Origin of the sequence: Pseudomonas sp. GV071 (assembly GCF_003050835.1) — a bacterium.
GTDB lineage: Bacteria > Pseudomonadota > Gammaproteobacteria > Pseudomonadales > Pseudomonadaceae > Aquipseudomonas.
Genome location: NZ_QAOJ01000008.1, coordinates 113210 through 224385, shown reverse-complemented (window position 1 = coordinate 224385; position 111176 = coordinate 113210). Strand labels below are relative to the sequence as shown.

General features: G+C 61.1%; 109 protein-coding genes and 1 tRNA gene (2 of these 110 running past the window's edge). 40 read left to right on the top strand and 70 right to left on the bottom strand.

Annotated elements, in window-relative coordinates; translation table 11 throughout:
* On the bottom strand, nt 1-586 hold the 5' portion of the coding sequence (locus tag C8K61_RS17175; protein ID WP_108097343.1) for a TetR family transcriptional regulator. Its footprint begins 116 nt before the window's first position; only the first 586 of its 702 coding nucleotides appear in the window; it begins with the start codon at nt 584-586; its stop codon lies off the left edge, out of view.
* A 140-nt stretch (nt 587-726) separates the two neighbouring features.
* On the opposite strand from C8K61_RS17175, the gene C8K61_RS17170 reads away from it, so the two are divergent.
* Entirely contained in the window at nt 727-2316 is a 1590-nt protein-coding gene (locus C8K61_RS17170) for an NAD(P)/FAD-dependent oxidoreductase (RefSeq protein ID WP_108097344.1), read from the top strand.
* Nucleotides 2313-3200: an SDR family oxidoreductase gene (locus C8K61_RS17165; protein WP_108097345.1), complete on the top strand. Its 888-nt coding sequence runs from the start codon at nt 2313-2315 to the stop codon at nt 3198-3200. Before C8K61_RS17170 ends, C8K61_RS17165 begins: the two co-directional genes overlap by 4 nt.
* A 127-nt stretch (nt 3201-3327) precedes the next feature.
* On the opposite strand, the gene C8K61_RS17160 is transcribed toward C8K61_RS17165, so the two are convergent.
* The 5 genes from C8K61_RS17160 to C8K61_RS17140 form a co-directional block, all read right to left on the bottom strand.
* On the bottom strand, nt 3328-6834 hold the full coding sequence (locus C8K61_RS17160) for a response regulator (RefSeq protein WP_108097346.1): 3507 nt from the start codon (nt 6832-6834) through the stop codon (nt 3328-3330).
* Nucleotides 6835-7108: 274 nt separating this feature from the next.
* Nucleotides 7109-7846, bottom strand: a complete 738-nt coding sequence (locus C8K61_RS17155) for an S-methyl-5'-thioinosine phosphorylase (protein ID WP_108097347.1) — start codon at nt 7844-7846, stop codon at nt 7109-7111.
* An 11-nt stretch (nt 7847-7857) separates the two neighbouring features.
* A complete protein-coding gene (nagZ, locus tag C8K61_RS17150; RefSeq protein ID WP_178086471.1) occupies nt 7858-8853 on the bottom strand; it encodes a beta-N-acetylhexosaminidase in 996 nt (331 codons plus the stop codon).
* A 21-nt stretch (nt 8854-8874) separates the two neighbouring features.
* Nucleotides 8875-9399, bottom strand: coding sequence for a L,D-transpeptidase (locus C8K61_RS17145; RefSeq protein ID WP_108097349.1), 525 nt, complete (start codon nt 9397-9399; stop codon nt 8875-8877).
* Nucleotides 9400-9453: 54 nt separating this feature from the next.
* Nucleotides 9454-10170, bottom strand: coding sequence for a TetR/AcrR family transcriptional regulator (locus C8K61_RS17140; RefSeq protein WP_108097350.1), 717 nt, complete (start codon nt 10168-10170; stop codon nt 9454-9456).
* A gap of 230 nt (nt 10171-10400) precedes the next feature.
* Between C8K61_RS17140 and lexA the strand changes: the two genes are divergently transcribed.
* Together lexA and sulA are read left to right on the top strand one after the other, a co-directional pair.
* On the top strand, nt 10401-11012 hold the full coding sequence (gene lexA / locus C8K61_RS17135) for a transcriptional repressor LexA (RefSeq protein WP_108097351.1): 612 nt from the start codon (nt 10401-10403) through the stop codon (nt 11010-11012).
* Nucleotides 11013-11021: 9 nt separating this feature from the next.
* Complete coding sequence (gene sulA / locus C8K61_RS17130) at nt 11022-11501, top strand: SOS-induced cell division inhibitor SulA (RefSeq protein WP_108097352.1); 480 nt, start codon at nt 11022-11024, stop codon at nt 11499-11501.
* An 81-nt stretch (nt 11502-11582) separates the two neighbouring features.
* On the opposite strand, the gene C8K61_RS17125 is transcribed toward sulA, so the two are convergent.
* From C8K61_RS17125 to fadB, 6 genes are all read right to left on the bottom strand, one after another.
* Nucleotides 11583-11816: a hypothetical protein gene (locus tag C8K61_RS17125; RefSeq protein ID WP_108097353.1), complete on the bottom strand. Its 234-nt coding sequence runs from the start codon at nt 11814-11816 to the stop codon at nt 11583-11585.
* Between the two features lie 99 nt (nt 11817-11915).
* Nucleotides 11916-12434: a DUF6586 family protein gene (locus C8K61_RS17120; protein ID WP_108097354.1), complete on the bottom strand. Its 519-nt coding sequence runs from the start codon at nt 12432-12434 to the stop codon at nt 11916-11918.
* Between the two features lie 69 nt (nt 12435-12503).
* Nucleotides 12504-15113 carry a type I DNA topoisomerase gene (topA, locus tag C8K61_RS17115; RefSeq protein ID WP_108097355.1) on the bottom strand — a complete coding sequence of 870 codons (2610 nt, stop codon included), beginning with the start codon at nt 15111-15113 and terminating at the stop codon, nt 12504-12506.
* 115 nt (nt 15114-15228) lie between these two features.
* On the bottom strand, nt 15229-15465 hold the full coding sequence (locus C8K61_RS17110; protein WP_108097356.1) for a DUF1653 domain-containing protein: 237 nt from the start codon (nt 15463-15465) through the stop codon (nt 15229-15231).
* A gap of 122 nt (nt 15466-15587) precedes the next feature.
* Nucleotides 15588-16763 carry an acetyl-CoA C-acyltransferase FadA gene (gene fadA / locus C8K61_RS17105; protein ID WP_108097357.1) on the bottom strand — a complete coding sequence of 392 codons (1176 nt, stop codon included), beginning with the start codon at nt 16761-16763 and terminating at the stop codon, nt 15588-15590.
* Nucleotides 16764-16793: 30 nt separating this feature from the next.
* Nucleotides 16794-18941, bottom strand: coding sequence for a fatty acid oxidation complex subunit alpha FadB (gene fadB, locus C8K61_RS17100; protein ID WP_108097358.1), 2148 nt, complete (start codon nt 18939-18941; stop codon nt 16794-16796).
* A gap of 444 nt (nt 18942-19385) precedes the next feature.
* Between fadB and C8K61_RS17095 the strand changes: the two genes are divergently transcribed.
* Nucleotides 19386-20207: a hypothetical protein gene (locus C8K61_RS17095; protein ID WP_108097359.1), complete on the top strand. Its 822-nt coding sequence runs from the start codon at nt 19386-19388 to the stop codon at nt 20205-20207.
* Between the two features lie 91 nt (nt 20208-20298).
* Here C8K61_RS17095 and C8K61_RS17090 read toward each other — a convergent pair whose 3' ends face one another.
* Nucleotides 20299-20736, bottom strand: a complete 438-nt coding sequence (locus C8K61_RS17090) for a hypothetical protein (RefSeq protein WP_108097360.1) — start codon at nt 20734-20736, stop codon at nt 20299-20301.
* An 86-nt stretch (nt 20737-20822) separates the two neighbouring features.
* On the opposite strand from C8K61_RS17090, the gene C8K61_RS17085 reads away from it, so the two are divergent.
* A complete protein-coding gene (locus tag C8K61_RS17085; RefSeq protein ID WP_108097361.1) occupies nt 20823-21263 on the top strand; it encodes a universal stress protein in 441 nt (146 codons plus the stop codon).
* A 107-nt stretch (nt 21264-21370) separates the two neighbouring features.
* Here the strand turns inward: C8K61_RS17085 and C8K61_RS17080 are convergent, their stop codons facing one another.
* Together C8K61_RS17080 and C8K61_RS17075 are read right to left on the bottom strand one after the other, a co-directional pair.
* Nucleotides 21371-22057, bottom strand: coding sequence for a hypothetical protein (locus C8K61_RS17080; protein WP_108097362.1), 687 nt, complete (start codon nt 22055-22057; stop codon nt 21371-21373).
* A gap of 20 nt (nt 22058-22077) precedes the next feature.
* Nucleotides 22078-23988: an ATP-binding cassette domain-containing protein gene (locus tag C8K61_RS17075; RefSeq protein ID WP_108097363.1), complete on the bottom strand. Its 1911-nt coding sequence runs from the start codon at nt 23986-23988 to the stop codon at nt 22078-22080.
* A 354-nt stretch (nt 23989-24342) separates the two neighbouring features.
* Between C8K61_RS17075 and C8K61_RS17070 the strand changes: the two genes are divergently transcribed.
* Entirely contained in the window at nt 24343-26271 is a 1929-nt protein-coding gene (locus tag C8K61_RS17070; protein WP_108097364.1) for a transglycosylase SLT domain-containing protein, read from the top strand.
* 170 nt (nt 26272-26441) lie between these two features.
* On the opposite strand, the gene C8K61_RS17065 is transcribed toward C8K61_RS17070, so the two are convergent.
* The 6 genes from C8K61_RS17065 to C8K61_RS17040 all read right to left on the bottom strand — a co-directional run bounded on the left by C8K61_RS17065 (nt 26442) and on the right by C8K61_RS17040 (nt 34224).
* A complete protein-coding gene (locus tag C8K61_RS17065; protein ID WP_108097365.1) occupies nt 26442-27242 on the bottom strand; it encodes an MOSC domain-containing protein in 801 nt (266 codons plus the stop codon).
* Between the two features lie 180 nt (nt 27243-27422).
* On the bottom strand, nt 27423-28349 hold the full coding sequence (locus C8K61_RS17060; protein ID WP_108097366.1) for a chemotaxis protein CheV: 927 nt from the start codon (nt 28347-28349) through the stop codon (nt 27423-27425).
* A gap of 161 nt (nt 28350-28510) precedes the next feature.
* Nucleotides 28511-29413 carry a lipid kinase YegS gene (gene yegS / locus C8K61_RS17055; RefSeq protein ID WP_108097367.1) on the bottom strand — a complete coding sequence of 301 codons (903 nt, stop codon included), beginning with the start codon at nt 29411-29413 and terminating at the stop codon, nt 28511-28513.
* Between the two features lie 60 nt (nt 29414-29473).
* Entirely contained in the window at nt 29474-31033 is a 1560-nt protein-coding gene (locus tag C8K61_RS17050; protein ID WP_108097368.1) for an FGGY-family carbohydrate kinase, read from the bottom strand.
* Between the two features lie 12 nt (nt 31034-31045).
* Complete coding sequence (locus C8K61_RS17045; RefSeq protein WP_108097369.1) at nt 31046-32635, bottom strand: glycerol-3-phosphate dehydrogenase/oxidase; 1590 nt, start codon at nt 32633-32635, stop codon at nt 31046-31048.
* Nucleotides 32632-34224: an FAD-binding oxidoreductase gene (locus tag C8K61_RS17040; RefSeq protein ID WP_108097370.1), complete on the bottom strand. Its 1593-nt coding sequence runs from the start codon at nt 34222-34224 to the stop codon at nt 32632-32634. The genes C8K61_RS17045 and C8K61_RS17040 overlap by 4 nt, the downstream gene beginning before the upstream one ends.
* Before the next feature lie 131 nt (nt 34225-34355).
* Here C8K61_RS17040 and C8K61_RS17035 point away from each other — a divergent pair, with 131 nt between their 5' ends.
* The gene (locus tag C8K61_RS17035; protein ID WP_108097371.1) at nt 34356-35390 is read left to right on the top strand and encodes an AraC family transcriptional regulator; all 1035 of its coding nucleotides are present in this window, start codon (nt 34356-34358) and stop codon (nt 35388-35390) included.
* A gap of 83 nt (nt 35391-35473) precedes the next feature.
* Here C8K61_RS17035 and glp read toward each other — a convergent pair whose 3' ends face one another.
* Together glp and moaB are read right to left on the bottom strand one after the other, a co-directional pair.
* Complete coding sequence (gene glp, locus C8K61_RS17030) at nt 35474-36688, bottom strand: gephyrin-like molybdotransferase Glp (protein WP_108097372.1); 1215 nt, start codon at nt 36686-36688, stop codon at nt 35474-35476.
* Nucleotides 36685-37224: a molybdenum cofactor biosynthesis protein B gene (gene moaB / locus C8K61_RS17025; protein WP_108097373.1), complete on the bottom strand. Its 540-nt coding sequence runs from the start codon at nt 37222-37224 to the stop codon at nt 36685-36687. Before moaB ends, glp begins: the two co-directional genes overlap by 4 nt.
* Before the next feature lie 76 nt (nt 37225-37300).
* Between moaB and mobA the strand changes: the two genes are divergently transcribed.
* The 4 genes from mobA (at nt 37301) to C8K61_RS17005 (ending at nt 38710) form a co-directional block, all read left to right on the top strand.
* The gene (mobA, locus tag C8K61_RS17020) at nt 37301-37927 is read left to right on the top strand and encodes a molybdenum cofactor guanylyltransferase MobA (RefSeq protein WP_108097374.1); all 627 of its coding nucleotides are present in this window, start codon (nt 37301-37303) and stop codon (nt 37925-37927) included.
* An 87-nt stretch (nt 37928-38014) separates the two neighbouring features.
* Nucleotides 38015-38236, top strand: a complete 222-nt coding sequence (locus C8K61_RS17015) for a YgdI/YgdR family lipoprotein (RefSeq protein WP_108097375.1) — start codon at nt 38015-38017, stop codon at nt 38234-38236.
* A gap of 101 nt (nt 38237-38337) precedes the next feature.
* A tRNA-Pro gene (locus tag C8K61_RS17010) sits at nt 38338-38414 on the top strand.
* Between the two features lie 104 nt (nt 38415-38518).
* Nucleotides 38519-38710, top strand: a complete 192-nt coding sequence (locus C8K61_RS17005) for a hypothetical protein (RefSeq protein ID WP_108097376.1) — start codon at nt 38519-38521, stop codon at nt 38708-38710.
* 3 nt (nt 38711-38713) lie between these two features.
* Here the strand turns inward: C8K61_RS17005 and C8K61_RS17000 are convergent, their stop codons facing one another.
* The 3 genes from C8K61_RS17000 to C8K61_RS16990 form a co-directional block, all read right to left on the bottom strand.
* Nucleotides 38714-38950 carry a glutaredoxin family protein gene (locus C8K61_RS17000; RefSeq protein WP_108097377.1) on the bottom strand — a complete coding sequence of 79 codons (237 nt, stop codon included), beginning with the start codon at nt 38948-38950 and terminating at the stop codon, nt 38714-38716.
* 40 nt (nt 38951-38990) lie between these two features.
* A complete protein-coding gene (locus C8K61_RS16995) occupies nt 38991-40124 on the bottom strand; it encodes a DUF5610 domain-containing protein (protein WP_158272517.1) in 1134 nt (377 codons plus the stop codon).
* 109 nt (nt 40125-40233) lie between these two features.
* On the bottom strand, nt 40234-40797 hold the full coding sequence (locus C8K61_RS16990) for a TetR/AcrR family transcriptional regulator (RefSeq protein ID WP_108097378.1): 564 nt from the start codon (nt 40795-40797) through the stop codon (nt 40234-40236).
* A 194-nt stretch (nt 40798-40991) separates the two neighbouring features.
* Here C8K61_RS16990 and C8K61_RS16985 point away from each other — a divergent pair, with 194 nt between their 5' ends.
* Together C8K61_RS16985 and C8K61_RS16980 are read left to right on the top strand one after the other, a co-directional pair.
* Nucleotides 40992-41831 (top strand): MBL fold metallo-hydrolase, encoded by an 840-nt coding sequence (locus tag C8K61_RS16985; protein ID WP_256589474.1) that lies wholly within the window; start codon nt 40992-40994, stop codon nt 41829-41831.
* A gap of 127 nt (nt 41832-41958) precedes the next feature.
* The gene (locus C8K61_RS16980; RefSeq protein WP_108097380.1) at nt 41959-43263 is read left to right on the top strand and encodes an OprD family porin; all 1305 of its coding nucleotides are present in this window, start codon (nt 41959-41961) and stop codon (nt 43261-43263) included.
* A 151-nt stretch (nt 43264-43414) separates the two neighbouring features.
* On the opposite strand, the gene cysS is transcribed toward C8K61_RS16980, so the two are convergent.
* Nucleotides 43415-44797 carry a cysteine--tRNA ligase gene (gene cysS, locus C8K61_RS16975; protein WP_108097381.1) on the bottom strand — a complete coding sequence of 461 codons (1383 nt, stop codon included), beginning with the start codon at nt 44795-44797 and terminating at the stop codon, nt 43415-43417.
* Between the two features lie 9 nt (nt 44798-44806).
* Nucleotides 44807-46513: a glutamine--tRNA ligase/YqeY domain fusion protein gene (locus C8K61_RS16970; protein ID WP_108097382.1), complete on the bottom strand. Its 1707-nt coding sequence runs from the start codon at nt 46511-46513 to the stop codon at nt 44807-44809.
* A gap of 121 nt (nt 46514-46634) precedes the next feature.
* Between C8K61_RS16970 and C8K61_RS16965 the strand changes: the two genes are divergently transcribed.
* Entirely contained in the window at nt 46635-47132 is a 498-nt protein-coding gene (locus C8K61_RS16965; protein ID WP_108097383.1) for a peptidylprolyl isomerase, read from the top strand.
* 8 nt (nt 47133-47140) lie between these two features.
* Nucleotides 47141-47869 carry a UDP-2,3-diacylglucosamine diphosphatase gene (gene lpxH / locus C8K61_RS16960; RefSeq protein WP_108097555.1) on the top strand — a complete coding sequence of 243 codons (729 nt, stop codon included), beginning with the start codon at nt 47141-47143 and terminating at the stop codon, nt 47867-47869.
* A 67-nt stretch (nt 47870-47936) separates the two neighbouring features.
* Here the strand turns inward: lpxH and C8K61_RS16955 are convergent, their stop codons facing one another.
* The 4 genes from C8K61_RS16955 to C8K61_RS16940 form a co-directional block, all read right to left on the bottom strand.
* Nucleotides 47937-48500 carry a DUF1285 domain-containing protein gene (locus C8K61_RS16955; RefSeq protein WP_108097384.1) on the bottom strand — a complete coding sequence of 188 codons (564 nt, stop codon included), beginning with the start codon at nt 48498-48500 and terminating at the stop codon, nt 47937-47939.
* Nucleotides 48501-48512: 12 nt separating this feature from the next.
* Nucleotides 48513-49115 carry a DUF4823 domain-containing protein gene (locus C8K61_RS16950; RefSeq protein WP_108097385.1) on the bottom strand — a complete coding sequence of 201 codons (603 nt, stop codon included), beginning with the start codon at nt 49113-49115 and terminating at the stop codon, nt 48513-48515.
* A 133-nt stretch (nt 49116-49248) separates the two neighbouring features.
* On the bottom strand, nt 49249-49473 hold the full coding sequence (locus C8K61_RS16945) for a hypothetical protein (RefSeq protein ID WP_108097386.1): 225 nt from the start codon (nt 49471-49473) through the stop codon (nt 49249-49251).
* Nucleotides 49474-49498: 25 nt separating this feature from the next.
* The gene (locus C8K61_RS16940; protein WP_108097387.1) at nt 49499-50005 is read right to left on the bottom strand and encodes a hypothetical protein; all 507 of its coding nucleotides are present in this window, start codon (nt 50003-50005) and stop codon (nt 49499-49501) included.
* 421 nt (nt 50006-50426) lie between these two features.
* On the opposite strand from C8K61_RS16940, the gene C8K61_RS26640 reads away from it, so the two are divergent.
* Entirely contained in the window at nt 50427-50615 is a 189-nt protein-coding gene (locus C8K61_RS26640; protein ID WP_146174301.1) for a hypothetical protein, read from the top strand.
* 128 nt (nt 50616-50743) lie between these two features.
* Here the strand turns inward: C8K61_RS26640 and C8K61_RS16935 are convergent, their stop codons facing one another.
* From C8K61_RS16935 to C8K61_RS16925, 3 genes are all read right to left on the bottom strand, one after another.
* Nucleotides 50744-52915 carry an adenylyl cyclase gene (locus tag C8K61_RS16935; protein WP_146174300.1) on the bottom strand — a complete coding sequence of 724 codons (2172 nt, stop codon included), beginning with the start codon at nt 52913-52915 and terminating at the stop codon, nt 50744-50746.
* A 235-nt stretch (nt 52916-53150) separates the two neighbouring features.
* Nucleotides 53151-54230 (bottom strand): aromatic ring-hydroxylating dioxygenase subunit alpha, encoded by a 1080-nt coding sequence (locus C8K61_RS16930; RefSeq protein WP_108097389.1) that lies wholly within the window; start codon nt 54228-54230, stop codon nt 53151-53153.
* 52 nt (nt 54231-54282) lie between these two features.
* Nucleotides 54283-55236, bottom strand: a complete 954-nt coding sequence (locus C8K61_RS16925) for a PDR/VanB family oxidoreductase (protein WP_108097390.1) — start codon at nt 55234-55236, stop codon at nt 54283-54285.
* A gap of 283 nt (nt 55237-55519) precedes the next feature.
* On the opposite strand from C8K61_RS16925, the gene C8K61_RS16920 reads away from it, so the two are divergent.
* The gene (locus tag C8K61_RS16920; protein WP_108097391.1) at nt 55520-55993 is read left to right on the top strand and encodes a MarR family winged helix-turn-helix transcriptional regulator; all 474 of its coding nucleotides are present in this window, start codon (nt 55520-55522) and stop codon (nt 55991-55993) included.
* A 54-nt stretch (nt 55994-56047) separates the two neighbouring features.
* Here C8K61_RS16920 and C8K61_RS16915 read toward each other — a convergent pair whose 3' ends face one another.
* The 3 genes from C8K61_RS16915 to C8K61_RS16905 form a co-directional block, all read right to left on the bottom strand.
* Nucleotides 56048-56944 carry a radical SAM protein gene (locus C8K61_RS16915; protein WP_108097392.1) on the bottom strand — a complete coding sequence of 299 codons (897 nt, stop codon included), beginning with the start codon at nt 56942-56944 and terminating at the stop codon, nt 56048-56050.
* Between the two features lie 43 nt (nt 56945-56987).
* Entirely contained in the window at nt 56988-57956 is a 969-nt protein-coding gene (locus C8K61_RS16910; RefSeq protein ID WP_108097393.1) for a GTP 3',8-cyclase MoaA, read from the bottom strand.
* Nucleotides 57957-58047: 91 nt separating this feature from the next.
* Complete coding sequence (locus tag C8K61_RS16905; RefSeq protein ID WP_108097394.1) at nt 58048-58686, bottom strand: TetR/AcrR family transcriptional regulator; 639 nt, start codon at nt 58684-58686, stop codon at nt 58048-58050.
* 78 nt (nt 58687-58764) lie between these two features.
* Between C8K61_RS16905 and C8K61_RS16900 the strand changes: the two genes are divergently transcribed.
* Nucleotides 58765-59898, top strand: coding sequence for an aminotransferase class V-fold PLP-dependent enzyme (locus tag C8K61_RS16900; protein ID WP_108097395.1), 1134 nt, complete (start codon nt 58765-58767; stop codon nt 59896-59898).
* A gap of 453 nt (nt 59899-60351) precedes the next feature.
* Here the strand turns inward: C8K61_RS16900 and C8K61_RS16895 are convergent, their stop codons facing one another.
* From C8K61_RS16895 to C8K61_RS16835, 13 genes are all read right to left on the bottom strand, one after another.
* Nucleotides 60352-61137 carry a TatD family hydrolase gene (locus C8K61_RS16895; protein ID WP_108097396.1) on the bottom strand — a complete coding sequence of 262 codons (786 nt, stop codon included), beginning with the start codon at nt 61135-61137 and terminating at the stop codon, nt 60352-60354.
* Between the two features lie 11 nt (nt 61138-61148).
* Nucleotides 61149-61505: a PilZ domain-containing protein gene (locus C8K61_RS16890; protein ID WP_108097397.1), complete on the bottom strand. Its 357-nt coding sequence runs from the start codon at nt 61503-61505 to the stop codon at nt 61149-61151.
* 35 nt (nt 61506-61540) lie between these two features.
* Nucleotides 61541-62527 carry a DNA polymerase III subunit delta' gene (locus C8K61_RS16885; protein ID WP_108097398.1) on the bottom strand — a complete coding sequence of 329 codons (987 nt, stop codon included), beginning with the start codon at nt 62525-62527 and terminating at the stop codon, nt 61541-61543.
* Nucleotides 62520-63152 carry a dTMP kinase gene (gene tmk / locus C8K61_RS16880; protein ID WP_108097399.1) on the bottom strand — a complete coding sequence of 211 codons (633 nt, stop codon included), beginning with the start codon at nt 63150-63152 and terminating at the stop codon, nt 62520-62522. The genes C8K61_RS16885 and tmk overlap by 8 nt, the downstream gene beginning before the upstream one ends.
* Before the next feature lie 17 nt (nt 63153-63169).
* Nucleotides 63170-64219: an endolytic transglycosylase MltG gene (gene mltG / locus C8K61_RS16875; protein WP_108097400.1), complete on the bottom strand. Its 1050-nt coding sequence runs from the start codon at nt 64217-64219 to the stop codon at nt 63170-63172.
* Between the two features lie 3 nt (nt 64220-64222).
* A complete protein-coding gene (gene pabC / locus C8K61_RS16870) occupies nt 64223-65038 on the bottom strand; it encodes an aminodeoxychorismate lyase (protein WP_108097401.1) in 816 nt (271 codons plus the stop codon).
* A complete protein-coding gene (gene fabF / locus C8K61_RS16865; protein WP_108097402.1) occupies nt 65038-66282 on the bottom strand; it encodes a beta-ketoacyl-ACP synthase II in 1245 nt (414 codons plus the stop codon). The genes pabC and fabF overlap by 1 nt, the downstream gene beginning before the upstream one ends.
* A 112-nt stretch (nt 66283-66394) precedes the next feature.
* The gene (gene acpP / locus C8K61_RS16860; RefSeq protein ID WP_058066290.1) at nt 66395-66628 is read right to left on the bottom strand and encodes an acyl carrier protein; all 234 of its coding nucleotides are present in this window, start codon (nt 66626-66628) and stop codon (nt 66395-66397) included.
* A gap of 193 nt (nt 66629-66821) precedes the next feature.
* Nucleotides 66822-67565, bottom strand: a complete 744-nt coding sequence (gene fabG, locus C8K61_RS16855) for a 3-oxoacyl-ACP reductase FabG (RefSeq protein ID WP_108097403.1) — start codon at nt 67563-67565, stop codon at nt 66822-66824.
* A 15-nt stretch (nt 67566-67580) separates the two neighbouring features.
* Nucleotides 67581-68519 carry an ACP S-malonyltransferase gene (gene fabD / locus C8K61_RS16850; RefSeq protein WP_108097404.1) on the bottom strand — a complete coding sequence of 313 codons (939 nt, stop codon included), beginning with the start codon at nt 68517-68519 and terminating at the stop codon, nt 67581-67583.
* Between the two features lie 116 nt (nt 68520-68635).
* Nucleotides 68636-69646 carry a phosphate acyltransferase PlsX gene (gene plsX / locus C8K61_RS16845; RefSeq protein WP_108097405.1) on the bottom strand — a complete coding sequence of 337 codons (1011 nt, stop codon included), beginning with the start codon at nt 69644-69646 and terminating at the stop codon, nt 68636-68638.
* 3 nt (nt 69647-69649) lie between these two features.
* Nucleotides 69650-69832: a 50S ribosomal protein L32 gene (gene rpmF, locus C8K61_RS16840; protein WP_108097406.1), complete on the bottom strand. Its 183-nt coding sequence runs from the start codon at nt 69830-69832 to the stop codon at nt 69650-69652.
* 13 nt (nt 69833-69845) lie between these two features.
* The gene (locus C8K61_RS16835) at nt 69846-70373 is read right to left on the bottom strand and encodes a YceD family protein (protein ID WP_108097407.1); all 528 of its coding nucleotides are present in this window, start codon (nt 70371-70373) and stop codon (nt 69846-69848) included.
* Nucleotides 70374-70479: 106 nt separating this feature from the next.
* On the opposite strand from C8K61_RS16835, the gene C8K61_RS16830 reads away from it, so the two are divergent.
* The gene (locus C8K61_RS16830; protein WP_108097408.1) at nt 70480-71058 is read left to right on the top strand and encodes a nucleoside triphosphate pyrophosphatase; all 579 of its coding nucleotides are present in this window, start codon (nt 70480-70482) and stop codon (nt 71056-71058) included.
* 152 nt (nt 71059-71210) lie between these two features.
* On the opposite strand, the gene C8K61_RS16825 is transcribed toward C8K61_RS16830, so the two are convergent.
* Genes C8K61_RS16825 through rluC form a run of 3 tightly spaced genes read right to left on the bottom strand, consistent with a single transcriptional unit; the run spans nt 71211 to nt 73804 of the window.
* Nucleotides 71211-72170 carry a S49 family peptidase gene (locus C8K61_RS16825; protein WP_108097409.1) on the bottom strand — a complete coding sequence of 320 codons (960 nt, stop codon included), beginning with the start codon at nt 72168-72170 and terminating at the stop codon, nt 71211-71213.
* Nucleotides 72151-72858 (bottom strand): HAD-IA family hydrolase, encoded by a 708-nt coding sequence (locus tag C8K61_RS16820; RefSeq protein WP_108097410.1) that lies wholly within the window; start codon nt 72856-72858, stop codon nt 72151-72153. The genes C8K61_RS16825 and C8K61_RS16820 overlap by 20 nt, the downstream gene beginning before the upstream one ends.
* Nucleotides 72848-73804: a 23S rRNA pseudouridine(955/2504/2580) synthase RluC gene (gene rluC / locus C8K61_RS16815; protein WP_108097411.1), complete on the bottom strand. Its 957-nt coding sequence runs from the start codon at nt 73802-73804 to the stop codon at nt 72848-72850. The genes C8K61_RS16820 and rluC overlap by 11 nt, the downstream gene beginning before the upstream one ends.
* 568 nt (nt 73805-74372) lie before the next feature.
* Between rluC and rne the strand changes: the two genes are divergently transcribed.
* Nucleotides 74373-77510, top strand: a complete 3138-nt coding sequence (gene rne / locus C8K61_RS16805; protein WP_108097413.1) for a ribonuclease E — start codon at nt 74373-74375, stop codon at nt 77508-77510.
* Between the two features lie 161 nt (nt 77511-77671).
* Here the strand turns inward: rne and C8K61_RS16800 are convergent, their stop codons facing one another.
* The gene (locus tag C8K61_RS16800; RefSeq protein ID WP_108097414.1) at nt 77672-78007 is read right to left on the bottom strand and encodes a hypothetical protein; all 336 of its coding nucleotides are present in this window, start codon (nt 78005-78007) and stop codon (nt 77672-77674) included.
* A gap of 385 nt (nt 78008-78392) precedes the next feature.
* On the opposite strand from C8K61_RS16800, the gene C8K61_RS16790 reads away from it, so the two are divergent.
* The 6 genes from C8K61_RS16790 to C8K61_RS16765 all read left to right on the top strand — a co-directional run bounded on the left by C8K61_RS16790 (nt 78393) and on the right by C8K61_RS16765 (nt 83905).
* Complete coding sequence (locus C8K61_RS16790; protein WP_108097416.1) at nt 78393-79583, top strand: PepSY domain-containing protein; 1191 nt, start codon at nt 78393-78395, stop codon at nt 79581-79583.
* Nucleotides 79580-80122 (top strand): thiamine pyrophosphate-binding protein, encoded by a 543-nt coding sequence (locus C8K61_RS16785; RefSeq protein WP_108097417.1) that lies wholly within the window; start codon nt 79580-79582, stop codon nt 80120-80122. Before C8K61_RS16790 ends, C8K61_RS16785 begins: the two co-directional genes overlap by 4 nt.
* Entirely contained in the window at nt 80119-80439 is a 321-nt protein-coding gene (locus tag C8K61_RS16780) for a hypothetical protein (RefSeq protein WP_108097418.1), read from the top strand. The genes C8K61_RS16785 and C8K61_RS16780 overlap by 4 nt, the downstream gene beginning before the upstream one ends.
* A gap of 117 nt (nt 80440-80556) precedes the next feature.
* Nucleotides 80557-81204 carry a 7-cyano-7-deazaguanine/7-aminomethyl-7-deazaguanine transporter gene (locus C8K61_RS16775; RefSeq protein ID WP_108097419.1) on the top strand — a complete coding sequence of 216 codons (648 nt, stop codon included), beginning with the start codon at nt 80557-80559 and terminating at the stop codon, nt 81202-81204.
* A gap of 307 nt (nt 81205-81511) precedes the next feature.
* Entirely contained in the window at nt 81512-82978 is a 1467-nt protein-coding gene (locus C8K61_RS16770) for a nucleobase:cation symporter-2 family protein (protein ID WP_108097420.1), read from the top strand.
* A gap of 114 nt (nt 82979-83092) precedes the next feature.
* On the top strand, nt 83093-83905 hold the full coding sequence (locus C8K61_RS16765) for an outer membrane protein OmpK (protein ID WP_108097421.1): 813 nt from the start codon (nt 83093-83095) through the stop codon (nt 83903-83905).
* Nucleotides 83906-84172: 267 nt separating this feature from the next.
* Here C8K61_RS16765 and C8K61_RS16760 read toward each other — a convergent pair whose 3' ends face one another.
* The 3 genes from C8K61_RS16760 to moaA all read right to left on the bottom strand — a co-directional run bounded on the left by C8K61_RS16760 (nt 84173) and on the right by moaA (nt 86765).
* Complete coding sequence (locus tag C8K61_RS16760; protein WP_108097422.1) at nt 84173-84622, bottom strand: PA2169 family four-helix-bundle protein; 450 nt, start codon at nt 84620-84622, stop codon at nt 84173-84175.
* Between the two features lie 198 nt (nt 84623-84820).
* On the bottom strand, nt 84821-85636 hold the full coding sequence (locus C8K61_RS16755) for an ABC transporter substrate-binding protein (RefSeq protein ID WP_256589473.1): 816 nt from the start codon (nt 85634-85636) through the stop codon (nt 84821-84823).
* 124 nt (nt 85637-85760) lie between these two features.
* Nucleotides 85761-86765, bottom strand: coding sequence for a GTP 3',8-cyclase MoaA (gene moaA / locus C8K61_RS16750; RefSeq protein WP_178086470.1), 1005 nt, complete (start codon nt 86763-86765; stop codon nt 85761-85763).
* Nucleotides 86766-87014: 249 nt separating this feature from the next.
* Between moaA and C8K61_RS16745 the strand changes: the two genes are divergently transcribed.
* Complete coding sequence (locus C8K61_RS16745; protein ID WP_108097423.1) at nt 87015-87653, top strand: TetR/AcrR family transcriptional regulator; 639 nt, start codon at nt 87015-87017, stop codon at nt 87651-87653.
* 84 nt (nt 87654-87737) lie between these two features.
* On the opposite strand, the gene C8K61_RS16740 is transcribed toward C8K61_RS16745, so the two are convergent.
* Nucleotides 87738-88169 carry a heme-binding protein gene (locus C8K61_RS16740; RefSeq protein WP_108097424.1) on the bottom strand — a complete coding sequence of 144 codons (432 nt, stop codon included), beginning with the start codon at nt 88167-88169 and terminating at the stop codon, nt 87738-87740.
* A gap of 316 nt (nt 88170-88485) precedes the next feature.
* Here C8K61_RS16740 and gcl point away from each other — a divergent pair, with 316 nt between their 5' ends.
* The 6 genes from gcl (at nt 88486) to C8K61_RS16710 (ending at nt 96282) form a co-directional block, all read left to right on the top strand.
* On the top strand, nt 88486-90261 hold the full coding sequence (gene gcl, locus C8K61_RS16735) for a glyoxylate carboligase (RefSeq protein WP_108097425.1): 1776 nt from the start codon (nt 88486-88488) through the stop codon (nt 90259-90261).
* Nucleotides 90262-90419: 158 nt separating this feature from the next.
* Nucleotides 90420-91202: a hydroxypyruvate isomerase gene (hyi, locus tag C8K61_RS16730; protein ID WP_108097426.1), complete on the top strand. Its 783-nt coding sequence runs from the start codon at nt 90420-90422 to the stop codon at nt 91200-91202.
* Nucleotides 91203-91213: 11 nt separating this feature from the next.
* Nucleotides 91214-92104, top strand: a complete 891-nt coding sequence (locus C8K61_RS16725; RefSeq protein WP_108097427.1) for a 2-hydroxy-3-oxopropionate reductase — start codon at nt 91214-91216, stop codon at nt 92102-92104.
* A 256-nt stretch (nt 92105-92360) separates the two neighbouring features.
* On the top strand, nt 92361-93635 hold the full coding sequence (locus C8K61_RS16720) for a glycerate kinase (protein WP_108097428.1): 1275 nt from the start codon (nt 92361-92363) through the stop codon (nt 93633-93635).
* Entirely contained in the window at nt 93632-95062 is a 1431-nt protein-coding gene (gene pyk / locus C8K61_RS16715) for a pyruvate kinase (protein ID WP_108097429.1), read from the top strand. The genes C8K61_RS16720 and pyk overlap by 4 nt, the downstream gene beginning before the upstream one ends.
* A gap of 302 nt (nt 95063-95364) precedes the next feature.
* Nucleotides 95365-96282 carry an urea transporter gene (locus C8K61_RS16710; protein ID WP_108097430.1) on the top strand — a complete coding sequence of 306 codons (918 nt, stop codon included), beginning with the start codon at nt 95365-95367 and terminating at the stop codon, nt 96280-96282.
* A gap of 110 nt (nt 96283-96392) precedes the next feature.
* Here the strand turns inward: C8K61_RS16710 and C8K61_RS16705 are convergent, their stop codons facing one another.
* The 6 genes from C8K61_RS16705 to dinG form a co-directional block, all read right to left on the bottom strand.
* On the bottom strand, nt 96393-96857 hold the full coding sequence (locus tag C8K61_RS16705; RefSeq protein WP_108097431.1) for a glycine zipper 2TM domain-containing protein: 465 nt from the start codon (nt 96855-96857) through the stop codon (nt 96393-96395).
* A 101-nt stretch (nt 96858-96958) separates the two neighbouring features.
* Nucleotides 96959-97606, bottom strand: coding sequence for a pyridoxamine 5'-phosphate oxidase (gene pdxH / locus C8K61_RS16700; RefSeq protein WP_108097432.1), 648 nt, complete (start codon nt 97604-97606; stop codon nt 96959-96961).
* A gap of 54 nt (nt 97607-97660) precedes the next feature.
* A complete protein-coding gene (locus C8K61_RS16695) occupies nt 97661-98608 on the bottom strand; it encodes an OmpA family protein (RefSeq protein WP_108097433.1) in 948 nt (315 codons plus the stop codon).
* Nucleotides 98609-98832: 224 nt separating this feature from the next.
* The gene (locus C8K61_RS16690) at nt 98833-99972 is read right to left on the bottom strand and encodes a serine hydrolase domain-containing protein (RefSeq protein ID WP_371920003.1); all 1140 of its coding nucleotides are present in this window, start codon (nt 99970-99972) and stop codon (nt 98833-98835) included.
* Nucleotides 99973-100068: 96 nt separating this feature from the next.
* Nucleotides 100069-102597 carry a beta-agarase gene (locus tag C8K61_RS16685; protein WP_108097435.1) on the bottom strand — a complete coding sequence of 843 codons (2529 nt, stop codon included), beginning with the start codon at nt 102595-102597 and terminating at the stop codon, nt 100069-100071.
* Between the two features lie 59 nt (nt 102598-102656).
* Nucleotides 102657-104801, bottom strand: coding sequence for an ATP-dependent DNA helicase DinG (dinG, locus tag C8K61_RS16680; protein WP_108097436.1), 2145 nt, complete (start codon nt 104799-104801; stop codon nt 102657-102659).
* Nucleotides 104802-104901: 100 nt separating this feature from the next.
* Here dinG and C8K61_RS16675 point away from each other — a divergent pair, with 100 nt between their 5' ends.
* Nucleotides 104902-105366: a CopD family protein gene (locus C8K61_RS16675; protein WP_108097437.1), complete on the top strand. Its 465-nt coding sequence runs from the start codon at nt 104902-104904 to the stop codon at nt 105364-105366.
* Between the two features lie 74 nt (nt 105367-105440).
* On the opposite strand, the gene C8K61_RS16670 is transcribed toward C8K61_RS16675, so the two are convergent.
* The 4 genes from C8K61_RS16670 to C8K61_RS16655 form a co-directional block, all read right to left on the bottom strand.
* Nucleotides 105441-106220, bottom strand: a complete 780-nt coding sequence (locus C8K61_RS16670) for a collagen-like protein (RefSeq protein WP_178086466.1) — start codon at nt 106218-106220, stop codon at nt 105441-105443.
* Complete coding sequence (locus C8K61_RS16665) at nt 106213-106584, bottom strand: DUF1145 domain-containing protein (RefSeq protein WP_108097438.1); 372 nt, start codon at nt 106582-106584, stop codon at nt 106213-106215. Before C8K61_RS16665 ends, C8K61_RS16670 begins: the two co-directional genes overlap by 8 nt.
* A 149-nt stretch (nt 106585-106733) precedes the next feature.
* A complete protein-coding gene (locus tag C8K61_RS16660; RefSeq protein ID WP_108097439.1) occupies nt 106734-107396 on the bottom strand; it encodes an OmpA family protein in 663 nt (220 codons plus the stop codon).
* Between the two features lie 109 nt (nt 107397-107505).
* A complete protein-coding gene (locus C8K61_RS16655; RefSeq protein ID WP_108097440.1) occupies nt 107506-108204 on the bottom strand; it encodes an OmpA family protein in 699 nt (232 codons plus the stop codon).
* A 131-nt stretch (nt 108205-108335) separates the two neighbouring features.
* Between C8K61_RS16655 and C8K61_RS16650 the strand changes: the two genes are divergently transcribed.
* Together C8K61_RS16650 and C8K61_RS16645 are read left to right on the top strand one after the other, a co-directional pair.
* Nucleotides 108336-108833: a DUF6231 family protein gene (locus tag C8K61_RS16650; RefSeq protein WP_108097441.1), complete on the top strand. Its 498-nt coding sequence runs from the start codon at nt 108336-108338 to the stop codon at nt 108831-108833.
* A 5-nt stretch (nt 108834-108838) separates the two neighbouring features.
* The gene (locus tag C8K61_RS16645) at nt 108839-109324 is read left to right on the top strand and encodes a YchJ family protein (protein ID WP_108097442.1); all 486 of its coding nucleotides are present in this window, start codon (nt 108839-108841) and stop codon (nt 109322-109324) included.
* 106 nt (nt 109325-109430) lie between these two features.
* Here C8K61_RS16645 and C8K61_RS16640 read toward each other — a convergent pair whose 3' ends face one another.
* Nucleotides 109431-109997, bottom strand: coding sequence for a hypothetical protein (locus C8K61_RS16640; RefSeq protein WP_108097443.1), 567 nt, complete (start codon nt 109995-109997; stop codon nt 109431-109433).
* 127 nt (nt 109998-110124) lie between these two features.
* Between C8K61_RS16640 and C8K61_RS16635 the strand changes: the two genes are divergently transcribed.
* The 3 genes from C8K61_RS16635 to C8K61_RS16625 all read left to right on the top strand — a co-directional run.
* Nucleotides 110125-110619 carry an LEA type 2 family protein gene (locus C8K61_RS16635; protein ID WP_108097444.1) on the top strand — a complete coding sequence of 165 codons (495 nt, stop codon included), beginning with the start codon at nt 110125-110127 and terminating at the stop codon, nt 110617-110619.
* A 7-nt stretch (nt 110620-110626) separates the two neighbouring features.
* On the top strand, nt 110627-110830 hold the full coding sequence (locus tag C8K61_RS16630) for an SEC-C metal-binding domain-containing protein (protein WP_108097445.1): 204 nt from the start codon (nt 110627-110629) through the stop codon (nt 110828-110830).
* Nucleotides 110831-111012: 182 nt separating this feature from the next.
* On the top strand, nt 111013-111176 hold the 5' portion of the coding sequence (locus tag C8K61_RS16625; RefSeq protein ID WP_108097446.1) for a glutathione binding-like protein. 484 nt of this gene lie beyond the right edge of the window; 164 of the gene's 648 nt are visible here — the first part of the coding sequence; its start codon is at nt 111013-111015; its stop codon lies off the right edge, out of view.

The window sequence follows — 111176 nt, the reverse complement described above, 5'->3', positions numbered from 1 at the left end:
TGTATTCCAGCGACTGCTGAAACAACTGCCGGCTGATCATCGAGGACACCTGGCGCACCGCTGTCGGTTCCAGGCTGGGTAGCAGCTGCAGCTTGCCGAGGTCCTCGGCCATGTCGTTGGCGAAGTCTTCCATCATCTGTTCCAGCGCTTCACGCAGCACCTTGGAGCTGCCGTGCAGCTCACGCACGCCAACGATAAAAGCCTGGGGGTTCTGCGCGGCGTAGTGGAAAAACAGCTCCACGGTTTCGCTGCACACCCGCTGACCGCGGGCCAGGTCAACGCCGAAGGTCAGTTTGCTCGCGGTGTTCTGGCCAGCACGTTCGGCGGCCTCAAAACGCAGGTCGCGCAGCGGTTGGCGAATGCGTGCGGCCATCTCGGCAATCATCGCCAGGCCCAGATCGTCCACGGTTTTGAAGTGGCGATAGAAGGTGTTGGGGTTCAAGCCCGCCTCTCGCGCCAGCTCGCGCAGGCCCAGACCACTGAGGCTACGGCTGACCGCCGCCAGGCGCAGCGCGGCATCCAGCAACAAACGTTTGCCCTGGGCGGTAACGGTTTTGGTAGCAGATGGCTCGGCCGTGGTGGTCATGGCAGGTGGTCGCCCTACGGAAGATTGGGTTGAGTTTCCGGTATACGGGTGTATACATGGAGCCAAGGTATACGACTGTATACACGGTTAGCAAGACACACACTGTAGACAGCGAAAACAATCACAACAGGAGCTTGTTCATGGGCGCACAACCTGCCGTTTCACCTGCAGATGCCACCCCTACCGACGCCACCCCAGGCGCCGTGCGGCACACCAAGATCGCCATCATCGGCAGCGGCTTTTCCGGCCTAGGCATGGCCATTCGCCTGAAGCAGCAAGGCGATAACGATTTTCTCCTGTTCGAAAAGGAAGCCGGCGTTGGCGGCACTTGGCGCGTCAACAACTACCCTGGTTGTGGCTGCGACGTGCAATCGCACCTGTACTCCTTCTCCTTCGAGCCGAACCCGGAGTGGACGCGCATGTTCGCCCGCCAGCCGGAGATCAAGAGTTACCTGGAAGGCTGCTGGGAAAAGTACCGCCTGGCACACAACACTCTGCTGCACACCGAAGTGGCCGGCATGCGCTGGGACGATCAGGCCGAGCTGTGGCGCATCCATGACCGCGCCGGCAATCACTACACCGCGCAGTTCGTGGTGTCCGGCATGGGCGCCCTCTCCACCCCGTCGATTCCGCACCTCAATGGCCTGGAGAACTTCACCGGCAAGGTCTTCCACTCCCAGCAGTGGGACCACGATTACGACCTCACTGGCAAACGCATCGCCGTGGTCGGTACCGGTGCCTCGGCCATCCAGTTCGTACCACGGATTCAGAAGCTGGTCGGTCAACTCGATCTGTATCAGCGCACCGCCCCGTGGATCATGCCCAAGCCCGATCGCGCCATCAGCGACAAAGAACGCGCGCGCTTCAAGCGCTTCCCGCTGGCGCAGAAAGTCTGGCGCGGCCTGATCTATGGCGTGCTGGAAAGCCGGGTGATCGGTTTTGCCTTGCTGCCGCGGATCATGAAACTGGCCCAATGGGTCGGCAAAGCCTTTATCAACAAGCAGATCAAGGACCCGGTGCTGCGCGCCAAGGTCACGCCCAACTACACCATGGGCTGTAAACGTGTGCTGATCTCCAACGACTACTTTCCGGCCCTGACCCAGCCCAACGTCGATGTGATTACCGACGGCATCCAGGAGATCCGCGCTAACAGCATCGTCACCGCGGACGGCAAAGAGCGCCCTATCGACGCGATCATCTTCGGCACCGGCTTCACCCCGAGCGACCCCATGCCCCGTGGCGTGATCTTCGGCCGCGACGGCGTCGACCTGCTCGACACCTGGCCGGAAGGCCCGCAAGCCTACAAAGGCACCCTGACCGCCGGTTTCCCCAACCTGTTCTTCCTCATGGGCCCGAACACCGGCCTGGGCCATAACTCGATGGTCTACATGATCGAATCGCAGATTCAGTACGTGCTGGGCGCCTTGAACCTGCTGCAAAAAGGCAACCTGCAAAGCCTGGAAGTGAAGCGCGACGTGCAAGACCGCTTCAACGCCAAAATCCAGGGCCAACTGGGTAAAACGGTGTGGAACGCGGGGGGCTGTATGAGCTGGTACCTGCACCCGGTCAGCGGCCGTAACTGCACCGTGTGGCCGGGCTTTACCTGGCGCTTCCGCCTGCTGACGCGCAACTTCGACCCAGCGGCCTATCATTTCAATCGCACCCAGCCGGCACACCCGGCTCAGGGTTATCTACCTACCGTGGCTCAGGCCAGCGAGGTGGCAGCATGAAATCCTTCGAAAACAAAGTCGCCGCGATTACCGGCGCCGGTTCCGGTATCGGTCGCGCGCTGGCTTATGGCCTGGCCCGTCAGGGTTGCCACCTGGCCCTGGCCGATGTGAACAGCGAAGCCCTGGCCGAAACCGCCGCCACGGCGCGCAAGCTGGGTGTCACCGTGACCGAAAACCAGGTCAACGTTGCCGAGCGCGAAGCCGTGCATGCCTGGGCCAACCAGGTGGTGCTCGACCACGGTCGGGTCAACCTGGTGTTCAACAACGCCGGCGTCGCCCAGGGCGGCACCGTCGAGGGCAACGACTACGCCGATTACGAATGGATCATGAACATCAACTTCTGGGGCGTGGTGTACGGCAGCAAAGCGTTCCTGCCGCACCTCAAGGCCTCGGGCGATGGTCATATCGTCAACGTATCGAGCGTGTTCGGCCTGTTCGCCCAGCCGGGCATGAGCGCTTATAACGCCACCAAATTTGCCGTGCGCGGTTTTACCGAATCGCTGCGACAAGAACTCGACATGGCCGGCGGCGCGGTATCGGCCAGCTGCGTGCACCCAGGCGGGATCAAGACCAACATCGCCAAAACCGCGCGGATGAACGACAGCCTGAGCAAGGTCACCGGCCAGGCGGCGGACCAGGCGCGGCAGCAGTTCAATGATCAGTTGCTGCGCACCACCCCGGACAAAGCGGCGCAGGTAATTCTGCGCGGCGTATTGCGCAATAACCGGCGGATTTTGATTGGTGCAGATGCCTGGATGCTGGATGGCATGCAACGGCTGCTGCCGTCGCTGTATCAGCGTTTGGTGGTGGGGTCGATGCGGCTGGCGGCGAAGTTTGCGCCTAAGCCTAAGCGTGGGGTTGGTGAGGGGAAAGTGACCGAGTAAAGGCTTACCCTCTCCCCTAGCCCCTCTCCCGTAAACGGGAGAGGGGAACTGCTCACCGATTGCCCGGCTTACGCGGTCAAGCCCCCTCTCCCGCTTGCGGGAGAGGGTTGGGGAGAGGGCCTGGCCATCACGCCATATCCGACCGTGGCAACCACACCCGAATCAACGAAAACAAGCGTTCCAGATCCAACGGCTTGGCCAGGTAATCGCTGGCCCCAGCCTTCAGGCATTGCTCCTGATCGTCTTTCATCGCCTTGGCCGTCACCGCAATAATCGGCAGCTTGGCGAAGCGCGCATCCTGGCGAATCCGCTGCGTGGCTTCGTAGCCATCCATCACCGGCATCATCACGTCCATCAGCACCAGATCAATATCCGGGTACTCCTCCAGCTTATCCAAAGCCTCCTGGCCATTGCCGGCGCTGATCACCTGCACGCCCTTCTCGTCCAGCGCACTGATCAGCGCATAGACGTTACGCATGTCGTCATCCACCACCAGCACCTGGCGATTGGCGAACACCTCGTCACGATTGCGCGCCGCCTTGGTGGGTGCCTTGCGCAGGCTGCCGGCCGGGGTTTCGACCTTGTGCAGGAAAAGCGTGACCTCATCCAGCAAGCGCTCCGGCGAGCGCGCGCCCTTGATGATGATTGAGCGTGAATGCTTGCGCAGGCTCTCTTCCTCGCCGCGAGTGAGCGGCCGCGAGACGTAGACGATCACCGGCGGGTAGGCGTCGATATGCTCGCTGGCCATGCGCGTCAGCAGCTCATTGCCGTGCATATCCGGCAACTCCAGGTCGATGACCATGCAATCGAAAGGCATCTGCCGCAGCAGTTGCAACGCCTGCTCGCCATGGGAAACCGCGGTGACTTCGATCTCCAGATCGTCGACCAACTGCGCGATGCTGTCGCGCTGACGGGCATCGCCCTCGACAATCAGCAGGCGTTGGACCTTCTGCGTCAACCGCGCTTCCAGGCGAGAGAACACCTCCACCAGCGATTCACGGGTGGTCGGCTTCTGCGCATAACCGATGGCACCCAGGTGCAGGGCCAGCTCGGTGCGGTCGTCGGTGGAAATCACATGCACCGGGATATGCCGCGTGCGCGGGTTTTCCTTGAGGCCCTGCAAGATCGACAGCCCCGGCTCATCAGGCAGGCGCATATCCAGCAGGATCGCGTCCGGCTGGTTGGCCTCCAGCAATTGATTGGCCTCGGTGGAGCTATGAGCCACCAGGCAGCGATATTTCAACTCATGGGCGAGGTCAAACAGAATCTGCGCGAACTTCACCTCGTCCTCGATTACCAGCACGCAGCGGCCAGGTATGTCGTGGCGATCACGGTCGTCGGGAAAGCTCGGCTGCACGCGCGCCAGGGCTTCGTTGCGCGGCGCCTCGGCTTTGCCGTCATTGGCGGCCACGCGGTGGCTCGGCTCGCTGGCCATGAACAGGCGCTCGGGATTGAGCGCTGGCGGCGGCAGCGGATCGGCGTAGTTGAGCGGCAACCACAGGGTGAACCGGCTGCCTTGGCTCGCCTCGCTCTGCACCTGAATATGGCCACCGAGCACCTCGGCCAGATTGCGTGAAATCGACAAGCCCAGACCAGTACCACCAAAGTGCCGGTTGATGCTGCCATCGGCCTGGCGGAACGCCTCGAAAATCACCTCTTGCTGCTCGGGGCTGATACCGATGCCGCTGTCAGTGACCACAAACGCCACACCGCCATCCGCCGGCTCGATGCTCAAGCTGATGGTGCCGACGCGGGTGAACTTGAAAGCGTTGGACAACAGGTTTTTCAGCACCTGCTCGACCCGCTGCGCATCGCTGACAAAATGCACTGGCGCATCACTGGCCACCCGCACCTCGAAGGCCAGTTTTTTCTCCACGGCCTGCGGCTGGAACAGGGTTTCCAGGCCATGCGCCAGGCGCTTCAGCGAGGTTTCTTCGGGGCGAATTTCCAGGCGCCCGGCCTCGACCTTGGACAGGTCGAGAATGTCGTTGATCAGCGCCAGCAGGTCTTTGCCGGACGAGTAGATCAGCTCGGCGTGTTTGATCTGCTGCTCGTCCAGATTGCCTTTGCCGTTGTCTGCCAACAGCCGCGACAGAATCAGCGAACTGTTCAGCGGCGTGCGCAACTCGTGGGACATATTGGCGAGGAATTCCGACTTATAGGTACTCGCCTTCTGCAGCTCGTTGGCACGGTGCTCCAGCTCGCCACGGGCTTGGGCAAGGGAGTGGTTGCGCTCATCCAGCTCGTCGCGCTGGCGGGTAAGAAATTGGGTCTGTTCGTTGAGCTGATCGTTGGTCTGCTCCAGCTCCGCCTGCTGTTGCTCCAGATTGACTTGGGACTCCTGAATCAACCGCGACTGGTCTTCCAGTTCCTCGTTGGCGCTGCGCAGTTCCTCCTGCTGCACCTGCAGCTCTTCGTTGAGCTGCTGGGTTTCGTGCAACGACTCGTGCAGGCGCTGGCGATAGCGCGCGACCTCGATGGAGGTGCCAAGGCCGTCGGTGATGGAGCGCACAAAGGTCTGCTCGCGCTCGGTCAGCTCACGCATAAAGCCCAGTTCGAGCACGCCATTGACGTCGCCATTGTTCTGGATCGGCGCCAACATCACCGACGCCGGGGCGTCGCTACCCAACCCGGAATTGACCGTCAGGTAGCTGCCGGTAAGGCCGCCCACGACCCGCGCTTGGCGGTCCACCGCCACCTGGCCGACCAGGCCGGTACCGTCGTTGAACGACTGCGGCTTGGCTTGCTCCTCGGCAGCGAAACCATAGTCGGCCACGCGCTCCAGCTGGCCATGGTCCTGGCGTACATAAAAGGCGCCCACCACCATGTCCAGGTAATGGCCCAGAAAGCTCAGGGCAGTCATGCCGATGGAGGCGGTGTTGGGCTGGCCAATAATGCGTTCGGCCAACTGCGATTGGCCCTCGCGCTGCCAGGCCTGTTGCTGCAGTTGCTCGTTCACTTTTTCCTGCTGCTTGAGCAGGCTGGCGTAGAACGTCGACAAACCCATCAGCTCACGCCGGCCAAAAAACGCCAGGATGCCGCTGAACGACAGGTTGAAAATCGCGTACAGGCTGATGGTGACAATGGCGGTAAAACTGGCCCGCTCGTTGCGGTCGTGGCGCAGTTGCTGCTCGGCAGCGATGAAGTCGTTGAAGTGCTTGCGGATGCTGTCCATCACCGAGCCACCAGCGACCTTCACCGTGACCGGCGGCGCATTGGTGGCTTGGCGTTGCGCGATCAATTTGGTCGCAGCGATGGCCCAGCGCTTCTGCAAGTCTTCGATATCGCGCAGGCGCTCGAGTTGGGTGGGGTTGTCCTTCACCAGCTCGCGCAAGCCCTGCATCTGGCTGCCGATTCGGATGCGCGACTCTTCATAGGGAGCCAGCACCTCGGTTTCGCCGGCAATCAGATAACCGCGCAGGCCGGCCTGCTGGTCGATGGTCAGGCGATAGCCTTCGTTGGCCTGAGCGATCACCTGGTCCGTGTGTTCCACCCAACTGAGCACATACAGCAGATAAGCGATCAGGGCGATAAACAGGCCCGTTCCGACCACCCCCGAACCTATTGGCAACGCCAGGTTGCGGGTCAACATACGGCGAAAGGCGTGCTCATCGACAGTGGCAGCACTGTTCATCTCGAGTCCTCCGATAGAACAAGTCTTGAAGCTAGGACATGGATGCCGGTTCCCTGACATCCGTTCAAACAACCTGCGGCAAAACCTGAGGTTGGTTGAAATGTAGCTCTAACGGAGGGGTCTTGCGTTGTATTCGTCCTACGCGGGTATAACGACCAACCCAACAAAAACACCCATCGTCCCAGCGCAGGCTGGGACCCAGAATATTTAGCCGAGCACCTTTTCCTGCACCACTCTGGATCCCAGCCTTCGCTGGGACGACGGTGATAGGGGCTTAGCCAGCGAGCACCCGCGCCAGGGTGGCGCGTACTTTATCCATACCGTCATCCAAGGCACGCTCGATCTCGGCCATGGTGATCACCGCATGGGTCTTGCCCGCCGCCGGGTTCACCACCAGAGCGAGACAGGCGTAAGGCATTTCCAACTCACGGGCCAGAGCGGCTTCGGGCATGCCGGTCATGCCAATGATGTCGCAACCGTCGCGCTCAAGGCGGGCCACTTCGGCCACGGTTTCCAGACGCGGCCCCTGGGTGCAGGCATACACGCCGTGACTGCTGTAGGCCACGCCTTCAGCGGCCAGGGCGTCGATCAGTTCGTCGCGCAGAATGTCGTTGTAGGGGTAGCTGAAATCGATGTGGGTCACGTGCTCCAGCTCACCCGCGAAGAAGGTGTGCTCGCGGCCGTGGGTGTAATCGATGATCTGGTGCGGCACGCAGAAGTGCCCGGTGCCCATGGCGGCGTGGATGCCGCCTACGGCGTTGACGGCCACGATCACCTCGGCGCCGGCATGCTTGAGCGCCCAGATGTTCGCGCGGTAGTTCACCTGGTGCGGCGGAATACGGTGTGGGTGGCCGTGACGGGCGAGAAACAGCACTTCACGGTCGGCATAGTTACCCCGCAGGATCGGCGCCGACGGTGCGCCATACGGCGTTTCGATATTGAGCACGGCGCTGATGGTCAGGCCTTCCAGCTTGGTGAGCCCGGTACCACCAATAATTGCGTAAACAGTCATCAAGGACGTCCTTAGATCAGTTGTGCGGCTTGCAGATCGCCCACGGCTTGCAGCCAACGCGGGCTCTGCTTGTAATCGGTACTGGCAAAGCCTTGGCCACGCATGCGCGCCAGGCCTTGCGGCGGGGCCACTTGCAAGCGCTGCAAGGCGCTCAGGGCCAGTTCGGCGGCGGCGCGGTCGTTGCAAACCAGGCCCATGTCGCAGCCCGCGTTCAGCGCCGCTTCAATGCGATTGGCGGCATCACCGACCACGTGGGCACCGGCCATCGACAGGTCATCGCTGAAAATCACCCCGTCGAACTGCAACTCGCCGCGCAGGATTTCCTGCAGCCAGCGACGCGAGAAGCCAGCGGGTTGGTCGTCCACTTGCGGGTAGATCACATGGGCCGGCATCACCGCCGCCAGTTGCTTACTCAGGCGGGCGAAGGGTTGCAGGTCGTTGGCGCGGATCTCGTCGAGGCTGCGCTCATCCACTGGAATGGCGACGTGGGAATCTGCTTCAGCCCAGCCATGGCCGGGGAAGTGTTTACCGGTGGCAGCCATACCAGCCGCGTTCATGCCGCGGATAAAAGCGCCGGCGAGCAACGCGGCGCGCGCCGGATCGCCATCGAAAGAACGGCTGCCGACCACAGCGCTGCGTTGGTAATCCAGATCCAGCACGGGCGCGAAACTCAGGTCCAACCCGACGGCCAGCACTTCGGTGGCCATCAGCCAACCGCACTGCTCGGCCAGCCATTCGGCATTGGCGTTATCGGCCACTGCACGCATCGCCGGCAGGCGCACGAAGCCCTGACGCAGGCGCTGCACGCGACCACCCTCCTGGTCCACCGCCAGAAGCAGATCCGGGCGTACGGCGCGGATGGCTTGCGACAGCTCGCGCACCTGGCGCGGGTCTTCAATATTGCGCGCAAACAGAATCAGGCCGCCCACCTCGGGCTGGCGGAGAATCTGACGGTCTTCGGCGGTCAGCCAGGTGCCGCCGATATCCAGCATCAATGAGCCTTGCAGGCCAACAGTCATAACAAATCCTTAGCAGAGGTCTGCCGTCGCCCACTGTGGGCAAGCGGCTTCGTCGATTTTTACCGGGCAGTGGACGGGCACACGCGAGAAGAGTTCCAGCACGTGGGCATTGCGCAGGCGGATGCAGCCGTGGGACAGCGGCACGCCCATGGGCTCGGTGTCCGGGGTGCCGTGCAGGTAGATGTAGCGGCGGAAGGTGTCGACCGCGCCGAGACGATTGATGCCGGGCTCGCAACCGCTGAGCCAGAGAATGCGGGTGAGTATCCAGTCGCGGCCGGGGAATTGTGCGCCGAGCTCGGCATTCCAGGTTTCACCGGTCCAGCGCCGGCCACGCAGCACCGCGCCCAGGGGCAGGCCGTCGCCGATCCTGGCGCGCACTATGTGCTGACCGCGGGGAGTTTTGTTCGAACCGTTTTGCTCGCCAGCGCCGTTGAGCGCGGTGGAAACCGGCAGACGCAGCACCAACTGCCCATTGGCGAAGCCATAGAGTTGCTGGTCGGCGATGGAGATATGCAGCGAATCGAGGATCGTCATGGGCGGCAAGCTTAGCCGATCCCGCCTGCCGCTTGCAGCAGGCGTTTTAGCCCATTACACCTTGCTGGGTGTTGGTGCCGGGGTGCTGCTTTTGCTGCGCGGGCGCAGTTGGGCGGTGGCCAGGGCTTCGTCGGTGACGCCGGTTTCCGAGCGCATACCAGCCGCAAGAAACGGCACCATCAGACGCATCACCTGCTCAATCGAGGTGTTGACGCCGAAATCGGTTTCCGCGATGGCGCGCAGCGCCTTGATGCCGGACATGCTGAACGCCGCCGCGCCGAGCATGAAGTGCACGCGCCAGAACAGCTCGATCGGTGGAATACGTGGCGCGGCTTCGTGGACCAGGCCCATATAACGACGGAATACCTTGCCGTACATGTCTTCCAGATAGCGGCGCAAGTGGCCCTGGCTCTGGCTGAAGGCCAGCCCCAACAGACGCATGAAAATCGATAGATCGTTGCCGCTACGCGGTTTTACCGCCAGGGCCTGCTCCACCAGCATTTCCAGCAACTCTTCGAGGCTGGCTTTGCTTTCCGGCTTGGCTTGACGGCGGTCCAGCTCACGTTCGAGGCTGGTGCAGAACGGCCCGAGAAAGCGCGAGAACACCGCTTGAATCAGGGCTTTTTTCGAACCGAAGTGGTAGTTCACAGCCGCCAGGTTGACCCCAGCCTTGCTGGTGATCAAACGAAGGGAGGTCTCGGCAAAACCCTTTTCCGCAAAGAGTTGCTCTGCAGCATCAAGGATGCGTTCGACTGTTTCTGACTGGGCCATGGGATTCACCTGACAAACACTTGTTTGAAACATACGTTTCAAGTCGAGATCTTGTCAAGTCGCGCGAACCGTATTTTGGCTGGTCAGTCACGAACCTCTCTAACTGCCCTTCCCTGCTACGGTTCCTGCCCCCAACAGCAGAAAGATTGCCTATCTCTAAAAAGGAGGATTGCCAAGCGGCGATCACTGTATATAATCCCAGTCACTGTATAAAAAGACAGAGACCGGACATGCTAAAACTGACGCCACGCCAAGCCGAGATTCTCGCCTTCATCAAGCAATGCCTTGAAGACAACGGTTACCCACCCACACGTGCCGAAATCGCGCAGCAACTGGGCTTCAAATCGCCCAACGCCGCTGAAGAACACTTGAAGGCCCTGGCCCGTAAAGGCGCCATCGAGATGACCCCCGGTGCGTCCCGCGGCATTCGCATTCCCGGCTTCGAGCCAAGCAGCGAAGAAGAGCAAGGCCTGCCCATCATCGGTCGCGTCGCTGCCGGTGCGCCGATTCTCGCACAACAGCACGTCGAAGAATCTTGCCGCATCAACCCCGAGTTCTTCCACCCTCGCGCCGACTATCTATTGCGTGTACGCGGCATGAGTATGAAAGACATCGGCATTCTCGACGGGGACCTGCTCGCCGTCCATACCACCCAGCAAGCCCGTAACGGCCAGATCGTGGTCGCCCGCATCGACGACGAAGTCACTGTAAAGCGCTTCAAGCGTGAAGGCGACACAGTTTGGCTGATCGCCGAAAACCCCGAATTCGCCCCCATCGAGATCAACCTGCAAGAACAGGATCTGATCATCGAAGGATTGAGTGTCGGCGTTATTCGCCGCTGAGGAGGCTGTATGCAGTTCCCACAAGCGCTGGACCGTTCCCAACTGCCGTTGTTCGACGCCTTCCTGACGCAATCGTCGGCGCCGCTGTTGACCGATATCGTGGAAACCGGTTGGTTCGAAGAACCAGAACCAGAGACATTCAGCGAGCTGTCGCTGCGTGGCGCCGCCGGGAACTGCCTGCACCTGCTCGCCCCGATCTTGCGTGAACTGAGCCAGAACCAAGACGCCCGCTGGCTGACCCTGATCGCCCCACCGGGCAGCCTCACCCAGGCCTGGCTGCGCGATGCCGGCCTGAACCGTGAACGTATTCTGCTGCTGCAACCACGCGCCGGGCAGAGCCCGCTGGAATTGGCCTGTGAAGCCTTGCGCCTGGGCCGCAGCCATACTGTGGTCAGCTGGCTGCATCCGCTGCACCGCCCTGCTCGCGATCAACTGGCCAGCGCTGCACGTACCGGCAAGGCACAGAGCCTGAACATCAGCTTGGGCTGATCCACAAAAAAAATCGCGGCTGACCGGAGCGCCGGTCAGCCGCGATGCTTTTGATCTGTTTTTTGGACCCGTAGCAAAGGCTCAGTGCAGAACGCGCGGCCCTTCTTCCTTCTCGAAATCACCTTCGGCCAAACGGCCGGCCATCTGCACGCCCACATTGAGCATGGCCTTGGCGACTTCAACATGGTGGCCTTGGAGGAATGCCTTGGCATCTGCCGAGAAATCCAACACGACCAATGCCTCCTCATCCTCGGCGCGACGCAGGGCGATGCGCCCGTCGGGCAACTCGACAATTTCCAAAAAGGATGTAGGCATAAACTAAATCTCCACGTAAGGCCGGCAGTGTATCAGTCCGTCGGCCTTCTTCCCTAGCCCAGCCATCCATTCACCTGACGCAACGGCCAGAAAAAACCCTCAGCATTCGCTCAGGGTTTCGCGGAAACGCAGGGCCAGCACCTTGAGCTGCTGACGCCAGCTCTCCAGCTCGGCACGGGGCAATAGCGGCTCATCTTCGTCCAGGCTATAGGCCTGAATCAACGGCAAGGTCGGGTCGACTTTGGCTTTGGCCGGCGCCTTGGGCGGCTGGAACAGGGCCTGATAGGCACTGATCAGCTGCGCCAGCCAGGTTTCCGATTGCTGAGCCAACTCCACCAGCTCCGCAAGTTCAGGACTTGGTGTAGCGCCCAGCACCGCCGGCGTGAGTATGGCTTCGACCCGAGGCACGTTGACCTCGTCAAAGCGGTAGTAGCCCGCCACTTCATGGCAAATGCCGAGCAAGGCCCCATACAGGTGGAACAGGCAGGCTTCGCGTTCGGCCAGAATCAGCGCCGGGGCGTTGACCGCCTGGCCATCTTCGGCACGGCGCCAGGCTTCCAGCGACAGGCCAGCGAAAAACAGTTTTTGATTGGTGCGGGTATAGAGTTCATGGGCCATTGCGGCGCCCTCCACAGCAGACAGACTCACTATACGCGCGCCAGCCGAAGCTGACGCGCGTGCTAGGGCTTAACGCTTGTCTTCGACCTTCCAGGCATTGCCGTCATAGAAGGCGCGCCAACCCGTCGGTTTGCCCTCCACTTCGGTCTGCACGTACTGCTCTTTGGTCTTGCGACTGTAGCGCACGACGGCAGGACGGCCATCCGGGTCTTTCTTCGGCGCCGACATCAGGAAGTGGTACTTCGGATCGATCTCGTCTTTGTGCGGGATCAGTTCAATGATCAACGGCGCGCGGGTTTCGCGGTTTTTCGGGAACTGGCTGGCAGCCAGGAACAGGCCGCTAGCGCCGTCGCGCAGCACGTAAGTGTCGTTGACCTTCTCGCACTTGAGCTCCGGCATCTTCACCGCATCCATTTTGGGTGGCGCTGGCTCGCCACTACGGAGCAATTTGCGGGTGTTCTTGCACTCAGGGTTGGTGCAGCCGAAGAACTTGCCGAAACGGCCGGTCTTCAGTTGCATCTGGCTGCCGCACTTGTCGCACTCCAGGCTCGGACCTTCGTAGCCTTTGATGCGGTACTGGCCTTGCTCGATCTCGTAGCCAGCGCAATCCGGGTTGTTACCGCAGATATGCAGCTTGCGGGTCTCATCCAGCAGGTAGGCGTCCATCGCCGTGGCGCAGATCGGGCAGCGGTGCTTGCCGAGCAGTACCAGGGACTCCGACTCGCCCTCGTCGTCCGCGGCGATCTCGTCACCTGGCACCAGGTTGATGGTCGACTTGCAGCGCTCTTTCGGCGGCAGGCTGTAGCCCGAGCAACCGAGGAACACGCCGGTAGACGCGGTGCGGATCATCATGTGACGACCACATTCGCGGCAGGCGATATCAGTCGGCGTCGGCTGGTTGGCACGCATGCCATTGTCGCCTTCGGTGGCCACTTCGAGCTTTTTCTTGAAGTCGCCGTAGAACTCGTCGAGCACGTTTTTCCACTCGCGCTCGCCCTGGGCGACGTCATCTAGGTTCTCTTCCATGCCGGCGGTGAAGCCGTAGTCCATCAGGTTGGAGAAGCTTTCGCTCAGGCGTTCGGTAACGATGTCGCCCATTTTCTCCGAGTAGAAACGACGGTTGTGCAGTGCCACATAGCCGCGTTCCTGAATGGTGGAAATGATCGCCGCGTAGGTGGATGGGCGGCCGATGCCGCGCTTTTCCATCTCTTTCACCAGGCTGGCTTCGGAGTAGCGCGCTGGCGGCTTGGTGAAGTGCTGGCTCGGGTCGAGGTTGAGTAGCTTCAGCGCTTCGCCTTCGCCCATGTCTGGCAGCACGTCGTCATCGCCCGGCTTGCTGATCTGCGGCATGGCGCGGGTGTAACCGTCGAACTTGAGGATACGGCCCTTGGCACGCAACTCGAACTCGCTGGCTTTGACGCTGACGGTGGTCGACAGGTATTCGGCCGGTGGCATCTGGCAGGCCACAAATTGGCGCCAGATCAGTTCGTAAAGGCGCTCGGCATCACGCTCCATGCCCGACAGCTGGGTCGGCTTGAGGTTGACCTCGGAGGGACGAATCGCTTCGTGCGCCTCCTGGGCGCCTTCCTTGCTGCTGTACACGTTCGGCTTGGCCGGCAGGTACTTCTTGCCGAACTCGCCTTCGATAAAGTCACGCACCATGGTCACGGCGTCAGCCGAGAGGTTGGTGGAGTCGGTACGCATATAGGTGATGTAGCCGGCTTCGTACAAACGCTGGGCCATCATCATGGTCTTCTTCACCCCGAAGCCCAGACGGTTACTGGCCGCCTGCTGCAGGGTGGAGGTAATAAAAGGTGCCGACGGTTTGCTGCTGGTCGGTTTGTCTTCGCGTTTGACGATGCTGTACGCGGAGTCTTTCAGCTTGGCCAGAGCGGCGTCGGCCTGCTGCTTGTTCAGCGGCTTGAAGGCCTCGCCGTTCTGACGGGCCACTTCAAAGCGCACGTTGGCACCTTTGGCGGTACCCAGGTCAGCGTGGATTTCCCAGTATTCTTCCGGGTTGAACGCGCGGATCTCGCGCTCACGTTCCACCACCAGCTTCACGGCAACCGACTGCACACGACCGGCCGACAGACCACGGGCAATCTTCGCCCACAGCAGCGGCGAGACCATGTAGCCCACTACGCGATCGAGGAAACGCCGCGCCTGCTGCGCGTTGACGCGGTTGATGTCCAACTCGCCAGGTTTGGAGAACGCTTCCTGGATGGCCTTCTTGGTGATTTCGTTGAACACCACGCGCTTGTAGCGGCTGTCATCACCACCGATGGCTTCGCGCAGGTGCCAGGCAATGGCTTCCCCCTCGCGGTCCAAGTCGGTTGCGAGATAGATGGTGTCAGCATCTTTGGCGAGACGGCGCAGCTCTTCGACGACTTTTTCCTTGCCAGGAAGAATTTCGTACTTGGCTTTCCAGCCGTGCTCGGGGTCGACGCCCATGCGCGATACCAGTTGGCGCTTGGCTTTTTCCTTGGCGCTCAGTACCGGCGCGTCGGCTGCAGCAGCCTTTCCACGCTTGACGGGCTCTTTGGCTGCACTGGCCGAACCGCTGGTAGGCAGGTCACGGATATGGCCGATGCTCGACTTCACCACGTATTGGCTACCCAAATACTTGTTGATGGTCTTGGCCTTGGCCGGGGATTCCACGATGACCAGCGATTTGCCCATGGATCGGAGATTTCCTGAATTTGAGTACTGAAAGGCGGGAGGCCGCCTTTCGCGGCACCGCTATATATAGTGGTGACTAAGGTGAGGTCAAGGGCGGATCACGTTCGATGCATGCTCAAGGCCGCACGAAGAGATCAGGTTCGGCCTCGATCAGAGCAAAGCGCAGCATAGTCTGGCCGTCCACCTCGACGGTTGAGGTAAACATGCTCAGCGGCCGCACCCAGAGGCCGTATTCGCCGTAGAGGGCCTGATACACCACTACCTCCTCTTCCGTCTCGGAGTGCCGTGCGACACCGATCACGCGGTATTCGGGACCCTTGTAGTGACGATAGAGGCCTGGTTGCAGCGACATCATGGAATTCCTCACATCTTTCAAAAAATAAAGTCTATTCCGACAAAAATAAAAACCGGGGCACAGGGCCCCGGTTGTACACCGCCTCGCAAATGGGAGTGCGCTCGTCGCCGAGCGTTCCCTTAGATGCGTTCGAAGACGGTGGTGATGCCTTGGCCGAGGCCGACGCACATGGTCGACACGCCAAAAGTACCGCCATTCTGCTTCATCACGTTCAGCAAGGTGCCGGAGATACGCGCACCAGAGCAGCCAAACGGGTGACCGAGGGCGATAGCGCCGCCGTGCAGGTTAACCTTCTCTTCCATCTTGTCGAGCACTTTCAGGTCTTTCAGCACCGGCAGAGCCTGTGCAGCGAAAGCCTCGTTGAGCTCCCAGAAGTCGATGTCGTTGATGCTCAGGCCAGCGCGTTTCAGTGCTTTCTGAGTCGACGGCACCGGGCCGTAGCCCATGATTGCAGGGTCAACGCCTGCCACTGCCATCGAGCGGATCACGGCCATCGGCTGAATGCCGAGGTCTTGAGCGCGCTGCGCGGACATCACGATCATGCACGAAGCACCATCGGTGATCTGCGACGAAGTACCGGCAGTAACGGTGCCGCCTTTCGGGTTGAACGCAGGCTTCAGGGCAGCCAGGCTTTCGAGGGTGGTTTCCGGACGAATGGTTTCGTCGTAGTCGAACACCTTCAGGAAGCCGTTCTCGTCGTAGCCTTGCATCGGGATGATTTCATCCTTGAACTTGCCTTCGACGGTAGCCTTGTGAGCCAGACGGTGGGAACGCTCACCGAATGCATCTTGAGCTTCACGGCTGATGCCGTGCATCTTGCCGAGCATTTCAGCGGTCAGACCCATCATGCCCGACGCCTTGGCGGCGTACAGCGACAGATGCGGGTTTGGATCGACGCCGTGCATCATGCCAACGTGGCCCATGTGTTCCACGCCACCGATGACGAACACGTCGCCGTTGCCGGTCATGATCGCCTGGGCTGCGGTGTGCAGGGCGCTCATGGAGGAGCCGCACAGGCGGCTGACAGTTTGTGCAGCGCTGGTGTGCGGGATCGGGGTCATCAGCGACGCCATGCGCGCGATGTTCCAACCTTGTTCCAGGGTCTGGTTTACGCAGCCCCAGATCACATCTTCCACTTCAGCTGGGTCCAGCTTCGGGTTGCGTGCCAGCACGCCGGTAATCAGTTGCGCAGACATGGTTTCTGCGCGGGTGTTGCGGTGCATGCCGCCTTTGGAACGACCCATCGGGGTGCGACCGAAGTCGACAATCACCACGTCTCTTGGATTCAGGCTCATAAATTCACTCTCGCTCTATGCGTTACGCGCTTAACCGAAGAAGCTCTGGCCGTTGGCGGCCATCTCACGCAGCTTCGCGGTGGGGTGGTACAGCGCGCCCAGGTCGGCGTATTTGTCAGCCAGGGCAACGAACTCGGCTACACCGATGGAATCGATGTAACGCAGTGCACCACCACGGAAGGGAGGGAAGCCGATGCCGTAGATCAAGCCCATATCGGCTTCAGCTGCGGTTTCGACAATGCCGTCTTCCAGGCAACGAACGGTTTCCAGGCACAGCGGAATCATCATGAAGTTGATGATGTCTTCATCAGTCACTTCACGCTGTTCAGTGATGACTGGTTTGAGCACTTCGTAAGCAACCGGGTCCGAAACTTTCTTCGGCTTGCCGCGCTTGTCCATCTCGTACGAGTAGAAACCTTTGCCGTTCTTCTGGCCCAGGCGGTTGGCTTCGTACATCACGTCGACCGCGGTACGGCCTTCGACAGCCATGCGATCCGGGAAGCCTTCAGCCATTACGTCACGGCCGTGGTGGCCAGTGTCGATGCCGACTACGTCAGAGAGGTAAGCCGGGCCCATGGGCCAGCCGAACTTCTCCATGACTTTGTCGATGCGCACGAAGTCGACGCCGGCGCTGATCAGCTTGGAGAACCCGCCGAAGTACGGGAACAGCACGCGGTTGACCAGGAAGCCTGGGCAGTCGTTGACCACGATCGGGCTCTTGCCCATTTTCTTGGCGTAAGCAACGGTGGTCGCCACGGCTACGTCGCTGGACTTCTCGCCACGAATAACTTCAACCAGCGGCATCATGTGCACGGGGTTGAAGAAGTGCATGCCGACGAAGTTTTCCGGACGCTTGAGGGCCTTGGCCAGCAAGTTGATCGAGATGGTCGAGGTGTTGGAGGCCAGAATGGCGTCTTCACGAACCACGCCTTCCACTTCAGCCAGAACGATGGCTTTGACCTTCGGGTTTTCAACCACAGCTTCAACCACGATGTCGACGTGACCGAAGTCGCCGTAGGACATGGTTGGGCGGATGGCGGTCAGGGCTTCAGCCATCTTGGCTGGAGTCAGACGACCTTTGGCGACGCGGCCACCCAGCAGCTTGGACGCTTCGGCCAGGCCCATCTGGATGCCTTCCTCGCGGATATCCTTCATCAGGATCGGCGTGCCTTTGGAAGCCGACTGGTAGGCGATACCGCCGCCCATGATGCCGGCGCCGAGAACGGCGGCCAGTTTCACGTCTTTGGCGATGGCGTCGTAGCCTTTGGCTTTTTTCTTCAGTTCCTGATCGTTCAGGAACAGGCCAACCAGGCTCTGCGAAGCAGAAGTTTTGGCCAGTTTCACGAAACCGGCTGCTTCTGTTTCCAGGGCTTTGTCACGGCCGAAGTTGGCCGCTTTCTGGATGGTTTTGATCGCTTCAACCGGCGCCGGGTAGTTCGGGCCAGCTTGACCGGCAACGAAACCTTTAGCGGTTTCGAACGCCATCATTTGTTCGATCGCGTTGAGCTTGATCTTTTCCAGCTTCGGCTGACGCTTGGCCTTGAAGTCCAGCTCGCCGGAGATGGCGCGCTTGACCAGGTCCAGAGCAGCGGCTTGCAGCTTGTCAGCGGCAACAACAGCGTCGACAGCGCCTGCTTTGAGGGCGTCTTCTGCTTTGTTTTCCTTACCGCCGGCGATCCACTCGATGGCGTTATCGGTACCGATAACACGTGGCAGACGCACGGTGCCGCCAAAACCTGGGTAGATGCCCAGTTTGACTTCTGGCAGGCCAACTTTGGCACCACTAGCGATGACGCGGTAATCCGCAGCCAAGCACATTTCAAAACCGCCGCCCAGAGCGATGCCATTGATGGCCGCTACGGTCGGAACGCCAAGGTCTTCGAAGTCGCTGAAGATTTTGTTGGCTTCAAGGTTGCCGGCTACCAGCTCTTCATCGGACAACTTGAAGTTGTCGACGAATTCGGTGATGTCGGCGCCGACGATGAATACGTCCTTGCCGCTGCTGACGATTACGCCCTTGATCGAGGCGTCGGCCTTGATGGCGTCCACAGCCTGGCGCAGTTCGGCCAGTGTCAGACGGTTGAATTTGTTGACGGACTCACCCTTGAGGTCGAATTGCAATTCGACGATGCCGCTCTCAAGAGCCTTAACCGTGATGGCTTTACCTTCGTAAATCATCAACTGATCTCCACGGTATGGAAGCTGAACTAGTACACGTCGGACGCCAAGCAGCGGACTGATCCGCAGCAGAACCGCTCAGAAGACTAGTCTCCAACGGCCTGACATACCCGCCGACGCGATATTCGGGCGGCCTATGAACCGTGCCGCACAAAGCAAACACTTGATTCATACGCCCGTTTGATTCGGGTGCGCACACCTTCGTGCAAAAGAATGCGCTTGTCAATTGGAGCGCTTCGTCTGATACGCCCTCACCTGAATTTGACCGATATGCCAGACAAATCATTCCAACTGCTCTAGGCCGCGGCTGGCGGGCTACCCGACCAATGCCATCAAGGTGATGTCGGTCACAGCTAGCCAAAGCGAAACGCTGCAGGTACAGTCGTCTCAACACGCCAGAAGTGCGTGACAAAAACAAAAACAATGAAGTCCCACGGAGTAACTATGTCGAGCCGTCTGCTTGCCATCTCGCTAAGCGCCGTACTGACCGCCCTTCTGTCCTTCCAAGGCGCCACCGCCGCCAATGTCCCTACCGACAACCTGCTGAAATTGCATCAGCTGCGTCTGGCCGCGCAGAAAAGCCTGGGCGATTTCTATATGTACAACAGCATGGACGGCGATCAGCGCTACGCGCGCCAAATCGAGGAATCGGTGCACGACGCCCACGCCCGCCTGGCGGAAATCACCGAGTTGCCGGGAGAGGCCTCGAAAGCCATGCGCGCCCAGCTCGAACAGCAGCTGAACGCCTATGACGGCGAACTGAAAGGCCTCACCACGGCGATGAAAACCCAGGGTTTCACTGACCTGCAGCCGGTCGCCGACCTGGCCACCCGCAATCAACAACTGATGGCCCTGAGCAACGAGCTGTACAGCAAGATTCAACAGGAAAGCGGCCAGATCGTGCCGCCGATGACCCAACAAAGCCGCGAGCAAAGTCTGCTGATGCAGGCCATCGCCGTGGACTATGCTTCTCGCAGCGCGTCGGTGGGTGGCACCTTTATTGGCAGCGCAGCTGGCGATGAGAAAACCATCGATGACCTGGTCAACCAGTTCGCTGGCCAGCTCACCACGCTGGAGAAATCGCCGCAAAACACCGCGCAGATTCGCGAGTCGTTGAATGGCATCAACACCAAGTGGCGTTACATCGAGAAATCGCTGAAAAACTACAACGAGAACTCTGTACCCTTCGTGGTCAGCAAGTACTCAGACAGTATTATCGATGGGTTGGAAGGAGTTTCGGCGCAGTACCTGGCCGCCAAGCTTTGACCGAGCCGTTAGCTTGACCCTCGACTTTCCGGCCTGCCTGGCCACCCCAGCCCGCATAAACCCGGGCTTTTTAATTTGTGTTCTGAAGGCCCTACGCCAGGGCCTTCAAAATCGCCGCTACCGGCTCAAGACCTTCCACCTCGCCACGCTCGCCCCAACACAGGGCAACCATCTGTTTGCTGGCTTCGACTTTGTAAACGTCGGCCGGCAAGGTTTGCAGGTGCGCGAGCAGGCGCTCATCGGGGCACGGCTCGCGCCATTGATTCACCCACTGCCCCGCACTCAGCTGCCAGTAGGTCCAGCTGTCCTCAGCACCTTTGCGACGGGCGCGATGGTATTGCGGGCAGGGGCTCGGCGGCTCTTCAGGCAGCCAATGCGGCCATTCCTGGCGCGACAACTGCATTCCCAGCCCCTGCTGGCGCGCTGCCATGCGAATGGCCATGCGCCCTTGCTGGCGGCGCGAAGGCCGCAGCCAGGCCAGGGGACTAAGCACAACGGCAGTAAGCAGTAATACGATCCACACGGTCATACAAAGTAGTTCCACAACTAAAAGGCTGCATTTAGCCAACAATCGAAGCCATACTTCGATCATTCGTCTCAGGAGGAGTCACCGTCATGCCGTACACGCACATTCTGGTTGCCTTGGATCTTTCCGAAGAATGCGACCCGGTGATGAAGCGCGCCTATGCGCTCGCCACCGCCAGCCAGGCCAAGCTGTCGCTGGTGCATATCGTTGAGCCGATGGCCATGGCCTTTGGCGGCGACGTGCCGATGGACCTCTCCACCCTGCAACAACAGCAATTCGAACAAGCCCGCGAACGCCTGGACGCTTACTCCGCCAAATACCCGGAGCTGGGTACTGATACCCGCCACTTGGTCTACGGCCAACCCCGCCAGGAAATCCACCGCCTCGCCGCCGAACAGGGTGCTGACCTGATCGTGGTCGGCAGCCATGGCCGTCACGGTTTGGCGCTGCTGCTGGGCTCTACTGCCAATGACGTGCTGCACGGCGCGCCGTGTGATGTGCTGGCGGTACGCCTGAAGAAACCGGAATAAAACCACGATCTTGTAGGAGCGGCCGGCCGGCGCTCCGGTTCAGCCGCGATGCTCTATCTTAGAAGCATCGCGACTGAAGCCGCTCCTACAAGGTTCAACGCGAGTGGCTACTCCGGCAAATCTCCCGCACTCATGACCATCGGCCGAATCTTCTGCAGCTGGGTTTCCAGCGAATGAGTAATGCTGGTCGACATCGAGAAGAACGTCAGAAACGCCTTGAGGTTCGAGTCGCCTTCACAGACGTCGTGAATGCGCTGCCAGAACGCCTGGTTGACCAGCTGCAATTGCTGGAACAAACGCACCAACCCCTTCAGCTCCCAATCCGCATGCCGCCCTTCACGGAAGTTGAAGTACTGACGCGAGAGATACAACGACACCGCGCGCAGGATGAATTCCTGGTTATTGGCAAACGGCAGGTGGTTGAACGCCATCGGTTTTAGCTTGCTCAGCACCGGACAGGCGCTGGTGGGCATGATCAGGCCGAGCAACGCGCGCAGGCCCTCCTCCAGACCCACCTGCTTGCTGTACTCCCGCTCCGGGGTACGCACCCAGAAATGCGCTTTCTGGAACGCCGGCAAGCCGTGGAAATCCTCGATCACCCGGTGCAAGTCCACCGCCGCGGGGCAATGGCTGTATTGCTCACGGTTGAGCGGGCAGTTGCTGCACTGGTGATACTCCAGCCGCGTCCAGGCCGGCGCCAGGCGCGCGCGCTCCTGGTCGTACTCGCGGTTGAGTTCGATGCGATAGCCAAACTCGTGACTATCGTCGAGGGAAATCCGGTACTCGATGGCCATTCAGGTCTGTGCCTCGCGAATCAGTCGTCCAACTCAGCCCAACGTTCCAGCAGGGCGTCCAGCTCTTGCTGCGCAGAATCCAGCAGGGCCAGCGTTGCTGCGCTTTCCGCCGCCGGGCGCTGGTAGAACGTCGGGCCGGCAATTTCTTCGTTCAGTTCGGCGATCTTGCCTTCCTGCGCCTCGATCAGACCTGGCAAGGCTTCCAGTTCGCGCTGCAGTTTGTAGCTGAGCTTTTTCTTTGCCAGCGGAATGTCCGCAGGCTCCACGGCAGCGGCGGCAACCGGCGCCGGTGCGGTGCTTTCCGGCTTGCCGGATTTGCTTTCACCCACGCCCAGCAACTTCGGCGAACCGCCCTGGCGCAGCCAATCCTGGTAGCCACCGACGTATTCACGCACCTTGCCCTCACCTTCGAACACCAGGGTGCTGGTTACCACGTTGTCGAGGAAGGCCCGGTCGTGGCTGACCATCAACACGGTACCGGCGAAGTTCGACAGCACTTCTTCCAGCAGCTCGAGGGTTTCCACATCCAGGTCGTTGGTTGGTTCGTCCAGCACCAGCAGGTTGGCCGGCTTACTGAACAGCTTAGCCAGCAACAGACGGGCACGCTCGCCACCGGACAACGCTTTCACCGGCGTGCGCGCACGCTGCGGGCTGAACAGGAAGTCGCCGAGGTAGCTCAGCACATGGCGGTTCTGGCCATCGATCTCGATGAAGTCGCGGCCTTCGGCGACGTTGTCGATCACGGTCTTTTCCAAGTCCAACTGATGGCGCAACTGGTCGAAGTACGCCACTTCCAGACGGGTGCCGACTTCCACTTTGCCGCCGGTAGGCTGCAGGTCGTCGAGCATCAGCTTGAGCAAGGTGGTTTTGCCGGTACCGTTGGCGCCGAGCAGGCCGATGCGGTCCTGGCGCTGCAGAACCATGGAGAAGTCTTTGATCAGCTGCGGGCCGCCTGGGTGAGCGAAGCTGACGTTCTCCAGCACCATCACTTGCTTGCCGGACTTCTCCGAGGTGTCCAGCTGGATGTTGGCCTTGCCGGTGCGCTCGCGACGTTCGCTGCGCTCAACGCGCAAGGCTTTCAGGGCGCGTACACGGCCCTCGTTACGGGTACGACGGGCCTTGATGCCCTGACGAATCCACACTTCTTCCTGAGCCAGGCGTTTGTCGAACAAAGCGTTGGCGGTTTCTTCGGCGGACAGTTGCGCTTCTTTATGCACCAGGAAGCTGGCGTAGTCGCCGTTCCAGTCGATCAGGCCGCCGCGGTCCAGTTCCAGAATGCGTGTAGCCAGGTTCTGCAAGAAGGACCGATCGTGGGTAATAAACAGAACAGCGCCCTGGAAATCTTTCAGGGCGTCTTCCAGCCAGGCGATGGCGCCGATATCCAGGTGGTTGGTTGGCTCATCGAGCAGCAGCAGGTCCGGCTCGGACACCAGCGCCTGGGCCAGCAACACCCGGCGACGCCAGCCACCGGACAGCTCGGCCAGGGTTTTGTCAGCTGGCAGTTGCAGGCGGCTCAAGGTGCTGTCGACCAATTGCTGCAGGCGCCAGCCGTCTTTGGCTTCCAGCTCCTGCTGCACGTGCATAAGCTTGTTCAGGTCTTCGTCGGTGACGATGTTCATGCTCAGGTGGTGGTACTCGGCGAGCAACGCGCCGACGCCGTCCAGGCCTTCAGCCACCACATCGAACACGGTACGGCCATCGGCCACCGGCAACTCTTGCGGCAGCTCACCGATTTTCAGACCCGGGGCGCGCCATACCGAACCGTCGTCGCCCAGGCGATCGCCCTTGACCAGACGCAGCAGGCTGGATTTACCGGTGCCGTTGCGGCCGATGATGCACACCCGCTCGCCACGGGCGATCTGCCAGGAAATCTTGTCCAGCAGCGGCATTGCGCCATAGGCCAGGGAAACATCGGTGAACTTGAGCAGCATGGTCGCCTCGGAGGGGAATAGCTGCGGCCATGTGCGCAGTGCGCGACAGCCGCTGGAAATCTCTTTGCCGGGCGCTTTTGGCATCGGCAAAACTGGGCGCGCATTCTACCGAGTTGCGCCCTTGGCCGGGTGGCATTTTTTTGAACCTTCGCGATCTCGTAGGTGCGGCTTCAGCCGCGATGTTCTTGATCTTGGCGTTTGCAGGAATCGCGGCTGAATCGGATGGCCGCCCCCCCTCCTACAAAACCCCGGCGCTTTCGCTTTCGTCACCGCCCGGCAAAAGGCTAAGCTAGCCACCTTTAGCGTTCTGGCCATCGCGCCAACGCCTTTCAGAATTTTCAGCTCGGAAGTGTCATGCGCGGTCGTCTGCTCTGCCTGTTTTCCTGCCTGCTCCTCTCCTCCGTCACCCTCGAAGCCTCTGCGGCCGCCAGCCTGGCGCAACAGCGGTTGTTCTATGACGAGGCCAAACGTGCGCTGGCTAAGGGTGACAGCGGCCCTTACCGGATGTACGCCAACGCCCTGGCCGATTACCCGCTGGAGCCGTACCTGGCCTACGACGAGCTGACCTACCGACTGAAAAGCGCCAGCAATGCCGAGATCGAAAAATTCCTCGCCGAGCACGGTGACCTGCCGCAGGCCAACTGGATGAAGCTGCGCTGGTTGCGCTGGCTGGCCGAGCGCGGCGACTGGAAGCCGTTCGTCAAATACTACGACCCGAAGATGAATTTCACCGAGCTGGACTGCCTCAATGGCCAGCACCAGCTCATCAGCGGCCAGACCGCTGAGGGTTACGCCAGCGCGGAAAAACTCTGGCTGGTGGGCAAATCCCAGCCGGACGCTTGCGAGCCGTTGTTCAGCATGTGGGCCAACGCCGGCCAGATGACCGAAACCATGCGCTGGAAGCGCCTCAAGCTGGCCGTGCAAGCACGCAACTACAGCCTGGCCAGCCACCTGACCCAGACCCTGACCACCCTCGGCAGCCAGGGCCAGCTGATGATCGACGTGGCGCAAAAGCCCGCCATGCTCAGCCAGACCGCACGTTTCACCCCGGCCAGCCAGACCATGGCCGACGTGGTCAGCATCGGCTTGCGCCGCCTGGCCAAGCAGGACCCGGAAAAAGCCATCAGCCTGCTCAATGACTACACCCAGCGTCTGCCATTCTCGGCCGAAGAAAAGGTCGCCATCGCCCGCGAAATTGGCCTGACCCTGGCGAAAAGCTTCGACGATCGCGCCCTGCCGATCATGACCCAGTACGACCCGGAGCTGCGCGACAACACCGTCACCGAATGGCGCGCACGCCTACTACTGCGCCTGGGCCGCTGGAGCGATGCCAACCAGTTGATCCGCCGCATGCCGGCCGATCTGGCCAGCACCAACCGCTGGCGCTACTGGCAAGCGCGTAGCCAGCAACTGGCCGACCCAAACAACCAAGGCGCGGCCTTGCTGCTGTACCAACCGGTGTCCAAGGAGCGTGATTTCTACGGCTTCATGGCCGCCGACCAGCTGAAAACTCCGTACCAGCTGACCAACAAGCCGCTGCTGCTGGACCCCAAGCTGGTGCAGAAAGTGCGCAATACCCCAGGCATCCGTCGCGCCCTGGAATTCCACGACCGTGGCCAGATCGTCGACGGCCGCCGCGAGTGGTACCACGTCAGCCGCCTGTTCAGCCGCGACGAGCTGGTAGCCCAGGCACGCCTGGCTTACGACAAACAGTGGTACTTCCCTGCGATCCGTACCATAAGCCAGGCGCAGTACTGGGATGACTTGGACGTGCGCTTCCCGATGGCTCACCAGAACACCCTGGTGCGCGAGGCCAAGGTGCGCGGTCTGCATTCGAGTTGGGTGTTTGCCATTACCCGCCAGGAAAGTGCCTTTATGGACGACGCCCGCTCCGGCGTCGGCGCCAGCGGCCTGATGCAACTGATGCCCGGCACCGCCAAGGAAACCGCACGTAAATTCAGCATCCCGTTTGCCCCGCAGCAACTGCTCGACCCGGACAAGAACGTGCAGTTAGGCGCGGCCTACCTGAGCCAGGTGCACGGCCAGTTCAACGGCAACCGCGTGCTCGCCTCCGCCGCCTACAACGCCGGCCCCGGCCGCGTGCGTCAGTGGCTGAAAGGCTCGAACCACCTGGCCTACGACGTGTGGGTGGAAACCATCCCGTTCGACGAAACCCGCCAGTACGTGCAGAACGTGCTGTCTTATGCAGTGATCTACGGCTTCAAGCTCAATGCCCCGCAGCCGTTGGTGGATTGGCATGAGCGGTTCTTCGACGACCAGTGAACGAGCTGTTCGCTGGGGCTTTTGCTCTAGGGCGCGCACGCTAGATCTCGCGAGCTAGAGTCATCCAAGGCAAAAAGCCCTGCTGAAAGCGGAGTTGGCTGTAGCCAATGAGCATTTCAGCAGGGCTTTTTAACGCAGGAGGGCCGACGCGCAGCAGATCGTTTCCCGCCCTACTCCAAAATTTCGACTTCCATTCCCACTGCCAGCTCCCCTTCTCCTTCATTGATCAGGTTCTGCCCGAAGTACACATCGCCTTCTTTCTCGCGATAGGTTTTCAGGGTCGCCAGCGGTTCACGATCGCTGCTGCGCTCGCCGGTTTGCGGGTCGATGGTGGTGAGGATGCAGCGGCTGCAGCCCTTGGCCACGCGAAACTCGATGCCGCCGATACGAATACGTTTCCAGCTGTCTTCGGCGTAGGCCTCGCTGCCCTCCACCACCAGGTTCGGGCGAAAGCGCAGCATTTCCAGCGGGCGGCCGACGCGGGTGGACAGGTCGTCCAGCGACGCCTGGCCAATCAACAACAGCGGATAACCATCGGGAAAACCGACCTTCTCCTGCGGGCCGAGGCTGCCGGGAATATCCCGTGCACGGTCCACCGGTACATGCACCAGGCGGCAGGCTTTGCCGAGAAAGCGGCTGAGCCACTCGGCCGCTTCGTCGCCGGCATCCGGCACCACCATGCTGTCGCTCCAGATAAAGGCACCGCGCATTTCGGCGTCCGGACCCGGTACCGGCACGTCGAGCGCCTGGAAGCCTTCAGCGTTGAGGGTCAGGCCGCCCTGCTCGTTCCACAGCGCCGACAATTGCGACATATGCGCCATCGCCCGCTGGGTGAAGAAGCGCCCGTTGCTGGCGTCCACCAGCATCCAGCGTCGATCACCAAGCATGCCGATGCTGTCCAGCTGCACACGCGGCAGGCTTTCGCCAATGGCGGATTTCATCGGGAAACGATAGAGGGCGGAGAGACGCATAGCTAAGGTCCTGAGTGGCGTTCACAAGGGACCGTTATACGGAATTGCGCGGTAATGGCTCAAGAGGCACGTAGGTTGGGTTGAGCCGCAGGCGAAGCCCAACGAGCCGATCGCGGTAGCCGCAGCAACGCAATGTTGGGCTTCGCTGCGCTCAACCCAACCTACGCCGCGTTCCGGCCGTCACTCGTCGAGCATCAGACGTTCGCGAATCACATCAACGAGCTTATCCGGCTGAAACTTGGACAGGAAGTTATCGCAGCCAACCTTCTTCACCATCGCTTCGTTGAAGCTGCCGGACAGCGAGGTATGCAGCACCACGTAGAGGTCTTTCAGGCGGGGATCGCTACGGATTTCGGTGGTCAGGCGGTAGCCGTCCATTTCCGGCATTTCCGCGTCGGTGAAGACCATCAGCAGTTTGTCGGTCATCACATGGCCTTCATCGGCCCATTTCTTCAGCTGGTTGAGGCCCTTCAGGCCGTCGGTGGCCACGTGCAGTTTCAGGCCTAGCTGGGACAGGGTGTCACGCAACTGCGCCAAGGCCACGCTGGAGTCATCCACCAGCAGCACTTCGCGGCCGCGGGCTTTTTCCAGCACCGGGTCGGTCAGGCGGTCGCCGGAAATGGTGGCGTTGTACGGCACGATCTCGGCCAGCACTTTTTCCACGTCGATGATTTCCACCAACTGCTCTTCCACCTTGGTGATTGCCGTCAGGTAATGCTGGCGGCCAGCGCCACCCGGGGGCGGCAGGATGGAATCCCAGTTGAGGTTGAGAATGCGGTCGACGCCGCCGACCAGGAAGGCCTGCACCGAGCGATTGTATTCGGTGACGATGATGGTGCTTTTTTCATCCGGCACGATCGGGCGCATGCCGATGGCTTGGGACAGGTCGATTACCGGCAGGGTCTGGCCACGCAGGCTGACCACGCCACAGACGAACGGGTGGCGGTGCGGCATCAGGGTCAGCTTGGGCATCTGCAGGACTTCCTGCACTTTGAACACGTTGATCGCGAACAATTGCCGGCCTGCCAGGCGGAACATCAGAATTTCCAGGCGGTTCTCACCCACTAACTGGGTGCGTTGGTCCACTGAGTCGAGAATGCCGGCCATGCTGTGCTCCTGTTGTGTCTGTCGAGTCTAGCTGTTGCTAGCCACCTTATCGGCGGCAGGTGACACAACTGAAATGTGTCTGACGTGGGTGCCATCATGCCGTGCCATCACTGTAGGCACAATCGCACTCCCTCGTAGGCGGCAGTCTGCTCCGGCTTTATTCAGGCGTCCATGCCCAGTAGCGGTGAACCGGGCGGCAGGTGCACCCGCAGCGCGGCGGGTCTGGCATTGAAGCGCAGCGCTGTGCTTTCCAGCGGCTCGCCATCGAGGTTGAGGTCCAGGCCTTCCGGCGCTTCGATCTCGACCCAGGGCAGGCGCGCATTGATAGACACGCTCTCCAGGCCGAGGATGCCGCCGGACAACAGCGTGCCCAGGGTGCCGACCACGTCCTGCGGCGCCGGAATGATGCAGATATCCAGCAGCCCATCGTTCACCCGAGCTTGCGGGCACAGCACATGGCCGCCGCCAGCCTGGCGGCCGTTGCCGATACCGAGGGCGAGAAAATCGCCTTCCCAGGTGAAGTCCGGCCCTTTGAAGCGACCGAACGCCGCGTGCACATCGGAGAAACGGGTCAGCCCGGTGAGGAAATACGCCGCGCCGCCAAGCACCCGCTTGAGCTCTTCGGACGTATTGACGGTGATTTTCGAGCCAAAACCACCGGTGGCCATATTCAGGAACAGTTGACCGTCCACTTCACCCAGATCGATCGGCGTGGCGGCCTGGTCCAGCAGCGCCAGTGCTTCCAACGGCACCAGCGACACCCCGGCGGCGCGTGCAAAGTCGTTGGCGGTGCCCAGCGGCAGCAGCACCAGGCTGGCATCGGCGTCGGCCAGCGCCATGGCCTCGGCAACGTCACGCAAGGTGCCATCGCCACCGCCGGCAATAATGGTCGGGTAACCGGCGGCCAGCGCCTCGCCCACCAGGCGTTGGGCGTCGCCACCCTCCCAGGTCACCCGCACGGCCAACTCCCAGCCCTCGTCACGACGGGCCTGCACGGCGGCGCGCACGTCTTCGTTGAGGGCCTGCTTGCCGTGCAGAATCAGTAAGGCTTTACGCTCGCTCATCATCAAATCCTTTAGTCGCTTGGCCAACCCTAGCACCAGCTACCGGACCTGACGAAAAGCCTAGGCCGGGTAGCCGGTTATCTTGCGGATGCTCTGGTACAGCGGCTTGAGCTGCCTGTACATGCGTTGGTACACCTCGCGGTACAAGCGTTCATAGATTTGTTGCGCCTGCGGGTTGGGCTCGAACACCTGGCCGACCCGGGTCATGGCGGCGATGGCGGTGGGAAAGTCCGGGTGCAGGCCCAGGCCAACGGCGCAGTCGATGGCGGCGCCCAGCCCGGAGGTTTCATACACATGCGGACGCTCGGCCGGCAGGCCGAAGATATCTGCCGTCAGTTGCATGGCCGCATCGCTCTGCGAGCCGCCGCCGGATACCCGCAGCCGGGTGATCTTGCTGCGCGAGCGCTTTTCGATCTGCTCCTTGCCCTGGCGCAAGGCGTAGGCCAGGCCTTCGAGAATCGCGCGGTAGATATGCGCGCGAGTGTGTACGTCGCCAAAACCGATGATCGAGCCCTTGGCCTCCAGCCCCGGCTCGCGGATGCCGGGGGTCCAGTAGGGCTGCAGCATCAGGCCCATGGAGCCGGCCGGCACGCTGTTGACCAGCTCATCGAACAACACCTCGGGCTCGACGCCCAGCTCTTTGGCGCGCTGCATCTCGAGCAAGCCGAATTCCTGCTTGAACCAGCTGACCATCCAGAAGCCGCGGTAAATCATTACCTCGGTGTTGAAGTGATCGGGAATTGCCGCCGGAAACGGCGGAATCAGCGGCACGGTTTCCAGGTAGGTGCGCCGCGTGGTGTTGATGGTTGCCGTAGTGCCGTACGACAAGCACGCCGTGCTCGGCTCCACGCCGCCCGCACCCAACACCTCGCAGGCCTTGTCAGCACCCGCGGCAATCAACGGCAAACCTTCAGGAATGCCGGTATGGCGACTGGCCTCGGCACTGATCACGCCCAGGCGTTCGCCGGGCTTCACCAGGTCAGGCAACTGGTTCTGCCGCACCGGCATGGCCTGCCATTTCCAGTCACTGCGCGCCGCCCATTTCAGGCGTTTGTAGTCGAACGGCAGGTAACCGACACAGCACGCCACCGAGTCGACAAAACGCCCGCACAGGCGATGGGTGAGAAAACCCGAGAGCAGCAACACCTTGTCGGTCTTTGCCCAGATCTCCGGTTGTTCCTGCGCCAGCCAGTTCACTTCGGCCTGGGCGCGGAAGTAATCCACCGTGGCTTCTTCGCGGATCAGTTTGAACAACCAGCCCCACGGCCCTTTGATTTTGTCGCGAACCTCGGCCCGGCGTTGGTCGAGCCAGAGGATCGCCGGCCGCAGCGGTTTGCCATCGGCATCGACGGTGATGATGGTGCCGCGCTGGGTGGTCAGCGACACGCCCTTGATCTGGCGTTTGTCGATGTCCACTTGCTGCCAGAGCAACCGGCAGGCTTCGCCCAGGCTCTGCCAGTAGTAGTCCGGGTCTTGCTCGGCCCAACCGGGGTGCTGCGAGTAGTAGGCCTGCAGGTCGACCTTGCCCTTGCCGAGCAGGTTGCCCTGCAAGTCGAACAGCAACGCGCGCACGCTCTGGGTGCCGTTATCGATGGCCAGCAGGTAGCTTTTTTCGCTCATGTCGGAGGCCTTTTATTCTTGTTCTGAAGGCAGGCTGTAGCAGCGTTGCCACAGGCTCAGGTAGCGCTGTTGTTCCTCCTGCCAGCGCGCATCGCCCCAGCCCAGGCGGGCTTGGCACAGCTCGCGGATGCGCGGCAGAAACTCGGTGGCGCCGTGAGCCAGCAACAGGCCCAAGCGGGTGCGCCGCAGCAGCAGGTCGTCCAGGTGCAGCACCAGCTCGTGTTCAGCTGCGAACGCCAGCTCGGCCCACAGGGTGTCGGTGGCGCCCACGCAATCGCTGCCGATTTGCTCCAGCAGCGGCAGCAGCAATGGCAATTGGCAGCCATAGCGGCCAGCCAGGCGCCGCTGTTGGCCGGCTGTCAGACCGGCGATAGGCTCTGCGATCAGCGGCCGAAACACCGCACCGCCCTGGTCGCTGATGGTTTTCCCCAGCATCGGCGCGCAAGCGTTCAGCACTTCCAGCGCCAACAAGCGGAAGGTGGTCAGCTTGCCGCCGGCCAGGGTCACGCTGCCCGGCTCGGTCCACAGCACGTGTTCGCGTTTTTCATCCGACGGTTTCAGGCTCGCCGCGCCGCTGGCCACCACTGGACGCACCCCCGCCCAGGTCGACAGCACGTCATTGGCGCCAATTCCGGCATGGGGAAACTGCTGCGCACAGGCGCTGAGCAGGTAGTCGACCTCCGCGCTGCTGATGCGTGCTTCCAGGTCGATGTCATCGCCGTGGTCGAGGTCGGTGGTACCGATCACCGTGGCGCCTTCCCAGGGGAATACAAACACCGGGCGGCGATCTGCCGCGTGCATAAAGCTGAAGGCATGGGCCAGCGGCAGACGCCAGGCCGGCAACAACAAATGACTGCCGCGCAGCGGGCGGATATGTTCGCCACCGTCCTGCTTACGCAAGCGGTCGGCCCAGGCGCCGGTGGCCTGGGCCACCACGCCGGCAGTGAATTGGTAGCGCTGGCCACTTTCGCTGTCTTCAGCCTGCAGGCCGATCACCCGGCCATCGGCGCGGGTCAGCTCCAGCACCTTGAGGCCATTGAGCGCCTCGCCACCGTCAGCCCGCGCTTCACCGAGCACGCGCATGACCAGGCGGGCATCGTCGGTTACCGCGTCGAAGAAGCGTGTGCCTCCCTGCAGCTGTTGCTCTTTCAGGCCAGGCGCCAGGTACTGCAGCGCGGCTTTGGGGAAATATTCATGGGTGCGTTTGCCGGCCAGGGCGTCGTACACCCGCAGCAAACTGCCGAACACTTTTGGCCCGGGAAACTGGCCCTGGTAATGCGGCATCACAAAGCTCAACGGGTCGACCAGACCTGGCGCCTCGCCAAGCAGACGCTGGCGTTCGTGCACCGAATCGCGGGTCAGTTTGAACTGGCCCTTGGCGATGTAGCGCAGGCCGCCGTGGACCATTTTCGACGAGCGACTGGAGGTGCCCCAGGCAAAATCCCGCTGCTCAATCAGCAGACAACGCCAGCCGCGCCGCGCCGCCTCACGCAGAATGCCGACGCCGCTGATGCCGCCGCCGACCACGATCAGGTCCCAGTCACGTGCCGCCAGCTCGGCTAGCTCCTGTTCGCGCCAGGCCGCGTTCCAGGCCGCTGTCATTTCAGCAGCACGCCGGGGTTGAGGCGCTGGTCAGGGTCGAAATGGGTGGCCATCGCCTGCAACGCGGCGATACCCAGCGCACCCTTTTCCACCGGCAGGTACGGCGCGTGGTCGCGACCCACGCCATGCTGGTGGCTGATGGTGCCGCGGTTGTTGACCACGGTGCTGCTCGCCAGGTGTTTAAGTTTTTGCCAGCGCGCGTGGGTGGTGGCGTAGTCGAGACCTGGGCGGAATACATAGGTGGTGTAGATGCTCGAGCCTTCGCCATACACGTGCGACAGGTGGGTGAACACATGCACCTGTTCGCCCTCATCGCTGAGGCCGCCGCGCAAGCTGGCTTCGATTTTGTTCAGCAGGCTGTCGACATTGCTCCAGTCGGTGGCCGTCTCCAATGTGTCGACGGCATAACCGGCCAGCCACAGGCCTTCGCGCAGATAAGGGAAACGGAAACGCCCTTCTGCCCACTTCTTGCCGAGCAGGGTGCCGGTGAACACGCCACCAAAACTTTTCAGCAGGGTCTTGGCCTGTTTCAGCGACAACGCGTTTTGCGCGCGGTTGCCGGTGACACCGAAGGTCAGCATGCATTTGCCATCGCGAGCGCCGCGCAGGGCCAAGTATTTTTCCAGCCAGGCGATCTGCTCGGGGTGGCCGGCCAGGGCCAGCTGGGTTTTGGTTTCAATGGCGTTCGACAGGCGCAGCATCGACAGCGGTACTCGCGCCTGGCCGAGGTTGCGGATCGCTTCCAGCGCCTTGGCCCAGGACGGCAGGAACACCGCGTAGAACTTCTCTTCCACCGCCAATTTGGTGACCCGCACCTGCACCGAGGAAATCACCCCGAAGCGGCCTTCCGAACCCAGCACCATTTCGCGCAGATCCGGGCCGGCAGCCGACGCCGGAAAGGTCGGAATCTGCAGGGTGCCGGCGAAGGTTTCCAGGGTGCCACCGGCGAACAACTGCTCGATGCGCCCGTAACGCAGCGACTGCTGGCCGCTGGAACGGCTGGCCACCCAACCGCCGAGGGTCGACAGTTCCCACGATTGCGGGAAATGGCCGAGGGTGTAACCCCGGGCGCGCAGCTGGCTCTCCACTTGCGGACCGTTGGCACCCGGGCCGAAGGTGGCGATCAGGCTCTGTTCGTCGAGCTCCAGCAGGCGGCTCATGCGCTCCAGCGACAGGGTCAGCACCGGCTTGGCACTGGCCTGCGGATTGATATGACCGGCCACCGAGGTGCCACCGCCGTAGGCAATCACCAGTACGTCCTGAGCGGCGGCCCAGGCCAGCAACTCGCGGATTTGCGCCGTGGTTTCTGGGTAGGCGACGCCGTCGGGGAACACCTCGAAGCGGCCTTCGCGCATCGCCAGCCAGTCCGGCAGGCTCTGGCCACGGGCGTGGCGCACACGGTCTTCGGCGTCAGTGCTAACCAGCGGATGCAGCGCCAACCGCGAGGCCGGCACCTGGGCCAGCACCTGCGCCAGGCTGGCGTCGGGCAGCGGCTGGCCAGGGCCGATCAGCTCGGCCAGAAACGCACCGCCATGGGCCGGCAACTCCACCACCGTGGCCTCATCACCCCAACCGTTCCAACGCCGCATGCCTGTCTCCTTGTCTGTTTCGAACCGATGGATTCGCTGCCTATACTAGCCAGCCGCTTGGAAAGATCACTGTCGAATCAAGACAGCACCAGTGGCCAATCAAGACAGTCCCTCAGAATAAGAACGACGCCATGCAAGCACTTGGCTACACCTCAGTCCCTGCACTGCTCAAGTACCTGCGCCATGCCGAACAGCTGGGCCTCGACCAGGCCCCTGCCCTCGCTGCGGCCGGCCTGACCACCAGCGACCTGGAAGACAACGGCCGCCGTCTGCCCAGCGAAGCCCACGAAAAACTGCTCGAGCATTTGCTGCGCGAATCCAACGACCCGCTGTTCGGCCTGCACGCCGCGCACTTCACCCAGCCGGGCTCGTGGAGCGTGCTCGGCTACATCACCATGAACTGCGCGACCCTGGGCGAGGCCATGAGCCGCATCGTGCCCTATGAAAAACTGGTGGGCGACATGGGCGTCAGCCGCCTGGAACCGGCCGGCGATCATCTGCGCCTGATCTGGAGTTGCCGCCATCAGCCGGCGGAGATTCGCCGGCACATGGTCGAGAACGTGCTGACTTCCTGGCTGCTCTACGCACGCTGGATTGCCGACATGGACCGCTCGCCGCAGGAGGTGTGGTTCGAGCACCCGCAGCCAGCCAATACCGAGCTGGCCGAATACCATCAGGTGTTTGGTTGCCCGGTGAAGTTTGAGCAGCCGGTCAACGCGTTGTTGGTGCCGATGGAATACCTCAACGTGCCGCTGCGCCAGGCCGACGCCAACCTGCTGCGCACCCTGGAGGAGCACGCGCTGACGCTGATGGCCGGGCTGGACGAAGGTGAGCCGCTGCCGCTGCGGGTGAAAAACGCCCTGCGCCTGCTGCTCAAAGACGGCCTGCCGCGCAAGGAGCGAGTGGCGGAAAAATTCGAAATGACAGTGCGCACCCTGCAACGGCATCTGCAGCAGGCGGGCACCAGTTACCAGGAGATTCTTGATCAACTGCGCCAGGAGCTGGCCGAGCATTACCTCACGCGCAGCACCCTGCCGGTACAGGACATTGCCTATTACCTGGGGTTTACCGAATCGCGCTCATTTCACCGCAGCTTCAAAGGCTGGACGGGGATGACACCGGGGGAGTATCGCGAGGCGCATCGCAAGGGGGCTGATCTAGCGTAAGCCCGTAGGAGCGGCTTCAGCCGCGATGCTCTTGATTTAAAAGCATCGCGGCTGAAGCCGCCCCTACGGACCTCTGTGGTCTATCAGTTCAGCACTTCACTCAGGGGAATAAAGTTCACGCTCTCCCCTTCGCTCAACGTCCTGCCTTCCGGCACTTCCACCAAGCCTTCAGCCCAGGCCGCACTGCGCAGCACGCCGGAACTCTGGTTGCTGTAGAGCACGGCGCGGCCGTTTTCGATACGTGCGCGCAGGTATTCGCGGCGCTCGCCGGCAGTGCGCCAGACAAAGCCCGCCGGCACCGGAAAACGCAGCGGCAACACGTCTTGCACGCCCAGGCGGCGCAGCAGATACGGCCGCGCCAACAGGGCAAAGGTCACCAGCGTGGAGGCCGGGTTGCCGGGCAAACCAATCACCGGCACGCCACGGAAATGGCCGAAGGTCAGCGGCTTGCCAGGCTTGATCGCCAGCTTCCACAACGCCAACTCGCCCTCTTCGCGCAGGGCATGGCCAAGGAAGTCCGCCTCGCCGACCGACACGCCGCCAGTCGAAAGAATCAGGTCGACGTTATCGAAACCACCCAGGCGCTGGCGGGTGAGCTCGAGGTTGTCCGGCAGAATGCCGCCATCGATCACCTCGCAACCCACCTGGCGCAGCCACTGGATCAGCAAGGTGCGGTTGCTGTTGTAGATCTGCCCTGGGCCGAGCGGCTGGCCCGGCTCGATCAGTTCGTCACCGGTGGACAACACCGCCACGCGTGGACGGCGCACTACGCTCAACTGCGCCACGCCGAGGGTGGCGCACAGACCGAGCTTGATCGAATTCAGGCGGGTGCCCGCGACCAGCACGGTTTCGCCGACACGGGTTTCCTGGCCTTGCGGGCGGATGTTCTGGCCGACGTTGAGGGCTTCGGTAAAACGCACGCGACCGTCGTCCAGCACCTCGGCGTTTTCCTGCATCTCCACACAGTCAGCGCCCGGAGGCACTGGCGCGCCGGTGAAAATCCGCGCGCAGGTGCCGGGCTGCAAGTGCTGCGGTGCCTGGCCGGCAAAGATCCGCTGGGTCACTTCCAGCGGCTCGCCACGCCAGTCGGCCAGGCGCAGGGCGTAACCGTCCATGGCGCTGTTGGGCCACGGCGGCAGATCGAGGCTGGCCACCAAGGGCGCAGCCAGCACGCGGCCATGGCCATCGGCCAGGGCGACCTGTTCGACGTCAGTGATCGGCGTCGCTTCGGCCAGCGTCAGCAAGCGCTCCAGCGCCTGCTCCACCGGCAGCAGGCCGGGGCGTTTGCTCTCGGTCATCCGCGGCTCTCGCACGGCGCAGCCTGTTTCAGGTGCGGGACGAAATTGCACGGGCGGTGACGGTTATCCAATTGCTCGGCGAGGATGCCGTCCCAGCCGGTGCGGCAGGCATTGGTCGAGCCTGGCAGGCAGCACACCAGGGTGCCGTTGGCGAGGCCAGCGAGCGCGCGGGACTGGATGGTGGAGGTGCCGATGTCTGGCACCGAAATCTGGCGGAACAGCTCGCCAAAGCCGTCAACCTGCTTGTCCAGCAGACAGGCCACCGCTTCCGGGGTGCTGTCGCGACCGGTGAAACCGGTACCGCCAGTGATCAACACCACTTGCACGCTGTCTTCGGCAATCCAGGTGGCGACCTGGGCGCGGATTTTGTACAGATCGTCTTTGAGCAGCACGCGGGCGGCCAGGTTGTGGCCGGCAGCGGTGAGGCGATCAACGAACAACTGGCCCGAGGTATCGGTCTCCAGGGAGCGGGTGTCGCTGACGGTCAGTACGGCGATATTCAGGGGCACAAAGGGTGCATCAGCCTTGGTGTTCATAGGCTCAATCCGGTTGTGGGGGAGGCAGGTCGGTGTTTATATCACAGCCCTCGCCCTCATCGCGCCAGGAGCGCCCATGACCGATAGCACCGCCCTGCCCCACTGTTCGATTCTGCTGCTGGCCGGTGGCCGTGGCCAACGCATGGGCGGCCTGGACAAGGGCCTGGTGCAATGGCGCGGCAAGCCGCTGATTGCCCATTTGCAGGAGCTCACGCGGCCGTTGACCGATGACCTGATCATTTCCTGCAACCGTAATCTCGACGCCTACGCCCCCTATGCCGACCAGTTGGTGAGTGACGGCAATACCGACTTCCATGGGCCTCTGGCAGGTATTCGCGCGGGCCTGGCAATGGCGAAAAACCCGTGGCTACTGGTGTTGCCCTGCGATGCGCCGCTGGTGGATTTGCCGCTGCTGCAGGCCATGCAGCAACTCGCAGCGCAGCAACAGAAACCTCTGATGCTGCGTCGTGGCGCGCAGTGGGAGCCGTTGTTCAGTCTGCTGCCTACCAGCATTGCGGCCGGTGTGGAGCAGGCGTGGCAGGCTGGCAAACGCAGCCCGCGGCAGGTGTTTGAATTGCATGGGGCGGTTTATCTGGATTTGGCTGAAGACGATCCGCGACTGGCCAACCTGAATACGCCGGAGTTGTTGCTGGCTACCGAGGTTAGCCGCGATGTTTTTGATCTGCGTTCCGGTGGCCAGTGAACTTGACCGTTAGGCTTGCGTCTCATGCTGCGTAAAAAAGCTGAGCCACACGCGCAGGCAACAGCCTGCCTATAACGGAGAAAAACCATGAACCAGCGGATCATTCCCGCCTTTGCTTTGGCCTTTGGCCTTGTCGCTCTCGCCGGCTGCTCTTCGCCCTCGGTGATCACTCTGAACGATGGTCGCGAGATCCAGACCGTCGACCAACCGGAATACGACAGCGACTCCGGTTTCTACGAATTCGAGCAGTTGGATGGCAAACGCACCAAGGTCAATAAAGACCAGGTCCGTACCGTCAAGGAACTCTGAGGGGCGCCCCCAGTTGCGGCAAAAGGGGCTGGCCCGAATAACAAAATTTTCTGGCTAACCCCTTGTGCGCTAAAACTTTTTCAGTAAAATCTGGCGTCATTCGGAGTGTAGCGCAGCTTGGTAGCGCGTCTCGTTCGGGACGAGAAGGTCGCAGGTTCGAATCCTGTCTCTCCGACCAATCCCTGAAAAACCCGCCCTCTTGGCGGGTTTTTTATTGGCCGCGTTTTCGCCTTTAATGAACACGGCGAAACCAGCCCAATCTTTCCTTTATCGAGAATAAACATGAGCGCAGAAAAAACCGTAAACGGTTATGTGATCAAGCAGATCGGCGCCGGTAATTGGTGGGTGTGTGCAAGCTCTGGCGAGCAAGTTGCCGGACCGTTGCCCAGCGAGAAAATGGCCTGCGAAGTGGCCGAAGTTTTCGAAGACACTCCTCCGCCACCACGCCGCCGTGGCGAAAAGGACGACGACTAAGCGTTAGCGCAGAAACGCCACGACCTGGTCAGCCTCGAACGGCCAGTTCAGCTCCGCGCCCGTGTCGCAGCGGCGCAGCACCGGAATGCGCAGGCCGTAGATTTCCACCTGCGCTTCGTCGTCGCCGATATCCACCAGCTCGACCAGCAGCCCGTGCTCGACAAAGGGCATCAGCAACGCTTCGGCCACTTCACAGAGATGACAACCTAGGGTGCCGAACAATTGGCATTCGGGAAGCATGACTGCGCCTCAAAAAATGTTGAGGCGCAGTTTAGCCGACTCACTCGTCGCTGGCAGCGGCGTTAGTCTGGGTTTGCGGGGTGATCAGGCCTTTGAGGCCACTGAGCAGACGGTCGTTGAGCGTCTGCGCCTTGTCCAGATCCTCCTGGTCGAAGCGATCGTCCAGACTGAACGCGCCTTTGAGCAGATCGGACATGGTTTTCGCCGGGTCGTCGGACAGCCCACTGGCGGTCTGCAGCCCGTCCACCAGACTCTTCGCGTAGTCCTGCAGGGCACTGTTGCTCGCCCCGGCTTTGCTGCCACCGGCGACTGAGCCGTAGGTTTCGGTGGCGCGCACGCTGGCGGTGGTCATGTTCAGCGACATAGTAGCCAGCTGGGTGCCGTTGATATCCAGCTTCACCGCCTGGTCGAACGCGCCCTGCAGATCACCGGAATAGAACTTATCGGAGATGTCCGAGACTTTGCTGAACAGGTCCTTTAGCGAAGCCATCTCTTGATCGTTGAGATCGCCATCCACTTCCACCGAATAACCCGCAACCTGAATGGTCTTGGTCGAAGACGAACTGCCGTCTGCGGACGAGGTACTGTCGCTGGACGCAGCGTTAGCCGCCTTGATACTGATCTTGTCGCCTTCCAGGGTGGTCAGGTCGAGGTTGAAGCTCTGCGCCTGTGCCTGGTAGTTGCGGTTGCTGTAATCGCCAGTGATCGAGGTGGTGCTGTCAGCGCCATCGCTGGAGCCGGACGACGGTACGCCGAGGCTTTCGCCGAGCTTGTCCAGACCCGCAGTGATTTTGTTGTAGGTCTCGTCGATGTCGCTGGCGATCTTGCCGCCCAGCACTCCCAGGCCATCAAGAATTTTCTTCGCTTCGGCAAAGCCCTGCTCCACGCCTTTACGCGCCTGCTCGAGCATGTCTTGCAGCTCGGCCGGGTCGGCGCCGGAGGCGGCCTTGGCTTTGATGCTGCCCTCGACGAAGCCGAGAATGCGTTCGGAGACTTTGTCGGGCGTGTAGTCACTGGCCTTGCCACTCAAGTCGCCGGCCTTGAGGCCCAACTTGTCGGCCAGGCGATTGGCCAGGGTTTTCTGCGGATCAATGGAACCGCTGGTGGTAGACGCGTTGCCGACATTGCCAGTACGCAAGTTGGCGGGCAGAAAGGCAGTAGATGAAGTAGCCATGGTCGTTTTCCTCGACAGGACATCTGCAAGGTTGACGGCAGCCCCCTGGGAAAGTTGAGGGCATTTCGCCATACGCCCGACAGATGGTCCTACGCCAACCACAGAAAATTTAGCTGGCAACTCCCGCCGCGGCCAATAGCACCAGAGCCGCTGCTTTAGCTTCGGCTGCCTGCTGGTCGGGGCCTTGCAGGTGCGCCATGTCAACCGCGCCTTCGAACAGAAACTGCAGCTGGCGCGCCAGCACCTCGGGCTTGGCCACACCCAGGCGCTGCAACGCGTCTTCGAAATAGGCGGCGAAATAGCGCTTCTGCGCAGCCGCCTGTTGGTGCACCGGGTGGCTGCGATCAGAAAACTCCGCGGCAGCACTGGCAAACAGGCAGCCGCAGAAATCGTCCTGCTGCAGCCAGCGTTGCAACCCATCAAAGGCACCCAGCACCGCAGCCCGCGGCTCGGCATGGTCGCGGGCAAAATCCAGGCGCTGGCGTATCTCGGCAAAGCGCGATTCCAGGGCGGCAACGATCAGCTCGTCCTTGGATTTGAAGTGGTTATACAGGGTCATTTTCGCCACCCCCGACTCGGCCAGGATGCGGTCGATGCCGGTGGCGTGATAGCCCACCCGATTGAACAGCGACAGGGCGGTTTCGATCAATTGCTCGCGTTTGCTTGCTGCCATGTAAGGCCTCCTGAGGGCCGCCATTATGCGCGGGCCTCGCCAACCGCTGAAAGACGCTCGCCGCCCCTGGCGAAGATTTGTCGGGAAAACTTTCGCTTGAACTATACAGACCTGTCTGTTTAACATCCAATCCACACCACAACAACATGAGCGATACCGTTATGCGTCTTTCTGTGATGCCCAGAGGCCCTGCCATGGTCCTGCTGATGTTGTTGAGCCTGCCCAGCTTCGCTGACGGCCTGCGCTTCAGCCTGGTGAAAACCGCACAAACCGAAACCCTGGACGCCTTCACCTATGCCGGTGGCAGTTGGACCGACAAGGTCAAGGTCAACCACACCGCAGTGTTGATCCAGCACCACGCCGCTACCCTGCTATTCGACACGGGCCTGGGCCGGCAGGTGGACAGCCAGTTCGAGGAAATGCCGGCCTGGGACAAACCGCTGCTGCAGTACGGCGCGGTGACCCCGACACGCGATCAGCTCGACCGCGACGGGATCAAAATCGACCGGATCCTGCTGTCCCACGTGCACTGGGACCACGCCTCGGGGCTGGTGGACTACCCCGAAGTGCCGGTTTGGGCACCCTATGACGATATCGACTTCAGCCATATCTCCACCCCGCCAGCCGTGCTGCCCAGCCAGTTCAAGCACAAGGTGCTGTGGCACCCCTATGAACTGGAACCCCACCCCTTCATGGGTTTTAGCGACAGCCTCGATCTGTTTGGCGATGGCAGCCTGGTGCTGGTGTCGCTGCGTGGTCATACGCCGGGCTCGGTGGGCCTGTTTCTGACCCTGGACGACGGGCGGCGGTTCTTTTTCACCGGCGATGCCAGCTGGCGCCTGGAAGGTTTTACCGGCCCCCATGAAAAATTCTGGCTCAGCCGCAGAATGGTCGACAACGACCGCGAACAGACAGCTAACGTGCTGCAAATTGTGCACGATCTGGCGCAGAACAACCCGCAGCTGACCATCGTGCCCGCCCACGACGCAGCGGTGCAGGACACCCTCGGCTATTACCCGCACTGGGTCCAGTGAAGCGGCGCCAACGCCCGGCAGACTAAGGTCTAAAGGGCGTTGGGCATTTCCTCGTGCTTAGATTCATACGCGGTAACAAATCGGTCACACCACCACCGACCGATACCCACACGAGGAGAAAACAATAATGAGCAAAGCTCCCCTCGCCCACGCAGTCGCCCTGGCTGCCGTTGGCGTTTCGTTGTCCCTTCCAAACATTGCCCACGCCGATTTCATCAAAGACAGCAAAGCCAGCCTCGAGCTGCGCAACTTCTACATGAACCGCGATTACCGCCAGGACGGCAGCCCCAACCCGCCGGGCGTTACCGGCAAGCCTGGCGAATTTCGCAGCAAGTCGGAGGAATGGGCGCAGGGCTTTCTGCTGCGCTACGAGTCGGGTTACACCGATGGCACGGTGGGCGTTGGCGTTGATGCCCTCGGCACCCTGGGGGTGAAGCTGGATTCGGGCCGTGGCCGTACCGGTACTCAGTTGCTGCAGGTGGATCGGGAAACCGGCCGGGCGCAGGACAGTTATGGCGATGCGGGGGTGACAGCGAAACTGAAAGCCTCGAAGACCATTCTCAAAGTCGGCACTCTGGCGCCCAAGCTGCCCGTGCTGCAAGCCAACGACTCGCGCCTGCTGCCGCAAGTCTTCCAGGGCGGCCAGCTCAGCTCGCTGGACATCGACAACCTGACCCTGGATGCCGGCCAGCTGAAACGGGTGAACTACCGCGACTCGTCCGACTACGAAGAAATGGTCATCAATGGCGGCGGTCGGCGCGGCATCGTCACCACGGCCGGCCTCACCAGCGACGAATTCAACTTCGCCAGCGGCAGTTACAAGTGGAACGACCAGCTCACCACCGCCTATAGCTACGGCAACCTCGACGAGTTCTACAAGCAGCACATCGTCAACCTGACCCATGTGCTCCCACTGGCTGACAAGCAGTCGCTGAAATCCGACATCCGCTACGCCCGCTCCACCGATGACGGCAGCCACAGCAACGTCGACAACAAGGCCTTCGGCGCCATGTTCACCTACAGCCTCGGCGGCCATGCCTTTGGCGCCGGCTACCAGCGCATGAGCGGCGACACCGGCTTTGCCTACGTCAACGTTACCGACCCGTTCCTTGTCAACTACGTGCAGATCGGCGACTTTGCCGCCAAGGATGAAAAGTCCTGGCAGTTGCGCTACGACTACAACTTCGCCGCCATCGGCATTCCCGGCCTGACCTTCATGACCCGCTACCTCAACGGCGACGACGTCGACCGCGTCGGTGGCGCCAACGACGGCAAAGAGTGGGAACGCAATATGGATATCGGCTACATCGTTCAGGACGGCCCGCTGAAAAACGTCGGCGTGAAATGGCGTAACGCCACGGCACGCTCGAACTTTGGCAATGACCTGGATGAGAACCGCTTGATCGTGAGTTATACGGTGGGGTTGTGGTAAGCCTGTACTCGGCACGTTGGGCTTCGCTACGCTCAACCCAACCTACGTAATTGAGCACGACCGTAGGTTGGGTTGAGCCAAAGGCGAAGCCCAACAGACCGGCAACAAAAAGCCCGCCAATTCGGCGGGCTTTTTGTTCACGGGCAAACCATCAATCAGCCAAGCGCCAGGTCGTACCGCCCTTACCGTCTTCCAGCACCACGCCCATGGCCGTGAGCTCGTCACGGATGCGGTCGGACTCGCCCCAGTTCTTGTCGGCACGTGCCTGCAGGCGTGCGGCAATCAGTGCGTCCACTTGTGCCGCGTCGACCTTGCCTTCAGCCCCGGCACGCAGGAAGTCATCCGGCTCCATCTGCAGCACGCCGAGCACGCTGGCCAGCTCTTTCAGGCGCGCCGCCAGACCGGCAGCGGCGTTGCTGTCGCTGTCGCGCAGGCGGTTGATCTCGCGCACCATCTCGAACAGCACGGCGCAGGCTTCGGGAGTGCCGAAGTCGTCGTTCATCGCCGCGGCAAAGCGCTCGACAAACGCCTCGCCACCGGCAGCCGGTACCGACGGCAGGCCTTTCAGCGCGTGGTAGAACCGCTCCAGCGCGCCTTTGGCTTCCTTGAGGTTATCTTCGGAATAGTTGATCGAGCTGCGATAGTGGCTGGACACCAACAGGTAGCGCACCACTTCCGGCTGATACTTTTCCAACACGTCACGGATGGTGAAGAAGTTGTTCAACGACTTGGACATCTTCTCGCCGTTGATACGGATCATGCCGCAATGCATCCAGGCGTTGGCGTACGGCTTGCCGGTGGCCGCCTCGCTCTGGGCGATCTCGTTTTCGTGGTGCGGGAATTCCAGGTCGTTGCCGCCACCGTGGATGTCGAAGGTGTCACCCAGGCAGCAGGTGGACATCACCGAGCACTCGATATGCCAGCCCGGCCGGCCCGCGCCCCATGGCGACTCCCAGCTTGGCTCGCCCGGCTTCACGCCTTTCCACAGAACGAAATCGAGCGGATCTTCCTTGGCTTCGTCCACTTCGATACGCGCGCCGATGCGCAGGTCTTCGACCTTCTTGCGCGACAGCTTGCCGTAGCCGAGGAACTTATTGACCCGGTAGTACACGTCGCCGTTGCCCGGCGCGTAGGCGTAGCCCTTGTCGATCAGGGTCTGGATCATCGCGTGCATGCCATCGATATGGTCGGTGGCGCGCGGTTCCATGTCCGGCTTCTGGATGTTCAAGCGGGCTTCGTCTTCGTGCATGGCATCGATCATGCGCGCGGTCAGGGCATCAAAACTCTCGCCGTTGTCGCGGGCGCGGTTGATGATCTTGTCGTCGATGTCGGTGATGTTGCGCACGTAGGTCAGGTCATAGCCGCTGAAACGCAACCAGCGGGTAATCAGGTCGAACGCCACCATGCTGCGGCCGTGGCCCAGGTGGCAGTAGTCGTATACGGTCATCCCGCACACGTACATGCGCACCTTGTTGCCATCGAGCGGCTTGAACGGCGCCTTGGTCTTGGTCAGCGTGTTGTAGATGGAAAGCACGTTAATTCCTCAAGCCCACGAATCACGCAGGGTCACGGTACGGTTGAACACCGGCTGACCAGGTTTCGAGTCTTTGATATCGGCGCAGAAGTACCCTTCGCGCTCAAACTGGAAACGGTCTTCCGGCAATGCCTTGGCCAACGATGGCTCGGCACGACAACCGGTGAGCACCTGCAGGGAATCGGGGTTGATGTTGTCGAGGAAGCTGGCGCCTTCTTCGGCTTTTTCCGGGCTTGGCGAGCGGAACAGGCGGTCGTACAAACGCACTTCGCACTCGACGCTGGCAGCGGCCGGCACCCAGTGGATCACGCCTTTGACCTTGCGGCCTTCGGGGTTCTTGCCGAGGGTGTCGGGGTCGTACGAGCAGCGCAGCTCGACGATGTTGCCGTCAGCGTCTTTGATCGCCTCGTCTGCACGGATCACGTAGCTGCCGCGCAGGCGTACTTCACCGCCCGGTTCCAGGCGCTTGTAGCCCTTTGGCGGTTCTTCCATGAAGTCGTCGCGGTCGATGTAGATTTCGCGCTCGAACGGCAAGGCGCGCACGCCCATGTCGTTTTTCGGGTGGCAGGGCAGTTCGAGGTTCTCGACCTGACCTTGCGGGTAATTGGTGATCACCACTTTCAACGGACGCAGCACGCACATGGCGCGTGGGGCGTTGTGGTCGAGGTCGTCACGGATGGCGAATTCGAGCATGGCGAAATCGACGATGCCGTCGGAGCGGTTGGTGCCGATCATTTCGCAGAACTTGCGAATCGAGCCTGCGGTGTAACCGCGACGGCGGAAGCCCGACAGGGTCGACATGCGCGGGTCATCCCAACCATTCACGTGCTTCTCGTCCACCAGTTGCTTGAGCTTGCGCTTGCTGGTCACGGTGTAGCTCAGGTTCAGACGCGAGAACTCGTACTGACGCGGGTTGGCCGGCACCGACAGGTGCTCCAGGAACCACTCGTACAGCGGGCGATGGCCTTCGAATTCGAGGGTGCAGATCGAGTGGGTGATGCCTTCGATGGCGTCCGACTGACCGTGGGTGAAGTCGTAGTTCGGGTAGATGCACCAGGTGTCGCCGGTCTGGTGGTGATGGGCGTGACGAATGCGATAGAGGATCGGGTCGCGCAGGTTCATGTTCGGCGAAGCCATGTCGATCTTGGCGCGCAGCACGCGGGCGCCGTCTTCGAACTCACCGGCTTTCATGCGCGCGAACAGGTCGAGGTTTTCCTCAACCGAACGGTCGCGGAACGGGCTGTTCTTGCCAGGCTCGGTCAGGCTGCCGCGGTATTCCTTGGCTTGCTCGGGGCTCAGGTCGTCGACATAGGCGTTGCCGGCCTTGATCAGCTCAACGGCCCAATCGTGCAACTGGTCGAAATACTGCGAGGCGTAACGCACCTCGCCGTCCCACTGGAAGCCCAGCCACTGCACGTCGCTCTTGATTGCGTCGATGTATTCCTGGTCTTCCTTGGCCGGGTTGGTGTCGTCGAAACGCAGGTTGCACACGCCACCGAATTCCTCGGCCAGGCCGAAGTTCACGCAGATCGATTTGGCATGGCCAATGTGCAGGTAGCCGTTGGGCTCCGGCGGGAAACGGGTAACGATCTTGCTGTGCTTGCCGGAATCGAGGTCAGCCTGAACGATCTGACGCAGGAAGTTGGCAGGAACAACGGGGGCGGCTTTGCCATCAGCGGAGGGAACAGCAGCGGAGTCGTGAGTGGGCTTGCTCATAGGATCCTTGAACGTACAGGTGCGCAGCCAGGGTAGGCCGACCAAAACAAAGCGCTTATCATAGCCGAAGCTGTCAACCCCCTGACAGGCCTTCGAATTTCTCGACAGAGTGGATTTTCCCATGATCAAGCTGCACACCAACCACGGCGTCATCACCCTGAACCTGTTCGCTGACAAGGCACCGGAAACCGTTGCCAACTTCGAGGAGTACGTTAAGGCTGGTCACTACGACAACACCGTATTTCACCGCGTGATCAGCAACTTCATGATCCAGGGCGGCGGTTTCGAGCCAGGCATGAAGCAAAAAGCCACCCGCGCCACCATCAAGAATGAAGCCAACAACGGTCTTTCCAACAAGGTTGGCACCGTGGCCATGGCCCGCACCATGGAGCCACATTCGGCCTCCGCGCAGTTCTTCATCAACGTTTCCGACAACAACTTCCTCGACCACAGCGCACCGACCGTTCAAGGCTGGGGCTACACCGTGTTCGGCGAAGTGGTGGATGGCATGGACGTGGTCAACAAGATCCGCGCTGTAGCCACCACCATGAAATCCGGCCACCAGGACGTTCCGGTTGATGACGTGATCATCGAGCGCGCCGAGATCGTTGCCGAGTAAGCCGATTGATCACTCTTCTGATCTCGGATCTGCACTTAGAAGAACAACGCCCGGACATTACCCGGGCGTTTGTGCATTTTCTCGCTGGCCGTGCCCGCACGGCTGGCGCCCTGTACATACTCGGCGACTTCTTCGAAGCGTGGATCGGCGACGACGCCATGAGCCCGTTCCAGGCCTCCATCGCCCAGGCCTTGCGAGAACTGAGCGACAGCGGTACTGCCATCTACCTGATGCACGGCAACCGCGACTTCATGCTCGGCCAAGGCTTTTGCCGCACGGCCGGCTGCACGCTATTGGCAGACCCGACCAAGATCGAGCTGGGCGGCGAACCGGTGCTGCTGATGCATGGCGACAGCCTGTGCACCCGCGATGAAGCCTATATGCGCCTGCGCCGTTACCTGCGCCACCCGCTGACCCTGTTCATTTTGCGCAACCTGCCCCGTCGCACCCGCGAGAAGCTGGCGCGCAAACTGCGCAAGGAAAGCAGCGCGCAAACGCGGATGAAGGCGGCCGATATCGTCGACGTTACCCCGGAAGAAGTGCCGCGCCTGATGCAGGACTATGGCGTGCGCACCCTGATCCACGGCCACACCCACCGCCCTGCCGTGCACCGCTTGCAGGTGAACGGCGAAGCGGCCCGACGCATCGTGCTGGGCGACTGGGACAAACAGGGTTGGGCGTTGCAGGTGGATGACCAGGGCTTTCAGCTGGCTGCGTTCGAGTTTATCCAGGCCTGAACGCATTGAGGCTGAAGCCGCCCCCTTGGGAGCGACTTCAGCCTCATGCTTTTACGGCCCTGCTGGCTCAGTCCGGTTGCGGCGCTATCGGGTAAAACTCGCCACCACTCCACAAACCCAACCAACTCTGCCCGTCGATCTCACGGGGCACCGCCAATTCCACCAGTTGGTAAAACACATTGCGGTGAATCAACGCCTCAAGGTTGCTGCGGATGTGCACGTAGGGTGACGGTTCCTGAGTATGCGGGTCGATGACAAAGCGCAGCGGGTGTTCGGGCCCTGCCTCGCTAACGTCTTCAACATTGGTGGTAAACCGCAGCAGCTGAGCCTCGCCTTCCCCTTCAACCTCAACGCTGACCGCCACAAAGGGCGCATCGTCGACGGTGATGCCGACCTTCTCCACCGGGGTAATCAGAAAATAATCATCGCCGTCGCGGCGAATGATGGTGGAGAACAGCCGCACCATGGGTTTGCGGCCAATCGGCGTACCCAGGTAGTACCAGGTGCCGTCACGGGCGATACGCATATCGATATCGCCGCAGAAATCCGGGTTCCACAGATGCACAGGCGGCAAACCTTTGCTTTTCGGAATCTGCCCGAGCAGATCGCCCGCCTTGCCTGGATCAGTCATGCCCTCTCCTCTTTATTCATTCAGGCCCAGCAGGCGCCTTGCGTATTCCTGCATGGGCGGCCCGAGCAAGTCGTCGGGCTTGGTGTCATATAACGTCAGAAAACCGCCACGGCTACGAATTCTTGCCGTGTCCACCAGGTAGCGGGTGTTGGTTTCGATCAGCATCACCTGGATCACGCTGTGGTCGATGCCCAAACGGTCCAGGGCTTCCTGATCTTCCCACTCCTCCACGGTGCCGATGCGATCATCGGCGCCGGCGAAGCGCGCGTACAGCAAGTAATTGGCCCCCGCCGCCCGCGCCTGGCTCAGCGACTCCTCCAACCCTGCCGGGGCTTTGGCGCGACGGACCATGGGGAAATATTCGACAAAGCCATCGAACGCCTGTTCCGCCACCACGTTAGGCCGCGGGTAATGACCGCCGGGCGGCACAAAATGGCCCTGGGCGATGTAAATGAACGAGTCCGCTTGCAGGCGCCATGGGCTGGAGCGGCGAATGTCGCTGTGGTCCAACAGGCCGGCATCGCTCAGGTGATAGAGAGTGCCATCGGCCATATCGCTGACCTTCATGCAGCCCCCCAGGGCCAGCACAGTCAGCAGCACAATCAGGCTACGCATTAGTAAGTCTCCGCAAGCCGGTGACGGAAAACCGGCGAATAGCCGGCTTATTGCAGCTTCCGCGCCACATTCCTACGCGCTCACCAGACTAAACCGACAGCTTACGCTACTTGCACACAGCGGTTGGTTTCCCTCAAAAGCCCTTATCAAGCAGCAGGGCCTGCTTTCGAGCCATGCGTTCAAGCCGCGCATTGGTAGGAACAACAAGCTTTATAAACGCACTGCCCACCCTCTCCGTAAACGCTCGTTCGGCATACACAGGCTCGTAAGCACAGCCCTGCAATGCAGCCGCCAGAAAAGCGCCTGGCAGGACGCGGCTGAACAAACTGACACTGGCGTTATTGATGGGCTTTGCCACTAGATTGCTTCCTTGATTGCCCTTATTAGTCAGCGAGTGAAATCTCTTTAAAGCTGCCGTCTTCCAGATAAAAAAGATTGGCCGCCGATTCGAACGTAAACAACGAAACCCCGTCTTTCGCCATATTGACTGCCAACGTGCAGTTGCTCGCCGCAGGGCCGGCCCCTTGGCTACAAGCGGATTTGTAACTACCGGGTTTTACCGTGTTGATGCCCATCGCCTGGATGTTCTCTCCAGCTTTCAGCACCCGCTCCTTGCCGCCCTCCCCACTCAAGGCCACTACCAACAGAAAGCGGCTGCCGCCAGCCGTTTCCAGCTTCAGGGTCGCGTAGTCAACCTCGCCGTCGCCATCAAAATCCCCCACGGCTTTTGTATAACCGCTGCCAGTTTTGTCGTTGGCGCGTAGCTGAGCGTTGGGGCCATGGGCCAGGAGGTCTGGCGGTACTTCTAAAAGCTCGGTGCTGGCGACAACAGCGGTCGTACAAAATACAAAAAAAACAGCCAAAGCGGCGGGTAACAAGTGCTTATCCATGTACTTACCTCGTAGGTATGCAGACCGACTTAGGTAGCGAAAAATAATTAATTGGCGACAACTTCCATTCCTGTCGCACGCATCACAAGTGGCAGCGGGGGCATTTTTTTCTATAAGCGGACGAGTTAATCGGAGCATTTTCCAATAAGCAGTACAGTTTTTCTCAGCCGTCGGTTCTCACCACAAACTTGTAAATAACCTTCCCCCTTGAAGTTACTGACCTAGAGAATCAGGCCAGGTGTGAATCAGCAAACTTAACCGAGCGGCCAGTTTTACAGACAGCTGTACCTAACCCCCTGCACTTTTTTTGGCGTTGACCGGGAAAACCGCGTTTTGCCGAATCAGCACGCCCATCGCGATTATCGTGTGATTTATTACCGAGGTTTGCAGGTAAAGCGGCTTTAGGTGGGACACTTCGGGTGTGCCGGTTGAGTTGGCGCTGGAGCAGGCGCTCTCTCTGCTGGACTGTATGGAGCAACTGATTCTGAGGCGCGAACCGCGTGGCGAGGATAGTCAGACCAGCCCCCTGCAGTACCTCAACGACCTCACCCGCGCGCTGGTGGGGTCGGGTTTTGAGGGTTTGTGTGCGTATGAACCAGCGGCGGCCTAAGGGCTGAACAGAAGCGGTGGCCCTCTACAGGGAGCCACCGCGATAGCGGAGTAGTGCGGCGTCTCTTCTCTGGTTAGCGCACGCCTTTGCACCACGGCCACTGGCGGCCACTGCGGCTTTAAAACCGGTTAATTGCGGCGATCTCGCTTGCGCGGCGTGGCGATCGGAAACTCCTGAAGCCGAATCACCGAGGTCATGCGATACACCTCTGAATTCGGCTGATTGGCTAACGCAGCCGGGCCCTGGTCATTGACCACATGCCAAATGCCGCCGTCCCCGGCAATCACCGAACTGCTGATGGATTTAAGGCGTATACCGCGCGTGGCAGGTGCCTCAATGGCGCTGGAGGCATGCACGTTTTGCCCCATCACGAACAGCGAGTAGATGGCCAAGCCCGCCGCTTCATGGGACTTAACAGCCGAGCCCACTACATAGGATGCAAAGCCGTCTTTGTCGCCATTTTTCCAGGCCGCCTGGCTGGGTGGGTCGTAAGGCATTTCACTCTGGTAAAACAGGGTTCTGCCCCGCTCACCGTTCCAGATGACCTGGTTTTTCTGGTAGTGCTCGACAAACAAGCCCAGGGCATTGACGTCATCACCGTTTACCACCAAGCCATGATCGGCCTTGTTCGAGTCCCAACCTGCACCGGTGCCATGGTCCGCGCGCCACAGCCAGGTGTGGTCGAGAATCACGTTGTTGTTATTGACCTCGATGCTGGTTGTAGCCTGACCCAGCAACGGGCCACCGATGCGGACAAACACATCACTAACGGTGGTGGGGTCATGGGACTCACCCGCATAACTGCCCTTCTCGCCTATTTTCAACAGAACGTTCGAATTGATAGGCCCCGCCTCAATCAATAGGCCGGAAAGCATGACGCCAGTGATATTGGCCACTTCAATCGCGGCAGTGCCATTGGCGGCAACCAATGAGGGAAAGCCCAAGCCCAATATAACGGTGTCTGGCCGAGAGACTTTCAGCGCCTCACTGAGCATATAAATGCCGGGCGTCAATACGATGTTTTTACCGGCGCGCAGCTGACGATTGATAGTGACGGCGGAATCGCTTGGTTTAGCGATATAAAACGTCTGGATCGGAAGCTGGCGACCATCACGGGATGACGCCGACCAATCAAAACCTGAAGTATGAGTTTTAGCGTGCGGTACAAAGACGTTGAAGTTGTTTTTACTATCGACATAGATAAACGGTGCTTCGCGGGAGGCCGGTGTAGTCGGCAAGCTCGTAATGCTGCCTGGGTCAAAGTCGGTGACCGGCGCACCATCCACGCCGGAAAACATGTAGTTCACCGCGCGCCCATCCCAGTAACCGATGGAGCTATTACGGGTATACCAGTGGGCTTGGGCTTTCTGCACCTTGCCATCACCGCTGATAACCGAACCTCGCACCCGACTATTGGCCATGTAGGTGCCAAAGGCATAGGCGCCATATTGGCCGCTCAGTTGCAGATCACCGAGCACATTGACCCTCCGCAGTGGCGCAGCCTGGGAAACCGCCCAACGCAGGGTATGGGGCGCAGCTATCCCTTCCGGGTAGGGCCGCTCGGCGTCTTTGCCCACCGGACGCTGGATGGGGTTGATGGTGAGGTTGCTCAACGAGCGCCAGAACTGGGTGAGCGAGTTGGACTCGAGGTTATCGTCCTGAGGGTTCCCCGCCGGGTTGTACTGCACGGGCTCAACATGCAGTGCGCCATTGATGCGCACGTCTTCAGGCGAGCGGCCCAGGCCGTAGATGGCGGTGTAATAACCTACCTCGGCGTTGACGATACCGGTCGCCGTAGCCGGATCATCCTGGCCTGCAGCGCTGCCGTAAGTGCCCGGCATAAAGAACACCGCATGCCGGTTGGTGCTGAATTCGGTTTCCGCAGAAAAACGCTGCAGTGTCTGGTTTATCTGCGCCAGCGGCGTGCTGGGCTTGAAAATAGTGACATTCGGGCCGAAGTCGGGAAGCGGATCTTTTTGCTTCTCCGCTGCCGTGTTGGCAATTGCCGGGTTGGCAACTAATGCTGCCAGCGCCCATATCCCGACCAGGGCCTTGGTGGTTGAGTGAGTGTTCATTGTGCGCATCCATTTAATTAGATTTATTTTCGGTGGATATCCTTCAGCGGTACATTCCAACCTCGCCAAGGCGAACGGCGTTGGAATAAGGAAATTGAACAAAAACAAGGGATACGGACCAATCGTTTTTAACTCTGCAAGGTATCGCCACAGCGAATGATTCAAAACCAGCAGACAACAAAAAACTTGCTCGCTCACACTTTGCAGTGTGCAAATTAAAGACATAAAAAGTCCCCAACCAGACTGATGCTGATGGAGGCTTTATATTTTTTATTTGGCTGACGGATAGATGGATTTATCGACGCTTCGCCAAAGAAGTTGATACGACGCTTATTGTCGCCTTCGACGTTGCCAGTCGCCGCGATAAACCACACCACGATTACCAGACATACACATTCTCCTCAGAGGTAGCGACCTTTCCAGGCGTAAAGCACGCAGCCCGCCCCCGGCTTCTGGGCACTCAACGAGCCGCGTGGCGAAGCTGTTCAATGATCTTGCGCGCGCGGTTGGCGCCGACATCCACATGGATATCGATCATTGGGGGCGTGCCGAAGCGGCACATGTTTTGGTACTGGGCTTCGATGATCACTTTGTCTTCTTCGAAGGTCAGCGCAGTCTGCTCAACGACCTTGGCTTTGATCGCCTCATGATCGCTTTGCGGGTTGGTGGCGATGGTCCAGAAGTAATGGCTGGTGGTTTCGGTTTCTGGGGTTACGCCATGGAAGCCGCGCATATGGAAACCACCGCGCTCCGGGTCGGTCATCGAGTCGGTGTTGGCGTCTACCGCGCCGGTCCAGATACGCAGATGGCTGACGTGAAACTCGATTTCCTGCCAGCGATCGACGCGGTCTTTGAACGGGTAGGCGGCCACATAGGTGGGTGGCGGAACCGAGCCCGGCATATAGCGAGTGACGGTCACCGTGCGCTCGTCGCTCTCGACCCTCATCTCGGCATTCATATGGATGCTGGCGTTGCCGCCGATGGTGCGCAGGTGCACATAGCCCAGATGGCTCAAGTCCATCAGGTTGTCGTGGATAAGCTGGTACGGCGCGTCGTAGTGGTACACATCGCCATCGAAAATGTACTTGCCGCTGCTGTGCACGTCGTACGCCGGCGGCTCGCAGTTCGGCTCGGGGTGCTCGCTGCTGCCGAACCAGATCCACACAATCTGGTCGCGCTCTTTTACGTGATACGCCGGCACCTTGGCCTTGCTGGGGATTTTGTCCTGCCCCGGAATTTCAATGCATTTGCCGTCGCCGTTGAACAGCAGCCCGTGGTAACCACAACGAAGGCCGCGCTCATCCAGGGTGCCGTTGGAAAGCGGCAGCGCGCGGTGACAGCAGCGGTCTTCCAGGGCGGCAACCTGGCCGTCCGGGGTGCGGAACAGCACCACCGGTTTGTTCAGCAAGGTGCGGCCGACGGGCTTGTCAGTGAGTTGCCAACTCAGCGCCGCGACGTACCACTGATTCAGCGGAAAGCTGGGCACAGGCGCCGATGCGGCGACTTCGTAAGCAAGGGATTCGCTGGCAGAGACAGTCATGTTGGTTCTCCCGAAATTCGAGTGGGGTCAGGGCTGATTCAGAGGTGCACGTTCAGAGGTCAAGGACCAGGCGTGGGGTCTTGGCGCGTGAACAACAGGGAGTGAATTGATCGTTGCGGGCGTGCTCGGAGTCGGTCATGAACTGGTCGCGGTGATCCGGCGTGCCGCTCAGCACGCGGGTGATGCAGGAGCCACAGATGCCCTGCTCGCAGGAGGTTTCAATCTCGATACCGGCGTCATCCAGCACTTCGAACACCGAGCGGTCTGCGGGAATCTGGAAAACCTTTCCTGAGCGGGCGAGCTCCACTTCGAAGGCCTGGTCCCCGTCGTGATCGATAGGCGCCGCAGCGAAGAACTCTCTATGCACTTGGTCCTCTGGCCAGCCAGCCGCTGCGGCGGTGGTGAGGATGTAGTCCATAAAGCCGCCGGGGCCGCACACATAGATATGCCGACCGGGTTCAGGGCGTTGCAGCAAGGCGCTGGCATCGAGTTTCGACGGCTCTGCGCTGCTGTCATCGTGCAACGTCACCCGCGGGGCAAAGCTCGCGTTTTCCAGTGAATCGAGAAACGCTGCGCGGTCGCGGGAGCGAAAGCAGTAATGCAGCTCGAAGTCGGCCCCCTGTCTCTCAAGCTCATGGGCCATCGCCAGCATCGGCGTGATGCCAATGCCACCGGCGATCAGCAGGTGCCGCTGACCGTGCGCTGCCAACGGAAACAGATTGCGTGGCTCACTGATCTGCAGCGCCTGGCCCTGCTCTACTCGCTCGTGCATGGCCTGGGAACCGCCGCGAGACAGCGGGTCTTTGAGCACGCCGATCAGATAGCGATGGCGCTCCTCCGGCGGATTGCACAGCGAGTACTGGCGAACCACGCCCGATGGCAGATGCACATCGACGTGGGCGCCCGCCGTGAAGGCCGGCAGCAGCTCACCGTTGGCCAGACGCAGTTCGAAACTGCAAATGCCGTCGGCCACGTGCGCTTTGCGATTGACTAAAACCTGGAGCATAAGACGACCCTCCACAGCAAAGTGGCTGCAAAAAAGCGAAAGGAAATAGCGGAGCTAGGGCGCTCGCTTTATGGAGGACTGGTAACGGCTGGAAGTCGTCGCGAACGACAGGTGAAGGCAAAACGGTTCATGGGAGCTACCTGTTATTTATTTTTGTAAGAGCGGCTGTCGCCTATGATGCGAGCAGCCCACGCACTGCGCGGCTGGGAGTAGAATCCAATCATTTAGTTGCGGTGTCAACTAGTTTGCCTATGCCGTTTATCTCACTTTCAAGGCTCGTTTTATGTCGGATACCGAAAAGCTCGACCTGAACCGCTACGTTCCAGCGATGCTGACCTTCCTGGCCAACAAACTGGCCACCGGCGCTTCGATCAGCTACCGCAAGCATTTCGGCATTGGTGTGGTGGAGTGGCGGCTGATCGCCCTGCTTGCCGTCGAAGACAACATCACCGCCAATCGCATCTGCCAGGTGATAGGCCTGGATAAAAGCGCGGTCAGCCGCTCGCTTCAGCAGCTGGAAGCGGCAGGTCGAATTTCAGGTCAAGTCGACAGCAAAGATGGACGCCGCTACGCGGTCAGCCTGACGCCCGAGGGCAAGGCGTTGCATGACCGAGTGCTCAAGGTGGCGCTGGAACGAGAGCGGCGCCTGCTTAGCGATTTCTCGCCCGCAGAGGTCGATACGCTGGTGAACCTGCTGAGCCGGATGCAGACCACGGTGGGCTACGTTAACGAGTACGACCCGCCAGCTTCTGCGTAAGGCTGGGGCGCTGGAGGGATGTGGTCTGCATTACTTGCCCTTCGCAACGCCTGACTACAAACCGCGCTGCCATTCCTGGCGCAAGCGCGCCTCCTGCGGTTGCTCGATGGCCTGGCGCACCTGGGCCAGCAAACGCGCCTTGTCGGCACCCAAGGTGCCTTTGAGCACCAGGTAGTTGGAGGCGTGGTCGCTGCGAAATACCGTGTTGTTGAGCTCCAGGCCCTGCAACAGGCGTTCGACTTCGACAAACAACTGCTGCTGACTCAACGGCCGATAGTCCGTAAAACCCTCGCGAAAACGCGCTTCGCCCTGGGGGAAACTGACCACCAAAGTGGAGAGAAACTCCGGTTGCGCGGCGTTCATCAGGCGCGCGGAGTTGTCCGCGTGCTGCTCACTCAGGGTGGTGCCACCCAGGCCATTGAGGACCATCACCGAGCGGGTAATGCCAGCCTGGCCTAGCTTGTCCAAGGCGCTGAGGGTCGACTCGAAGGTCTCGCCTTTGTTGACCCGCGCCAGCACTTCATCGTCACCTGATTCGGCGCCCACATAGGCCATGCGCAAACCGGCATCGGCCAGTTCCTTGAGCTCCTCGACCGACTTCTTGCGCAGGTTGCGCGGCAAGCAGTAGCTCGACACCCGATCCACTTCCGGCATGTGCTGGCGAATGGCTTCGAGGATCGCCAGCAGACGGCGGGTTGGCAGCACCAGGGCATCGCCATCGGCAAGAAACACCCGCTGGACGATCAGTTGCTCGCCGCAGCGGCGGATTTCTTCCAGTACGTCGGCCTCGTCGCGGGCGCGGAACTTCTTCTGCTCGGGGGTGTACATCTCGCAGAACCCACACTTGTTCCACGAGCAGCCATTGGTGACCGGCAGAATCAGCGAATGGGCTTCACTCGGCGGGCGAAACACCGGTTCGATATAGCTGATGGGGAATGACTGAGCACCCATGCGCGACGACTCTTGAATAGGGGTTGGGAATCACCGGGCGGGCTTAACCGCCGATAATTTTCATCACAGTGACGCCGCCGGAAAAGGCCACATCCTGTTTATCGCCGAGGGCTTTCATCAGCAGCCCTTGCAGCGCTGGCAGCGCCTGATGGCGCGGCTTTTCCAGCAGATCGCCAACGTAGTGCCGGTTGCTGGAGGACAGGCAACCATGCAGCCAGCCGGTGGACGACAGGCGCAGACGCGAACAGGTGCGGCAGAACGGCACGCTTTCATTGGCAATGACGCCGAAATAACCACGGCCCGGAATCTGGTAGCGCAACGCCGTGGCGTCCAGCGGCGCGTCGGCCTGTTGATACTCGTAGTGCTCGCCAATCATTTCCAGCAGTGCCGGCATGCTGATGAACTGCTGCTGGAAGCTGTTGCCGTCACGGGCCAGGTGCCCCATGCGCATCAGCTCGATAAAGCGCAGCTCGAAGCCACGCTCCAGGCAGTAGTCGAGCAGCGGCAGCACCTGGTCGATGTTCTGCCCGCGCAACGGCACCATGTTCAGTTTGATTTTCATGCCCGCCGCCCGCGCCTGCTCCAGGCCGTCGAGTACCGTTGCCAGGTCGCCGCCACGGGCGATGCGGCGGAACGCATCAGGGTCGAGGGTATCCAGGGAAACGTTGAGGCGGCGGATGCCGGCATTCAGCAGAATCGGCAGTTTTTTCGCCAGCAGCTGGCCGTTGGTGGTCAGGCTGATGTCACGCAGGCCCAGGGTGCTGACGCCCTGCAGCAAGGCGTCGAGCTTGGGACTGACCAGCGGTTCGCCGCCGGTGATACGCAATTGTTCGATGCCCGCCGCTTCGATCAGGTAGGCCACACCGCGCACCATGGCCTCGGCCGACAGCTCGTCCTGCGCAGCTACCAGACGTTTGCCATCCGGCACGCAGTAGGTGCACGCGTAGTTGCAGGCGGCGGTCAGGCTGATTCGCAGATTGCGGAAACGCCTGCCCTGACGGTCGACGATCATGGGCGACTCCGGCGGTGGATAGGCCGGAGTATAAGCCCGCAGTCAGCGGTTCTGCATGGCTTGCATGCGGAAATAGGCTGACTGAATGGGCTCAAATTACAGGCGTCTCGCCATCGCGCTTGCGCTTGTTACCCATGCGCACGCCGATGTCCATGAGGAACTGGAAGAAGCCTTCCTGGTCTTCCAATACATTGCTCCAGAACGGCGAGTGATACAGCGCCACGGCGCCGTGTACCAAGGCCCAGGCGGCACAGTAGTGGAAGTAAGGCGGCACGTCTTCGAGCTTGCCTTCGGCAATGCGGCCCTTGATCAGCAAGGTCAGACGCTCGAAGTTAGAGGCGCGGATCTTGTGCAACTGCTCGACCATTTCCGGTACCTGATTGCCCTTGACCACCTTCTCTTCGAGGCGGTCGAACAAACGGTAGCGCTGCGGATCACGCATGCGGAATTCGAAATAGGCCCGCGACAGCGCTTCCTTGTCGCGGTCAACGTCGGCCGAATGCAGCAGTTCGTTCAAATCACGCTCGTAGTCGAGCATCAGGCGCAGGTACACCTCGGCCTTGGATTTGAAGTGCTTGTAGATGGTGCCTTTGCCAATCCCTACGGCGTCGGCGATCATCTCGACCGTGACGCTATCCTCGCCCTGTTCAAGGAAGAGTTTCAGCGCGACATCGAGAATCTCTTGCTCGCGGCGGCGAAATTCACGGATCTTACGGGGTTCTTTCTGCATAGGAAGAGACTGCGGCGGTCAAAAATCGAAGCCGCGTATTATGCCTATTTAGTGCCAAATTGCACGGATCATCAGACCATGTACGCCTTTCATGACGAGTTTCAGCAAGATCCCGGCCTGCGCTATCTCAATCACGCCGCCGTAGCACCCTGGCCGCGACGCGCCTCGCTGGCGGTGGCACAGTTCGCCGAACAGAACGTTTTGCTCGGCGCCCGCGACTATGCAGACTGGATGGATGTGGAGCTGCGCCTGCGTGAGCGCTTCATGCGCCTGCTGAATGCACCCTCGAGCGATGACATCGCGCTGGTCAAGAACACCTCGGAAGCACTGTCGTTCGTGGCCTTTGGCCTGGACTGGCAGCCCGGTCAGCAAATCATCATCAGCGATGAAGAATTCCCCTCCAACCGCATCGTCTGGGAAGCCCTGGCGCCGCTCGGCGTGGAAGTGGTGCAAGTGAGCCTCAGCGGCAGCGACCCGGAGCAGAACCTGCTCAATGCCTGTGGCCCGAAAACCCGGCTGATGGCGATCAGCGCCGTGCAGTTCGCCAGCGGCCTGCGCCTGGACCTGAACAAACTTGGCCACGGCTGCCGCCAGCGCGGCGTTCTTTTTTGTGTCGACGCCATCCAGCAACTGGGCGCGCAGCCCTTCGATGTGCAAGCCAACCAGTGCGACTTCGCCATGGCCGACGGCCACAAATGGCTGCTCGGCCCCGAAGGTCTGGGCGTGTTCTATTGCCGCGCGGAGCTGCGCGAACAGCTGAAACTGCATGAATACGGCTGGCACATGCTTGAACGCATGGGCGATTACACCCGTACCGACTGGGAACCCGCCAAAAGCGCCCGGCGCTTTGAGTGCGGCAGCCCCAACATGCTTGGCGCCATGGCGTTGGAGGCCAGCCTGTCGCTGCTGGAGGAAGTCGGCATGGCTCAGGTCGGACAACTGATCGAAGAGCGCGTGCAATGGCTGCAGGACGGCCTCAGCGCCCTCCCCGGCGTCGCCTTGCACACTCCGCTGAACCCGCTGCGCCGCGCCGGAATCATCACCTTCAGCGTCGATGGCCAGGACACCCAGGCCCTGTACCAGCGTCTGAAGCAGGAAAACGTGGTGTGCATTCCGCGCGGCAAAGGTATCCGTTTGTCGCCGCACTTCTACACCCAGGCACGGGTAATTGAAGAAACCCTGACCGTGCTTTCGCAGGCCGTTGCTGGCTGAGAACTCAACAGCCGCGCCAGTATTCCAAATCCGTTTAAGCAGCGGGCCGGCAGCACTGGCAGATCGGCGAAGTTCACCAATACTGGTGAGTACTGGCGTGTGGCATCTCCCCCAAGTGCCCCGCCAGCCAAGGTACCGTGGACTGTGTACCTTGATTTACTCCTAATGGTCTTAACCCGGATTCATTCCCCCAGAGTCCGGGTTTTTTTTCCCTTCGTTTTTATAGCTGCTGCGCTCGGCCATGCTGCGTTGGAGGCAGGGGTCGAAATGCTCATTGGCTTGATGCCAACTCCGCTTTCTCGCCCTACCTCCGCCTTACCTGGCCTTCGCTCGCGACGCTCTAAAAGCGAAGTTAGTGTAGGCGGGGATATCTGAGGATCACGATCAAAGGCGGCTTCGCTGCGCTGGCCATTTCGACCTGTTTTGTATGAGCGGCTTCAGCCTCGAGGCTCTTTAGCCGGCGACGTGGGCCAGGGGGAACAGGCGTTTGAAGTTTTCGCTGGTTTGCGCGGCGAAGGTGTCGTAGTCGACGCCGCGATGCTGGGCGAGGAATTCGGCGACTTCGCGGACGTATTGCGGCAGGTTGGGTTTGCCGCGGTAGGGGATTGGCGCCAGGTACGGGGCGTCGGTTTCCACCAGCAGGCGGTCGGCGGGGACTTGGCGGGCGACTTCGCGCAGGGCGTCGGCGTTGCGGAAGGTGACGATGCCGGACAGGGAAATGTAGAAGCCCAGGTCCAGCGCCGCTTTGGCCATCGGCCAGTCTTCGGTAAAGCAGTGCAGCACGCCAGCGGTTGGCAGCGCCGCTTCGCGCAGCAATTCGAGGGTGTCGGCACGGGCTTCGCGGGTGTGCACGATCACTGGCTTGCCGGTAATTTTCGCGGCTTGCAGGTGCAGGCGGAACGACTCGCGCTGCAGCTCGGCGGCTTCCGGTTCGTAGTGGTAGTCCAGGCCTGTTTCGCCAATAGCCACTACGCGCGGGTGATCGAGTTCGCTGAGCAGCCAGTCCAGCGCGGGCGCGGCACCGGCTTCGAGGTCCAGCGGGTGGACGCCCACCGAGCAATCGACATCGGCGTAACGTTCAGCCAGGCCTTTGACCGCTGCGGCGTTCTCGGCACTTACCCCGATGCACAGGAAATGCCCGACGCCCCGGGCGCGCGCGGCGTCCAGTGCAGCATCCAGGGAGCCGCCATGGGCGGCGAGGTCGAGGCGATCGAGGTGGCAGTGGGAGTCGACAAGCATCAGCAGCAGGCTTACATCGTGTGGGTCGGGCGATCGGAGGTCAACGCACCGGCCAGGTAGGTTTCGATCTTGTTGCGGGCGGTGTTGTCACCGTCGTTGAACTGCACGCCAACACCGGCGGCGCGGTTGCCTTGGGCACCCTTGGGGGTGATCCAGACCACTTTGCCGGCGACCGGGATTTTTTCCGGTTCATCCATCAGGTTGAGCAGCATGAACACCTCGTCGCCCAACTTGTAGCTCTTGTTGGTGGGGATGAACAAACCGCCATTTTTGATGAAGGGCATGTACGCGGCATAGAGCACGGACTTGTCCTTGATGGTCAGGGACAGGATTCCGTTACGCGGGCCAAGATTCGGTGGCATGCTCATGCTGCATTCCTAGCTTACTGATTCAAGGGCTGATTCTAGCCTTGTCCGGGCAGACTTGCCCACTGCACAAGGAGTGCTTCGAGTAGCAAAACGCGATTCAGGTTGGCTTTGCTCAGCACTTTCTGCCTCTGCATCAGCAACCACTCCTGCATTGCCAAGACTTTGGCCTGAGCCGATTTGTCCGCCAGGTACTGCACCACCTTGCGCATATCGGTGAGGCCAAGGCCGTCTTCGTCTTTGGTCAGCTGGTAGCGCAGCATCAATTGCGCCCAGTCGCAGAACCAATCGAACAGCTGCAGCAAGGGGATGCTGTTCCAGCCTTCGGCCAGTTGGCTGGCGGCGATCTGCTGTTTGAGCAGCTTCTTCACCCCGTCCACCACCTGCGCGCGCTGCTCGCGTACACCTTGAGTATTGAGTTTGACCGCATTCAGCGGCGAGCCGGCGGCCAGCGTCAGCAACTCGCCCCGCTCTTCTTCGCTGCAGTCGGGCAGCGCATCGGCCAACCAGGCCAGGCTTTGCGCCTCGCTGGGCAACGGGCAGGCTTGCTGCACGCAGCGGCTTTTGACCGTCGGCAACAAGCGGCTGGGCTGGTGACAGACCAGCAACAGCACGGTGTCGCCAGAGGGTTCTTCCAGGCTTTTCAGCAAGGCGTTGGCGGCGTTCAGGTTCATCGACTCGGCAGGTTCGACCAGTACCACCTTGCGTCCGCCGAGCTGCGCGGTCTGCACCACAAAACCGACCAGCTCACGGACCTGATCGACCTTGATAGCCTTGTCGGCCTCTTCCGGCTCGAGCACAAAATTGTCCGGATGGGTGCCCGCCGCCAACAACATGCAGGATTTGCACTGCCCACACGCCTTCAATTCTTGCGGCGAGCGGCACAGCAGCGCCGCCATCAGATTCTCCGCCATCGCCCGCTTGCCGATACCGGCGGGACCATGCAGCAAATAAGCGTGGGCGTGTTGCGGACGACCGGCGAGGGTCTGCCAGAGCGCGGCCTGCCAGGGATACACCTCAGCCACGGGCACGCTCCAGCAGTTCCGGCAACAGGCCAGCCAATGCAACCTGCACCTCATTCAGCGTCTTCGCGGCGTTCACCACGCGGTAGCGCTGGGGTTCGGCGGCGGCGCGTTGCAAGTAGGTGTGGCGCACAGCATCGAAGAACGCCCGACCCTCCTGCTCGAAGCGGTCGAGACGTCCACGGGCGCTGGCTCGGGCGAGGCCAACCTCCACTGGCAGATCGAAAATCAAGGTCAGGTCGGGGCGCAGCTCGCCCTGAACGAAGGCTTCCAGCGCGGCAATCCGCTCTTGCGACAAACCACGGCCGCCGCCCTGATAGGCGTAAGTAGCGTCGGTAAAACGATCACACAGCACCACGGCGCCACGCGCCAGGGCCGGGCGAATTACCTGCGCCAAGTGCTGGGCGCGGGCAGCGAAAACCAGCAGTAACTCGGTATCAGCCGCCATCGCCTCATCGCTCGGCGCCAGCAGCAGTTCACGGATGCGCTCGGCCAACGGCGTGCCGCCGGGTTCGCGGCTCAACACCACGTCCAGGCCTTGCGCACGCAGGTGCTCGGCGAGGTATTCGCGGTTGGTGCTTTTGCCGGCGCCTTCCGGGCCTTCGAGGGTAATAAACAGGCCAGTCACAGGCGGTCCCTTAATGCTTATTGCACAGCCGGCACAGGGGCCGGGCTGGAGCGGTAATCGGCGCGTCGCTTGAGTTGGAACTCGCGAACGGCTTGGTTATGGGCGTCGAGGTCGTCGGAGAATACATGGCTGCCATCGCCGCGGGCGACAAAATACAGGCTCTTGCCGTCGACCGGGTGCAACGCGGCGTGAATGGCTTCGCGGCCAACCATGGCGATCGGCGTCGGTGGCATACCGGCAATCACGTAGGTGTTGTAAGGCGTGGCTTCGCGCAGGTGGGCGCGGGTCAGTTTACCGGTGTAGCGCTCACCCAGGCCGTAGATCACCGTGGGGTCAGTCTGCAGTTGCATGCCTTGTTGCAGGCGGCGAACAAACACACCCGCGATCTGCCCGCGCTCTTGCGGTACCCCAGTTTCCTTTTCAATCATCGAAGCCATGATCAAGGCGTCATACGCTTGCTTGTACGGCAGGTCGGCGTCGCGCTGCTGCCACTCCTCGTCCAGCACGGCGGCCAGGCGAGCGAAGGCTTGCTTGAGTAAGTCGATATCACTCATGCCGCGCACGTAACGGTAGGTGTCGGGGAAGAACAAGCCCTCGGGGAACACACCGGCCTGGCCGATGCGTTCCATCACCTGAGCGTCGGTCAGGTTGGTGATGCTCTGCTCCAGCTTGACCTGCTTGGCCAATGCCGCGCGCACCTGACGGAAGTTCCAGCCTTCCACCAGAGTCAGGCTGTATTGCACCACGTCACCGCGCTGCCAGAGCACCAGCATGTCTTTGGCCGTGGCGCCGGGGTTGAGCTGGTATTCGCCGCTGTGCAGCGCCTGGCCGGACAGGTTGAAGCGCCAGTAAAGGCGCAACCAGAAGGCGCCGTGCAGCACCCCTTCACTTTCCAGACGATTGAGCACGCCGCCAGGCGTTGCTCCGGCCGGCACTTCCATGACATAGCCAGCAGGCACATTCAGCGGCTGCGTGAGCGCGCTGTTTTGCTGCCAGACGAAGAAGGCCAGCAACAAGCCAGCCAGCAGCACTCCGCCTTCCAATAGCAGCAGTAATTTACGAATCACGAATTAGCAGTCCAGTAGGTCGCGGGCAAGGCTTTGCAGTTTACGGGTGAGCGGCCCAACCGGCCAGCGATGGCCTTGCAGCGCGGTGACCGGCCACACACCGTAGAGGCTGTTGCAGACAAACACCTCATCGGCCGCCAGCAGTTGCTCCAGGCTCAGCGCCTGAATCGACAGCGGGATTGCCAGGGTTTCGGCCTGAGCCAGCAGCTCGGCACGCATTACCCCAGCGACGCCGGAGCGACTGAGTTCAGGGGTGATCAATTGACCGTCGCGGACGACAAACAGATTGCTGAAAACCCCTTCGATTACCCGGCCGGACACGTCCAGCATCAGGCCTTCAGCGTGTTCGCAGTCTTGCCACTCTGAACGGGCCAGCACCTGTTCCAGGCGATTGAGGTGTTTGAGGCCCGCCAGCAACGGCTGCTCGGCCAGCCTCGTCGCACAGGGAAACAAGCGTATGCCCTGTTCGGCATTGACGGTCGGATAGGCCGGAAATGGCGAAGCCAAGAGGATGCGCCGTGAGCTTGCCGCCGCTGGCGCCGCGTACCCGCGCAAACCATCACCACGGGTCAGCAGCAGCTTGGCCACCCCCTCCCCGACTTCGGCGGAGAATGCCAACAGCTCAGCGCGAATCAACGCCAGGTCGGCAGGAATAGATAAACGCTGACAGCCCTCGGCAAGACGCGCCAGGTGACGCTCAAACAGCTGGGGTCGGCCGCCCTTGATGCCGATGGTTTCAAACAGCCCATCGCCATAGGCCAGGCCGCGATCCGTGAGGGATGCGGCCTGTGCCGGGCAACCATCCACCCAGCTCAGCATTACTCGGCGAACCGGCGGAACACCAGGGAGCCGTTGGTACCGCCAAAACCGAACGAGTTGGAGACGACGATATCGATTGGCATGCTACGCGCTTCGTTGGCCACGAAGTCGAGGTCGCAGCCTTCGTCAGGCTCCTCCAGGTTGATGGTCGGTGGCGCTACCTGATCACGGATGGCCAACACACTGAAGATCGCCTCCACCGCGCCCGCCGCACCCAGCAAGTGGCCGGTCATGGACTTGGTCGAACTGACCGCCAGCTTGTAGGCGTGGTCGCCAAATACCGTCTTCACCGCCTGCGCTTCGGCCAGGTCGCCGGTTGGCGTCGAGGTACCGTGGGCATTGATGTACTGCACCTGGTCGGGATTTACGTTGGCATCACGCAGGGCGTTTTTGATGCAACGCGCGGCGCCAGCACCGTCTTCAGGTGGCGACGTCATGTGGTAGGCGTCGCCGCTCATGCCAAAGCCGATCAGCTCGGCATAGATGCGCGCACCGCGGGCCTTGGCGTGTTCCAATTCTTCCAGTACCAGAGCGCCGGAACCATCGGCCAGGACAAAACCGTCACGGCCTTTATCCCATGGACGGCTGGCGCGGGTCGGGTCGTCATTGCGGGTGGACATGGCGCGAGCGGCAGCGAAACCACCGATACCCAGACCGCAGGCAGCCATTTCTGCGCCGCCGGCAATCATCACGTCAGCTTCGCCATAAGCGATGTTACGGGCCGCCATGCCGATGCAATGCGTACCTGTGGTACAGGCGGTGGCGATGGCGTAGTTAGGCCCCTGCAGACCCAAGTGAATCGACAGGAAACCGGAAATCATATTGATGATCGAGCCAGGCACGAAGAACGGCGAAATACGCCGTGGGCCTTGGTCGAACAGGGCTTTGCAGTTGTTCTCGATATTGGTCAGGCCGCCAATGCCCGAACCCATGGCTACGCCAATGCGTTCACGGTTGGCGTCGGTGACTTCCAGCCCGGCGTCACGCACAGCCTGAAAGCTGGCCGCTAGCCCGTACTGAATGAACAGGTCGATTTTGCGAGCATCTTTGGCCGAGAGGTAATCCTCGACGTTGAAGCCTTTCACCGAACCACCGATGCGGGTGGTGAAGGCGGAAAGATCCGTATGCTCAATCAGGCCAATACCACTTTGGCCGGCCAAAATACCCTGCCAGCTGCTTGGAACATCGGTACCCAGGGGCGACAACATGCCCATACCGGTGACCACGACGCGTCTACGCGACACAGCAATCTCCTCTTATGCGTTTTACACAGCGCTCGACATGCGCTTAAAGAAAAACCGCACGCCTTGTGGGCAGTGCGGCTTTTCCAAGTCGGGAGTCGACGATTACGGGTTATTACGCGTGAGCGGTAACGTAATCGATAGCTTCCTGAACGGTGGTGATTTTTTCGGCTTGCTCGTCCGGGATTTCGGTTTCGAATTCCTCTTCCAGAGCCATCACCAGTTCAACGGTGTCAAGGGAGTCGGCACCCAGGTCTTCAACGAAGGAAGCGCTGTTGGTCACTTCTTCTTCTTTGACGCCCAGTTGCTCGGCAACGATTTTCTTGACGCGTTCTTCGATGGTGCTCATACCTTGTTTTCACTCCTAATGAACAAATCCAGGCAGCTGGTCTGTGTCAGTGTATAGAAAGGGTTTTGCGCATTTCAAGCTGAATGCCGAAGCCCCTCTGGATCACTCCAACGATATGTCTATAAACCAATTGCAGCTTTATAACGGATTTTAGACAGCTCGTATGACAGTTTTCCGCAGGGCGGCGTCACATTCAACTCATATACATTCCGCCATTCACGGGAATAGTAGCCCCGGTCACGTAGGCTGCGCCATCGGAAGCCAGGAAAGACACCACGTTGGCGATCTCTTCGGCCTGGCCCAGACGACCCAGCGGAATCTGCGCCTGAAGCGCTTCACGCTGCGCCTCAGGCAGCTCGCGGGTCATATCGGTATCGATAAAACCTGGCGCCACCGAGTTAACGGTGATCGCCCGCGAACCTACTTCACGCGCCAGGGCACGGCTGAAACCTTCCAGCCCGGCCTTGGCTGCCGCGTAGTTTACCTGTCCGGCGTTGCCCATGGCGCCCACTACCGAACCGATATTGATAATTCTGCCCCAACGCGCCTTGGTCATGCCGCGCAAAACGGCCTTGGTGACCCGATACAGGCTGCTGAGGTTGGTGTTGATGACGTCGTGCCACTCTTCGTCTTTCATCCGCAGCATCAGGTTATCGCGGGTGATGCCGGCGTTGTTGACCACGACCAGCGGCGCACCAAACTGCTTCGAAATGGCTTCCAGCACGCTGGTGACCGACTCGTCGCTGCCCACGTCCAGCACAAAACCTGCGCCTTCAATGTTGTTGGCTTTGAAATACTGGGTGATGTTTTCCGCACCCGATGCGGAAGTGGCGGTGCCGACTACAGTGGCACCCTGACGACCCAACTCAAGGGCAATGGCCTGGCCAATACCACGACTGGCGCCGGTAACCAGCGCAACCTTTCCTTGCAGACTCATGGAAGCTTCTCCTAATCAGGCCAGCGCCGCGCGGGTGGCGGCATAGGCGTCTGGGGTGTCGAGATTGTAGGTATTGATGCCTTTGACGCAGCGCTTGTTCAGACCGGACAACACCTTGCCTGGGCCACATTCCACCAGACTGGTCACGCCCGACTCCGACAAACGCACAATGGATTCGACCCAACGCACGGGGTTGTACAACTGCGCGAGCAGGTCACGCTTGAGCACTTCAAGATCGTCCACCACCGCAGCGCTGACGTTCTGTACCAGAGCGATTTGCGGCGCCTGCCAGTTAATCGCAGTTACCGAATCAGCAAACTGTTCGGCCGCCGGGCGCATCAGCGCGCAGTGCGACGGTACGCTTACCGGCAACGGCAGGGCGCGCTTGGCGCCACGGGCCTTGCACGCCTCAATGGCACGCTCGACTGCCGCTGCGGAGCCGGCGATTACGACCTGACCCGGAGCATTGAAGTTCACTGCGCTGACCACATCGCCCTGCGCCGCTTCGGCGCAGGCAGCCAGCACATCAGCATCTTCCAGACCGAGAATCGCGGCCATACCGCCCTGCCCGGCCGGTACGGCTTTTTGCATAAGCTGGCCACGACGCTCAACCAGCTTCACCGCATCGGCAAAACCCAGGCTACCGGCGGCAACCAGCGCCGAGTATTCGCCCAGGCTGTGGCCGGCAACAAACGCCGGACGCGCACCTGACTCGGCCAGCCACACGCGCCACAGCGCGATCGAGGCTGCAAGGATGGCAGGCTGGGTTTTATCGGTTTGATTGAGGGTTTCTTCCGGGCCGGACTGAGTCAGTGCCCAGAGGTCATAACCCAAAGCCTCGGAAGCTTCGGCAAAGGTATCAAGCACCAGCGGCTGCTGTGCGCCGTGCTCGGCGAGCATTCCCAGAGACTGTGAGCCTTGGCCTGGGAAGACGAATGCGAGGGATGCAGACATGTGGACGGTCCCTAATGGTCTGATCGTCGGGAGGATCACGCGCGAGCTAGTCGAGCGCAACAAACTGACAGTTGGATGACAGGCTACCGAGCGCGGTCACATCGGCAGCACACGCATTACAGCAACAGATGTTCGAGACGGCCATGCAAGCGTTGCGGCAAATCTTCGCGCACTTCCATGACCGCCCGGCGAATGGCGCTCTGAAAACCTTCCGGCCCGGCAGCACCATGACTTTTCACGACGATGGCCTGCAAACCCAGAAAGCTGGCGCCATTATGCCGCGCCGGGGCCAGTTCACTTTGCAGGCGCTTCAGCACCGGCAACGCCAGCGAACCGATCAGGCGTGAACCAAGGTTCTGCTTGAACAAGGCCTCCATGCGCGCGGAAATCATCGACGCCAGACCTTCGCTCGACTTCAGCAGGATATTGCCGACAAACCCGTCGCACACCACCACATCAGCCTCGCCACGATACAGGCCATCGCCTTCGATGAAACCGATGTAGTTCAACTCACTGACCGGCTGCAGCAGGCTGGCCGCCAGTTTGACCTGCTGATTACCTTTGACGTCTTCGGTGCCGACATTCAGCAGCGCGATGCGCGGGCGCACCACGCCCAGTGCTTCGGCGGCCACCGAGCCCATCACGGCGAACTGATAGAGGTGCTCGGCACTGCAATCGACGTTGGCACCCAGATCGAGCAACTGGCAATGGCCGCGCTGAGTGGGGATGGCCGTCATCATCGCCGGCCGGTCGATACCGGGCAGGGTTTTCAGCAAATAGCGCGAAAGCGCCATCAAGGCGCCGGTATTGCCGGCACTGACACAGGCCTGAGCCCGGCCATCGCGCACCAGCTCCAGCGCCACGCGCATGGAAGAATCCGGCTTGCTGCGCAAAGCCTGAGCCGGACGGTCATCCATGGCGATCACTTCGCTGGCCTGCTCAACGTGCAGACGTGCGCGATCGACACCGGAATGGCGGCCAATCAATTCATTGAGTAAGGAGGTTTGGCCGACGAGGACCAGGTGTAACGAGGGGAATTCAGCCAAGCAGGCAATGCAGGCTGGAACAATGCTGTGGGGACCGAAGTCCCCACCCATTGCGTCAATCGCGATGATCGGAGCGGACAAGGATTACTCGTCAGCGCCCTTGTCGATCACTTTGCGGCCACGGTATACGCCTTCTGGCGAAACGTGGTGACGCAGGTGAACTTCACCGGTGCTCTTCTCTACGGACAGAGTTGCAGCGTCGAGTGCGTCGTGCGAACGGCGCATGTCGCGTGCGGAGCGGGATTTTTTGTTCTGCTGAACAGCCATAATTAATTAACTCCTAAACGTTTGGGTCACGCTTTAACTGTGCCAATACACTGAACGGGTTGGACCGCGATACCTCGTCCTCGCTCGGTTCAGGCTCTTCAAGGCCTGCCGGTTGCTGGCAATCTTCTGGATCATGCAGAGGCACGATGGGCAAGGCGAGCAACAGCTCCTCCTCGATCAACGCCGGCAGATCCAATGGATCCTCACCCAATTCCAGCACGTCGTAGCCTTGCGGCACAGACTGGGTATTCGCACCTTCTTTCACCACAGCGTAACTGCATTCACTGTGGATAGGCAGGGCGACCAGCTCCAGACAACGCTGACAAACCATCTTGACCTCAACGTCGATCGTGCTGTGCATCACTGGCGATCTGCGTTCATCGCGCTCGAAAACAAACTTCGCACGGATGACACCGACATTGTCGGCAAGCGGGTCGCAGAGACGCTGCAAATCGGCTAGGGGCAGCTCACCTTCAAGGGTGGCACCACGATCAGCCAGTTTGCGCGGATCAACGTGAGGAGGAATCGGGCCATTCAACATAGGCGCAGCATTCTAGGGATGCACCCCTGCTCTGTCAAAGGGAAATTCAGCCTGGGCGCCAAGCTGCACGCTGGTTAGAATCGCCAGCGACTATAAAGGAATCAATATGTTGCCTCTACTCCTCGCCTCCAGCTCCGCCTACCGCCGGGAACTGCTGGGGCGCTTGCGCCTGCCCTTCGCCTGCGCCAGCCCGGATATCGACGAAAGCCGCCTGGGCGGCGAAACGGCCGAAGCCCTGGTACGACGCCTCGCCGAGCAGAAGGCCCGGGTACTGGCCGAACAGTATCCGCAGCACCTGATCATCGGCTCCGACCAGGTTGCCGTGCTCGGCGAGCAGATTCTCGGCAAACCCCACGACTTCGAGCGCGCCCATCGCCAACTGAGCAATGCCAGCGGCAATAGCGTGACCTTTCTCACCGGTCTGGCACTGCTCAATACCGCCAGCGGCCACTGCCAGGTCGACTGTGTGCCGTTTACCGTGCACTTCCGCCCACTCGATGCCGCGCGCATCAGCCGCTACCTGCACGCCGAGCAGCCATACGACTGCGCTGGCAGCTTCAAGGCCGAAGGACTGGGCGTCAGCTTGTTTCGCGCCACCGAGGGCAGCGATGCCACCAGCCTGGTCGGCCTGCCGCTGATTCGCCTGGTGGATATGCTGCTGCTGGAAGGCGTGGAGCTCCCTTAAGTCCCCTCCTTTATATATGCCGAACGAAAAGTATCGCGGCAAAAGCCACTCTTACGGATTGTCCGGTCCGTAGGAGCGGCTTCAGCCGCGATGCTTTCAACCACAATAAAAAAGCCCGGCATCAGCCGGGCTTTTTCGCAAGACAGAAACGATCAGCGCAGGGTCGGCCCGGAAAAGCCCATCCACATGGCCGCATGCTCAGCCACGCTGGCACCGAGCTTTTTCGCGAAACGGTCGAACGGGGTTTCCTGCACGGTGTAATCCACCAGCTCTTTCTCGCCGATCACGTCACGCGCCACCGAACTGGTATTGCCCAGGCCGTCGATCAGGCCCAGCTGCAGCGCCTGCTCGCCGGTCCAGATCAAGCCGGAGAACAGTTCCGGATGCTCAGCATCCTTCAGGCGCTCACCACGCCCTTGCTTGACGCTGGCAATGAACTGTTTGTGCGTGGTGTTCAGCACGCTTTGCCAGAACGCCGTCTCGTCCGCTTTCTGCGGCTGGAACGGATCAAGGAAGGCTTTGTGTTCACCCGAGGTGTAGACACGACGGTCGACGCCGAGCTTCTCCATGGTACCCACGAAACCAAAGGTCGCCGCGGTTACGCCGATGGAACCCACCAGGCTGGCCTTGTCGGCATAGATCGAGTCAGCGGCGCTGGCGATGTAATAGGCACCCGAGGCACCCAGATCGGAAATCACCGCATACACCTTGATATCAGGATGCTCACCGCGCAGGCGGCGGATTTCGTCGTAGACGTAGCCAGACTGCACCGGACTGCCGCCCGGGCTGTTGATGCGCAGGATCACACCCTTGGTGTTCGCATCCTCAAACGCGGAGCGCAAGCTGCCGACAATATTGTCCGCGCTGGCCGCTTCCTGGTCGGCGATCATGCCGCGGATTTCCACCACGGCGGTGTGCGACTTGCTTTTCGACGCGCCCTTGGAGAAGTCCAAGCCTGGCGTGACCATGAGAATCACGCCAAACAGGTAAATAAAGGTCAGGGTCTTGAAAAAAATGCCCCAGCGCCGCGCCCGACGCTGCTCCTGCACACTGGCGAGCAGGGTCTTTTCCAGCAACTTCCAGCTTTTGTCGTCATTCGACTCGTTCGACATATCCACTCGTCCCTAGCGTTGTGTGAGCCCCGCGCGAGTCCAGCCAGGCGCGCAGCTCGGAAAAATGTTCAACCATCAATCGTGGGCCGCAGCCGCTTAGAGTCTGCAGCGATTGCGCGCCGTAACCGACCGCTACCGAATCCATGCCCGCATTACGCGCCATCTGCAGATCGAAAACCGAGTCGCCCACCATCAACGCGCGCTCGGCCGGAACACCGCAGAATTCAAGAATCTGCTCGAGCATCAGCGGTTCAGGTTTACTCGCGGTTTCATCGGCGCAGCGGGTGATATCAAAGAACTCAGTCCAGCCCTGATCCGCCAATACCCGGTTCAAACCGTGACGCCCTTTACCGGTCGCCACCGCCAATTGATAACCCGCAGCACGGAAGGCTGTCATCGCCTCGGCAACCCCAGGAAACAACTGCGAGGGCGTCGACTCCAGCGCCAGGTAATGCTCGCTGTAGGCGCGGCAGTAACGCTGCGCCAGCTCGGCATCATCGAGATCGGGGTACAGCGCCACCACCACTTCCGGCAGGCCCAGGCCAATGATGGCCTTGAGCTCGGTATCGCTACGCGGCGGCAGATCGCATTCACGCGCAGCCATGTGCAGCGCCGCGACAATCCGGCCAATGGAGTTAACCAACGTGCCGTCCCAGTCAAAGATCAACAGTTGGTAATCAGACTGCACTCAAACGCTCCACGGTCTTGCGCCACATGTCATCGACCGGTGCTTCCAGCTTCAACACGCCACCTTCAGGCAGTGGCACATTCAGCTCATAGGCATGCAGGAACAGACGCTTGCCGCCCAGGCCGCGAATTTCACTGGTGAAATCGTCATCGCCGTATTTGGGATCGCCGGCGATGCAATGCCCGGCATGCTTGGCGTGCACGCGAATCTGGTGGGTGCGCCCGGTCACCGGCTTGGCTTCGACCAAAGTGGCGAACTCGCCGAAACGGCGCAGCACGCGGAACAGGGTCAAGGCTTCCTTGCCCTCTTCATTGATCTCGACCATGCGCTCGCCGGAACGCAGGTTGCTCTTCAGCAACGGCGCGTTGACCTGCTTCTTGGCGGTAGCCCAATGGCCACGCACCAGCGCCATGTAGCGCTTGTCGATACCGTCTTTGCGCAGCGCTTCATGCAGATGACGGAGCATGCTGCGTTTCTTGGCGATCATCAGCAGCCCGGAGGTATCGCGGTCGAGGCGATGCACCAACTCCAGGTCCTTGCAGTCCGGCCGCAGCTGGCGGAAGGCTTCAATCACCCCGTAGTTCAAACCGCTACCGCCATGCACAGCAATACCGGACGGCTTGTTGATCACCAGCAGGGCTTTGTCTTCGTAAACGATCGAGGCTTCCAAACGCGCCAGCAGGCCCTGGGCCAACGGCACTTCTTCGTCTGGCTCGGACATGCGCAGCGGCGGCACGCGCACGATGTCGCCGGCCTGCAGTTTGTACTCGGGTTTGATCCTGCCTTTATTCACGCGAACTTCGCCTTTGCGCAAAATTCGGTAAATCAAAGTCTTGGGCACACCTTTGAGACGAGTGCGTAGGAAGTTATCGATTCGCTGGCCGGCAAGTTCCGGCTCAACCTCGAGCAGCTGGACGCCGGAGGTAGGGGGAGTGGGTTCTGTCATGGCCGCGATGATAACAATTTTTATTGATTTGAAGCACTTAATCATTGCTGCTATAGTCCCGAACGCCGCCAAAAGTGGCCCGGTTGCGGATGATCGCTAACATGCCATCCCCTCCCGTGTGCAAAGTTGATTCAGGACGTAAGGCCGTCCGACGGGTTACTCGGTAAAGAATGGCTGAAAAAGGCCACGAGTAATTCGGAAATAAAGCCTTGAGCCATGACGCGTTGACTGCCCTCGGGGGAGTCAGCGGTAAATGCCAACCCGCTGCAGATTCTGCGAGCGGCACCCGATTTTCAGCGATACGTGTAGGGTGGAGATGCACAACCTCGGACTGCGTAGCTTTAGAAGACGTGTTATTTCGTCCGCTCCCGTTGGTTGATTCCTCCTCCTGACCAAGTGCTTGTTTCACAACAGCAAGCAGGAGACGTCCGTCGCCACCCCGGCCCCGTTGGCCGGCGTTGTTAGACATGGAACGACTTACAACCGTTTCTGACGAGCCCTGACACCGACCCTGAGAGTCGTGTGTGCCGAACGCCGTTTCCGGCAGCCCGGAAACCGACGGTACTACATGAAAAGAATGCTGATTAACGCAACTCAACCTGAAGAGTTGCGTGTCGCACTGGTAGATGGTCAGAAACTCTTCGACCTCGATATTGAATCGGGCGCTCGCGAGCAGAAAAAGGCCAACATCTACAAGGGTAAAATTACCCGCATCGAACCTAGCCTCGAAGCCGCTTTTGTTGATTTCGGCTCCGAACGCCATGGCTTCCTGCCCCTCAAAGAAATCTCCCGCGAATACTTCAAGAAAGCCCCTGAAGGCCGCGTCAACATTAAAGAAGTGTTGAGCGAAGGTCAGGAAGTCATCGTTCAGGTGGAAAAAGAAGAACGTGGTAACAAGGGCGCCGCCCTCACCACCTTCATCAGCCTGGCCGGTCGCTATCTGGTTCTGATGCCCAACAACCCACGTGCCGGTGGCATCTCGCGCCGCATCGAAGGCGAAGAACGTAACGAACTGCGCGAAGCGCTGAATGGCCTGGTCGCTCCGAGCGACATGGGCCTGATCGTACGCACCGCAGGCCTGGGCCGCAGCAGTGACGAAATGCAGGGCGACCTCGATTACCTGCTGCAGCTGTGGGCCGCTATCAAAGAAGCCTCGCTGGACCGCGCTGCGCCTTTCCTGATCTACCAGGAAAGCAACGTGATCATCCGCGCTATCCGCGACTACCTGCGCCAGGACATCGGCGAAGTATTGGTCGACAGCGTTGAAGCCCAGGAAGAAGCCCTGAGCTTCATCCGCCAGGTGATGCCGCAGTACGCCAGCAAGATCAAGCTGTACGAAGACAGCGTGCCGCTGTTCAACCGCTTCCAGATCGAAAGCCAGATCGAAACCGCTTTCCAGCGCGAAGTGAAGTTGCCGTCTGGCGGCTCCATCGTCATCGATCCGACCGAAGCCTTGGTGTCCATCGACATCAACTCGGCGCGCGCCACCAAAGGCAGCGACATCGAAGAAACCGCACTGCAGACCAACCTCGAAGCAGCCGAAGAAATCGCTCGCCAATTGCGCCTGCGTGATATCGGCGGCCTGATCGTGATCGACTTCATCGACATGACCCCGGCCAAGAACCAGCGCGCCGTGGAAGAGAAAGTCCGCGAAAGCCTGGAAGCCGACCGCGCCCGCGTCCAAGTGGGCCGCATCTCGCGTTTCGGTCTGCTGGAAATGTCCCGTCAGCGTCTGCGCCCGTCCCTGGCAGAAGGCAGCGGCATCGTCTGCCCGCGCTGCAACGGCCAAGGCATCATCCGTGATGTGGAATCGCTGTCGCTGGCGATCCTGCGCCTGATCGAAGAAGAAGCGCTGAAAGACCGCACCGCCGAAGTCCGCGCGCAAGTGCCGATTCCGGTTGCCGCCTTCCTGCTCAACGAAAAACGCAACTCGATCACCAAGATCGAACTGCGTACCCGTGCACGCATCGTCATTCTGCCGAACGACCACCTGGAAACTCCGCACTTCGAAGTGCAGCGTATCCGTGATGACAGCCCTGAAGCTCTGACCTCGCAGTCGAGCTACGAAATGGCTGCCGCCGAAGTGGAAGAAGTCGCCCAGACCAGCGCCACCCGCACCCTGGTTCGCCAGGAAGCGGCGATCAAGACCACTCCGCAACGCGCACCGGCTCCGGTCGCGGCCAACGAGCAACCTGTCGCTGCCGCTGAACCAAGCCTGTTCAAGGGCCTGGTGAAGTCGCTGGTCAGCCTGTTCGCCGGCAAGGAAGAAGAGAAGCCAGTCGTCGTCGAGAAGAAAACCACCAGCGAGCGCCCACAGCGCAGCGACGAGCGTCGTAACGGCCGTCAGCAGAACCGCAACCGTGGTGGCCGTCGCGACAACGAAGAACGCAAACCGCGTGAAGACCGTGGCCCACGTGAAGAACGTGCACCGCGCGAGCCGCGTGAAGAACGCGCCCCTCGTGAAGCCCGTGAGCCACGCGAACCGCGCGACGACGTAGCCGCACCCGAGCGCGCTCCGCGCGAAGAACGTGCGCCACGTGCACCGCGTGAAGAGCGCAAACCACGTGAGCCGCGTGCTCCGCGCGAAGACCGCGCCCCACGTGAAGACCGCCCACAACGCGAACTGCGTGAGCCGTTGGACGCCCAGGGTCAGGAGACTCCGAGCGAAGAGCGTGCCGAGCGCAAGCCGCGCGAAGAGCGTCAGCCACGTGCCCCGCGTGAAGAGCGTCAACTGCGTCCAGTCGCTGATGCCAACGGTAATGAAGAAGAACTGCTGAACAACGAAGAGCAGCACGACGAAGAGCAAGAGAACGCAGAAGGTGGCGAGCGTCCACGTCGTCGTTCCCGTGGTCAGCGTCGTCGCAGCAACCGTCGTGAGCGTCAGCGCGATGCCAACGGCAACATCATCGAAGGCAGCGAAGAAGGCAGCAGCGAAGAAACCCACGGCGAGACCGAAGGTAATAGCGCCAACGCCGAAGTCGCCGTTGCTGTAGCCGCTACCACTGCGGCTGTAGTCAGCGAGATCGTTGCCGAGCAGGCTCCTGCCAGCGAAGCGGTTGAAGCGCCGGTAGCCGAGCGTAGCGAACCTGTTGCTGCTGTTGAAGCGAACGTCGTTGAAGCGGCCGCCGTAGAAGCTGCCGCCGCTGTTGAAGCCGCGCCGGTTGAAGCACCTGTTGCTGAAGCCGCAGTTGTCGAAACACCAGTCGCCGCTGAACCGGCACCAGCCGTGGAAGCGCCAGCTGTCGCTGAAGCTGCACCGGTCGAAGCAGAAGCAGCTCCGGTCGCCGCCGAACCAGAAGTGGTGGTGCAAGTTGCCGAAGTAGCCGTGGTTGCCGAAGTGGTTGCCGAGCCTGCACCGGTCGTAGCCAGCAATGGCCGCGCGCCGAACGACCCACGTGAAGTGCGTCGCCGTCAGCGTGAAGCCGAGCGCCTGGCCAAGGAAGCTGAAGAAGCCTCCGCTGCCGTGGTCGAAGCGGTAGTTGCTGCTGAGCCGGTTGGCGTTACTGCCCACGCAGTGGCTGACGTAGAGCACACTGTTGAAGCCGAACAAGCCAAGCAGGAAGAAGCGGTCGAACCCGCTCCAGTGCACGTGGCTGAACCGGCTGTAATCGCCGAAGAAACCAGTGTCGAGCCAAACGCCGCGCCGGAAGAAATCGCCGAAACAGAGAAAGAAGAAGACAAGGACGAGAGCAAGCCGCTCGTTTAAGCCTTCGCAGAAATGAAAAAGGGGATGCCAGTGGCATCCCCTTTTTTATTGCTCGCCAGAAAAGTCAAAGATCAACAACGCGAGGCTGAATCGAATGGCCGCTCCCCCTCTCCCGCAGGAAACGAGGACCACTGTGGGAGAGGCTTCAGCCTCGATGTTTTTCAGCCGGCTTTACGCTGCTCGGCCACATCCAACACGCCCGACACCAGGGCGTAGCCGTGGTCCTCGTTGCGCCACACCAACCCGCCTTGCCACATGCGGCGCAGGGCCTGGCTCAGGCACAGTTGGGAAATCGGCACTTCGGCATCGATCAGGCGTGTATGCATTTCCTGCAAGGTCAGCGCCTGGCCGTGCTCGCTGCATTCACACAGCACGTCGAGAATCTTTAACCGCGGCTGGCTGCACTTCAGGCCTGCCGCACCAAGAATGCGTTTGAAGCGCTGGTTGCCATGTTGAACCGGCAAACCGCTCAGGCGCAGCATCTGGGGTTGGTTCATGCCTGCCCCTCCATCATCTGGGCGGCAACGTTGTAGCCGCCCTGCACGTTGTCCAGACCCAGAGCTACCCTGCCCTCGTCCGGTCGAATCGGTTGTTTCATGTGCAACTCCTTGACCATGGCGCTCGTGGAAAAATGTGGCGCCTTATTAACAAGACGGATGAGCAGGGAAAAAACCGCAAAAGAATCTGACAATAGGTCGAAATTTTTCTGCGCCCCGCTACTGCCACGCCCCACGAAACATTTCCTTGCATCTGCCGGTGCGGGTTTTGCGCCAGCTATCCGTCTTGTAGGTAGAGACGTCTGAAACCGCGAAAGTTTCACCCCTCCTTTTCCCGCAGTGCGCACCCCGCGCTGACCTACTCCTATTGCCAAGCCCCTTGTTTATGTCGAAAAAAACCCGCGCCAAAACCTGGTTCCTCGTACACAGTTGGCTAGCCTTGCCCATCTGGTTCTTTCTGCTGATTGTGTGCGTCACCGGCACTCTGGCGGTGGTCAGCCAGGAAATCGTCTGGCTGGCCAATCCGCAAATCCGCGCCAGCCAGCCCGCTGACGAAACCCAACCGCTGAGCTACGGCCAGATCCTCACTGCCATCCAGCAGGAACGCCCTGAGCTGGCGGTGGAATGGCTGTCCAGCCCGGAGGAATCACACTTCGCCCTCACCGCCCAAGTCAGCGAACCGGGTGGCGGCACCTTCCGCCTGTACATCAACCCCTATACCGGGGCGATTCAGGGCGTCAGCCCGAACTTCGACTTCCAGGCCTTCACCCGTGCCCTGCATGGCTGGTGGCTGGTGCCCTTTACCAATGGCTATAGCTGGGGTTGGTACCTGGTGTCGTTACTCGGCCTGCCGCTGTTGGTGTCGTTGATCACCGGGCTGGTGGTGTACAAGCGCTTCTGGAAAGGCTTCTTCACCCCGCGCCTGCGCTTCAACCAGGGCGCACGGATTTTCTGGGGCGACTTCCACCGCCTGAGCGGCATCTGGTCGATCTGGTTTATTGCGGTGATCTCCATCACCGGCACCTGGTTTCTGATCGAAGCGCTGCTGTCGAACCTGCATATTTCGATTTCCACCGAAGGCCCGCCGGCCTTTGTCGCCCGCCATGAAGTGCCGCTGACGGCCGATGGCCTGGCCCCCAAACAACTGGACCTGGACCGCATCAGCGCGATTGCCACCGAACAGATTCCAGGCCTCGAGGTGAGCTTTATTTCCATGCCCGAAGATGCCTACAGCCACTACAGCGTCGGTGGCCGCGGCTGGTACCCGCTGATGTTTCAGACCGCCGATATCAACCCCTACACCGGCGCCGTGGCGGGCGCCAACCTGCTGGATGACCGCAGCGCACTGGAGTTCGTCACCGAGTCGATGCGCCCGCTGCACACCGGCGATTTTGGGGGGTTGTGGATCAAACTGATCTGGTTCTTCTTCGGTCTGGTGCTGAGCATGATGGTGCTCAGTGGCTTGCTGATCTGGAGTAAACGCACGGTGCAGGCCACCGCCAACCTGGCCAAACGGGCACAGCGGGTGCGCACACAAACACTGTCCCCCAGCCAGGTAACGGAGGGCCAGCCATGAGCAACGCCATCGCCCAACCACAGAGCACGGCCAAACGCCTGTGGCACAAGTACCGCTTCCACCTGAACATCGTGTTGGTGCTGATCCCCTTGGGCTTCATGCCGGCCTATCTGCAGAACGCGGCGATGTTTCGCGGCACCCTCGGCCTTGGCGAACGGGACATCGGCGAGTTTGCCGTCGGCCCGTGGACGGCGCGGGTGGCCGAATGGCATGTCGGCGAACCGGAGGCCGAAGGCCAGGCCGGCAATATGAAGGAGTTCACCGTGGCCCTGTGCCAGGCCTGCCTGCCACAGGTCAAAGCCGCTTACCTGCGCATTGGCAAACCGCGCAGCCTGCGCACCGCCGGCGCCCTGTTGTCCGGCAGCCCCTACCGCTTGATGGCCGAAGTGGTGGTGCCAAAAACCACCACCGCCAGCAGTGAGCTGTGGCTGACGGTGGAAGGCTGGGATGGCCGCGTGCATCAGACCGCCATTCCCCTGACGCAAGCCTCCCCTTCCCTGGTCACCTGGCTCGAACGCCAACCTGGAGCCCGCCCATGAGTCGCACCCGTTCTTTGCTTTTCGCCGCCCTGGCACTGGCCAGCAGCAGCCACGCGCTGGCCCATGGTCTGTACTGCCAGTGCCACGCGCTTGAGAACAACCAGGTGCGCTGCACCGGCGGTTTATCCGATGGCACCGCCCTGCCCGGCGCCACGCTGGATGTGATCGGCCATGACGAAAAGACCTTGGTGGCCGGCAAGCTCGGCGCTGACTCCAGCTACACCTTCACCCGCCCCGAGGGCGCGTTTTATGTGCTGATGGAACTGGGCCCAGGGCACACCGTGGAAATCGACCACACCGACATCCCTCTCCTCTGAGCCTGAGCGGCGGATATCCCGATGGGATATCCGCCCTACGCAACAGAGGCTCGCAGCAGGTAGAATGCGCGCCGTTTCCATGGGTTCCCTAACCCCATCGATCAAAAAGGTCCCGCTATGTCGCTGATTCACCCAGACCGCCGCCGCGTCGCCCTGACGTTTCTGGTGCTGTTCCACATCCTCATCATCATTGCCAGCAACTACCTGGTGCAGTTGCCGATCACCCTGTTCGGCTGGCATACCACCTGGGGCGCGTTCAGCTTCCCGTTTATCTTCCTGGCCACCGACTTGACCGTGCGCCTGCTCGGCAAAGGTCCGGCGCGCCTGGTGATCGCCCAGGTGATGGTGCCAGCGCTGGTGGTTTCGTACATCGTCTCGGTGCTGTTTCAGGAAGCCAGTTTTCGGGGCGTTGGCGCGCTGCTGGAATTCAATGAGTTCGTGCTGCGCATTTCCCTGGCCAGCTTCCTCGCCTATGCCTTCGGCCAGATTCTCGATATCCAGGTGTTCGATCGCCTGCGTCGCCTGCGCCAGTGGTGGATCGCGCCCACGGTATCGACCATCTTCGGCAACCTGCTGGACACCTTCGTGTTCTTCGCCGTGGCCTTCTGGCACAGCAGTAATCCGTTCATGGCCGAACACTGGGTGGAAATCGCCACCGTCGACTACGGCGTCAAGCTGACCATCAGCTTGCTGCTGTTCGTGCCGCTCTATGGCGTGCTGCTCAATGCCATTCTGCGCGTACTGGCGGGCCGTCCGGGCGCATAAACACACCTCTGCGCAGGAGCGGCTTCAGCCGCGATGCTCTTGATCTGATACTGCGGTTTGCAGGTCCAGCCAATCGCGGCTAAAGCCGCTCCTACAAAAAAGCCGTCGCCCCCACCTAAGTTTGGCGCTGCTCAGCCGCCTATCAATTTTTGTGCACAATCCAAAATAAAATTGTTCCACATACTGTCCACAAGTGATTATGATCGGCACATTCTGACCAGGCAGACAGATTTTACTGCCGGAAAGACGGAGGGCCGTGACCCCTCGTAAGCCCATGACCGAACAAAAACAATTGGCAGGCTAAATCATGACAACCCCCGCTAGCTCCAACCGCTCGGACCTTATTTACGGCCTCGACGACCGCCCGCATTTCAGCGCCGCGTTGTTTGCCGCGCTGCAACACGTTCTCGCCAGCTTCGTTGGCATCATCACCCCCACCCTGATCATCGGCGGCGCACTGGGCCTGCAGAGTGAAGTGCCGTACCTGATCAGCATGGCGCTGTTCGTCTCCGGGCTGGGCACCTTCATTCAGGCACGCCGCTTCGGCCCGATAGGCTCCGGCCTGTTATGCCTGCAAGGCACCAGCTTCGCCTTTATCAGCGTGATTCTCAGCGCCGGCTTCATGGTCAAATCCCGTGGCGGCGGCACCGACGAAATTCTTTCGACGATCTTTGGCGTGTGTTTTCTCGCTGCGTTTATCGAAGTGGCCCTCAGCCAGTTCATTGGCAAGCTGCGCAAGCTGATCACCCCGGTGGTGACCGGCACCATCATCACCCTGATGGGCCTGTCGCTGATCAAGGTGGCAGTCACCGACATGGCCGGCGGTTTCGGTGCCGCCGACCTCGGTGCCCTGAGCAACCTCGGCCTGGCCTTCCTGGTGCTGGCGATCATCGTCGTGCTGAACCGTTTCGACGTGCCGATTCTGCGCCTGGCCGCGATCATCATCGGCCTGGGTATCGGCTTTGTGGTGGCCTGGGCGATGGGCAAAGTGGACTTCGCCGCCATGCCGGACGTGCCGGCAGTCAGCATCCCGATGCCGTTCAAGTACGGTTTCTCGTTTGACTTCTATGCCTTTATTCCGGTGGCCGTGATCTTTCTCATCACCCCGCTGGAAGCGGCCGGCGACCTCACCGCCAACTCAATGATCTCGCAGCAACCAGTGCGTGGTCCGGTGTATATCCGCCGGATCAAATCGGGCCTGCTGGCGGACGGCCTCAACTCGGCCATGGCCGCCGTGTTCAGCAGCATGCCGATGGTGACCTTCGCGCAGAACAACGGCGTGATCCAACTCACCGGTGTGGCCAGCCGTTACGTGGCGTACTTCATTGCTGCGTTGCTGGTGTTGCTGGGCCTGTTCCCGATGGTCGGCGCGGTGCTGCAACTGATGCCCAAACCGGTATTGGGCGGCGCCACCCTGATCATGTTCGGCACCGTCGCGGTGGCGGGGATCAAGATCCTCTCCGAGGCCGGCCTGCACCGGCGCAACATGCTTATCGTCTCGATCTCCCTCGGGCTGGGCCTGGGCGTCGCCGCCGTGCCGGAAGTACTGCGCGAGCTGCCTAGCGCCCTGCACAACATCTTCGAATCGCCAATCACCGTCGGCGCCTTCGCGGCCATCCTGTTGAACATCTTCCTGCCGGAGGAGTATCTGGATGCCATCGAAGAAGATGAATTCGACCCGGAAGCATCGATCGTGGAAGTGATGCAGAACCCGAGCGACGAAGACATCGCCAACGATCTGGCCCGCAACGGCAAAGTCAGCCTGCAGAGCTGATCGCCCCCCTCTTCAACCCGCGTACTGAACCACGCCCACGCCGCTGCGGTGGCGGGCGCTGGCCGGTACGCGGGCTGGAAAGCGCTGTAAAACCACTACAACAAGGAAAACCACATGAACCTGAAGCGTTTGCCGCACTGCCTCGCCCTGTCAGCCGGTCTGTTTACTGGTAGCCAGGCTGCGTTGGCGGATGACCTGCTGCAATGGCAGAACAACAGCCTGACCTACCTCTATGGCCAGGATTTCAAGGTCAACCCTGAGATCCAGCAAACCGTAACCTTCGAGCACGCCGACGGCTGGAAGTACGGAGACAACTTCCTTTTCATCGACAAGATTTTCTACAACGGCAAAGCCGATGCCGGTGTTGGCAACAACACCTACTACGGTGAGTTCAGCCCGCGCCTGTCGCTGGGCAAGATTACCGGCGAGAAGATTGCTTTCGGCCCGGTCACCGACGTATTGCTGGCGATGACCTATGAATTCGGCGAAGGCGATGTCGAGTCGTACCTGATCGGCCCAGGCTTCGACCTGGCCATCCCCGGGTTCGACTTCTTCCAGATCAACTTCTACAACCGCCAGACCGAAGGCAACCGCCCGGGTGATGACGTATGGCAGATCACCCCGGCGTGGAGCTACACCATTCCGGTCGGCGACTCCGACATCCTTATCGATGGTTTCATGGACTGGGTCGTCGACAACGACGAGAACGCCCGTGGCACCTATCACGCCAACCTGCACTTCAACCCGCAGATCAAATATGACCTGGGCAAGGCGTTGAACTGGGGCGCGAAGCAGCTGTACGTCGGTATCGAATACGACTACTGGAAAGACAAGTACGGCGTCGACAACGACAGCTTCCTCGGCGACGAGATCCTTGACGGTACCAACCAGAACACCGCCAGCTTGCTGGTGAAAGTGCATTTCTGATTGAGCTGTGAGGTACGAATGTCCGCTGGGTAGGTAGTGACATTCGGGCAACAATAAAGGGGCGAACCGGCTTATGGACGGCTCGCCCCTTTTTGCGCTGCGCGCTTGCCGCGACCCTTACCCCCGGCCCCTCTCCCTCAGGGACAGGGCTAGGGTGAGGGAAAGTCGCCCAGGCAGCATAAGAAGAAAGGGCGGACCCCGTGTGGTGGCCCGCCCTTTTGCATCAAGGGACGACGGATGAGCGCCCCTCGATAACAACCAAACTGCTTAGCTCGCGCGAGCCATATTGCGCAGCGCTTTCACCTGATCATGGTTGCGCTGCACACCCTGACGCTGTTTCTCCAGGATGCTGCGCACGTTGGACGGCAGGTCTTTTTCCAGGGCTTCTTTGTAGTGCTTGAGCGCTACGTCTTCGCCGCGCTCGCATTCGTTGAGAATGGCTTTTTCGCTATGGCCGGTAAGTACGCTTTTCAGGTTCACCCAACCGCGGTGCAGGGTGCCGGTGGCGCTGGAGCTGGTTTCCGGGTCGCCGCCCAGGCTGCGTACCAGCTGCTGCAGCTCACCTGCAGCAGCGGCACATTCGGCCGAGCGCTGGGTGAACAGGCCTTTGAGTTCGGTATTTTCGATGTCGTTCGCGCACTCACGGAAGCCTTTCTGGCCGTCTTTGCTGGTCTCGATCAGGTTGTTGAGCAGCGAAATGGTGTCTTTGGTTTCCATGGTCAAAATCCTCTTTTGGCGAGCAGCAGTGGCTGCACGTTTTGGCCGGTGTGGTTAACCGACCGCTCGCAAAAGTGGACGTGGCCGATTGGCCAAAGGTTCAGGCAAACCGCCGACAGGCCGCACTGACAAGGGTCTGATATCACGCGGCAAAGGCAGGCCACATCGGGCCTGCAACCGCTGGTCGCCGTACCGGCTTTATGGCGTCTGTTTGGCCTTCTGGCGCTTGAGGAAATCGACTTTCCACTGCTCCATGCCCATAAATTCAGAGTCCAGATTGGCCTCCACCTGGTACTTCTCTTTTAGCGCGGCAATGGCCTCGTGCTGCTCGGCGAGGAACTGGTCGAAGCGCTGAATCAGCTCCGGGTGTCTGGTGCTGGAAAGGTTGAACGTGCCACGGGTGAACGGCAGCTTGGAGTCGAACACCAATGCGCCGGGCCGGGCGCGGATATTGTCGAGGTAGTAGGTGGCGACCACCACGTTGAAGTAGGCGCCATCGGTTTCCTTCTTCAGTGCCAGCTTGATCATGCCGGGCAGGTCTTCGCTAGCGGTCAACTGGGTTTGCTTGGCGTCGATACGCGACTGGTACGCCCAGGGCGTCCAGCCGCTCACGATAGCCAGGCGCTGGAGTTTTTCCACGCCCATGCCCTGCTGCATGGGCGGCACCAATACGCCATCCACGTAGTTCACCACCGCCTGGCTGTACTGCACGTTTTTGCCGGCTTTCTGCGCTTGCGCCCAGTTGGGGTTGTCGGGGTATTTGAAGTCCACATCGCCTTGCAGCAGGGCCGGCAGCAAGCGGTCCACTGGCAGCGCGCGGTATTCCAGTTGGATGCCGGCCTTGGCGGCAAACAGGTCGAGCACTTCACGGGCAAAGCCGGAATAGACGCCCTGCTTGTCCGTGCTGAAGTGCGGCATAAACGGCGAGTTTTCCACGCCGACCACGTAGGTTTGTGCGTGGGTGGTGGTGGTGGCGAACAAGGCGGTGATCACACTGCAAACGAGCTTTCTCACAACAGGCTTCCTTTCTTGTTTTTATGGCGAAGATTGCGCAGTTCTGTAGGAGCGGCTTCAGCCGCGATGCTTTTAAAAAATCAAACACATCGCGGCTGAAGCCGCTCCTACGGGACGGTTTTACCTACCCACCCGTCATGCTCATAAACCGCAGCACCTGCACTTGCTCGTGCTGGGCGAAGTGGTGGCGTTCGGGTTTCAGTTGCAGCGCATTGACCAGCGCTTCGCGCAGGCGCTGGCTGTCGCCGGGGTGGGCGCGCATGAGGTGTTTGAGGTCCAGCGCGCCTTCGTGGCCCAGGCACAGGACCAACTTGCCTTCAGCGGTCACCCGCACGCGGTTGCAGTCGCCGCAGAAGTTGTGGCTGTGGGGCGAAATAAAACCCACCTGGGTGTCGCTGCCGACCACCTGCCAGTAGCGCGAAGGGCCGCCGGTAACGCGGCTGCTGCGTACCAGGGCAAAGCGCTCTTCGATACGCGCGCGCACCTGGTCGCTGGAGCAGAACGTGTGTTCGCGCTGGTGGCTGGTGATGGTGCCCAGGGGCATTTCTTCGATAAAGCTGATGTCCAGGCCACGGTCGACGGCGAACTGCACCAGGTCGTGCACTTCGTCGTCATTGCGGCCTTGCTGCACCACGCAGTTGAGTTTGATGCGCTTGAAACCGGCGGCTTGCGCGGCGTCGATACCGGCCAGTACCTGGTCGAGTTTGTCGCGTCGGGTAAAGGCGGCGAAGCGTTCTCGCTGCAGGGAGTCGAGGCTGATGTTCAGGCGCTTGACCCCGGCGTCCTTCAACTGCCCGGCCATTTCAATGAGCTGCGAACCGTTGCTGGTGATCGCCAGGTCTTCCAGCTCGCTGCGCGCGCCCAGGCGTTCCAGCAACCCGACCACGCCCTTACGCACCAGCGGCTCGCCCCCAGTAATGCGGATGCGCTTAACCCCCAGGCCGATAAAGGCATCGGCCACGTTGTACAGCTCTTCAAGGGTAAGAATTTGCGCGCGCGGAGCGAACTGCATGTCTTCGCTCATGCAGTAGGTGCAACGAAAATCGCAGCGGTCGGTGACGGACAGACGCAGGTAGGTGATGCGCCGCCCGAAGGGGTCGACCAGGCTGGCGTCAGGTGCAAGCGGCAAGGACAAGACGGATCTCCAACTGCTCTGGGAGCCGAAAAATTGTTGTTATGGTTTTAGCTGACCACGAGGTCAGGAATGTACCCAAAAAATGCTGATCGCGTATACAACAATTTCTGTGAATTGATGGGTTTCGGCTACGCCTCTACCCATCCCGGATGACGGCGTTGAGCGCCGCGCAAACGCGGTGCTACCATGCCCGACCACTCAGCAAGCCCATCGATGCGGTGCCACAGCAAAAAGAGTCTTTAGATGACCAGTATTCGCGAGCGCAACAAAGAGCTGATTCTGCGCGCGGCCAGTGAAGAGTTCGCCGACAAGGGCTTCGCCGCCACCAAGACCAGCGACATCGCCGCCAAGGCGGGCTTGCCCAAGCCCAACGTGTATTACTACTTCAAGTCCAAAGAAAACCTTTACCGCGAGGTGCTGGAAAGCATCGTCGAACCCTTGCTGGCGGCCTCGCAGCCGTTCAACCAGGGTGGCCAGCCGGCCGATGTTTTACGCGCCTACATCCGCTCGAAAATCCGCATTTCCCGCGACCTGGCCTATGCCTCGAAAGTGTTCGCCAGCGAAATCATGCACGGTGCCCCGCACCTGTCTGCCGAGCAGACCGCCCAGCTCAACGAGCAAGCCAAGCACAACATCAGCTGCATCCAGGCCTGGATCGATCAGGGCCTGATGGCCAAGGTCGACCCCCACCACCTGCTGTTCAGCATCTGGGCCGCAACCCAGACCTACGCCGACTTCGACTGGCAGATCTCGATCGTCACCGGCAAAGCCAAACTCGACGACGCCGACTATGAAGCGGCAGCCGAGACCATCATTCGCATGGTGATTGGCGGGTGTGAGGTGAGTGAGGGGAGTGTTAAGCCGGTGAAGGTCGTTGGCTGAGTGGAAATCGTAAATCGCGGCTGAAGCCGCTCCTACAAATTGTGCAGTCCGTAGGAGCGGCTTCAGCCGCGATGCTCGTGATCTTCAGCCAATATCCGCCTGCAACCCCACCGCCAACACCCCTTTCACCGCGCATTGCTCATCGATGTCCGAGGTATCGCCGCTGATGCCGATGGCGCCGATCACCTGATTGTTCGCATCCCGAATCAGCACGCCGCCCGGCGCCGGAATCACATTGCCGTGCGCCAGGGTATTTACCGCGGCGATAAAGCTCGGGCGCTGCTGCGCGTCGCTGGCGATCTGCCGCGACGCTTTGCCCAACGCCACTGCGCCCCACGCCTTGCCGATGGCAATCTGCGGGCGCAGCAGGCTCGAGCCGTCTTCACGCAATAGCGAAATCAAATGGCCGCCGGCATCCAGCACCGCAATGGTCAGCGGCGCCGTCGAAATAGCGCGGGCAGCGGACTGTGCTTGCGCAGTGATGCGGGTAGCGGTTTCAAGGGTTAGCGCGCTCATGTTCGATCCTTTCTTGTAATTGGAAAGCGGTAGGAACACACCGAGGCAAGGCCTACGGTGCAATCTGAAGACGGCTTTAACTATCGCAGCCAAAACAAAAAACGCAAGCATTCGATACAATCAAAAACTTTTTTGTATACATACATAAACAGCCAGTCCCTTGCCCCCTCTACAACCCCAGCTAAAACAGGCGTTTTAAATCTATTTCGCCTCGCAGCGCTTTGCCCAAGAAAAATTGTTGACCGCAAAGTCATGGCCTGAATAGAATCCGCCACAGCAAGTTGTATACAATTTAAGAACAAAAGAGGCACAACAAATGGCCAAAATGAGAGCAATCGAGGCAGCCGTCCTCGTGATGCGCCGCGAAGGCGTCGACACCGCGTTTGGTATTCCGGGCGCCGCGATCAACCCCCTGTACGCCTCGCTGAAAAAAGTCGGCGGTATCGACCACGTTCTGGCTCGCCACGTGGAAGGCGCTTCGCACATGGCCGAGGGTTACACCCGCACCAAGGCTGGCAACATCGGGGTGTGCATCGGCACCTCCGGCCCTGCCGGTACCGACATGGTCACTGGTCTGTACAGCGCCAGCGCCGACTCCATCCCGATTCTGTGCATCACAGGCCAGGCGCCGCGTGCCCGTATGCACAAGGAAGACTTCCAGGCCGTCGACATCACCAGCATCGTCAAGCCGGTGACCAAGTGGGCGACCACCGTCATGGAACCGGGCCAGGTGCCTTACGCGTTCCAGAAAGCCTTCTATGAAATGCGCAGCGGCCGCCCAGGCCCGGTGCTGATCGACCTGCCGTTCGACGTGCAGATGGCGGAAATCGAATTCGATATCGACGCCTACCAACCGCTGCCACTGAGCCGCCCTGCCGCCAACCGCGCCCAGGCCGAAAAAGCCCTGGCGCTGTTGAACGATGCCGAGCGCCCGCTGCTGGTTGCCGGTGGTGGCGTGATCAACGCCGATGCCAGCGACAAGCTGGTGCAATTCGCCGAGCTGGTTGGCGTACCGGTGGTTCCGACCCTGATGGGCTGGGGCACCATTCCGGACGATCACCCGCTGATGGTCGGCATGGTCGGTCTGCAAACCTCGCACCGCTATGGCAACGCCACCCTGCTGGAATCGGACCTGGTGTTCGGTATCGGTAACCGCTGGGCCAACCGCCACACCGGTTCGGTGGATGTGTACACCGAAGGCCGTCGCTTTATTCACGTGGACATCGAGCCAACCCAGATCGGTCGCGTATTCAACCCGGACCTGGGCATCGTCTCCGATGCCGGCGCCGCGCTGGATATGTTCATCACCGTGGCCCAGGAATGGAAAGCCGCTGGCAAGCTGAAAAGCCGTGCCGCCTGGCTGGAGTCCTGCCACCAGCGCAAGCGCACCCTGCAGCGCAAAACCCACTTTGAAAACGTACCGGTAAAACCGCAGCGCGTTTACGAAGAAATGAACGAAGCGTTCGGCAAAGACACCTGCTACGTCAGCACCATCGGTCTGTCGCAGATTGCCGGCGCGCAGTTCCTGCACGTCTACAAACCACGTCACTGGATCAACTGCGGCCAGGCCGGCCCCCTGGGCTGGACCATTCCGGCAGCGCTCGGTGTGGTTAAAGCCGACCCAACCCGCAAGGTTGTCGCGCTGTCTGGCGACTACGACTTCCAGTTCATGATCGAAGAACTGGCCGTGGGCGCGCAGTTCAACCTGCCGTACATCCACGTGGTGGTGAACAACTCCTACCTGGGCCTGATCCGTCAGGCGCAGCGTGGCTTCGAGATGGACTACTGCGTGCAGCTGGCCTTCGAAAACATCAACGCACCGGAAATCAACGGCTATGGCGTCGACCATGTCGCGGTTGCCGAAGGTCTGGGTTGCAAGGCCATCCGCGTGTTCGAGCCGAACGACATCCAGCCGGCCTTGCGCCAGGCCCAGGAGCTGATGGCTCAGTACCGCGTACCGGTGGTGGTGGAAATCATCCTGGAGCGCGTGACCAACATCTCCATGGGTACCGAGATCAACGCGGTCAATGAGTTTGAAGACCTGGCGTTGACCGGGGCGGATGCGCCGACTGCGATCTCGCTGCTGGATTAAAAGGCGGCCCTCTCCCCCAGCCCCTCTCCCGCGAGCGGGCAAGGGGAGACAAACGACCTCAGCGCCTACACAAAACTGTCCCCTCTCCCGCCTGCGGGAGAGGGCTAGGGAGAGGGGCCTTTGCCCTTCCTTCCCCAGCCAAATCGAGGAGAAGCTCCATGCCACGCTTTGCCGCCAACCTGTCCATGCTGTTCACCGAAGTGGACTTTCTGGACCGTTTCGACGCTGCCGCCCAAGCCGGCTTCAGCGGCGTTGAATACCTGTTTCCGTATGACTTCCCGGCCGAAGAAATCAAGGCCCGTCTGAACGTGCACAAGCTCGAGCAGGTGCTGTTCAACCTGCCAGCTGGTGACTGGGCCAAGGGTGAGCGCGGGATCGCCTGCCACCCAGACCGCGTTGAAGAGTTCCGCGCCGGTGTCGACAAGGCCATCAGCTACGCCAAGGTACTGGGCAATAGCCAGATCAACTGCCTGGCCGGTATCCGCCCGCAAGGTCCGGACTGCGCCACGGTTGAACAGACCTTCGTCGACAACCTCAAGTACGCCGCCGACAAGCTGCAAGCCGCCGGGATCAAGTTGGTCATGGAAATGATCAACACCCGCGACATTCCAGGCTTCTACCTGAACACCACCAAGCAGGCCCTGGCCATTCGCGACAAGGTCGGTAGCAGCAACCTGTTCCTGCAGTACGACATCTACCACATGCAAATCATGGAAGGGGATCTGGCCCGCAGCCTGGAAGGCAACCTGGCCGTGATCAACCACGTGCAGCTGGCCGACAACCCCGGCCGCAACGAGCCAGGCACGGGCGAAATCAACTACCGCTTCCTGTTCGCGCACCTGGACCGCATTGGTTACCAGGGCTGGGTCGGCTGTGAATACAAGCCTGCCACCACCACCGCTGCCGGCCTCGGCTGGCTCAAGACTCATAACGCCATTTAAGGAGAACCTCCATGGCTAAAATCGGCTTTATCGGCACCGGCATCATGGGCAAACCCATGGCCCAGAACCTGCAAAAAGCAGGTCACACCCTGTTCTTCTCCGAGCACTTCGACAAGGCGCCGGCAGACCTGCTGGGCGAAAACGGCGTTGGCCTGGCCAACCCGAAGGAAGTGGCGCAGGAATCCGAATTCATCATCATCATGGTGCCGGATACCCCCCAGGTTGAAGACGTACTGTTCCGCAAGGACGGCGTCGTTGAAGGCGCAGGCGCCGGCAAAGTGGTCATCGACATGAGCTCGATCTCCCCTACCGCCACCAAAGCCTTCGCCGAGAAAATCAAAGCCACCGGCGCTGCCTACCTCGACGCCCCGGTTTCCGGCGGTGAAGTGGGCGCCAAAGCAGCCACCCTGTCGATCATGGTCGGCGGTTGCGAGAAAGCCTTCGAACGCGCCCTGCCGCTGTTCCAGGCCATGGGCAAGAACATCACCCGCGTCGGCGGCAATGGCGACGGTCAGACCGCCAAGGTCGCCAACCAGATCATCGTCGCCCTGAACATTCAGGCCGTTGCTGAAGCCCTGCTGTTCGCCGCCAAGAACGGCGCCGATCCAGCCAAGGTGCGTGAAGCGCTGATGGGTGGTTTCGCCGGCTCGAAGATTCTCGAAGTGCACGGCGAGCGCATGATCAAAGGCACCTTCGACCCGGGCTTCCGCATCAGCCTGCACCAGAAAGACCTGAACCTGGCCCTGGCCGGCGCCAAGGAACTGGGCCTGAACCTGCCAAACACCGCCAACGCCCAGCAAGTGTTCAGCACCTGCGCGGCCATCGGTGGCAGCAACTGGGACCACTCGGCACTGATCAAAGGCCTGGAACACATGGCCAACTTCTCGATCCGTAAGGACTGAAAGCGATACGTGGGTTGGGCTGGGTGGGGCGCTGCCTGAAAAATGGCCTCCCCGCTTGTTGGGCTGCACTGCACTTAGCCCAACCTACACACCGCGAGCCTTCGGGCTCGCGGTGACCTTTTTCGATCTGCCCGGCAAGCGGTGTCACGGCCTGCGAGCCGGGTGGGTCGATTTCAGTCCACAGCCCTTGAGCACGAGGGTTGTGGACTGCAATCGACCTGCACCCAAAACAAAAAAAGAGCTTGGAGTAGTCCTGATGAGCCTCGACCCGAAAACCCTGCTGCGCGACCTGTTCGCCACCGCCATCGACGCCGCCCACCCGCGCCAGGTACTGGCCGATTACCTGCCCGCTGACCGCAGCGGCCGGGTGATTGTGATCGGCGCCGGCAAGGCCGCCGCGGCCATGGCCGAAGTGGTGGAGCGCGAGTGGCAGGGCGAGGTGTCCGGCCTGGTGGTGACCCGCTACGAACACGGCGCCAACTGCCAGAAGATCGAGGTGGTGGAAGCCGCCCACCCGGTTCCCGATGACGCCGGCGAACGCGTCGCCCGTCGCGTGCTGGAGCTGGTCAGCAATCTGCAGGAAAGCGATCGAGTGATCTTCCTGCTCTCTGGCGGCGGCTCTTCGCTGCTGGCCCTGCCCGCTGCCGGCATCAGCCTGCAAGACAAACAGGCAATGAACAAAGCCCTGCTGAAATCCGGCGCCACCATTGGCGAGATGAACTGTGTGCGCAAGCACCTCTCGGCCATCAAGGGCGGGCGTCTGGCCAAAGCCTCATGGCCAGCCAGCGTATACACCTACGCGATCTCCGATGTACCGGGTGATGAAGCCACGGTGATCGCCTCCGGGCCAACCGTTGCCGACCCCACCACCTCGCAGCAAGCGCTGGCGATTCTGGCCCGCTACAGCATCGAGATTCCGGCCAACGTGCGCGCCTGGCTGAACAGCCCGGAATCGGAAACGGTGAAACCCGGCGACCCGTGCCTGAGCCGCAGCCACTTCCAACTGATCGCCACCCCGCAGCAATCGCTCGACGCCGCTGCCGCCAAGGCCCAAGCCGCCGGTTTGCCGACCCTGATCCTCGGCGACCTGGAAGGCGAATCGCGGGAAGTGGCCAAGGTGCATGCCGGCATCGCCCGGCAGATCCAGCTGCATGGCCAGCCGCTCAAACCGCCGTGCGTGATTCTCTCGGGCGGCGAAACCACCGTCACCGTGCGCGGCAAAGGCCGCGGCGGGCGCAACGCCGAATTCCTCCTGAGCCTCACCGAAAGCCTCAAGGGCCTGCCGGGCGTGTATGCCCTGGCCGGTGATACCGACGGCATCGACGGCTCCGAAGACAACGCCGGCGCGCTGATGACGCCGAGCAGCTACAGCCGCGCCGCCGCCCTCAACCTGAGCGCCAGCGACGAGCTGGATAACAACAATGGCTATGGCTACTTCGCGGCCCTGGACGACTTGATCGTCACCGGCCCGACGCGGACCAACGTCAACGATTTTCGCGCCATTCTGATTCTTGAGAAGCCTGCCCAATGAGCCTGCACACGCCCAAGTCCGATAAGAAAGTAAAAATCCTCGCCACCCTCGGCCCTGCCGTAAAAGGCGTGGACGACGTTCGCCACCTGGTGGAAGCCGGGGTGAACCTGTTCCGCCTGAACTTCAGCCACGGCGAACACGCCGACCACGCCCAACGCTACCAGTGGGTACGTGAAGTCGAGCGCCAGCTGAACACCCCGATCGGCATTCTGATGGACCTGCAAGGGCCCAAGCTGCGCGTCGGCAAATTCGCCGCCGGCAAGGTCAACCTCAGTCGTGGGCAGGCCTTTCGCCTGGACCTGGACAGCACCCCGGGCGATGAACGCCGGGTCAACCTGCCGCACCCGGAAATCATCGAAGCGCTGGAACCGGGCATGAGTCTGTTGCTCGACGATGGCCGCCTGCGCCTGGAAGTTACCCGCAAGCAGAACACCGGCGTCGACACCCTGGTGAGTGCCGGCGGTGAGCTGTCCGACCGCAAGGGCGTGAACGTGCCCGAGGCCGTGCTGCAGCTGAGCCCGCTGACCAGCAAAGACCGCGTCGACCTCGACTTCGGCCTGCAACTGGGCGTGGACTGGGTGGCGCTGTCGTTCGTGCAGCGCCCGGAAGACATCATCGAGGCCCGCGAGCTGATCCAAGGCAAAGCCTTCCTGATGGCCAAAATCGAGAAACCGTCGGCGGTGCAGCACCTGGAAGAAATCGCCCGCCTGTGCGACGCGATCATGGTGGCCCGTGGCGACCTGGGCGTGGAAGTGCCGGCCGAGAACGTGCCGCGCATTCAGAAAGACATCATCCGCACCTGCCGCCAGTTGGGTAAACCGGTGGTGGTGGCCACGCAGATGCTGGAGTCGATGCGCTTCTCCCCTGCCCCCACCCGCGCCGAAGTAACCGACGTGGCCAACGCCGTGGCCGAAGGCACCGACGCGGTGATGCTGTCGGCCGAAACCGCTTCCGGCGATTACCCGCTGGAAGCCGTGAGCATGATGGCCAAGATCATCCGCCAGGTGGAAAACGGCCCGGACTTCCAGGCCCAGCTCGACGTCAGCCGCCCCAACGCCGAAGCCACCGCCTCGGACGCCATCAGCTGCGCGATCCGGCGCATCAGCGGCATTCTGCCGGTGGCGGCCCTGGTCAACTACACCGAATCCGGCAGCTCCAGCCTGCGCGCCTCCCGCGAGCGACCGAAAGCACCGATCCTCAGCCTGACCCCGAACATCCAGACCGCCCGCCGCCTGACCGTGGCCTGGGGCATTTACTCGGTGGTGAATGCGCGGTTGAGCAAGGTGGATGAGATCACCACCACGGCACTGGAAATCGCTCAGGCGCAGAACATGGCCAAGCGTGGGGATACGGTGGTGATTACAGCGGGTATGCCGTTTGGGCAGTCGGGGACTACCAATAGCTTGCGGATCGAGACACTGCTGTAAATCACAGAAACTAGGGTTTCGGGGCTAAGGCCAGGCAAGGCGAGACCCTGCGGAGCAACGCAGCGTAGTTAACTACGTGAGCAGCGCACGCAGGGTCTCAACGCCGCATGGCCGACGCCCCGGAAGCCGGACAGGAACACCCAAATCCCATCTGGTTCATGCCAGTTAGGCGTCCTTCGTGCCCTCGTTGGGCGCCTTTTTTTATTTGAATCGTTGGGCTTCGCGTTGCTCAACCCAACCTACGGATTTGTAGATTTGTAGGTTGGGTTGAGCAACGCGAAGCCCAACAGGCCACACCGACAATGACCCAATTCACCTACGGCAAAGCCCTGCTCAACGGCTGCAGCCAGATCTTCCTCCAGCAGCATCCGCTGTTCGGCGCGTTGTGCCTGTTGGCCATTGCTGTCGGCGCGCCGGACCTGCTTGGCGGTGCTCTGCTCGGTGGCTTGACCGCCGCCCTGGTGGCGCGTCGCCGCGGCTACACCCAGGCCGATATCGACGCCGGTCTGTACAGCTACAACGGCGTGCTGCTGGGCCTGATGCTGTGCAACCGCTTCACCTGGTCGGCGTTGCTGCCGCTGTTGATCATCGCCAGCGCCGGCGCTTCCAGCCTGGTGCTCAACCGCTTGATGCGCGGCAACCGCCAACGCCAATGGCTGCCGGCCTTTACCGCCCCGTTCGTGGGGCTGAGTTGGTTGGTATTGAGTTTGCTGCCCGCCACCCTGGCACCACCGCTGCAGGTGTGGCCGAGCGTGCCAGTGAGTTTGGATGTGCTCGGCATCGGCGCGGCGCTGCTCAAAGGCATCGGCCAGGTGGTATTTCTCGGTGAACCGCTGGCCGGCGCCATTCTGCTGCTTGGTCTGTTCCTCGCCAGCCGCCGTGCGGCCGCATGGGCCGTGCTGGGCTCGGCCATCGGCCTGGCGGTGGCGCTGCAACAGGGATGGTCCACGGACCATGCGCTGAACGGTTTGTATGGCTACAACGGCGCGCTGGTGGGCGTGGCGCTGAGCCAGGTGTACCGCAACCCGGCGATTATTCTGCTGGGGATTTTGCTCGCCCTGCCCTTGCAGCCGGGTTTTGCCGCCTTTGCCCTGCCGGAGCTGACGGCGCCGTTTATTCTGGCCTGCTGGCTGGTGCAGGCGACGCATCGCACGTTACGGCGAGGGGCCGAGGATTCGCGGCCCAAGCAGCCCCTCAAAAAATCAAAAGCTCGCGGCTAAAGCCCCTCCCACAAAGAGCCTCGATTTATGTGGGAGGGGCTTTAGCCGCGATGCTTTCTAATCGCCCACAAAAAAGCCGGCACTAGGCCGGCTCCTTCACAACAGAAAACTCAGTGCGCGACGCGGCTGGTGCCGTTGACGCTCATGATACGAACCCGCTCGCCAACACGGAAAATCTCGTTTTCCTGAACTTCCTGCACGTAGGCACGCATGCTGCCGTCGTCTTCCCTTACGGTGATTTCCACGCCCTGGGTACGGGTCAGGCCTTCTTCGGTCGCCGAACCCAGCAGACCACCGGCTACCGCACCAATCACGGCCGCGACAATGCTGCCCTTGCCGCCACCCACAGTGCTACCCGCTACACCACCGACGGCGGCACCGGCGATTCCGCCGATTGGGGTTTTGGTGCCTTCGATTTTCACTGGGCGCAGCGATTCGATGGTGCCCATGCGCACGGTTTGCACGGTGCGCGCTTCGTCGCGCGAATAGCTGTCGCCGGTCAGGCTCGACTGGCAACCGGTCAGAGCCAGTGCCGCCACCGTGAACGATGCGACTAACAAAACAGACTTACGCATAACGGTACCTCCGGGAGATGACGAGCTATTAGACAGCGCCACTCGCGACACTGTCACGGTCGCCACATAAGAATAATTCCGGCTCAAGCCGAACGGCGTTATCAGGGGGCCAAACGCTCCCGCGACCAACTGCCGTTTTCTAGACGATAGTTCAAACGGTCATGCAAGCGACTGGCGCGGCCCTGCCAGAACTCGATGCGTTCAGGCACCAAGCGGTAACCACCCCAGTGCGGCGGGCAGGTTGGCGCCTGGTCGAGAAAGCGTTTTTCAGTGTCCGCCAGCAAGCCTTCGAGCTCGGCACGGTCGGCAATCACCTGGCTCTGCGGCGAGGCCCAGGCCCCAAGGCGACTGCCCAATGGGCGCACCTGGAAGTAGTCGTTGGACTCCTCGGCACTGACCTTCTCCACCCGCCCTTCAATGCGCACCTGACGCTCCAGTGCCGGCCAAAAGAAGGTCATAGCAGCAAACGGCCGCGCTTCGAGCTGCTCGCCCTTGGCGCTGCCGTAGTTGGTGAAGAAAGTGAAGCCGTAGGCATCCAGGCTTTTCAGCAGCAGCACGCGGCAATGCGGACGCCCTTGGGCGTCGACCGTGGCCAGGGTCATGGCGTTGGCTTCCACCGGCAGTTGCTCGGTGTTGCGCGCATCGCTGAACCATTGCTGGAACAAGGCCAGGGGCTCAGCCGGGGCTTGCGCCTCGGTGAGCCCGTCGCGGGTGTAGTCTCGACGCATATCGGCGAGGTTGGCGGTCATCACGCAGCTCCTAAAGCACGCAGTTTTTCAACACTGTACGGTCGGCCGCCAGGCTCAGTTTTTCGCCGCAGCGACCTTGTCCGTAGACTGCGCCGGATCGGCCTTCACGACCTTGACCGGTGTCGTCTTTGCAGCAGTTGGTTTGCTCGCCGCCGGCTTGCTCGCAGCTGGTTTGACCGCTGGTTTTTTCGCCGCCACAGCAGGTTTTGCCGCCGGCTTGGCAGCCGCTTTTTTCACCGCTGGTTTGGCTGCGGTTTTAGCCGGGGCCACGGCCGGAACCGGGTCGTTACGCACCAGGGTCTGCGCAGCCGGCACTGGCGCCGGTTGGTTGTACTTGGCCAGCAGCGCACTCATGGTGTCTTGCGGGGTCAGCATGATTTCCACACGACGGTTGAGGGCGCGGCCTTCAGGGCTGTCGTTGGCGGCACGCGGCAATACCGAGCCGAAACCACGCACCATCAGGCGATCATTCTTCAACCCGCTCAAGCGGAAGATCGCGGTCACGGCGCGGGCGCGTTCCAGGCTCAGTTCGCGGTTGCGGGTTTCTTCACCGCTCGGGTCGGCATGGCCGAGGATCAACACCGCCACTTGCTTGTCGTTTTCCACCAGCTTGGCGACACGGGTGATCGGGCCCAGGGTGACCGGCATCAGCATGCTCGGGCGATCGGGGTTGAAGGTCGAGTCCGCTGGAGCGGAGACCACCAGCAGGTTTTCCCGGCGCTCCAGCTGAAACTTGCTGCCATCCAGCGCTTCGCGCAGACGCGGCTCGTACTGATCCATCCAGGCTTGGGTGATTTTCGGGTCGGGCATGGCCACAGCGGCTTTCGCTTCGGCTTTGTCATCACCAAACGGCCACCACCAATGGCCACCGCTTTCAGGTTTGGCGGCGCTGGCCACAGGGGCTTTGGCAGCGGCGGAAGCGTCAGGGGTTTCGGGGGTAGAAGAACACGCAGCAAGAGCGACGCACAGCGCCAGGGCAGCAGCAGACTTGATCGGAAACATTGGAACCTCAAACACAAAAAAATAAGCTCAAGAACCAGATGGCCCACGCTCTCTGCTTCGGAGGGCGCTATGGCCGGGACCTGGTTCGCGTAGCTGGCTGCTTCTAACGGGCAGCCATGGCAACGGTGCAGCGGCAAAGATGATCACAATTGACGAACGCCCGATGTCCTATCTGCGCGTCCGCCCCCAATGTAAACAGCTTCGTTGTGAAATATTCGTAACAACTATAGGCAAGCACCCAGTGTGCGCGCCAACTTCTGCGCCCGTGGGTCCATCAATACGTAGGGCCCGAGGGTATTGGTGACGAAGCCGAAAGCCACCTTACACTCAGGATCGGCAAAGCCGATAGAACCGCCAGCGCCGGGATGACCAAAGGCACGTGGCCCCAGGCCATAGGTGCCGTTAGGCACGTCCGGTTGGTCGAGCATGCAGCCGAGGCCAAAGCGGGTTTGCGTGAGCAGGGTTTTGTCCTCACCAACGCTGTGTTCGCGGGTCAGTTCGGCGAGCAATTCACTGTCGAGCAACTGGCCGCTCAGCAAGCCGCTGTAGAAGCCTGCCAGGCTACGCGCATTGCCGTGGCCATTGGCCGCCGGCTGTTGCATGCGCCGCCACTCCGGCTTGTTGGTGCTGGTCATGATCGATGGCGGGTTGGCGAAGGCGCGGGTACTCATGGAGGCCGGCTCGCTCATCATGGTTTTCAGCAGGCGCTGGGCCGAAGCGTCGCCAAAGTTGCCCTTGGCGCGGGAGATTTCCGCCACCCGGTAGAACTCCTGATCAGCCAGCCCGACATGGAAATCCAGCCCCAGCGGCTGCGCGGTACGGGCGACGATGACATCACCCGGACCTTTGCCCTCAACCCGGCGCAGCAACTCGCCCACCAGCCAGCCATAGGTGATGGCGGCGTAGCCATGGCCAGTGCCCGGCGTCCACCACGGGGTTTCTGCAGCGAGCGCAGCGGTCATGGTGTCCCATTGGTACAGCGCTTCGGGCGGCAGCATTTCACGCACCGCCGGCAGGCCGGCGCGGTGGCTGAGCAACTGGCGCAGGGTGATCTGTTCTTTGCCCGCGGCAGCGAACTCCGGCCACAGCGAGGCCACCGGCACGTCCAGGGCCAGTTTGCCCTCTCCTACCAGCTGCAAGGCAGCGACGGCAGTGAAGGTTTTGGTGCAGGAAAACAGGTTGGCGATGGTGTCGGTATTCCACGCCTGCTCACCGGCCTTGTCGGCGGTACCGCACCAGATGTCGATCACGGTTTCGCCGTCGATCTGGATGCACAGGGCGCCACCGCGCTCCTGGGGGTCTTCGAACAGGGCGGCGAAGGCGTCTTTGACGGCTTCGAACTTGATATCGAAATAGCCTTGCACTTGCTGCACGTTCAACTCCTCAGGCAGGACTCAGCGGATGGGTAGTCTGTGACCACCCACCACACGCAGGAAACCATCCGAAAATCGGGCAAGCATTTAACCGCGACCACCACCGGCACCGCCGCCGGCGCCGTCATGGCCACCGGCGCCGCCACCCGGGCCGCCGTGGCCTTCGCCACCTTTGCCCTCTCCACCCTTGCCCTCGCCCTTGCCTTTGCCCTCGCCACCTTTACCGGTGCCGTCAGGTTTGGCCGGTGCCGCAGCGGGTGCTGCAACAGGCTTGATTACTGCCTGCATGGCCTCGAGGTTGGCTTTGCGCACGGCTTTGACAAAGCCGTCGAATGGCCGGTCGGTAATCGCCACCAGGCCGAAGTGGCCGTTTTCGCCGTCCAGCAGGCGACCGGTCACCGGTTGGTCGAGGTATTGGAACAGGTGGGTGCCGACGATCATCGGCTCCTTCACTGCCTCTTCAACAAAGTGCGCATAGGCCGGGCCACGCTGCTCTTCGTTGTACACCTCGCTGACGCCGCCCCAGAACGGGCCGCGGTCGCGCGAGCCGAAGTGGAATTCGGTGACCAGAATCGGCTTGTCGAGGGTCTTCAGCGCGGCGAAGTCATAACCGTGCTGGGGCTCCTTGGTATAGAAGTTGAAGCTCAGCACGTCGCAGTACTGGGCGCAGGAGGCCACCGCTTCCGGGTTGCTGGCGGCGAAACGGCCACCCAGCAGCAGGTGGTTAGGCGCGTGCCAGTTGAGCGCGTCGTCGATGGTTTTGAAGTAGGTGTCGGCGAACAGGCGCTGGAACTGCTGCATGTCCGCTTCGATGGCCGGGTGCTCGGGGTTCGGGCGTGGCGCCTGGAAACCCGGGTCTTCCATCAATTCCCAGGCCGGCAACTCGATGCCCCAGGCTTTGGACAGGCCGTCCTGATTGCGGTACTTGTCGCGCAGCATTTTCAGGAAGGCGCGTTTGGCCGGTACATCCGTGGTCAGGTTCAGGGTGCCGTAGGCCAACGCGTAACGGGCGTTGGGGTCATTGGCCGGACCGGCCCAGGCCAGTTCGTTGTCGGCGAAGAAGCCGACCAACCACGGGTCGTCACGGTGATCGCGGGTGGCGATGGCCACGGCGCGTTCGGCGGCCATGGCGAAACGCGGGTCGAACGGGTCAGGCATGCCGCCCCACCAATCGACGCCGGTGCTGATGGTTTTGTAGTCGCCACTGATCGATAGCGGCAAGGTGTACGGCATGCGCTTGGCGGCGGCCAGCGACGGATCGCTCCAGTTGCCGACGGTGTTGAAGCCCCAGGCTTGCAGACGGTCCAGGGTGTTCTGGGTCCAGCGTGCGGCATCGAAGCTCTTGGTCACGCACATTTCTTCGGCCACGGCCGGCTTGGCCGCTTCAACAGGCGCCGCCACGACTGGCGTCGGGGTGGCGCTGGCGACCGGGTTGCCGGCTTCGTCGACGGCGGCTTCGCTGTCGTCTTCGCTGACCACCTGGGCGCTGCTCTTGTCGGCCAGGTCGGCGCACTTCTGCTGCGGCCAGGTGCGCTGTAGGTTGGCGCGGTAGAAGTCGAACCAGCGGCCCTGGTCGAAGTTGCGGCCTTTGGCGGCGCCGGTGTCGGCACGGCTGCTGCTGCCGCCGTAGTAGGCGGCCAGCGCCTCGCCATCTTTCGGCAGGCTGGTGAACATGCTTTCACGGCCTTCGACGTAGGTGGCGCTGTTGCCGGCGCTGATGGTGTTCACCCCGAGGGAGTAGAACGGGTGCCCTTCAGGGGTCACCAGGAACCAGCGGCCATCGCGTTTCTCGGTACGGAAGAAGCCCGAGGCATCGAAGGTCGGGCCGCCGAGCAGGCCGCCGTACTGGTCGGTTTCACCGCGTTTTTCCAACCAGCCCTTGAGCTGACCGGCTTCCTTGGCCGCAGCGGCTTTCAGTTGCTCGTCGCTGCCAACCTTCTCCGGCCACTGCCCGCGGGTGTATTGGCCATAGGCGTCGACGATGCCGGTAAAGAGTTGCTGCTGGGTTTCGTCGCCTTCGCGCACACCAAACCGGCCGAGCAGGATGCTTTGCGGCACGTCCGGACGGCTCATGTAGATGCCCACGGCGCTGACCTTGCTGAGGTCCAGATCGCCTTCGACGGTGTCGGCGAGAATTACCCGCTGGCCATCGACGGTCCACGGCATCGCCGGGCCGGCACGCATGCCTTGAGCGCGCGGCGAGGTGGCGTGCAGAGGGATTAACAGGTTTTGCGCCGGGCCGGCTGGCAGCGCGATGCGGCTGGTGAGCACCTTGCCGTCGCTGCTTTCCATGCGGATGTCGAGGGTCAAGGCCCAGTCCATGGCGTTCTGGATGCGCAGGGTCATGACATTGGCTTTCGACCAATCCCACGCACCGTTCTGCGGGGTCAGACGCAGGCTGGGATTATCCGAAGGGTTGAACGTCACCCGCCGCATCGGCTCGCTTTCGGCCGCCAGTTCAGCGGTCAACGAAGGCAGGCTGGCGTTCTGCGTCTGCACCTGCACCACATCGGCGGGGCTGACGAAATTGAATAGCGTCTGTTGCTCGGCGGCCAGCGCCAGGGGGGGCGCTGCAACCATCAAGGCGAAAATACCGGGCAGTGAACGGCGAATCATGTGACGGGCTCTCCTAAACAACCAGCCAATAGACAGCAGGCTTCGAAATTGATGCTGTCTTAAGTAATTTCTCGGCGAAACGGTGGCAAGGCATTGAGAATGGCCTTGCCGTAGCGTTGGGTGACAACGCGTCTATCCAAAAGCGTAATAGTGCCGCGATCAGCCTCGGTACGCAGCAGGCGACCACAGGCTTGTACCAGACGCAGTGAAGCATCCGGCACGGCGATTTCCATAAACGGGTTGCCGCCACGGGCCTCGATCCATTCGGCGAGGGCCGCTTCCACCGGGTCATCCGGCACGGCGAAAGGAATCTTGGCGATCACCACGTGTTCGCAGTAAGCGCCGGGCAAGTCGACCCCTTCGGCAAAACTGGCCAGACCGAACAGCACACTGGCTTCGCCGTCGTCGACGCGCGCCTTGTGCTTGTTCAGGGTTTCCTGCTTGGACAAATTGCCCTGGATGAACACGCGCTTACGCCAGTCGCGGTCCAGGCCGTCGAACACGTCCTGCATCTGTTTGCGCGACGAGAACAGCACCAGGGTGCCGCGCGACCCTTCGACCAGGCCGGGCAGTTCACGGATGATGGCGGCGGTATGGGCGGTGGCATCGCGCGGGTCGGCTTTCAGGTCCGGCACCCGCAATACACCAGCGTCGGCGTGTTGGAACGGGCTTGGCACCACGGCGGTGACGGCCACTTTCGGCAAACCAGCGCGCATGCGGAAACGATCAAAAGTGCCCAGCGCCGTGAGGGTGGCCGAGGTCACCAGGGCGCCGTAGGCGACGTTCCACAAACTGCGGCGCAGGGTTTCGGCAGCCAGGATCGGGCTGGCGTTGACCTCGATGTCGAACATCGCCCCGCCTTCTGCCAGGGTCAGCCAACGCGCCATGGGCGGGCTTTCCTCCGGATCTTCAGCGGTGAACGCCAGCCACAGTTCCCAGTTGTTCTGCGCGCGAGCCAGCAGACTGCCGAACAGCGGGTACCACTCCTCGGCCTGGTGGCTGGCGATGCCGATGGCGGCCTCGCCATCCATGGATTTTTTTAGCAGTTCGGTAAGGCCGGTGAACAGGTCGGTTAGGCGCGAGAAGCCCTTTTTCAGCTCCAGGCCCATCTCGGTCAGGTGCTCCGGCACCACGCCACCGATAAAGCGGTGACGCGGGCGCTCGCGGCCTTCCATGTCTTCACCGGCCTTGAAGTCGGCCAGTTGCTCACAGGCATTGAACATGAATTGCTGCTGGGTGCGGATTTCCCGCGCCAGGATCGGCACTTGCTCGATCAGGCGGCCGAGGTCGCCGGGCAATTGGTTCTGCGCCAGCAGCTTGGTCAGGTTCTTGGCCGTCAGCTCCAGCCAGTCGGCGGTGGAACGCAGGCGGGTGAAATGGGCGAAATGGCCGATGGCCTTGTCCGGCAGGTGGTGGCCTTCGTCGAACACGTAGAGGGTGTCGCGCGGGTCGGGCAGTACGGCGCCGCCGCCAAGGGCCAGGTCGGCGAGGACCATGTCGTGGTTGGTGACGATCACGTCAACCTTGCCCATGCCTTCGCGGGCTTTATAGAAGGCACAGGTTTGAAAGTTCGGGCAATGGCGGTTGGTGCACTGGCTGTGGTCGGTGGTCAGACGCGCCCAGTCGGCGTCGTCGATGGTCTCGGACCAGTTGTCGCGGTCACCGTCCCACTTGTTGCCGGCCAGCTTGGTGACCATCTCGGTAAACAGTTTCTGGTTGCCTTGGTCGACTTCGATTTTGAAGCCTTCCTCTTCAAACAACGCCGCCGTCGCGCTTTGCGACTCGCCTTCCTGCAGCAGCAGGTCCAGTTTGGACAGGCACAGGTAACGGCCGCGGCCCTTGGCCAGGGCGAAGGTGAAACTCAGGCCACTGTTGCGCATCACCTCGGGCAGGTCTTTGAACACGATCTGCTCTTGCAGGGCGACGGTGGCGGTGGCGATCACCAGGCGTTTGCCGGCGGCCTTGGCCAGGGGAATGGTCGCCAGGCTGTAGGCCACGGTCTTGCCGGTACCGGTGCCGGCTTCCACCGCCACCACGGCGGGGTCGCTGCTGCGCCGGCCTTCGTCGTCGACCTTGATGGTGCCCAACACCTTGGCGATCTCGGCAATCATCAAACGCTGGCCATAGCGTGGCTTCAGCCCTTTGGCTTCGAGAAAGCGGGAATAGGCGCCCTGGATCTGGGACTTGATTTCGGTACTGAGCACGGAGGGTTCTGCGAGGTAAGCGGGCGGGATAAATGTTCAGTGGTCAAACTGGGCGGCTATGATAGCGCGCGTTTTGCTAACCGCCGACCGGAGATTGTGAATGACTGTATATGCCCTGCTCTACGCCCTGCATGTTTTGGCTGCCGTTGTCTGGGTGGGGGGCATGTTCTTCGCCTGGATGGTCCTCCGCCCGGCCGCCGTTACTGCCCTGGAAGCCCCGGCCCGCCTGCGTTTGTGGGGCGAAGTGTTTCCGCGCTTTTTTCTCTTTGTGTGGGTGTGTGTGCTGGTGTTGCCGATTGGCGGCGTGGGCATGCTACAGCTGCATTTTGGCGGTTTCGAGACAGCGCCCAAGTATGTGCAGGTGATGATGGGCCTGTATCTGGCCATGCTCGCCCTGTTCATCCGCATTCAGGCGTTGCAATTGCCGGAGCTGAAACGGGCGATTGCCAGCGAAGACTGGCCGGCGGGTGGCGCGGTGTTGGGCAAGATCCGGCGCCTGGTGGGGCTTAATTTGTTGATCGGGATTGCCGTCATCACCGTTGCGGCGACGCGCGCGAGTTTTTAACAAGCATCGCGGCTGAAGCCGCTCCTACAGGAGACCGCGGTTCCCGTAGGAGCGGCTTCAGCCGCGATTAGCCGTTACTGGATACGCACCAGATTAACGCTACCGGCGCTGCCGTTGCCGCCCGGCTGCCCAGGCTGACCGGGCTTGCCTGGCTTGGCGCCATCGGCGCGGTACACCAGACAACCTTTCGAAGCGCCGCCCTGCCCGCCTTTACCGGCTTCGCCCGCCGCGCCGCCCAAGCCGCCATCGACTCTCACCCTGAGCAGGTTATCGGGGAAGTTCGCCGGTACTTCCAGACGCACCTGGCCGCCGGCCGCGCCGGTCTGACCGTCGCCACCGTTCTGGCCGTCATAACCCGGCTCGGCTTCACCCCAGGTGCAACCCGGCGCTTGACCGTCGGCGCCGTCCAGCCCCTGGTAGCCCGGTCGGCCGATGCCGCCACGCGCGTCGATGGTCATCTCGCCCACCTGGGCCTGTTCCAACCGGATACTGAGATTACGCCCCGGCGTGGCTGGTTTTTCGAAGCTGCCGCTGGCACCACGGGCATTGATATGCGCGCCAGTCGCCAGTTCGGCATGCCGCGCTTCCAGGCGGAACGGTTGGCTGCTGGGGGCAATCGAGATATGCGCGTCGCGGCCCATTTCCAGCTTGCCCACACGAATTTCGGTGACCGTAGCCGGCACCACCAGGGTGGCCGACTCGGCGATCTGCAAACGATCAAGCAGCAAGGTGCTGGTGGAATTGGGCAGGCGCAGCATGGAGTTGGCGGCGACCGCGACTTGCACCTCGGCCTGGGCCAGGGCGCTGGCCAGCAGCAGTGGCAGGGCGAATGCGGCGAGCAGTGGCTTATGCATGCTGCACCTCCACATCGCTGCTGGTGCTGTCGACTACCGCTGCCTGGTTGAGCTCAACCGGCGCTTGTTCGGCAACTGCCTCGGGGACGGCGTCGATCACGACGGCGGTCTGTGGCTCGGCCAGGCCGTACAGATGAAAGATGCCAAACAGCAGCACTTGCACGCGGTGCAGGTTAATGTTGGCCAAACCACGCAGGCGCGCGCCGAACAACCCCAGTTCCACTACATGGGCCAGCAGCACCAGACCACCTAACACGTTCAGCAGCAGGTCCACCGGTTTGTTCAGCGGGCTGAACAGGTTGACCAGCACCAGCAACCAGAACACCGCCACCGCGGTTTTCCCCACCTGCAAAAACACCTTCATCCCACGCTCCCCTTGTTATTTTTTGCTCGTCGCGCACCTTACCCCTTAGCGGGTGAACGAAACCAGCGTGCCAGACAAAAAACAACGGAGGCCAAGGCCTCCGCTGTTTTTTTCCACTCAACAGTACGATGTTGCCCTAGCGATTCTCCCTACCGAGTGACGTGCAACTCCACTCGACGGTTCTGCGCACGCCCGCCATCCGTGGTGTTGTCGGCCACTGGCTGGCTCTCGCCGTAGCCGACGACCGACAGCTTGCTGGCGGGTATGCCTTGCGCGGTAAGGAAGTTCGACACGCTCTGGGCGCGCCGTTCGGAGAGTTTCTGGTTATAGGCATCCGAGCCTTTGCTGTCGGTATGCCCAGCCACTTGCACGCTGACCAGCGTGGCGCCGCTGAGGCGTTTACTGATTTCCACCAGCGCGCTTTTGGCGCTTTCGCTCAACTCGGCCGAGTCGAACGCGAACAACACATCGCCAGCGTCGCTGAGCACGATGGTTTCGTTCTGGGCGACAGGCGTGGGTTCAGGTTCAGGTGGTGGTGCCGGCGTAGCCGCAGGGTATTGCGGCAATGGGCAACCACTGGTGTTTACCGGGGTATTGGCAGGCGTATCGGCGCAGACATCACGGCGATCATGAACTCCATCGGAGTCGTCATCACCATCCAGCGCATAGCAGATCAAACCGAAAACGGTACAAATGGGCCAGTTCCCCTGATTGACCACGGCATCCCCGTTACTGGAGGTAGTCATGCAACCAGATAGAACACTGCTGACCAGAAGAATGGGTACCGTTACCCGTAAGGATAAGGTTGGCATTTTATAGTCTCCTGAGTCACCGGCGAGTGCCGGTAACTCAGAAGTAAAGACCCGCAAACTGCGCCGCACAAGGCGTACAGCGCAGTATTAACGGGGGCTTGCGGTTCTGCTAACGATGGATCTTGATTTCCACGCGACGGTTCAGCTGACGGCCATCGGCTGTCTTGTTGTCCGCCACAGGCACGCTTTCACCGGCACCGACCACGTCTACGACGTTATTCGGCGACACGCCATTGGCCACCAGATAGTCAGCCACGGACTGCGCGCGGCGTTCCGACAGTTTCTGGTTGTAGGCATCCGAACCGACACTGTCGGTATGCCCGCTAACGGTCAGCTTGGCATTCGGCGCTTCGTTTTTCAGGCGGGTGGCAATGGTGTCCAGCTTGGTTTTGTCGGTTGCGGTGAGCTTGGCCGAGTCGAATTCGAACAGCACGTCACGAACCACGATCACTTCATCTTCAACCACCACGACCTGCTCTTGCACTTCCTCAACTACCGCTGGTGGTGGGCAACCATTGGCATCCACACGGGTGCCTGGCGGTGTGCCCGGGCACTTGTCACGGCTGTCTGGCACGCCGTCACCGTCTTCGTCGCCGTCGCCATGGCTCCAGCAATAACCTGCAGCCAACGCGGCGCCACCTAATGCGCCCCAGCCAGCCCAGGCTGAACTCTCGATAGCACCCAACGCGGCACCACCTACACCACCAACCGCTGCACAGGTTGGCCAATCGGTTTTCTGTAAACCGGCGCAGCCGGTCAGCAAAGTACTCAACAGAATCAGGGGTACTGCAGTCCTTTTAATGCTCATATGCACAGTCTCCTCAGGGGATCGGCGTAAACCGACACTCTGGGATTAAAGACGGCACTTTTAGAATCCGCCAGCACTAGGCCATATCGCTGCATCCAGCTAGGCTTGTCGCTCATGTTCGAGGATTTTCGATGACTGAAAGTTTTTCTGCGCGCACGCCGCAACAAGCGGTGGCCGCGCTTCTGGACCGTTACGCGCCGGCGCGTCTGCTGGTGGTCGGCGCGGTGGACTTTCCCGCCGTGCTCGCCTTCCAGCAAGCCCACCCGGACAGCATCTGCGCTTTCGCTGCAGCCGGCCCGCTGCCGGCCGATCTGGCGGCGCAACGTTTCGACCTGGCGCTGATCGCCGACTGCCTGGAGCACCTGCCCAAACGCACCGGCCTGGAACTGCTCGGCGGCATTCGCAATCTGAATGCCAGTCGCCTGGCGGTGCTGGTCGACCTGCCCGCCTGCGGCCTGCATGACACCGACCTGTATGCCCTGGCCCTGCAAGCCAGCGAACGGTTCAAGCGCGACGAACAGGTGCTGACCCTGTTCACCTACGACCTGCGTGAATACAAACAGGTGCCGGACTGGCTCAACGCCAAGTTCTGGGCCAACCCGGCAAACTTCGGAAAGTACTGGTGGTAGTTGCTATGCCCCCTTCACACACCCCGGAAACAGCGTGCCCCTGCGGCAGCGGCAACTTGCTTGGCGCCTGCTGCGGCCACTACCACGACGGCACCCCGGCGCCGAGCGCGGAAACCCTGATGCGCTCGCGCTACAGCGCTTACGTGCTAGGCAATATCGATTACCTCAAGGCCACCACCCTGCCCGCCCAGCAAGCCGAACTGGACACTGCCGCGATGCAGCTCTGGAGCGCCCAGAGCACCTGGCTGGGGCTGGAAGTGGAAAGCGCCGAAGTGCTTGGCGGCAAGCCTGAACATGCCTTCGTCACCTTCACCGCGCGCTGGCACGACGACAGCGGCGAGCATGCGCACCGCGAGCGTTCGGGGTTTGTGCAGAACGACGGGCGTTGGTACTTCATCGACAGCACGGTGCCATTGAAGGCCACGCGCAATGATCCGTGCCCCTGTGGCGGCGGGTTGAAGTTCAAGAAGTGCTGCGCGGGGTTTGTATAACGCCATGCTTTCTGTGGGAGGAGCTTCAGCCGCGAGCTCTTGACCTTAAAAGCTCGCGGCTAAAGCCCCTCCCACAAAAACAAAGCCCGCATTGCGCGGGCTTTTTTTATTCCTGCAATTTCAGGTGCGAGATATCCGGCGGTGGTCCGGCCGGTGCGGTTTTGGCCTGGCCCATGTCGCTACCGGCAGGCGCCAGGCTGAACTGGCTGAGGTCGACCTTGGGCGCTACCGGTTCCGGTTTCTCGTCCTGCAGATCAACACCCACCGGCGCAATGCCAAAGTCCGGCGCTTCCACGTCGCTGAAGGCGGCCATGTACTCATCACGCGGGGCGACCACCAACGGCTTGGGCGAGCCGGCACTGCTGGCGGCGGCGACCGGGGCTGCAACGGGTGCCGGCGGCTCGTAAGGAGGTGGCGGGGCCAGCTCCACTTCTTCGATCTCGACGTCCATGTTGCAGACTTCGACCAGCGCTCCGGCGCGCTCGATGGTCGCGCGGTATTTTTCCGCCGCGGCTTCGTCGAGGTTGTTCTTGATCACCAGACGACGGCCGGAGAACAACAGGGCGATGCGCTGGGCGTCGGCCTGGAACAGCTTGGCCATGTTGGCTTTCACCTGATCCAACTGGGCACCGGGCACCAATTGTCCGGAGAAGGCGATCTCGTAGCGGCTCATGGGTGCTCTCCTGTCCGAGTCTGTCCTGTCCGAGTCAGCCGTCAGTATGGCGCAGATTTTTTTACATAAACAACAGGTTGCCCACAAGCTGCGGGTTGCGACACACTCGGCCAACAAGGAGTCCGCCATGCGGCAGCACGCCACCTGCACCACCTACTTGAGGTTAGTTCTTCTGCTCGGCCTGGTCGCAGGCTTGGGTGGCTGTTCGTGGTTTTCCGGTGAGCTGCAAGACCCCAGCGTGCAGTTGCAGAAAGTCGAAGTGGTCAGGGCCCGGCTGGTGGAACAGGAATTCTTGTTGCACCTGCGCCTCGACAACCCCAACGACAGCGACCTGCCGATCCGCGGCATGACCTTCAGCCTCTACCTCAATGACATCAAGCTGGCCGATGGCGAGTCGGATGTCTGGGCCACTGTGCCGGCCAACGGTCACCGCACCCTGAAGATTCCACTGCGCACCAACCTGTGGAGCAAGCTCAAACCCATCGCCAAGATGCTGGAAAAACACGACCAGCCGATTCGCTACCGCTTCTATGGCGTAGCCGACACCGGCGTATTGTTCGGCTCGAGCGTGCACCTGGAACGAAATGGCGAGATAATTCCCGGCGATTTTATTCCGGAGTAACCCGCTAATGAGCAACGAACCCCACGTCCACGGTCCCGACTGCAACCACGACCATGATCATGACCACCACCATGACCACGGCCACGTGCACGGCCCGGACTGCAACCACGGCCATCAAGAGCCCGTGCGTAACGCCCTCAAGGACGTAGGCCGTAACGATCCCTGCCCTTGCGGTAGTGGCAAGAAATTCAAAAAATGCCACGCGGCTTGATGATTTAAGCCCGTACTCAAAAGCCCGCCCCGTGCGGGCTTTTTTGCTTTTGTAGGGTGTGCTATGCGCACCATTGCGCACTCGGATGAATCGCTTGGTGCGCATAGCGCACCCTACAAAAGCAATCGAACCACCCAGGTTTCTTCCAGTCAGTTGCTTACATGCCTTAACGGAGCTCTCCGATGATCGATCTGTATTACTGGACCACGCCCAACGGCCACAAGATATCGCTGTTTCTGGAAGAGGCTGGTCTGCCTTACAAGGTTCATCCGATCAACATTGGCAAGAACGAACAGTTCGCGCCGGACTTTCTGAAGATCTCGCCGAACAACCGCATCCCCGCCAT

Excerpts from the sequence above, each read along its gene's own strand:
- C8K61_RS17090 (WP_108097360.1), bottom strand. The coding sequence starts at position 20,736 with ATGACCGTGTGGATCGTATTACTGCTTACTGCCGTTGTGCTTAGTCCC.
- C8K61_RS16695 (WP_108097433.1), bottom strand. The coding sequence starts at position 98,608 with ATGTTTCCGATCAAGTCTGCTGCTGCCCTGGCGCTGTGCGTCGCTCTT.
- C8K61_RS16670 (WP_178086466.1), bottom strand. The coding sequence starts at position 106,220 with ATGCATAAGCCACTGCTCGCCGCATTCGCCCTGCCACTGCTGCTGGCC.
- C8K61_RS16655 (WP_108097440.1), bottom strand. The coding sequence starts at position 108,204 with ATGAGCATTAAAAGGACTGCAGTACCCCTGATTCTGTTGAGTACTTTG.
- C8K61_RS17110 (WP_108097356.1), bottom strand. The coding sequence starts at position 15,465 with ATGTCGCTGCAACCAGGCCTCTATCGTCACTACAAGGGTCCCGAATAC.
- C8K61_RS16995 (WP_158272517.1), bottom strand. The coding sequence starts at position 40,124 with ATGGCTACTTCATCTACTGCCTTTCTGCCCGCCAACTTGCGTACTGGC.
- C8K61_RS16985 (WP_256589474.1), top strand. The coding sequence starts at position 40,992 with ATGGTCCTGCTGATGTTGTTGAGCCTGCCCAGCTTCGCTGACGGCCTG.
- C8K61_RS17145 (WP_108097349.1), bottom strand. The coding sequence starts at position 9,399 with ATGACGATCCTCGATTCGCTGCATATCTCCATCGCCGACCAGCAACTC.
- C8K61_RS16940 (WP_108097387.1), bottom strand. The coding sequence starts at position 50,005 with ATGGATAAGCACTTGTTACCCGCCGCTTTGGCTGTTTTTTTTGTATTT.
- C8K61_RS16630 (WP_108097445.1), top strand. The coding sequence starts at position 110,627 with ATGAGCAACGAACCCCACGTCCACGGTCCCGACTGCAACCACGACCAT.
- C8K61_RS16980 (WP_108097380.1), top strand. The coding sequence starts at position 41,959 with ATGAGCAAAGCTCCCCTCGCCCACGCAGTCGCCCTGGCTGCCGTTGGC.
- C8K61_RS17005 (WP_108097376.1), top strand. The coding sequence starts at position 38,519 with ATGAGCGCAGAAAAAACCGTAAACGGTTATGTGATCAAGCAGATCGGC.
- C8K61_RS16665 (WP_108097438.1), bottom strand. The coding sequence starts at position 106,584 with ATGAAGGTGTTTTTGCAGGTGGGGAAAACCGCGGTGGCGGTGTTCTGG.
- C8K61_RS17080 (WP_108097362.1), bottom strand. The coding sequence starts at position 22,057 with ATGGCCATCGAGTACCGGATTTCCCTCGACGATAGTCACGAGTTTGGC.
- C8K61_RS16785 (WP_108097417.1), top strand. The coding sequence starts at position 79,580 with ATGAGCAACGCCATCGCCCAACCACAGAGCACGGCCAAACGCCTGTGG.
- pabC (WP_108097401.1), bottom strand. The coding sequence starts at position 65,038 with ATGCTGAGCTGGGTGGATGGTTGCCCGGCACAGGCCGCATCCCTCACG.
- C8K61_RS16950 (WP_108097385.1), bottom strand. The coding sequence starts at position 49,115 with ATGCGTAGCCTGATTGTGCTGCTGACTGTGCTGGCCCTGGGGGGCTGC.
- C8K61_RS17155 (WP_108097347.1), bottom strand. The coding sequence starts at position 7,846 with ATGACTGTTTACGCAATTATTGGTGGTACCGGGCTCACCAAGCTGGAA.
- C8K61_RS17120 (WP_108097354.1), bottom strand. The coding sequence starts at position 12,434 with ATGGCCCATGAACTCTATACCCGCACCAATCAAAAACTGTTTTTCGCT.
- C8K61_RS17160 (WP_108097346.1), bottom strand. The coding sequence starts at position 6,834 with ATGAACAGTGCTGCCACTGTCGATGAGCACGCCTTTCGCCGTATGTTG.
- C8K61_RS16895 (WP_108097396.1), bottom strand. The coding sequence starts at position 61,137 with ATGCTTGTCGACTCCCACTGCCACCTCGATCGCCTCGACCTCGCCGCC.
- C8K61_RS16955 (WP_108097384.1), bottom strand. The coding sequence starts at position 48,500 with ATGACTGATCCAGGCAAGGCGGGCGATCTGCTCGGGCAGATTCCGAAA.
- C8K61_RS16710 (WP_108097430.1), top strand. The coding sequence starts at position 95,365 with ATGACCCAATTCACCTACGGCAAAGCCCTGCTCAACGGCTGCAGCCAG.
- C8K61_RS17035 (WP_108097371.1), top strand. The coding sequence starts at position 34,356 with ATGCAAGCACTTGGCTACACCTCAGTCCCTGCACTGCTCAAGTACCTG.
- C8K61_RS16830 (WP_108097408.1), top strand. The coding sequence starts at position 70,480 with ATGTTGCCTCTACTCCTCGCCTCCAGCTCCGCCTACCGCCGGGAACTG.
- C8K61_RS16890 (WP_108097397.1), bottom strand. The coding sequence starts at position 61,505 with ATGAGCATGCCACCGAATCTTGGCCCGCGTAACGGAATCCTGTCCCTG.
- C8K61_RS17085 (WP_108097361.1), top strand. The coding sequence starts at position 20,823 with ATGCCGTACACGCACATTCTGGTTGCCTTGGATCTTTCCGAAGAATGC.
- C8K61_RS16900 (WP_108097395.1), top strand. The coding sequence starts at position 58,765 with ATGTACGCCTTTCATGACGAGTTTCAGCAAGATCCCGGCCTGCGCTAT.
- C8K61_RS17075 (WP_108097363.1), bottom strand. The coding sequence starts at position 23,988 with ATGCTGCTCAAGTTCACCGATGTTTCCCTGGCCTATGGCGCAATGCCG.
- rluC (WP_108097411.1), bottom strand. The coding sequence starts at position 73,804 with ATGACAGAACCCACTCCCCCTACCTCCGGCGTCCAGCTGCTCGAGGTT.
- C8K61_RS16720 (WP_108097428.1), top strand. The coding sequence starts at position 92,361 with ATGAGCCTCGACCCGAAAACCCTGCTGCGCGACCTGTTCGCCACCGCC.
- C8K61_RS16705 (WP_108097431.1), bottom strand. The coding sequence starts at position 96,857 with ATGCGTAAGTCTGTTTTGTTAGTCGCATCGTTCACGGTGGCGGCACTG.
- rne (WP_108097413.1), top strand. The coding sequence starts at position 74,373 with ATGAAAAGAATGCTGATTAACGCAACTCAACCTGAAGAGTTGCGTGTC.
- C8K61_RS16825 (WP_108097409.1), bottom strand. The coding sequence starts at position 72,170 with ATGTCGAACGAGTCGAATGACGACAAAAGCTGGAAGTTGCTGGAAAAG.
- C8K61_RS16920 (WP_108097391.1), top strand. The coding sequence starts at position 55,520 with ATGTCGGATACCGAAAAGCTCGACCTGAACCGCTACGTTCCAGCGATG.
- glp (WP_108097372.1), bottom strand. The coding sequence starts at position 36,688 with ATGACCGAGAGCAAACGCCCCGGCCTGCTGCCGGTGGAGCAGGCGCTG.
- C8K61_RS16935 (WP_146174300.1), bottom strand. The coding sequence starts at position 52,915 with ATGTCTTTAATTTGCACACTGCAAAGTGTGAGCGAGCAAGTTTTTTGT.
- C8K61_RS16740 (WP_108097424.1), bottom strand. The coding sequence starts at position 88,169 with ATGAGCGCGCTAACCCTTGAAACCGCTACCCGCATCACTGCGCAAGCA.
- C8K61_RS16660 (WP_108097439.1), bottom strand. The coding sequence starts at position 107,396 with ATGCCAACCTTATCCTTACGGGTAACGGTACCCATTCTTCTGGTCAGC.
- yegS (WP_108097367.1), bottom strand. The coding sequence starts at position 29,413 with ATGAGCGAGCGTAAAGCCTTACTGATTCTGCACGGCAAGCAGGCCCTC.
- C8K61_RS17125 (WP_108097353.1), bottom strand. The coding sequence starts at position 11,816 with ATGCCTACATCCTTTTTGGAAATTGTCGAGTTGCCCGACGGGCGCATC.
- C8K61_RS16725 (WP_108097427.1), top strand. The coding sequence starts at position 91,214 with ATGGCTAAAATCGGCTTTATCGGCACCGGCATCATGGGCAAACCCATG.
- C8K61_RS17040 (WP_108097370.1), bottom strand. The coding sequence starts at position 34,224 with ATGCGGCGTTGGAACGGTTGGGGTGATGAGGCCACGGTGGTGGAGTTG.
- C8K61_RS16650 (WP_108097441.1), top strand. The coding sequence starts at position 108,336 with ATGACTGAAAGTTTTTCTGCGCGCACGCCGCAACAAGCGGTGGCCGCG.
- C8K61_RS16780 (WP_108097418.1), top strand. The coding sequence starts at position 80,119 with ATGAGTCGCACCCGTTCTTTGCTTTTCGCCGCCCTGGCACTGGCCAGC.
- gcl (WP_108097425.1), top strand. The coding sequence starts at position 88,486 with ATGGCCAAAATGAGAGCAATCGAGGCAGCCGTCCTCGTGATGCGCCGC.
- C8K61_RS17140 (WP_108097350.1), bottom strand. The coding sequence starts at position 10,170 with ATGGCCCAGTCAGAAACAGTCGAACGCATCCTTGATGCTGCAGAGCAA.
- C8K61_RS17060 (WP_108097366.1), bottom strand. The coding sequence starts at position 28,349 with ATGGCCGGCATTCTCGACTCAGTGGACCAACGCACCCAGTTAGTGGGT.
- fadA (WP_108097357.1), bottom strand. The coding sequence starts at position 16,763 with ATGAGCCTGAATCCAAGAGACGTGGTGATTGTCGACTTCGGTCGCACC.
- C8K61_RS16905 (WP_108097394.1), bottom strand. The coding sequence starts at position 58,686 with ATGCAGAAAGAACCCCGTAAGATCCGTGAATTTCGCCGCCGCGAGCAA.
- C8K61_RS16640 (WP_108097443.1), bottom strand. The coding sequence starts at position 109,997 with ATGAGCCGCTACGAGATCGCCTTCTCCGGACAATTGGTGCCCGGTGCC.
- C8K61_RS16790 (WP_108097416.1), top strand. The coding sequence starts at position 78,393 with ATGTCGAAAAAAACCCGCGCCAAAACCTGGTTCCTCGTACACAGTTGG.
- C8K61_RS16635 (WP_108097444.1), top strand. The coding sequence starts at position 110,125 with ATGCGGCAGCACGCCACCTGCACCACCTACTTGAGGTTAGTTCTTCTG.
- pdxH (WP_108097432.1), bottom strand. The coding sequence starts at position 97,606 with ATGACCGCCAACCTCGCCGATATGCGTCGAGACTACACCCGCGACGGG.
- C8K61_RS17000 (WP_108097377.1), bottom strand. The coding sequence starts at position 38,950 with ATGCTTCCCGAATGCCAATTGTTCGGCACCCTAGGTTGTCATCTCTGT.
- C8K61_RS16745 (WP_108097423.1), top strand. The coding sequence starts at position 87,015 with ATGACCAGTATTCGCGAGCGCAACAAAGAGCTGATTCTGCGCGCGGCC.
- C8K61_RS16990 (WP_108097378.1), bottom strand. The coding sequence starts at position 40,797 with ATGGCAGCAAGCAAACGCGAGCAATTGATCGAAACCGCCCTGTCGCTG.
- C8K61_RS17170 (WP_108097344.1), top strand. The coding sequence starts at position 727 with ATGGGCGCACAACCTGCCGTTTCACCTGCAGATGCCACCCCTACCGAC.
- C8K61_RS16685 (WP_108097435.1), bottom strand. The coding sequence starts at position 102,597 with ATGATTCGCCGTTCACTGCCCGGTATTTTCGCCTTGATGGTTGCAGCG.
- C8K61_RS16930 (WP_108097389.1), bottom strand. The coding sequence starts at position 54,230 with ATGACTGTCTCTGCCAGCGAATCCCTTGCTTACGAAGTCGCCGCATCG.
- C8K61_RS16970 (WP_108097382.1), bottom strand. The coding sequence starts at position 46,513 with ATGAGCAAGCCCACTCACGACTCCGCTGCTGTTCCCTCCGCTGATGGC.
- C8K61_RS17050 (WP_108097368.1), bottom strand. The coding sequence starts at position 31,033 with ATGAGCGAAAAAAGCTACCTGCTGGCCATCGATAACGGCACCCAGAGC.
- C8K61_RS16800 (WP_108097414.1), bottom strand. The coding sequence starts at position 78,007 with ATGAACCAACCCCAGATGCTGCGCCTGAGCGGTTTGCCGGTTCAACAT.
- pyk (WP_108097429.1), top strand. The coding sequence starts at position 93,632 with ATGAGCCTGCACACGCCCAAGTCCGATAAGAAAGTAAAAATCCTCGCC.
- C8K61_RS16765 (WP_108097421.1), top strand. The coding sequence starts at position 83,093 with ATGAACCTGAAGCGTTTGCCGCACTGCCTCGCCCTGTCAGCCGGTCTG.
- fadB (WP_108097358.1), bottom strand. The coding sequence starts at position 18,941 with ATGATTTACGAAGGTAAAGCCATCACGGTTAAGGCTCTTGAGAGCGGC.
- C8K61_RS16925 (WP_108097390.1), bottom strand. The coding sequence starts at position 55,236 with ATGCTCCAGGTTTTAGTCAATCGCAAAGCGCACGTGGCCGACGGCATT.
- moaB (WP_108097373.1), bottom strand. The coding sequence starts at position 37,224 with ATGAACACCAAGGCTGATGCACCCTTTGTGCCCCTGAATATCGCCGTA.
- C8K61_RS16775 (WP_108097419.1), top strand. The coding sequence starts at position 80,557 with ATGTCGCTGATTCACCCAGACCGCCGCCGCGTCGCCCTGACGTTTCTG.
- C8K61_RS17065 (WP_108097365.1), bottom strand. The coding sequence starts at position 27,242 with ATGCGTCTCTCCGCCCTCTATCGTTTCCCGATGAAATCCGCCATTGGC.
- C8K61_RS17095 (WP_108097359.1), top strand. The coding sequence starts at position 19,386 with ATGTCGAGCCGTCTGCTTGCCATCTCGCTAAGCGCCGTACTGACCGCC.
- acpP (WP_058066290.1), bottom strand. The coding sequence starts at position 66,628 with ATGAGCACCATCGAAGAACGCGTCAAGAAAATCGTTGCCGAGCAACTG.
- C8K61_RS17165 (WP_108097345.1), top strand. The coding sequence starts at position 2,313 with ATGAAATCCTTCGAAAACAAAGTCGCCGCGATTACCGGCGCCGGTTCC.
- C8K61_RS16760 (WP_108097422.1), bottom strand. The coding sequence starts at position 84,622 with ATGGAAACCAAAGACACCATTTCGCTGCTCAACAACCTGATCGAGACC.
- fabD (WP_108097404.1), bottom strand. The coding sequence starts at position 68,519 with ATGTCTGCATCCCTCGCATTCGTCTTCCCAGGCCAAGGCTCACAGTCT.
- hyi (WP_108097426.1), top strand. The coding sequence starts at position 90,420 with ATGCCACGCTTTGCCGCCAACCTGTCCATGCTGTTCACCGAAGTGGAC.
- sulA (WP_108097352.1), top strand. The coding sequence starts at position 11,022 with ATGCAGTTCCCACAAGCGCTGGACCGTTCCCAACTGCCGTTGTTCGAC.
- C8K61_RS17015 (WP_108097375.1), top strand. The coding sequence starts at position 38,015 with ATGAACCAGCGGATCATTCCCGCCTTTGCTTTGGCCTTTGGCCTTGTC.
- C8K61_RS16835 (WP_108097407.1), bottom strand. The coding sequence starts at position 70,373 with ATGTTGAATGGCCCGATTCCTCCTCACGTTGATCCGCGCAAACTGGCT.
- C8K61_RS16965 (WP_108097383.1), top strand. The coding sequence starts at position 46,635 with ATGATCAAGCTGCACACCAACCACGGCGTCATCACCCTGAACCTGTTC.
- C8K61_RS16770 (WP_108097420.1), top strand. The coding sequence starts at position 81,512 with ATGACAACCCCCGCTAGCTCCAACCGCTCGGACCTTATTTACGGCCTC.
- rpmF (WP_108097406.1), bottom strand. The coding sequence starts at position 69,832 with ATGGCTGTTCAGCAGAACAAAAAATCCCGCTCCGCACGCGACATGCGC.
- C8K61_RS16910 (WP_108097393.1), bottom strand. The coding sequence starts at position 57,956 with ATGATCGTCGACCGTCAGGGCAGGCGTTTCCGCAATCTGCGAATCAGC.
- fabG (WP_108097403.1), bottom strand. The coding sequence starts at position 67,565 with ATGAGTCTGCAAGGAAAGGTTGCGCTGGTTACCGGCGCCAGTCGTGGT.
- C8K61_RS16645 (WP_108097442.1), top strand. The coding sequence starts at position 108,839 with ATGCCCCCTTCACACACCCCGGAAACAGCGTGCCCCTGCGGCAGCGGC.
- C8K61_RS16915 (WP_108097392.1), bottom strand. The coding sequence starts at position 56,944 with ATGGGTGCTCAGTCATTCCCCATCAGCTATATCGAACCGGTGTTTCGC.
- mobA (WP_108097374.1), top strand. The coding sequence starts at position 37,301 with ATGACCGATAGCACCGCCCTGCCCCACTGTTCGATTCTGCTGCTGGCC.
- topA (WP_108097355.1), bottom strand. The coding sequence starts at position 15,113 with ATGGGCAAATCGCTGGTCATCGTGGAATCCCCGGCCAAGGCCAAGACC.
- C8K61_RS17070 (WP_108097364.1), top strand. The coding sequence starts at position 24,343 with ATGCGCGGTCGTCTGCTCTGCCTGTTTTCCTGCCTGCTCCTCTCCTCC.
- C8K61_RS16675 (WP_108097437.1), top strand. The coding sequence starts at position 104,902 with ATGACTGTATATGCCCTGCTCTACGCCCTGCATGTTTTGGCTGCCGTT.
- lexA (WP_108097351.1), top strand. The coding sequence starts at position 10,401 with ATGCTAAAACTGACGCCACGCCAAGCCGAGATTCTCGCCTTCATCAAG.
- C8K61_RS17045 (WP_108097369.1), bottom strand. The coding sequence starts at position 32,635 with ATGACAGCGGCCTGGAACGCGGCCTGGCGCGAACAGGAGCTAGCCGAG.